Genomic DNA, 109,523 nt, shown 5'->3' with positions numbered 1-109,523 from the left:
TCTTCCTCCGCTACACGGACCGGAAGCCGGCGTTCAACACCATTCGCCGCGCCAGCCGCCCCGGTCGCCGCGTCTACGTCAGCCATGACGAGATCGCGCACGTCAAGGACGGCCTCGGTGTCGCCATTCTTTCCACGTCGAGCGGTCTCATGACCGACCGCGACGCGCGCAGCCAGAAAATCGGCGGCGAGCTGCTCTGTGAGGTCTGGTGATGACTGCCCCCGCGAAAACCGAAATCACGAAGCAGTCGCGTAACGGGAAGCTTCCCGTCACGCTGCTCTCCGGTGTCACCGTCGAGATCAACGGCCAGACCGTGACCGTCAAGGGCAAGCGCGGCTCGCTCACGCGTACGTTCCGCCCCGAGGTGGTCGTCTCGCAAGAGGCCGGCGCCGTCCACGTCCGCCCCGCGCCCAGCCAGGGCCAGGTCGGTCTCCAGTACCAGGGTCTCTCGCGCGCACTCCTCGCCAACATGGTCGAGGGCGTCACGAACGGCTACACCCGCTCGCTCGACTTCCGCGGCGTCGGCTACCGTGCCGAGTTCGGCAACGGCGAGCTCAAGATGACGGTCGGTCTCTCGCACCAGCCCATCATCAAGATCCCCGCCGAGGTGACGGTCAAGATCGAGCAGCGCGACGAGGCCGGCGTCAAGTACCCCCGCGTGCACATCGAGGCCTCGAGCAAGGAGCTCGTGGGTCAGATCGCGGCACACATCCGCAGCAAGCGCCCCGCAGAGCCGTACAACGGCAAGGGTGTTCGCTACGTGGGTGAGCAGATTCGTCAGAAGGCCGGCAAGTCCGGTAAGAAGTGAGGAGCATCCCATGCTGAAGTCCGCCACGGGGCGCGCCAAGCGCAAGCTCCGCATCCGCAAGAAGATCTCCGGCACGCCCGAGCGTCCGCGCCTCAGCGTGTTCCGCAGCGGCAGCCACATCTACGCGCAGGTCATCGACGACGTCGCCGGGACCACCCTGGCTTCCGCCAGCGACCTGCAGAAGACCGTGGCCGCCGATGGCACCAAGACCGACCGCGCCAAGTCCGTTGGCAAGGCCGTCGCGGACGCCTGCAAGGCCAAGGGCATCGAGAAGGTCGTCTTCGACCGCAACGGTTTCATCTACCACGGTCGGGTCAAGGCCCTTGCCGAAGCGGCTCGCGAGGCCGGCCTGAACTTCTGAGGATCGCCATGAGCCAAAACGAAATCATCGACCCCAAGGATCTCGAGAACGAGATCGAAGAGCGGGTCATCCACATCAACCGTGTGGCCAAGGTCGTCAAGGGCGGTCGTCGCTTCAGCTTCAGCGCGCTGGTGGTGGTCGGTGACCATCATGGTTGCGTCGGCGTGGGGCTCGGCAAGGCGAACGAAGTGCCCGAGGCGATCCGCAAGGGCACCGAGCGCGCGCGCAAGTCCATGTTCCGCGTTCCGCTCGTCAACGGCACCATCCCGCACCGGGCCAACGGCCATGACGGCGCGGGCAAGGTGATGCTCCGCCCGGCCTCGGCTGGTACCGGTGTCATCGCGGGTGGCGCCATGCGTCCCGTGCTCGAGGTGGCCGGCGTCAAGGACGTCCTCGCCAAGATCCTCGGCACGGCCAATCAGCACAATGTCGTTCATGCGACCCTCGCGGCGCTCCGTGATCTCGAGTCCGCCGACATGGTCGCCGCGCGTCGTGGAAAGACGCTGGAGCAGGTGGTGACCCCATGACCCTCAAGCTGACACTCGTTCGCAGCGCCATCGGGCGCCCCGAGAAGCATCGCCGAGTCCTCAAGGGCCTCGGGCTGCGCGGCCTGAACTCGCAGGCTACGGTGGCGAACACGCCGGCGTTCCGCGGCATGATCAAGAAGGTACTTCACCTCGTGACGGTGGAGGAGAGCAATGGCTGACGAACAGAACCAGTCCGAGAAAGACATCCCCATCCTTTCGCGTCTGCGCGCGCCCATCGGGGCCGTGCGCAACAAGAAGCGCAAGGGTCGCGGTATCGGCAAGCTCGGTAAGACCGCCGGTAAGGGCATGAAGGGCCAGAAGGCCCGCTCGCCCGGTAACTTCCAGAAGCTGGGGTTCGAGGGCGGTCAGATGCCGTTGTATCGCCGCCTCCCGAAGCGCGGCTTCCACAACATCTTCGCCAAGGACTTCGCGGAAGTGAACGTCCGTGACCTGGCTCGCTTCGATGCGGGCACCGTGGTGGACGAGGCAGCGCTTCGCGAGAAGCGTCTTGTCAGCGGTAAGTTCGACGGCATCAAGCTGCTCGGAAATGGCGAGCTCGATCGCAAGCTGACCCTCAAGGTCCATGCGGTGAGCGAGGGCGCCAAGGCCAAGGTCGAAGCGGCCGGTGGCTCGGTCGAGATTCTAGGCGGCTGAGACGACCTCTAGGTCGATGGTAGGTTGATGAACGTCATCGCGAACATCTTCAAGATTCCTGAGCTACGTCGCCGCATCCTCTTCACTCTGGGGATGCTGGCGGTGTATCGCGTTGGAATTTTCGTGACCACTCCCGGGGTCAACCGGAACGCGATGCGGGAGTACGTCAACAGCTCCAGCAACGGCTTCCTGGGGATGTTCAACCTGTTCTCGGGCGGCGCGCTCGAGCAGATGTCCATCTTCGCGTTGAACATCATGCCCTACGTGTCGGCGAGCATCATCATCTCGCTGCTCGCGGTCGTGGTGAAGCCCCTCGAGGAGCTCCGCAAGGAGGGCGAGGCTGGCCAGCGCAAGCTCAACCAGTACACGCGCTACGGCACCATCGCCCTGAGCCTCGCGCAGGGCATCGGCATCGCGCTGTTCCTCGAGTCGCTCAACCAAGCGGGCACGCAGGCCGGTGACATCGTCAACGAGCCAGGCTGGGCGTTCCGCGCCATGACCGTGCTCTCGCTCACCACGGGCACCGCCTTCCTGATGTGGCTGGGTGAGCAAATCACCGAGCGCGGCATCGGCAACGGCATCTCGCTCATCATCTTCGCGGGCATCGTGGCCAACCTCCCGGATGCCATCGCGCTCACCGCTCAGCAGGTCCAGATCGGGCAAATCAAGCCCATCGACCTGCTCCTCATCCTGTGCATCGCGCTCGGGGTGACGGCCATCATCGTCTTCTTCGAGCGTGCCCAGCGCCAGGTGCCCATCACCTACGCGAAGCGCATGGTTGGGCAGAAGATGTTCGGCGGCGCCGAGAGCCACCTCCCGCTGCGTGTGAACATGGCCGGCGTCATCCCGCCCATCTTCACCTCGTCGCTCCTCATGATCCCCATGACGCTCGCGCAGAGCGGCGTGCCCGGGATGCAGTGGCTGAACGACAAGCTCAACCCGCAGGGCCCCAACATGTGGATCTACATGGTGGTGTTCGCGGCGATGACCATCTTCTTCACGTTCTTCTACACGGCCATCACGGTGCAGCCGGTGGACATGGCGGAGAACCTGCGCAAGCAGAACGCGTTCATCCCCGGTGTGCGGCCCGGCAAGGCCACCGCCGAGTACATCGACTACGTGCTCTCCCGCATCACCGTGGGTGGCGCCATCTACATCACGGCCGTCTGCACCGTCCCCACGCTGCTCCAGGCCAAGTGGCAGGTGCCGTTCTATCTCGGCGGCACGTCACTGATGATCGTCGTCGGCGTCGCGCTCGACTTCGCCATGCAGGTCGACAGCCACCTGATCACGCGCCACTACGAGGGTCTTGCGTCCGGCACCAGCGGGCGGCTCACGGGGCGGAAGGGCTGATCCATGGACTTGCTGCTCTTCGGACCGCCCGGCGCTGGAAAGGGCACGCAAGCCAAGTTCCTGATGAAGGAGCTCGGTATTCCGCAGCTCTCCACAGGGGACATGATGCGTGCCGAGCGTGCGTCGGGGTCCGAGCTGGGCAAGAAGTTCGACGAGTTCATGAGCCAGGGGTTGTTGGTTCCCGACTCCTTGGTGCTCGACCTGATCGAAAAGGTGCTCTCGAGCGAGACGGCTGCCAAGGGCGCCATCTTCGACGGTTTCCCGCGGACGGCACCCCAGGCGGAGGCGCTCGACGCCATCCTGGCGAAGCTGGGGCGTCGGATCGACCGGGTCGTAGCCATCGACGTGGGCCTCGATATCATCATTGATCGCGTTACTGGGCGCCGCGTATGCAAGTCGTGTGGACAGACCTACCACTTGCGCTATGATCCGCCCCCCTCGGACGGTGCCTGCACCGCGTGCGGAGGGGAAATCTACCAGCGCTCCGACGACACCGAAGAAAAGGTGCGGACGCGGGACAGCGAATATCAGGCCAAGACCGCAGCGGTCCTGGCGCATTACGACGCCAAGGGTGTCGTGGCACGCGTGAACGGGGTGGGTGAGCTCGAGGAGATTACCCAGCGCATTCGCGAAGCCCTCCGGTCCTAGACCGGCCAGACGAGAAGAGCGAAGAAATCACTCGAAACACCAAGTGAGCAACGGCCCGCAGCTAGAGGGGGTCATCCTGGCCACCCTGCCAAAAGCCCTCTTTCGAGTCCAGATGGACTCCGGGGAGCGCATCACGGCCTCCCTCAGCAGCCAAGCCAAGCGCGTCACCATCAAGTTACTCCCAGGGGACCGTGTCTCCGTCGAGACCAGTCCCTTTGACCCCACACGGGGCCGCATCACCGGTCGGCTCTGATCACCTAGCCCCCTAAGCAATGACCCCGGTCATCTCGATTCCCGAGAGGCCACTGAAGGACCACCATGAAGGTTCGCCCCAGCGTCAAGAAGATTTGTGACAAGTGCAAGGTAGTACGCCGCAAGGGTGTCGTACGCGTGCTTTGCGAGAACCCCCGCCACAAGCAGCGTCAGGGCTGAACAGAGGTATACCATGGCACGTATCGCTGGCGTTGACCTTCCGGGTCGTAAGCACACAGTCATTGCTCTCCAATACATCTTTGGAGTGGGCATCCACCGCGCGCAGGAGATCTGCCGCATCACGGGCATCCCGATCGACAAGCGGGCGGACGACCTCGACGAGAACGATGTCCGCGCCATCCGCGAGTGCATCGATCAGAACTTCAAGGTGGAGGGTGACCTTCGCCGCGAGATCACGATGCACATCAAGCGTCTGATGGATCTCGGCTGCTACCGTGGCCTCCGCCACCGCCGCGGGCTCCCCGTCCGTGGCCAGCGCACGCACACCAATGCCCGCACACGCAAGGGCCCGCGCCGTGGTCCCATGACCCGGAAGCGCTGATAGGAAGACACGATGGCCAAGCCCAAGCAGACCAAAGTCAAGAAGAAGGCGAAGAAGACCGTTACCCGCGGCATCGCCCACATTCAGAGCACGTTCAACAACACCATCGTCACCATCACGGATGTCGAGGGGAACGTCGTGTCCTGGTGCACCTCCGGTGCCCGCGGCTTCAAGGGCTCGCGCAAGAGCACGCCGTTCGCGGCGCAGCTGGCCGCCGAGCAGGCCGCCCGCAAGGCCCAGGAAGTGGGCATGCAGCAGGTCGCCATCTTCGTGAAGGGGCCCGGCGCCGGTCGCGAGTCCGCCCTGCGTGCGTTCCAGCACGTGGGTATGCGCGTCACGCTCATCCGCGACGTCACGCCCATCCCGCACAACGGATGCCGGCCGCCCAAGCGCCGCCGCGTCTGAATTGTTGAAGGGCCGGGCGAGCGACGATACGCTCCCGGGCCCCGCTCGCTGGGGGCAGCACGCGCCCCACCGGGGAGCCGAGCCCCCACGCACTTTGCAGTAGATGATCATCTGTCGGATCGGAGAACCCTGAATGTCCACGCCTACCCTGACCGCACGAAACTGGCGCGAGCTGATTCGCCCGCGTTCGGTGCCCGTTGAGCACAACCACGCCTCGGCCACCTACGCCAAGTTCACGTGTGAGCCGCTCGAGCGCGGCTTCGGCATCACGCTGGGCAACAGCCTGCGTCGCGTGCTGCTCTCCTCGCTTCAGGGCGCGGCCATCACGTCCGTGAAGATCGACGGCGCGCTCCACGAGTTCACCTCGGTGCCGGACGTCGTCGAAGACGTCACCGACATCGTGCTGAACCTCAAGGAGGTCGTGGTCAAGGCCCACAGCGCCAAGACCCAGCTCGTCCGCATCGACAAGGAGGGGCCGTGTGAGGTCCGCGCGGGGGACATCCAGGTCAACGACCAGATCGAGATCCTGAACCCCGATCACGTCATCTGCACGGTGGCCAAGGGTGGCCGCTTCTCGGCCGAGCTCGCCATCAACGTGGGCCGTGGCTACGTGTCGGCGGACCGCAACAAGACGCCTGGGATGCCCATCGGCACCATCGCGATCGACTCCATCTTCTCGCCCATCCGCAAGGTGAACTACACGGTCACCAACGCGCGCGTCGGGCAGATGACCGACTACGACAAGCTCACCCTCGAGGTCTGGACGAACGCGGCGGTCTCGCCCGTGGACGCCGTCGCGCTGGCCGCGAAGATCCTCAAGGACCAGCTCACCATCTTCATCAACTTCGAGGAAGAGGAAGAGCCGAGCATCCACGAGTCGAGCGAAGAGCCGCTCAACGACAACCTCTTCCGCTCCGTGGAAGAGCTCGAGCTCTCGGTGCGCTCCGCGAACTGCCTCCAGAACGCCAACATCCACCTGATCGGTGAGCTGGTGCAGAAGACGGAGGCCGAGATGCTGAAGACCAAGAACTTCGGCCGCAAGTCGCTCAAGGAGATCAAGGAGATCCTGACCGACATGGGTCTCTCCCTGGGCATGAAGATCGACAACTGGCCGACGATGCTGAGCCGCTGGAACGGGCAGCAGGTCATCCCGTGAGCGGTCGCGCGGGCGCCTGAGCGCACGCGGGAACCTCTCTCCCTTTCAAGATTTTACCCCGCAACGGGGCACGGATAAGACGATGCGACATCAGAAGGCGGGCCGTAAGTTCGGCCGTAACACCAGCCACCGTAGGGCCATGTTCCGCAACCTCGCGGGTAACCTCGTGCTTCACGAGCGGATCGTCACGACCGACGAGAAGGCCAAGGAGCTCCGCCGCGTGGTGGAGCGCCTGCTCTCGAAGGCCGTGCGTCTCGGGGACGACCTGACGGTCGACCTCGGCAAGATCACGGACGAGACCGAGCGCGGTCGCATCCTGTCGGCGCGCACCCACGCTCAGCGTGAGGTGGCCAAGTTCCTCCCGCTGCGTGGCGCGAAGACCACCGCCGAGGGCGAGGTCGATGAGACCACCAACCTCGTGTGGAAGCTGTTCCACGAGCTCGGGCCCCGCTTCGTCGAGCGCAACAAGGCGAACGACAACAAGGGCGGCGGGTACACGCGCATCATCAAGATCGGCCGCCGCAAGGGCGACAACGCCTCCATGAGCTACATCGAGTTCGTGGGCAGCGAGCACGTGGGTGCGCCGGTCGCCGTCGAAGACGAGGCCGAGGCGGCCAGCGCCTGACGCCTGCGCCGGACTGCGGTCTAGCGCGAAAGCATGGCCACCGGTACCACGGTGGTGAAGACGCCCGGCGAGAGCTGGGCGTTCTTGCGTCTGGTCTTCGTGCGCCGCTGCAGCCCAAAGCCCACGGACGCGTGCGAGGTCAGCCCGGGAGCGTGTCCGGTGCCTCGAGCAACCCTGGGCTCGTGTCGTGGGACAGCTGCGCGAGCGCCACAAAGAGGTCGTGCGCGGCAAGCGGGCTCATGGGCTGCGCGAGCTGCTCATCCGCTGTGTCGAGGCCCGGCTCCGAGTCGCCGAAGAGCAGCTCGTCCAGCTCCGCGTCATGGCTGGATGCCAGGCGATCCACGTCGAGGGCGTGTTCCAGCATGAGCGTGGCGACGGTTGCAGGCGCAGGAACGACCTCTGGCTCCATGAGCGCACGCTGACGCTGCGGCTCGGCGGACGGGGACAGCTGTGGCGGCTCGGAGCTGGCCAGCATGGCCAACGTGCTGCGCAGTTCGACGAGGCTGGGCAGCTTGCGACGTACCTTGCGGCTGGCCGCTTCGAGGCGCGGGCGGCGCACCCGGGCGGCTACTTGGCCGAAGGCAGGGACCCTGGCGGAGGCGCTAGCGAAGAGCCTCTCCGCGTGCTGACGTGCCCGACTCGGGTGAGCTGGCGTGGCGGCGCTGCCGGCCCGCTTGGGCAGGAGCGCGCGAGCGAGCGAGCGGAGGAAGAACCCCACACGGCGCGCCGCCCGGTGCAGCGGCTGGAGGCGCTGACTCGTGGAGGTGAGCCAGTCGCGTGGCGACGGACGCACGGAGGCGGGGCCGGAGACCGAGACCGAGTCGGAGACCGAGGCCGAGTCGGAGACCGAGTCGGAGACCGAGACCGAGTCGGAGTCCGAGGCCGAGGCGGAGACCGAGTCGGAGACCGAGACCGAGTCGGAGTCCGAGGCCGAGTCGGACGGAGACCGAGACGGAGTCGGAGTCCGAGGCCGAGGCGGAGACCGAGACGGAGTCGGAGACCGAGACGGAGACCGAGGCGGTGACCGAGACCGAGACGGAGTCCGAGACCGAGGACGGGAGCGAGTCTGCGTCCGAGACCGTGGACGCTCTCACCGGCGCGCGTTGCTGCGCCAGGCCCCAGGCGCGTGCGGCGGCGGTGGCCGCGGTGCTGCGAGCGCGTTGGGCGAGCGGCTGAAGGCGCCCGTAGGGCAGCAGTAGCAGGATGCCGAGCAGGGTCAGGAGCTGCGCGGCGAGTAGGCTTCCGCTGGGCTCGACCTCCCCGACGCCGCCGTCCTCGATGTCGGCAAGCACAGCGGCTGCCCCCGCGTGGTCAGGGCGGGCCACCAGGACGGCTTCGTACGCGCCTTCGTCGAGGACCCCGAGCTGACGCATGCGCTCGGCTTCGTGGAACGCCACCGTGGCCCGCCAGGTGCTCACCTCGGGGTGCTCCGGTGCAAGCCGAACGGCCCGGCGCAGCAGTGTGAGCGCAGCGTCCACCGCCGGCGCATCGTCCGTGCCCGTGAGCGCTTCCAGGCGCTGGGTGGCCTCGGCCACGTACCCCGCCGCCATCTCCGACCGGCGTGGCAGCAGCGGCTCACGGCGCAGCGCGCGGTCGTAGCGTTCGCGCATGGTCTCCCAGTCGCCGCGCCGCGCCGCCTCGAGCCCCTCCGCGAGCAGCTCGTTGGCGGGACCCAGGCGCCTCGCGTCCAGACCGTCGAACAGTCGCTGCATGGTGGTCTGCCAGCTCCACGCGAGGTCCGCGTTCTCCCCGAGCTTGTTGCGGTACGCGAGCCGCAACTGCCAGATGGCGTTGCGCTCGTAGCTGGCGGTGGCCTCGCGTGAGGCGTCGCGCACGGCGGCGTCCGGGTGGTCCACGAATGTGATCACGGCCGGCATCGCGTTCAGGTCGCTCAGGCTAGCGTAGGCCCGCAGCACGTCGGGAAGTTGCGCCGGGGGGGCCATCTGAACAGCAGCCCCCACCGAGTCCACGCCCAACCGCCGGATGCTGCCGACCGCCCAGCGGCGCACCTCGGGATTGCCCGCGCTGCGCCCCTCGATGAGCGCCGGCAGCATGCGCAGCCCGCGGCGACCCACCACGTGGCGCGCCTCCCACTGCCAGACACTCCAACCGCGCTGGAAGAAGCCAATCATCACTCGGTCGGCAGCGAGCGAGTCCATGAACTCGAGCCCGCGAAGCAGGGCCAGGCGCTCTGCGACCTGCAGCATGGTCGCGCCAGGCGTGCGCTGCGCGCCCAGCAGCTGGCGAACTCCCAGAGCCAAGTCGACGGGGTTGTCGGCCCCCTCGAAGCCCATGTGGTGGCGCACCTCCACGAGCGCGTTGAACGCCGCCGCCGAGGGGGGATCGCTCGTCAGCCGCAGGTCCCGGAGTCGTGCTTCCACGTCGGCTACACGGCTCGCGGACAGGGTGCGCAGCGTGTCGAAAGCCCGCACACGGACGGCCCGGTCCGGAGACGCCAGGTCCGTCCCCAGCTCCGCGAGCGGACGCGTGCGCTCACGCACGAGCTCGGGCGAGTTGGCGACAGGGGCCGCCGCAACCGGTGCCACGCCCACGGCATCCGCTGGGGCAGCCTGGGGCTCATGGGGCTGCGGGGGCTCCTGGGCCACGACCCGCGCCGTCAGGCCGAGCACCACCCACAGGAGGAGGGCAGCCCCCAGCGCGCGGAGCGTGGAGCGTGGAGCCTTCGTGGGGGGGTGGGCTAGTTGCCCGCGATCCGAAAGCCCGAGAACTCTCCGGTATAGCTGCGCCATTTGGTCTCGACCTTGTCGACACGCGCAGTGGAAGGTCCCGTCTGAGCCCACTGGAGGAAGTCCTTCACGGCATCCTCCTCGCCTTCGACGATCAATTCCACCGAGCCGTCGCTGCGGTTCTTGACCCACCCGCTGAGCCCGTTCTGACGAGCTTCGCGACGCGCAGAGGCACGAAAATACACGCCTTGAACGCGTCCACGGCAGATGAGCTGAATCCGCTTCTGTCCCATAGTTACCTCCTGGTATCCGGGTAGGGGCGATGACGCAAAAAAGTGGCTGACATGCCGGCGGCTTCTTAAGTAGCCAGCTGCTCTTCGCAGGGCAAGCCGCTTGTGACGCTGCGGCTCCTCATGCGACAACGGGCGCAGCCAACCCGAAGCCGAGGAGACCCCGTCATGAGCAAGATCCCCGAGTCCCACGTCGACCTGCTGGACAAGCCCGCGTTCGCCCACGTTGCCACCCTCATGAAGGACGGCTCCCCCCAGGTGACCCCCGTGTGGGTCGACCGCGAGGGCGACAAGGTCGTCATCAACAGCGCCGCCGGCCGCGTGAAAGACAAGAACCTCAAGCGCGACAAGCGCGTGGCGCTCAGCATCGTGGACCCGGCCAACCCGTACCGCATGCTCAGCATCCGCGGTGAAGTGGTGGAGATCACCACCGAGGGCGCCGAGGAGCACATCGACGCGCTGGCCAAGAAGTACATGGGCGTGGACAAGTACCCCTACCGCACCCCCACCGAGGTGCGCGTGCGCTACATCATCCAGCCCATCAGCGTGAACGTCTGGGGATAGTCTTCCCCGCCGTCCGCGTGGCACCATGCGGATATGCGTCGCATCCCCCCCAAGCGCCACGTCCTGGCGGTCCTCGCCCTCTCGGCCTCCCTGTTCCCCGGCTGCTCGTGCAGTGACGACGGAACGGGGGGCGGTGGGCTCCCGGCCCCTAGTGAGGCGCGCGAGCTCACGGAGCGCACCGTCGCCGAGCTGGTGACGCCATTCGACGTGTCGCGCCAAGACCTGGTGGGACCGGACGACCACAACGCCATGTACGGGCACCGCCCCAAGATCGTGGCGCGGCCCGACGGTGCGAGCGTGGACGTGTTGGTGCAGGACGAGGGCGTGGACACCGCGCTGGGCGAGCGTCCGCGTGCCGTGCTGCTGCGCCTCGCGCCGAGCGGTGAGGGTTACGCCGTGGAACGCGCGCTCGAGGTCCCGCTGCTCGACCGCATCATAGGGCTCGCGCGGGCAGACGACGGCGACTACTTCGTGGCCAGCGCCGTGGACGAGGCCGCGCACCGCGAGCTGTCGCGCGGCTACCCGGGCGCCAACCAGTACCGCGCCAACGTGGTGCACGTGGTGCGCGTCTCGCCCACGGGTGAGGTGCGCTTCTCGGTGGACCTCGACCTGGCTCGTGAGGCCACTGGCGAAGAGCCCGAGAAGCTCATCAACCCCATGGTGGCGTCGACCGCGCGCCTGGCCTTCGGGGGCGGCGAGCTGGCCCTGGTGCACGGCATCAACACCGACCCGGACAGCGGCGGCACGCGGCACCAGAAGGCCATCACCACCGTGCTGAGCGCCACCGACGGCGCCATTCGCCGTACGTCGTCCATGTGGGTGAGCCACTCGTTCGACGTGCGCCTGCTGCACCACGGGGGCGGGTTCATCGAGCTGCACCTGGGCGACGCCTACCCACGCCAGCTGGTGTTCGACCGCGTGTCGGGTAGCGCGCGCAGCGACGCCTACACGGCCTACTTCATCAAGGGCGCCACGGGGAACAACAACACCTACACGCGCCTCGGCGACATCGCCCCCATCACGGAGGACGCGAGCTTCGGCTACCTGGTGCTGTTCGCCACCGAGCGAGTCACCAGCGAGCCCAGTGACGGGCGCATCGGCGGCGCGCGCGACCTGGTCATCACCCGCATCCGCAGCAACTTCGCGGAGCTCGACTCGGAGAGCACCAGCCACCTGGACGAGGGCCTGCCGCACACGCAGGACGTCACCAGCGGCGGCACGGCGCTGCAGAACCGCGTGCGCTTCTTGACGGACCACGCGGGCGAGGGCGACGTGCACGCCGAGCGGCCCAAGCTGCTGCCCATCGGGGGCGACCAGTTCATCGTGCTCTACGAGCGCTGGGAGGGCGACGATCCGGCGCTTACGCGTTCGTGGGGACCCATGCGCTGCTCATCGACGCGGCGGGCGAGGTCATCGTGGGCGACACGGAGCTCGGCGACATCCACCTGCCGCGCGGCGACGACGCCTTCGTGCTGGGCACCGGGGCAGCGTGGGTGACGGGTGACCAGGAGCAGCGCTCGCTCACCGTGCACCACGTGACCCGTCAGGCCGACGCGCTGGTGCTGGACTCGAACCTGGTGCCCTGACCACGCCTCGCGGCCCGAGGCCGCGTGTCTTGCGATCTCGGGCGCAGGCTGCTACCTACGCCTGCCGCTCTAATCTTCGGAGCGTACGAGGACCACCATGAAGCCCGACATCCACCCCAAGTATCAGCCCGTCACCATCAGCTGCGCGTGCGGCGCGACTCACGAGATTCGCTCCACGCAGTCCACGTTCCAGATCGACATCTGCGCGGACTGTCACCCCTTCTTCACCGGTAAGGAGAAGGTCATGGACGCCGCAGGCCGTATCGACCGCTTCAACAAGAAGTACGGCAAGAAGACCGCCTGAGCGGTGGAACGCGGGCGCCTCGGCATCCCCGAGGCGGCTCTGCTGCTTCCCTCATGAAGACGCCCGACGGCCCCCGCCGCCGGGCGTTTCTCGTTCCCGGTCGCCCGGTCGCCCGACGGCCTGCGCCGCCGGGATGGCCTCAAGCGCCAGCAGGCGGGGTGTAGCGCAGCACCGGCGTGCGAGCCGCGCGCGTCTCGTCCAGGCGGCGCAAGCGCGTGAGGTGCGGCGCGCCGGTGACCGTCTCGGGCTCGCGGTGGGCCTCTTCGCTGATGGCCTGCATGGCCGCCACGAAGGCGTCGAGCTCCTGCTTGGTCTCGGTCTCGGTGGGCTCGATCAGCATGGCGCCCTTGACCACCAGCGGGAAGTACACCGTGGGGGGATGGTAGCCGTAGTCCATGAGCCGCTTGGCCACGTCCATGGTGGTGACGTGCGTGTCCTTGAGGTGCTTGTCGCTGATGACCACCTCGTGCATGCAGGTGCGGTCGAACGCCACCTTCCACGTCTCACCCAGGCACACGCGCAGGTAGTTGGCGTTGAGCACCGCGAGATCCGTGGCCATGCGCAGGCCCTCGGGCCCCATCTCGCGCATGTACGCGTACGCGCGCACGGCCATGCCGAAGTTGGTGTGGAACGAGCGCACGCGACCGATGCTCTTCGGGCGGCTGCCGTAGTCCAGGCGGTAGGTGCCGTCCTCGTTGCGCTCCGACACGGGGACGGGCGCATACGGGTCCAGGATCTTCTTGTAGCCCACCGGGCCGCAACCGGGGCCGCCACCGCCGTGCGGCGTGGTGAAGGTCTTGTGCAGGTTGAACTGCATGACGTCGATGCCGAAGTCACCGGGGCGACCGCGCCCCATGATGGCGTTCAGGTTGGCGCCGTCGCCGTACACCAGGCCGCCCTTCGCGTGCACCATCTCGGACATGGCCGCCATGTGCGTCTCGAACAGGCCCACCGTGTTGGGGTTGGTGACCATGATGGCCGCCACGTCGTCGTCCACGAACGGGGCCAGTTGTTCCGGCAGCACGATGCCGTGCTCGTCCACGGGGAAGGGCACGGCGGTGAAGCCGTTGAGCGCGCAGCTGGCCGGGTTGGTGCCGTGCGCCGTCTCGGGGATGAGCACCTTCTTGGGGCTGCGACCCTGCGCCGTGTGGTAGGCGCGGATCATCTGCAGGCCCACGTACTCGCCCTGCGCGCCGGCGGCCGGCTGCAGCGACACGCGGTCCATGCCGCACACCTGCGCGAGGCCCTGCTCGAGGCGGTACATCAGCTCGAGGGCGCCCTGCGCCATGCTGTCCGGCGTGAGCGGGTGCAGCGTGGCGAAGCCCGGCAGGCGCGCGGCCCACTCGTTGACCTTCGGGTTGTACTTCATGGTGCACGACCCGAGCGGGTACATGCCCGTGTCGATGGCGAAGTTCTGCTGGCTGAGCTGCACGTAGTGGCGCACGGCCTCGGGCTCCGAGACCTCGGCCAAGCCGGGCTGCTGCTTGCGGAACAGGTCGCCGTAGAGCGCGGCCGGGTCCACCTGCGGGACCTCGGGCGCGGGCAGCGAAGCACCGGTGCGATCCTTGGCGCCACGCTCGAAAATGAGGGGGGGAGTGAACGTCAACCCAGCGGCGGCAGAACCTGGCATGTAGAGACCTCCGAAGGCGCGGACCCTAGCAGTTGAGTCGCCACCGCGCGACCGCGAATGCACGGTGGGCTGGCCGGGGTGGGCAGGGTCCGGTTCGTGGGCCCACAGCCGCAGCGGACGTTACTCGTTCGAAACACGACGTGTCATGGAGGCACGCGAGACGTAGGGGAAGGTGTGCGCGTCATTCTCGGAATCGCCTCTGATTGTAACGACTTTCGGGCGTCAGCCCGTGCGCGATTACGCAGCGCGTCATTGTTACTGACAGGAAATCGGCGCGAAACGTTGGCCGTGGAAGATAGTCGTGATGAAAGCCCGGACGCTCCCCCTCGTCTTCGCGCTCCTCGTCCACGCCGCCCCGCTCTCGGTCGGTGCCCAGTCGGATGACACCAGCGCCACGCAGCCCCCCGCTCCGAGTGACGCGGTCGCGCAGCAGCCGGAGTTCAGCCAAGACCCGCTGAACGCTGGCGGCGGCGGGCTCCCCGTGAACTTCCTGTGGATCATCGTGGCATCCATCCTGGTGTTCTGGATGCAGGCTGGCTTCGCGTTCGTGGAAGCCGGCTTCACGCGCGCCAAGAACGCCGTGAACATCCTGATGAAGAACCTGATGGACTTCTGCTTCGGGTCCCTCGTGTTCTGGGCCGTGGGCTTCGGGCTCATGTTCGGGACCACCAACGGGCTCTTCGGCACCGACGGCTTCTTCCTCATGGGCTATGACGAGGTGCCCTGGAACTACGCGTTCCTCTTGTTCCAGACGGTGTTCGCGGCAACGGCGGCCACCATCGTGTCGGGCGCCATGGCGGAGCGCACCAAGTTCCAGGCCTACCTGGTGTACACGGTGTTCATCACGCTCATCATCTATCCCATCTTCGGGAGCTGGGTGTGGGGTGGCCTGTTCGCGGGCGGGGGCTGGCTCGAGGCCCCCGAGGGTGGGCTGCTGGACTCCCTCGGGCTGCCGGCCTTCACGGACTTCGCCGGCTCGACGGTGGTCCACAGCGTGGGCGGTTGGGCCTCGCTCGCCGGCGCGATCGTCATCGGACCGCGCCTCGGCAAGTACAGCAAGGACGGGACGCCCCGCCCCATCCCGGGCCACAACGTGGCCTACACGATCTTGGGTGTATTCATCCTGTGGATGGGCTGGTTCGGCTTCAACGCGGGCAGCACCACGGGCGTGACGGGCGGCGAGGGTGCGCTCTACGGTGGCGTGGGCAAGTCGCTGGCGCTCATCGCGTTGAACACCAACCTGGGCGGCGCGGCCGGGGCTACGTCCGCCATGTTCGTGTCGTGGCGCCTGGTGGGCAAGCCGGACGTGGGCATCACCGCCAACGGCGCGCTCGCGGGCCTCGTGGGCATCACGGCGGGCTGTGCCTACGTGCCGCCATGGGCCGCGGTGGTGATCGGTGCAGTGGCTGGCGCTCTGGTCATCGCCGCCGTGTTCTTCTTCGAGCGGCGCGGCATCGACGACCCTGTCGGCGCGGTGAGCGTGCATGGTGTCTGCGGCTTGTGGGGCACCCTGGCGGTAGCCCTCTTCCACCACGAGGGCTTCTCGGTGATGCGCCTCGCCAGCCAGACCCTCGGCGCGCTGGCCTGCTTCATCTGGGCCTTCGGGATGTCCCTCTTGCTCTTCAAGCTGATCGACCGGGTCGTTGGCCTGCGTGCGACCCCCGATGAAGAGCGCGCCGGCCTCGACCTGGTGTCGCACGGCGCCGAGGCCTACCCCGCCGAGATTTGAACGTGATGTCGAGCGTGAGTGAATAGGAGCAGCAACATGACCACCCCTACCCACCCCGGATTCCGAGCCTCTCTCAGCGGCGCATCGCTGTTCGACCTGGTGCAGCTGGAGTGCACGCGCGCCACCCACGGCTGCATGCAGGTGACGTCCGACGGGCGCATGGGCTACCTCTACTTCGACGCAGGCCAGATCGTGCACGCGCGCTACGGCGGCGCCATCGGCGAGCGCGCGGTCTTCGAGATGCTGCGCTGGCGCGGCGGTGAGGTGACCCCGGTGGACCGCCCGTGGCCCTCCCGCGCCACCATCCAGCAGAGCTGGCAGAACCTGCTGCTGCGCGCGGCGCAAGAGCAGGACGAGAGCGACGTCATCCCCGGGCCCGAGCAGACCGTCACTGGCATCCCTGTGGCCCACGTGGCCGAGGTGCTGCCCTTTGCGCCGCTCGGCAGCGCCCGCCACGGCGACGGGGACTCGGGGCTGCATCGGAGCGCGACGTTGACCAAGGAGAGCGCAGCGATGAGCGACGACGTGGAGCAGCTGATGAGCCTCGCGGGAGTGACCGACCTCGCCGAGATCGACGTGGAGGGCGACGTGCTGCGGGAGAAGGGCAACTCGGAGCTGCTGGCCCAGACGGGTGCCTACGTGGCGCGGCTGGCGACGCTCATCGCCGACAGCCTCGGGCTCGAGCCCTTCGAGCAGCTGCACGCGAAGACCGCGCAGGTGCAGTGCGCGGTGCGGGTGGAGCGTCAGACCATCGTGGCGCTGCGTGCGGATCGTCGCGCGGACCTCACGCGCTTCTTGCGAACGGCCAGTCCATGAGCGTGGCCCCGCTGCTGAGCACGCTGCGCGATGTGGAGGGCGTGATGGGCAGCTTCGTGGTGGACCTGCTCGGGCAGGTGCGCGCCCGAGACATGCCCGCCATGTTCGACGATCACGCGCTCGAAGAGGCCGCGCCACGCATCGCGCGGCTCAAGGACGCGCTCGAGACGCAGGGCGAGCAGATCGACTCCGTCACGCTCTCGCACGGGCCGCACCTGCTCTTCCTGCGCACCGCAGGCGAGATCATCCTGTGCGTGCTGGTGCGGCAGGACGTGAGCGCTCCGTCGCTGCGCATGGGCACGAGCCTGGTGTTGAAGCGCCTGCCCGATGTGCTCGCGGCCGCGGCACAGGCGGCCTCCAAGGCGTCTACGCTGCCGCCCACACTCCGGCCCGCCCCGCCGGCCTCGCCTTCGCAGGCGGCCTTCTCCCCCGTGCTGCCGCCTCCCGCGCCGGTGCCCGTCATCGCGCCACCGCCGCCACCACCGCCGCGTGTGTCAGGGCCTCCGCCCGTGCCGGCTCCCCTGCCGCTGGCCGCGCCAGTCGTCGTACAGGAGGCGCCGCACCACAAGATCCAGCGCTTCTTCCGCGGCCGGTTGATTGAGGACGACTGACGAGAGCCCTCGTCTCAGATGGCGGCCACGTACACGGAGCCGTCCGCGCGTGTGGAGAGCGCGTACGGGGCTCCGTGGTCCGGAACGTAGCCGTCCACCAGTGAGCCGCGATCGAAGATGCGGACATCTCCCGCGATGCGGTCCGCCACCCAGCTGCGGCCGCTTCCATCGAACGCGAGCGCCACGGCTGCGAAGTCGCCGTACGTGCCCGTGGCCAGACCGTCGGCCGTGAACACCTGGACGCGGCGGTTGCCCGCCTCGGCCACATGGACGTCGCCGTCGGGCGCGATGGCGATTGCGCGCGGGTAGTTCAGCTGACCGAGGTCGCTGCCGAGCTCACCCCAGCTGCCGAGCTCGGTGCCACGCCAGTCATAGCGGCGCACCACGTGGGCTGCGCCATCGGCGACCAGGAGGGTGCCGTCTTGCGCGAACGCGACGCCCGTGGGGGTGCGCAGGGTCTCGGTGCGCAGCACGAAGAGGGGATCGAGCGCGGCATCGAAGACGGTGACGCTGTGCTGTGCGACGTCCACGAGCGCGATGCGCCCCTGTTCGTCCACGGCCAGCGCGCGCGGGAAGGCGAAGCGCTCCATGCCGATGACGCGGGAGGCCTCGGCCGAGGCCACGCGGACGATGCCCGCGGTGCGGTCGAGCTCGAACGTGCGTCCCAGGCTGTCGAACACCAAGTGGAGCGACCCGGCTTCCGCCGACGCGGTGCCGCCCGACGTGCCCAGGTGGGACTCGGCGCAGCCGCCCAGGCTCACGCCCGACATGGCGGACACCCCGGTGGCGGCCACCAACTGCATGAACGAGCGGCGCTTCATCATAGCTCCCATCAGTTTCGCGAGGGGAAGACGCCCTCGACGGCGATGATGTAGTTCAACGCCAGGTAGGGCTGCATGTTGGGGTGCGGCTGGGACCCGCCCGCGTTCCCGATGGACGTGGGGTTGAGGGTCTGCGAGGCCCCGCCGGCGGCGTAGATGCGGCTGCTGCCCGTGGGGAGCGACGCATTCGCGGGGGTGGGCGTGCTCGGGGCCGCCGTGGACGCCTGGAGCGCGTGGTTGTGCGCGGGGATCTGCGTGGAGAGCAGCGTCACCGTCTCGGTGCCGCTCATCTGGCCCAGCGAGTAGTTGCTCAAGCCGGGACCCTGCTGGGTGCCGAGGGGCACTCGACCGCGCAGGTCGGGCAGCGCGAAGGTGGTCTGGCCGTTCCCGCCGTAGGTGGTGCCGATCAACGCGAAGAGCGCTGTGTACTGCTGGATGGGGAGGGTCTGCCCGTTGCAGAACATCCAGCCGCGAGGGGCGAAGGTGCCAGCGAACAAGCTGATTTGCGCGATGAAGGGCGTTGCCATGCCGCCATGCTAAACCATCTGGTCCGGGAATAAAATGGTGGTCAGACACAATTCGTGGGTGCTCCGAGACCGGGCGGACGGGGATGAGCCGTTCCTGGCTCGATGCTTCGACAACGCGCGCGGGGCGGCTTTCGCCGGGCTGCCCGAGCCGCTGCGGGGCGACATCCTGGTGCAGCAGCGCCGCGCGTTCGAACACTCGGTGACGGGGACCCCAGGAATGCTCGACCGGGTCGTGGTCCAGGCGGGCGCGCCCGTGGGGCGCGTGATCGAGTCGCGGGTGGGGGGCGACTGGTGGCTGGTCGACATCGCCCTCGTGGACGAGGCTCGTGGGCATGGCGTGGGGAGCGCCGTGCTCGAGGACATCCTCGCCGAAGCGCGCGAGGCGGGTGCGTCGGTTCGCCTTCACGTGGGCCTGGGGGAGCGGGCCGTGGCTTGGTACGTCCGTCACGGCTTCGTCGAAGTGGGGTGCGATGAACTGCACGTCGAGTTGCGCGCGGTCTAGGCACGCAGCGGGAAAAGTGTAAGCTCAACGGATGTCTCTCACGCCACGTCGTCGCGGGTCTCTGCTCGTTGGTTTCTCGGTTCTGGTCGCTCTGCTCGGCTGGTATGCGCGGCCGGCGGCGACTCCCGAAGGGGAGCGTGCGACCCCCAACAGCGCGCCCGACCGCGATGGCTCGACCGCGGGCACCCCACCGGCCTCGGCTCGGCTGCGCACACCGCCGCCGGTCGAGCCCCATGGGAGCGTGGTCTTCGCGGGCGAAGGCGCCGATGTGGGCGTGACCCCCGAGCCCGACGCGTCGCGCGTGCAGCTGGGCCTCACGCGCGTGGGCCGGGGCGGCTCGCAGCAGACGCTCGAGCGGGGCACGCGTGAGCTCACGGACGATGGCGCTCGCTATGAGCACGCCGAGCTCTCCGAGTGGTTTCGCGAGACGCCTGCGGGCCTCGAGCACGGCATGACGCTCGTGGAGCCGCTGCCCGGCGAGGGCGCACTCGAGCTGGTGGTCTCTTTCGATGGGCTCGACCCGGTGCTCATGGGCACGGACGTGGTGCTGCACGACGCCGACGGGGCGGCCAAGCTGGTGTATCGCGACCTGGTGGTGACCGACGCGAGCGGCAAGCGCCTGCCGGCCGCCATGGCCGTCGTGACGGGCGACGTGGTGCTGCGCGTGGACGACTCGGCGGCGACCTACCCCGTGACGGTGGACCCGATCCTCACGACGCAGACCGCCATCTTGACGGCGGCCGATGGCGCCGCGAACGACGAGCTCGGCGGGACGCCCTTCGAGTCCAGCGGCGGTCCCGCAGTGGCCATCGACGGGACGCTGGCGGTCATCGCGGCGAGCTACGACGACGACCCCGCGGGGGCGGTCTACGTGTTTCAGTTGACGACGGGGACCTGGAGCCAGGTGCAGAAGCTGACGGCGCCGATGGTCGTGGGCAGCACCGCGCGCTTCGGGTACTCCGTGGCGTTGGCCGGCACCACCTTGGTGGTGGGCGCGCCCCTCGGAACCGGCCAAGCGGTCGTGTACACCTGGAACGGGTCGGCGTTCGCCGAGCAGGCCGTGCTGAGCGACACGGCCGGCGAGCAGTTCGGTTGCGCCGTCGCGGTGGCGGGCAACCTCGCCGCCGTGGGCGCGCGCTACGACGACCGCGGTACGGCAGGCGGCGCGGTCAGCGTGTTTCGCCGTGCGGGCACAGTGTGGACCCTCGATGAGCGCCTGAAGTCGCCCGACGGCGCGCTGGGTGACGACTTCGGCACCCAGGTGGCCATCGACGAGGCCACGGAGACGCTGGCGGTCGGAGCCATCTTCCATCCCGTGGCGACGCCCACCGGGGCGGTCTACGTGTTCACCGAGCCGGCGGCGACGTGGACCCTCCAGCAGAAGTTGGTGGCGGCCGACGCTGCCGCGCTCGACCAGTTCTCCCGCTCCCTATCGCTGCGGGGCAACCGGTTGGCGGTGGGCGCTCCCCAGAACCAGGTGACCGAGTTCAACCAGGGCGCGGCGTACGTGTTCGACCGTGCAGGCTCCACCTGGACGCAGACCGTGCGCCTCTTGGCGAGCGACGCCGCCGCGGACGACCAGTTCGGCTATGGCGTGGCGCTCGCGCCCAGCTTCGCGCTGATCGGCGCGCGCTTCGACGACGTCGGAGCCAACGTGGACGCGGGCTCGACCTACTCGTACCGCAACGTCGGAGCGACGTGGGTCGACGAGCTGCGCACCAGCGCCACCATCCCCGGCGCCGGCGACCGCTACGGTGACAGCGTGGCCGTGTCGGGCACCACGGCGCTGGTGGGCGCTCCCTACCGCGACTCGAGCGGCGCCAACAGCGGCGCGGCCTACATCGTGGGTGTGGTGCTCGAGAAGGCGAACGGAGAGGCGTGCAGCGGCGCAGCCGAGTGCGACTCGGGCAGCTGCGTGGACGGTGTGTGCTGCGCCACCGCGTGCGCAGGCGGGGCGAGCGACTGTCAGGCGTGCAGCGTGGCGTTCGGCGGAACGGCCAATGGCACGTGCACCGCGCTGACGGCGGTGTTCGCCCCGACGGTCACCTGCCGCACGGCGCTCGGCGGCGAGTGCGATGCCACCGAGGTGTGCGTGGGGGGCCAGACTGCGTGCCCTGCCGACGTCGACCGCGCGAACGGCACGCCCTGCACCAACGATGGCCTCACCTGCACGGGCGCCGAGACGTGTCAGGCGGGAACGTGCACGAGCGCCGGGCTCTCGTGCACCGACACCAGTGCGTGCACGACCGACAGCTGCGGCGAGCCTGGCGGCTGCGCCAACACGCCCATCAGCTGCGACGACGGGAACGCGTGCACGGCAGACTCGTGCGACCCGATGACGGGCTGCTCGAACACCCTGATCACCTGCAACGACGGGAACGCGTGCAACGGCGCGGAGACCTGCGACATGGCGACCGGCTGCGTGGCTGGCACCCCGCTCGTGTGCGACGACAGCGACGCGTGCAACGGCGCAGAGACGTGTAGCCCGGCGACGGGTTGCGTGGCTGGGACGGCGCCCACCTGCAGCGACGGGGACGCGTGCAACGGGGCAGAGACGTGCAATCCGGCGACCGGCTGCGTGGCCGGGACGGCGCCCACATGTGACGACAGCGACGCGTGCAACGGCGCGGAGACCTGCGCGGCGGCGACGGGCTGCGTGGCTGGCACCCCGCTCTCGTGTGATGACAGCAACGCGTGCAACGGCGCGGAGACGTGCGCGCCGGCGACGGGCTGCGTGTCGGGGACGGCGCTCTCGTGCAACGACGCCGACGTGTGCAACGGGACCGAGACGTGCGACGCGGCGACGGGCTGTGTGCCCGGGATGACCCTGGCGTGCGACGACAGCGACGCGTGCACCGCAGACTCCTGCGATGCGCTGACGGGTTGCGCGAACACCACGGTGAGCTGCAACGACAACAACGTCTGCACGGCGGACTCGTGTGATGTGCTCACGGGCTGTGCGAACGACGCGATCATGGGCTGCTGTGCTGCCGACGGCGAGTGCAACGACAACGACAGCTGCACCGACGACAGCTGCGGCGGCTCGAACACGTGCGTGTTCGTGAGCAATGGCTCGTGCGTCACTGACGCGGGCGTGCCGGACGGCGGCACGGTGACCGACGGCGGTACGATCACGGACGGCGGCACGCTGACCGACGGTGGCACGGTGACCGACGGTGGCACGGTGACCGACGGTGGCACGGTGACCGACGGCGGCACGGTGACCGACGGCGGCACGGTGACCGACGGCGGCGCGGTGACCGACGGTGGCACGGTGACCGACGGTGGAGCGCTCCCGGACGCGGACGTCCTGGACGGCGCGGTGGGCGATGCGGCCACGGACGCGGGCGACGACGCCGCCACGGACGGTGGGCAGGATGCGGCCAACGGCGACGCTGCGGTCGGCGACGCGGGCACCAACCCGGACATGGGTGGTGGCCTGACCGGCGGCGGCGGCTGTGGCTGCACCGTCACCGACGGCGAAACGAGTGAGCCGCTCGCGTGGCTCGGGTCGGTCCTAGTCGTTGGCCTCGTGATCCGTCGGCGCCGTGCACGTCACCCACGCTGACCATGATGCGGCGCTAGCGTTCCTGAAGCACCCGGGCGTCATCCCCGCTCGGGTGCCCATGGGCCGCGACGAGCCGACCGTGATGCTCGTCGACGTCGGGAGCGAGCCCCTGCAGGGCGCGTTCCTCGACGAGTGCGTGGCGCGGAACCTCGCCGCGAGCGGTGGGTTCGCACGCCGAGTGCGCGCGCCGCTGTCCATCCTCGAAGCGGCGCCCGCCTTCGACAACCCGGTCCCTCTCGCGGGCATCCTCTTCCACGTGTCGCGCTGTGGATCGTCGATTCCCGTGCGGATCTGCCAGGCCGACCCCACCACCACCGTCATCCCCGAGGCCGAGCCGCTGGACGTGGTGGTGACGCGCATGCCGCTCTCCCACGAGGCTCGCGTCAGGGCGCTGCGCGCCGTGGTGGCGATGTACGCGCGCGATCGAACGGGCTCGACCGAGCGCCTGGTGCTGAAGCTGGATGCCTGGCACCTGGCCAGCCACGCGCTGTTCCGTGAGGCGTTCCCGCACGTCCCCTTCGCGGTGGTGGTGCGTGACCCGCTCGATGTAGCCGTGTCCCACGCGGTCAACCGCGGCAGTCACATGGTGCCCGGTCTGCTCCCGCGCGCGGTGCTCGGTATCGACGCGAGCGAGTTCCAGCCGCACGAGCTGGACCGCTACGGCTGCCTGGTGCTCCGCGAGCTCTACACCCACGCGGCCCTTGCCGTGCGAGAAGGCGCGCTGCTGGTGCGCTACGAGGAGCTGCCCGGGGCGGCGTTCGAGCGCGTCCTGCCGTCGTTCGGCGTGACGTTGGACGACGTCGGACGAGCGTCCGTCGCGTGGCTCACTTCGCAGCACGCCAAGCGGGTGGAACAGCCCTTCAGCCCCGACACCGAGGCGAAGCGCGGCGCAGCGAGCGATGCGCTCCGCAACCTGGTGGACGCCATCGCGCGGCCGGCCTACGAGGCGCTCGCCGGGACCTGAATGCGCTCGGTGGCCGCGTCGAAGCGCTCGAGCAGCCAGTCGTTCACGACGCAGTCCAGCAGCAAGTGCACGCGTGGCTCGGGGCCGGGGTTGTGCACGTGGTGCACGCGATCGAAGTCCGCGTAACACACCTCGCCCGGGGACATGGGGAGCGGCACACCTGCCACCACGAACGCCACCTCGGGGGAGGTGATGACCGGGACGTGGAGGCGTACCTCGCCCGTCCGGAACCCGAGGTCGTAGTCGCGATGCGGCAGGATGCGCGCGCCGGGGCCCAGCCGCAGGAAGCGCACCGCCAAGAGCGGGCAGGCGAAGCTGTGCATCAGCGCGTCGACGCCGGGGCAGGCCGCGCGCAGGGGCGTGTCCTCGAAGGGCAGCTTGCCCGTCAGGTCCGGGTAGAGCCGCGACGCGTCGCCGCCCGGAGCGCGGAACGCGGCGCCGCTCCACTCGCCCTGGTAGACGCGTGTGTTGAAGTGGCCCACCCACGCTTCGGGCGGGAGCGCGCCCACATCGCGCTCGAGCGCGGCGAGGTCCACCGGCATGGGCAGGCGGCAGGCGAGGTCATGGCGTTCCGTGTGGTCCAAGAGCCGCGACTCTAGCACCGGCCCGAGGGCAAAACCGCTGCGAGTGGCACGCGGACACCGTACTCTCCAGGCGATGTCCACCCCGTTCGCGCTACTCCGGAGCCACGTGCTGGACCGCCCCGAGCTGCTCGCCACGTTGCTCTCGGCCGAGACCATGGATGACTTCGAGGCCGCGCTGCGTGCGCTGCGGCTGGGCCCCGAGCTCGACGTCTCACGGGAAGCGCTCGAGCAGGCCGTGCGCGACGCGCGCCGGGAGCACCTGGAGCGGTGGCTGCGATGAGCGGTGTCCCCTTCGTGCCGGTGCACGTGCGCGCGTGGGATGGTGAGTGTTGGCCGGTCGAGTCCATCCCGGTGTGGGGCGCGGGCCCCGTCGAGCCCTTCTTCCAAGGCACGGTCGAGCGCTGGCTCACGCGCCCCGCGTCGCTGCTGTTCCGCACGATCACATCGCATCGCGACCTCGCGACCGTGCTCGCCGACGCGCCTCCCATCCGCGTGGCGGGGCTGGTCATGCACATCTCCCGCTGCGGCTCCACGCTGGTGGCGCAGGCGCTGGCCGAGCGCCCTCGCACGGTGGTCCTGAGTGAGCCCGCAACGCTGGACATCGCGCTCACCGGCCACGCGCTGGGCGCCACGCTCGAGGAGCGCGCCCGCCTCGTGCGTGCGCTGGCGCTGGCGCAAGCCGCGCCCTTTCTGCCCAACGGTGGCGACGTGGTGATCAAGCCCGAGGCCACGCACATCGCGCACCTGCCTCTGCTGCGAGCGGCCTTCCCGGAGGCCCGTTGGGTGTTCCTGCACCGCCGTCTCGAGGACGTGTTCGCGGCGAACGTGCGGGTGGCCGGCGGCAAGGTCCTGCCGGGCCAGCTGGACGTGACGCCTTTCGGGATGCGACCGCAGGAGCCGTGGGAGGTGCCCTTCGAGCGCTACGTGGCGCGGCTCGTTGCCGGCATCGGGCGGCTGGCGCTGGCTCAGGATGCGCTCTCCCCCGGGCTCTTCATGGACTACGAGCGCCTGACCACCGGCGGGGTCGAGCAGATCGCCGACTACTTCCAGTTGCCCTTGGATGAAGCGATGCGGGCTCGCGTGAGCGAGCGCTTGGGGCGCGACGCAAAGGACCCCTCGCGGCCTTTCTCGCAGCGCGCGGCCGAGCCCGAAGAGCCGCACGAAGACGACGCGCGGGTGTTCGCCGAAGTGCGGGCCGCGCTCGTGCGGCGGACGCAGCATCCACCCCAAATGGGCTAGCGCTTCGGGCGCTTCCTGAGCAACGCCTTCACCGGCACGTCGGGCTTGTTCGAGTTCTTCTTGGACTTCCGGCGCGACGCGAAGGCGAAGCGGTTGACCAAGAACGCCACGGCGCCCGCGACGATCAGCCAGGTGACGCCGTCCTGCCAGGTCACGTGAGCCCCCAGCCCAAGGCCGAGCCCAGCTGATAGACCGCCAGCGATACCACGTAGGCGAGCGCCGTCATGTAGCTGAACATCAGCAGGGGCCACTTCCAGGAGCCGGACTCGCGGCGCACCACGGCGATGGTGCTCATGCATTGGCAGGCGAAGACGAAGAAGAGCATGAGCGAGAGCCCCGCCAGCGGCGTCATGAGCTTGCGGCCGTCCGTGTGGGTGGCGCTGGCCAGCGCCTCACTGACCGGCACGGGGTCGTCCTCGCCCGAGCTGATGCCGAACACGGTGGCGAGCGTGGCCACGAACACCTCGCGCGCGGCGAACGCGCCGATGATGCCCACGCCGATGCGCCAGTCGAAGCCCAGCGGCTCGAGCGCCGGCTCGATGGCGAGGCCCACGCGCCCGGCGATGCTCTCGCGGATCTGCTCGCCCTTCTCGGAGTCGTCGATGGCGGCGAGCCTGGCGTCGCGCTCGGCTTCGACAGCGATGCTGGCTGCGGCAGTGCGCTCGGCCTCGTGGCGCGCGTGGATCTCGTCGCTCTTCGGGTACGTGAGCAGCGCCCAGAGCACGATGGTGAGGGCCAGGATGATGGTGCCGGCGTCTACCAGGAAGCCGCGTACGCGCTCCCACGTGTTGCGCAGCAGCGTGCGCCACTCGGGCAGGCGATAGGGCGGCAGCTCCAACACCAGCGCCGGACGCGGGCCCTTGAGCACCGTGCGGCGCAGCACCGCCGCCGCGCCCAGGGTGGCCAGCACGGACACCGCGTACATGGTGAACAGCACCAGCGCGCCCTGGCTGAAGACGCCGGCCACGCGCTCCTCACTGGCGAAGACGGTGCCGATCACCAGCACGTAGACCGGCAGGCGCGCGCTGCACGACATGAGCGGCAGGGCCAGCATGGTGGCGATGCGGTCGCGGCGCGTCTCGATGGTGCGTGTGGCCATCACGGCCGGGACGGCGCAGGCGCAGCCGCTCAACAGCGGCACGAAGGCCTTCCCGTGCAGGCCCACGCGCGCCATCACGCGGTCGATCAAGAACGCCACGCGCGCGAGATAGCCGCTGTCCTCGAGGAAGCCCAGCATGAGGAACAGCATCGCGATCTGCGGGACGAAGACGATGACGTTGCCGACCCCGGCGATGATGCCGTCCTTCAGCAGGTCGCGCAGCGAGCCGGGCCCGAGCTGCAGCTGGACCAGCTCCTGAGCCGCCCCGACCCCGGCCTCGATCAGCTCGGTCATGGGCGCGGACCACGAGAAGAGCGTCTCGAAGACCACGTACATCACACCCACGAACACGGCGAAGCCCGAGATGCGATGCAGTAGCACCGCGTCCAGCTTGTCCGTGAAGGTGCGTTTGTCGTCTGCCGGGCGCGTCACGCTGCCGGCCACCACGCCCTCGAGCCATGTGTAGCGCGCGGCGATGATGGCCTGGTCGAGGTCCGTGGCGCGCTCGAGGGCGGTGGCGCGCGTGTCCGCGGCCGCTTGGCGAAGCGCACCCGGCACGCCCACCAGCTCGTCGTCGCCGAGCGAGAGCAGCGCCCACAGCGCGAGCGCCCGCTGGGCGGTGGGGCTGGCGTCCGCGTGGTGATCGGACACTGCCGGCATCAGCGCCGCGACGGACTCCTCGACCAGGCGGGGGTAGGGCACGCGGGGCACTCCACGCGGCCCGTCTGCTGCGGCATCGCGCAGGGTGCGCGTGACCTCGGCGCGCAGGACGTCCAGGCCTTCGCCGCGTGCCGCGCTGATCGGCACCACCGGGGCACCCAGGGCCTTCGCCAGCGCGGCGTGGTCGATCACCAGCCCCGCCTGACGCGCGGCGTCCATCATGTTCAGCGCGATCACGACGGGCACGCCGGTCTCGAGGATCTGCAGCGCGAGGTACAGGTTTCGCGTGAGCGCGGTGGCGTCCACCACCACCACGACCGCCGCCGGGCGGCCCTCACCCCGCGCGAAGATGGCGTCCACCGCCACGCGCTCCTCCGGCGAGCGCGCGCTCAGGCTGTAGGTGCCGGGCAGGTCCATCAGCTCGACGCTCAGCGTGTCGTCGCAGCGCAGCGTTCCGGCCGAGCACTCCACGGTGACGCCCGGGTAGTTGCCCACGCGCGCCGTGCTGCCCGTGAGGCGATTGAACAGGGTGGTCTTGCCGGCGTTGGGGTTGCCGGCCAGCAGCACACGCGGGCGCGTCATGAGGGCGCCTGCTCGGGCGCGCCCGTTGCCGCCCCGCTGGGCAGCAACTGCACGCTCACACGCGCGGCCTCGGCACGCCGAATGGAGAGCGACGAGTCCCGCACGCGCAGCTCCATGGGGCAGCCCATGGGGGCGATGCGGATCACGTCCACGCGAGTTCCAGGCAGCAGCCCCAGCTCCATCAGGCGGCGCGCCGTGGGCCGCTCACAGGCCACGGAGATCACGGTGGCCGAGCGGCCTACGGGGACCGCGTCGAGGTGCTCGGCCGGAAGAGTGGGGGGCATCTCCTCTGCTGATAATGAAAATCATTTGCGAACGCAAGCCGCCGGGGGCAGAGCGCATCCGCGCCAGAGCTATGCGGCTGCGGCCTGTGCCCAGCGCGCGAGCAGCTCACGGTCGTCACGCGACCACGGATGGAAGTCCGGGCGGAAGTAGTCTCGCCAGCCCGGCGCGACCTTGGGCAGGACCCCTGGCGAAACGAACAGGAAGTGCAGCAGGCCGAGATGCGCGCGCAAGTCGAGGAGCGTCCCGTCGTGCCGCATGAGGTGCAGCGTGTGCAGCAGCGTGAACGACGGGAACATCACCGACACCACCAGATACGACCGCAGGCGCGTCACGTAGCTGCCCGACACCTCGTCGAGGACATCGAACGCCACGGCCTTGTGCTCGGCCTCCTCGGCCGCGTGCCAGCGCCACAGCTCGGCGTGCGCGCGGTCCACGCCATCCAGGAAGTGCTCGTCGCCCAGCAGCACCTCGGCCAGCAGCGCCGTGAAGTGCTCGAGCGCCGCGGTGGTGGCCAGCCGCGCCGCGGGGGGCAGGCGCTTCTTCAACAGCGTGTTGCGCTCCTTCACGGACGCGCTGATCGGGTCCACGTCGAAGCCCCGTGCCTTGGCGTACGCGTTGTAGGCCTCGTGCAGGCGCCCGTGCTGCGCCTCCTGGCCTGCGAAGGCCCGCACGTCCTGCCGCAGCGCGTCGTCGGTGATGCGGTCGCGGTAGTGCTGCACGGAGTCGATGAACATGCGCTCGCCCTCCGGGAACACCGCCGAGAGCGCATAGAGCAGCGCGGTGACGCCCTTCTCGCCGCGATAGAAGTACTTGGGGGCATCATCGGCCACATCGAACGTGGGCCGGCGGATGCGGATGGGCGGGCGCTCGCTCGGGGCGACGGTGGTCCGTGGGGTGCGCCGCGCGGGCAAGAGCGCGGACGCGGCTTCGTGGATTCGAGTCAGCATCGTAGGGTGGCCTTCGACGCCAAGCGTACCCGACTTCCGGTTGACGGCACGAGGTGCCGAACGTTAGACCACCGCCCATGATCCTCGACCCAGAATTCCATGCGCGCTATGGCCCGACGGCGGTCGTCGCGGGCGCCACCGAGGGCATCGGGCGGGCGTTCGCCCACCAGCTCGCCGAGAAGGGGCTCGACCTCGTGCTGCTGGCGCGGCGAACCGAGCTGCTGGAGGCGGAGGCGCACCTGCTGCGGCGTCGACATGGCGTGCGCGTGGACGCCATCTCGCTGGACCTCGGCGCCGCCGATCTCGAGCAGCGCTTCTCTGCCATCCTCGAGGGCCGCGACGTGGGGCTGCTGGTCTACAACGCGTGCTACTCCAAGATCGGTCCGTTCCTCGAGACCGACCTGGCCAGCAAGCAGGCCACGCTGGACGTGAACTGCCGCGGGCCGCTGGTGCTCACGTCGCTGCTCGCGCCGCGGCTGGTGGCGCGTGGGCGCGGCGGTCTGCTGCTGATGTCCAGCATGTCGGGCCTGCAGGGCACGGCGTTGGTGGGCACCTACGCAGCCAGCAAGGCGTTCGACAACGTCTTCGGAGAGGGCCTCTGGGCAGAGCTCCGGCCCCTCGGCGTGGATGTGTTGGTGTGCGTGGCCGGCGCCACGAGCACGCCCAACTTCGAGGCGCAGACGCCCGAAGCCAAGCGCAAGCAGGTGTTCCCCATGTCGCCCGAGGCGGTGGCCACCGGCGCGCTCCGTAAGCTGGGAGACGGGCCCATCTACTACGCGGGGCCTCTCAACCTCGCGCTCGCCACCGCCATGCGCATGCTCTCGCGCCGCGGTGCCGTGGACTTCATCAGCAAGAGCACGCGCAAGGTGTATGGCTGACGTCGATACCATCGGTCCACGCTGCCTCGTGACGGGTGGCTGCGGCTACCTCGGGCGCGCGCTCGTCCAGCGGCTGCTGTCCCTCGGATGCGAGGTGCACACGCTCGACCTCGCCGAGGCCGCGCCCGACCCGCGCGCGCGCCACTTCCAGGGCGACCTGCGCGACTTCGCCAGCATCGCACCCGCCTTCGAGGGGGTGCACACGGTGTTCCACTCGGCTGCGCTGATCGCCACCGTGGAAGAGCGCTTTGCCCAGCCTGCGCTGCGCCGCATGGCCTATGCCGTGAACGTGGTGGGCACCGAGAACGTGCTGCGCGCGGCGCGCGCGGCCGGTGTGAAGGCGCTGGTGCACGTGAGCTCGATCAACGTGGTCATGGATCACGCCATCGACGGCGGCGACGAGACGCTGCCGCATGCCACGCAGGCGCCGGACCTCTACTCGCGCACCAAGATCGCGGCGGAGCGTGTGGCGCTCGCGGCGGACCAGCCGGGCGGCCTGCGCGTGTGCGCCATTCGCCCCGGTGGCATCTGGGGGCCGGGGCGCGGCGGCATGATGCTGGACGCCATGGTGGCGGAGCTGGCCAAGGGCTCGTTCAAAGCCACCATCGGCGACGGCAAGACGCCCCTCGACAACACGCACGTGGACAACGTGGTGGACGCGGCGCTGCTGGCGGCCCGTGCGCTGCGCACCGGCCGGGCGACGTGGGAGGTCGCGCCTACTTCATCACCGACGGGGAGCGCTTCGACGCCATGGAGTGGTTCCGCCCGCTGGTGGAGGGTCTGGGCCACCCGTTCCCGAAGGTGCGCGTGCCGGGCGCGCTCATGCTGCGCGTGGCCACCGGCCTCGAAGTGGCGCATCGCCTCGGGGCCCCCGTGCCCACCATCACGCGCCGCTCCATCCGCAACCTCACCGAGGGCGCGCACTTCTCCATCGAGCGGGCGCGCCGCGAGCTGGGCTACGTGCCGCGCCTGCGCCGCGAGGACCTGAGCGACCTGCTGCCCGAGCTGCAGCGCTACCACGACAGCCTGCAGAAGAGCGCACGAGCCCAATGAAGAAGCTGGTCTACATCCTCTGGGCGAAGCGTGACGTGTCCCCCGAGCGCGTGCGCACCCTCTTGCTGGACGAGTGCGCGCCGGCGCTGCTCGCGCGCGGGGCGCGCTACCTGCAGTGCAACATCGCCGACGAGCGGGTGGGCGTGAAGTCGCCCGCGCCCGAGACCCCGCTCTCGGACGAGCCCTTCGTGGCGCAGGTGAACCTGTGGCTCGACGACGGCGCCGCGCGCGAGCCGTTCGAGGACGTGCTGCGCGGCGCCGGCTTCGACCTCGCGGGCTATCGCGTGCGTGAGTCGCTCTACACCGAGTACGGCGACAACCCGCACGGCCAGCCGCGGAGCTGGCCCGACGGCGAGCGCTCGCCCTACATCGTGGCCGTCACCCTGCTGGAGCGCCCCGCGCACCTCGCGAAGGAGGAGTGGCAGCGCCGCTGGTTCGGGCGGCAGTCGCCCATGAGCGAGGCCATGCAACCGCGCGCCCGCTACGTGCGGAACGTGGTGGAAGAAGCCCTCACCCCCGGCGCGTTCCCCTACGAGGGCATCGTCGAGGAGTCCTGGCCATCCGCCGAGCACGTGCAGAACCCGTTTCTCTTCTACGGGGCGAAAAATCCGGTCCAGCTGCTGCGAAACATCGCTACCATGCTGTCGAGCGTGACCGACTTCCTCCCCATCACGCGCATCCCCAACGTCATGACCAGCGAGTACTTCGTGCGCTCGCCCTTCGCGAGTGAGGGCATCTCGAGCCCCGCCGACCGACGGGGGTCCTCCCCTGCAGGAGACGATGTCGTTCGCTGAGCTGCTCTGCGGCGTGGCGACGCCCGTGGGCATCGTCGAGCCGCAGGCGGGGCGCATGCTCATCCGTGCGGCCAGCTCGGAGTTCCGCTGTCTCACCGGTACGGCGGGAGTGGCCGAGCCCGACCTGCTGCACTGCACGCTGCGCTTCGAGCCGGACACGCTGCAGCGCGCCATGGACGCCGCGCTCGGCACGCTGCCTCCGGACGCGCCCTCCTATGCTGTCCCGCAGGGTGACTTCGTGGCTTGGAGCGCAGGCGGGGTGCCCCATCGCGTGACGGTGCGGCGCGCGGCGGCGAGCGGGTCCGAGGGGCCGAGCTTCTGCCTCACGGCCGAGCGCTATGGCATCGCAGCCAGCGGTGGGCCCCGCGACCAGTACTTCTTCGGGCAGATGGTGGAGAGCTCGCCCGACATCATCGCCGTCATCGACCGGCAGTACCGGCACGTGTACGTGAACCAGGCCATCACCGAGGCGTCGGGCTCGCCGCCCGAGGCCTTCGTGGGCCGCGACCACTACGAGCTGGGCATGCCCCCCGAGATGGCGGCGTACTTCCAGTCGGTCTACCGCGAGGTGTTCGAGACGGGGCGAGCGGGCAGCAAGGAGTTCGTCTTCCCCGCCCCCGATGGCACGCTGCGCAGCTATAACTCGAGGGTGGTGCCGCTGCCCGACGAGAGCGGCGAGACGCGCGTGCTGCTGAGCTACGCGCGCGACATCACCGAGCGTCGCGCCGCCGAGGCCACCCGGTTCGAGCTGGAGCGCAAGCTGCAAGAGACCCAGCGCCTCGAGAGCCTCGGCCTGTTGGCGGGCGGCATTGCGCACGACTTCAACAACATCCTGACCAGCATCCTGGGCATGGCGTCGCTCGCGCGGCAGAAGGCCACCGACGCCACCAGCGCGAGCGCCCTCCACCAGATCGAACGCGCCAGCCTGAAGGCGGCCGAGCTGTGCAACCAGATGCTGGCGTATGCGGGGCGCGGCCAGACCCTCAAGGTGCAGCTGGATCTCGCGGGGCTGCTCCACGAGACGCGCGAGCTGCTCCACGGCAGCGTCCCGAAGCAGGTGGAGCTGCGCGTGAGCACCAAGGACGCGCCGCTCATGGCATACGTGGACCGGCCGCAGCTGCAGCAAGTGCTCATGAACTTGGTGCTCAACGCCGTGGAGTCCTATGGCGATGCGCCCGGCGACGTGCACGTGGCCGTGACGCGTGCGCCCTATGTGGCCGCGGAGTGGGCTGCCGCGGTGGTCGCTCCCGACACCACCGAGGGGGCATCGCTGGTGTGCGTGGAGGTCCGCGACCACGGCCCCGGCATGGACAGCGAGACGCTTGCCCGCATCTTCGAGCCGTTCTTCACCACCAAGTTCGCGGGGCGAGGCCTGGGGCTGGCGGCGACCCTCGGCATCGTGCGCGGGCACGGCGGCGGCCTGTCCGTGACATCGGCCCCTGGCGCAGGGACTACATTCCGCTTGGCGCTCTGCGAGAGCACCGTTCGCCACGACGTGGGCGTCTCCGCGACAGCCGCGGCGCAAGCCACCGCTGCCGGGCACGTGCTCATCGTGGACGACGAGCCGGCGGTGCGGGACGCGACGCAGCTCATGGTGGAGGCGCTCGGCTATCGGGTCACGTCGGCGCCCGACGGGGAGACGGCGCTCGGCCATCTGAGCGCGCCCAACGCGGGCTATGACCTCGCGTTGCTGGACTTGACCATGCCGCGCATGGACGGCTTCGAGCTCCTGCGGCGCATCCGTCTGCAGCAGCCCGCGTTGCCCGTGGTGCTCATGAGCGGCTACGTGGAGAGCGACATCCGCGAGCGGGCCGAGGCGGGGGCCGATGTCGTCTCGGTCGACTTCCTGCAGAAGCCGTTCGTGCTCGAGGGGCTGCGCAGCGCGCTCGCCAAGGCAATCGACGCGTCCAGTCAGTAGTGTATGCTGCCGCCACCATGGCCCAGAAACACCGCACTTCGTCTCCCGTTCTCTCGATCTCGCTGCTCGTTGGCCTCGCCACCGCGTCCGTCGGCTGCGGCTCCGGGCTGAACGTCAACCTCGTGGACGGGACCCACGCCCAGCCCAGCAACGTGGCGATGTTCTTCACGGTCGACGACGCCGAGGGTGAGCCCGTGGGCGGCTTGGCGGCCGAGAGCTTCGTCATCTACGAGGACGACCAGCGCGTCTCGCCCAGCGAGAGCCAGCAGACCATCATCAACCAAGAGGTCGCCGCCGAGCACTTCACGCTCCTGCTGGTGGACATGAGCGGCAGCGTCACCGAGAGCGACTGGGTGCCGGCCATCACCGCCGCGGCCACCGAGTTCACGGCGGCTGTCGAGGCCCAGCAGCAGGTGGGCGTCTACGCCTTCGATGGCTCGGAGGAGATCTTCGAGATGCAGCCCTTCCGCCGCAACCGCGACACCCCGGCGCAGGGCGTGGCTCGTCTCGGCAGCTTCCAGACGCGTGACCCGTCCACGAACCTGAACGGCGCGCTCGTGCAGGCCGCCGCCACCCTGACCGCCGCCATGGCCACCAGCGAGGCGCCGCTGCGCTTCGGCACCATCGTGGTCTTCACCGACGGCACCGACCGCGCGGCGCGCGTGTCGCAGGACGACGCCGTGGACGCCCTCGAGGACGGCGACTTCGACGTCTTCGCCATCGGCGTGGGCAGCGAGATCGCCCCCGAGGTGCTGGGAGACATCGGCATCTCCGGCTACGTGCTCATCGAAGACACCGCCTCGCTGACGCAGGCCTTCACCACCATCGGTGAGCGCATCGTCGGCCAGACGCGTCGCTTCTACCTGCTGAGCTACTGCAGCCCGGCGCGCGCCGGCACCCACGAGGTGCGCGTCGAGGCCAACCAGGGCGAGCTGAGCGGCGACGCCACCTACAGCTTCGACGCTACGGGCTTCGGCCCGGACTGCGATCCGAATCGCCCGCCGGCGTTCGAGGCGGCTTCGGATCAGCCGCGCCCCCGCACGGCCCGGCGCGGCGGCGCCATCCGCCTCGAGGTGCGCGCCGAGTGAGCGGCCGTGGCGCCGGCGGTTAGACCTATGGCGTCATCGGTCACTGTGTTCGAGCGATAGGAGTGGTGGTGTATGCCCACGTGCCGAGGCGGCGCGGGAAGGCAACATCACCATGGCTCCGAAGCAATCCTCTCTCATTCTCCCCTTCGCGGCACTCCTGGCGCTGCTGGCGCTCTCCGCCTGTGACGGCTTCGGCGAATGCACCGTCCAGGCGGACCCCGACTGGACCGGTGGCGCTGACAGCGGCGTTCCCGCCGTGCCCGGGCCCCCGCATCCCATCGTGCTGGCCCACGGGATGTTCGGCACCGAGCGCTACGCGGACGTGGTGGACTACTGGTTCGAGATCCCCGCGGCGCTCGCGGCCGCCGGGCACACGCAGGTGTTCGTGACCAGCGTGGACCCGCTCAACAACTCCACTGTGCGTGGCGCGCAGCTGGCGGAGCAGATCGAGGAGATCCTGGCGGCCACCGGTCACGAGCAGGTGGTGATCGTGGGTCACTCGCAGGGCGGTCTCGACGCGCGGGTCGTGGCGCACGACCACCCGGAGCTCGTGGCGGCGGTGTTCACCTTGGGCACGCCACACGGCGGCAGCCCGCTCGGGCAGATCTTCGTGGACCTGCTGGAGAACCCGGTGGGCCAGCCGTTCGTGGACGTGCTCGAGGCCCTGCTGGGGCCCGTGCTGTTCGACGAGTACACGGACGAGACCGACTTCTTCGAGGCGCTCCACATGTTCACGCCCGAGGGCGTGGCCTCCTTCGAGGCGGCCTATCCCGATGCGCCGGGCGTCGACTACTTCTCCATCGCGGGGCGGTCATCCGGGGCTGGCGCCGGCGTGTCCGTCTGCCAGGTGCCCGGCGGCGCGCCGGAGTTCATCTCGCGCTGGGACGGTGAACGTGACCCGCTGGTGGAGCTCGCCATCGCCGAGCCGCTGGTCTCGCCCTTCGGCGTGATGGTTCACGATGGCGTGGTGCCGACCCACGCACAGAAGCACGGCGCGTTCCTGGGCTGCATCCCGGCCGACCACCTGGACGAAGTGGGCCAGCTCTTCGGCGATGGCCCCGGCACGCACGTGATCTGGGGCAAGAACGACTTCGACTATCAGGAGTTCTTCGTGGGCCTGGCCGACCACATCCGCGCCGAGGGCTACTGAGCGTCAGCTCCCGTCAGCGCCGCCGCCAGGGTGGCAGGGACGAGCACGGGGAAGTCGAGCAGCTGCTGGGCGTGCGCCTTGCCTTGCGAGTCCATGCGCAGGCTGGCCACGCCGCCCCCGCCGAGCGCGTGCTTCAACAGGAAGTTCAGCGCGTGGAAGCCCGGCAGCTCCCAGCGCGTGACGCTGCCCCGCTCGGGGTGGAGCACGTGGCGGAAGTGCTGGGCCACGGCGGCCTCGCTGAGGGCAGCGCGCAGGAACGGCAGGTACTCGGGCGCGCGCGCCATGACTCCGATGTTCGAGTGATCACCCTTGTCGCCGCTGCGGGCGACCGCCAGCTTCACGAGCGGCACGGGCACGCTCCCGGAGAGCGACTCCTGCTCGCGCTCCGTGGGCAGGGCGCGCACCGTCCCCGCGCTGGAGGGCAGGTCACACACGCTCACCACGCCGTCGAGGTCCACGCTCACGGGCACGAGCGACTTCCGCACCAAGCACGACGCGAGGCGGATGCGCGGGGTCGCCTTCGGTCTGCCCCCCGCGAAGCCGAAGATGCCCGGCACGTTGCTGGTCGCCGCCTGAGCGATCTCCTTCCCGAAGAGGCGGAGCGCGCGCGGGTCGTCGTGCACGCACGCGATGCGCACCAGCACCTCGCGCGTGGCGAGGGCCTGCGCGTTCGCGCCATAGGTGGCCTCGGTGCCCAGCAGCTCCACGCGCGCCTCGCGAAGGTCGGCGAGCCCCTGCTCCGTCAGCAGGCGTCGCACGCGAGCCAGGATGGACTCCGCCAGGTGCGCGCCCTTCGCGCGCGCGTCGAGGCCGCCCACCATGAGCGTGGCCGTGGTGCGCTGGCCGTCCACGAAGGTGGCCGACACCTTGTAGTGCTCACTCGGAGCGTGCCCGCGCGCGCCGCTCACCCGCACGCGGTCGCCGCCGAGGTCCTCGAGCACCACCCCGGTCAGGTCGCAGGTCACATCCGGCAGCAGGTAGGCGCGTGGGTCGCCAATCTCGTACAGCACCTGCTCGCCCACCGTGAAGCGCGTGACGAGTCCGCCGGTGCCAGGTGGCTTCTCCACCACGAAGCTTCCGTCCGCCGCGCACGCCACGATGGGGTAGCCGATGTCGTCGGCCCGCGGGACCGTGTGCCAGTCGGTGAAGTTGCCGCCGGTGCACTGGGGGCCGCACTCGATGATGTGCCCCGCGAGGGAGCCTTGCGCGAGCTGGTCGTAGTCGGTCAGCGTCCAGCCGAACTCGTGCAGCAACGGTCCCAGCACCATGGCGGAGTCCACTACGCGCCCAGTGATCACTACGTCGGCGCCACGCGCGAGGGCGTCGGCGATGGGCTTCGCGCCCAGGTAGGCGTTCATGCTCACCGTCTCGAGCGGGAGCGCCGGTTCGTCGTCGAAGCCGAGCACGTGTGGCCGCAGCTCGGGGGCGCGCGGCTGGAGATCGTCGCCCAGCACCACCGCGATCTTGCGCGTGACACCCACCGCCGAGAGCGCCGCTTGCAGCGCTGTGCGACACGCCTCGGGGTTCACGCCGCCCGCGTTGGCGATCACCTTCACGTCGCGCTCCACCAGCGCGTGCGCCAGCGGTGCCATCACCTCGCTCACGAAGTCGGTGGCGTAGCCCGCCGTGGGGTCCTTGCGTCGCGCCGCCGCGAGCAGCGACATGGTGACCTCGGCCAGGTAGTCCAACACCAGGTAGTCGAGCTTGCCGGAGCGCACGAGCTGCCCCGCGGCAGCGTTGCTATCACCCCAGAAGCCGGCGGCGCAGCCGATGCGGACGGAGGCCTTCTCATGTGTCGCCATGGGCTGTGAGTAGAGCACTTCCCGGCACCCCACAGGGTGCGAAGTGGTAGCGTGGCGCGCGTGCGGGTCTCGATCACGATCATCCGGGCGGTGCTGAGCCGCGCCGGCCGCTACGATCTCGACCGCGAGGCGCTGCTGCTCGCTTCAGGGCTCAGCCCGGCTGCGCTCGAGGACCCGACGGGGCGGGTGCCCTTCGAAGCGGCGGCGCGCATGATCGAGCTGGCCATCGAGCGCGTGGACACGCCCAGCCTCGGGCTCCAAGCGGGCGCCAACCTGTCGGCGCACGCCATGCACGTGGTGGGCGCGCTGCTGCAAGCCTCAGGCACCCTGCGTGAGGCCCACACGCTGATCGAGCGCTTCGAACGGCTGGTCTACGACGGCGCGAACCACAGCCTGGCGGTCATCGATGGGGGGGCGCACTACCGCTACATCCACGCGGCCGACACCCTCGCCGAGCGCTTCGTGGTGGACCTGGCGCTGGCCTTCACGCTGCGCACGGTGCAGCACCTGCTGCTGCGCAGCGACCTCGAGCCCAGCGTGGCGCGGCTGACCTACGCGCGCCCGGACGACGCGGCCGAGTACGAGCAGGTCTTCGGCTGCCCGGTCGAGTTCGGGGCCGAGTTCAACGAGTTCGTCATCCCGGCCGAGCTGCTGGAGTTCCCGCTCATGCACTCCGACGCGCGCCTGGCCGAGCTGCTGGAGCGCCGCGCCACCGAGCTGCTGGCGGCCATCGACGGCGAAGCAGACCTCACGCTCAGCGTGCGCGAGGCGCTCGAGACCACGGCCGACCTGCGCGAGGTGGACATGGACAGCGTGGCGGCGCGGCTCGGCACCAGCCGCCGGACGCTGCAGCGGCGGCTGGGCGACGCGGGCACCTCGTGGAAGCGGCTCTTCGAGGAAGAGCAGAAGCGACGGGCGTGCGCGGCGCTGCTCAGCGGGACGCACGCCATCAAGGAGCTTGCGGACGAGCTGGGCTTCACCGAGACCAGCGCGTTTCACCGCGCGTTCCGCCGCTGGACGGGGCACACGCCTGCGGACTACCGGCGCACGCGGCGGCCGTCCGAGCTGCCGCCGAAGTAGCTCCGCTCAGCGTGCGCGCACGGGGCTCGGCAGGAACAGCGCGGCCAGGCCCATCAGCGCGTCGATGCGCTGCTGCAGCTCCGCATCGCTCGTGCTCTCGGCCAGCGCCACGGCGGCCTCGGTCAGCGCTCCGATGGCCATGCGGCGCACCAGCTCCGCGCGGACGGGGTCGTCTCCGAGCGGCAGCGTGGCCAGCACCTCGCTCGCGGCGCGCGCCACCGGCGACTCGGCCCAGCGGCTCTTGCCCAGCACGGCGGGAGCGTCCAGGAGCACTACCCGCTGGAAGTCACGCTGCGCCAGGAGCCCGAGGCACGCGCGAAAGCGGTCCAGCAAGCCCGCGCGCCCGCTCGCGAACGCCGGGTCCACCAGCACCGCGAGCAGCTGCGCCTCGAGCGTGTCGGCCACCGCCTCGAACAGCGCCTGCTTGTTGCCGAAGTAATGATAGACGGGCCGGATGGTGGTGCCCGCGTCCGCCGCGATCTGCTCGAGGCTGGTGGCGGCGTAGCCGTGCGCGCCGAACAGCCGCGTGGCGCTGCGCAGCACCGCGGCCTGCGTCTGGGCGCGCCTCTCGGCCTGGGTCTTGCGGGCGGTCGACATGGTGTTGACATATGTAACCTGGTTACATATCTTTGTCACCTCATGAATGCCGCCTACGACAAGTGTTTCCAAGAGACCACCGTGCGCGGTCTCACGCTGCGCAACCGCTTCGTGAAGGCCGCCACCTTCGAGGGCATGACGCCGCACGGCATCCCGGGGGAGTCCCTCACGCGGCTGCATCGGCGCATGGGCGAGGGCGGCGTCGCGCTCACCAACATCGGCTACTGCGCGGCGGAGTCGGACGGGCGCATCGACGACAACATGATGTACATGCACGAGGGCGTGCGTGCGCCGCTCGAGCGCTTGATCCGCGAGGTGAAGGCCACGGGCGCCGCGGTCATGGGCCAGCTCGGCCACGCCGGCACGTTCACCAAGAATCCGCTGTTCGCGGGGCAGCGCCCGCTCGGCCCCTCGCGCTCGTTCAGCCCCATTGGCCTCACGGTCAACCGCGCGGTGTCCACGGCCATGAGCACCACGCAGATCCGCGAGCGCGTGCAGGTGTTCGCGGAGGCCGCGCGCTTCATGAAGTCGGTGGGCTTCGACGCCATCGAGATCCACTTCGGTCACGGCTACGGCATCAGCCAGTTCATCAGCCCGAAGACCAACAAGCGCACGGACAGCTACGGCGGCTCGCTCGAGAACCGCATGCGCTTCCCGCTCGAGGTGCTGGCGGCGGTGCGTGCGGCCGTGGGCGAGGACCTCCCGCTGTTCGGCAAGATCAGCATGACCGACGGCGTGCCCGGCGGCGTGACCTACGAGGACTCGCTCACCATCGCGACCCTGCTCGAGCGCGGTGGCATCGACGTCATCATCTGCAGCGGGGGCACCAGCAGCTTCAACCCCATGCTGCTCTTCCGCGGCAAGAACATCCGCGACGGCATCATGCGGCAGCAGAAGAGCCCGTTCATGAAGCTGGGGGTCAAGCTGGCCGGCAGCATGCTCTTCAAGGACTACCCGTACGAGGAGCTGTTCTTCCTCGAGCACTCGCGGCGCATCCGCGAGCGGGTGAGCTGCGGCGTCTGCTACGTGGGCGGCGCGGCCACGGGCGAGAGCTTCGAGACGCTCATGCGCGAGGGCTTCGACTTCATCCAGCTGGGGCGCGCGCTGCTGTACGACCCGGACCTTCCGAAGAACGCGGCGGGCAACGTGGGGTACGTGAACGGGTGTAGCCACTGCAACGAGTGCGCGGTCTTGATCGAAGACCCGAACGGCATCCGCTGCGTGGAGAGGCCGGACAACTTTGCGTAGGCGCGGTGCATCGCGGGTCCTGGCGGTCACGCTCGGGCTCGCGCTCATGGCGTGCGACAAGTTGGGCGTCCACGACCTGGGCAGGCTCAACGACACGCTGAGCACCTGCGGTACGGCGACCAGCACCTGGGTGCGATCCGTCGAGGGGGCCACGGAGATCTTCGTCCTGGGCACTCGCCGGGCGGGCGAGGGGGCCTCGGGCGGCTGCTTCGTGCGGTCGTTGGTGAGCGAGGACAGCACCATCGAGATGCAGACCGGGACGTACGAGGTGGATGCGCTGGGCGCCGGCGCCGCGAGCCTCAGCGCCTCCTATGACTTTCCCTTTCAGCCCGAGCTGAGCCCGCTGCAGCGTCGTGGCGTGCGGCGCGAGGACCATGAGCCGCCCATCGAGCACGCCCTCGCGTTCGCGCTGGACGGCGAGCAGCTGCTCCTAGCGCTGGACGGGGAGGAGCGGCGCCTCACCCCGCTGCCCGAGGTCATCCGGCGGCTCGAGACCACCACGCAGGCAGGCGCCGAGGACATCTTCCGGCTGGTGAACATCCAGTTCTACATGACGCAGGTGCGCGTGGAGGGCTTCGGCGCCACGGGCATGACGCGCTACACGGCGCCCACCACCTTCGTGGGCATCTCCTCGGGTACCTACCGCGTGGCGATCACGCCACAGCGCCTGCGCATCCTGGTGGACCTCACGTACACGGCCCTGCGCGACATGAGCGACATCCAGATGGACGGGAACCAGCACACCAACGTGGCGCTCAGCGGGTCGGGCACCACCAGCGAGATGCTGATCTACACGCTGGACCACCCCGACCGCAGCGAGCCCATCGAGGTCATCGTGCACTACGAGGAGGCCACCATCGTCAACGGCATGGCGGCGTCGGGCTACTACCCCACCGACGTGGACGGCCAGCGCTTCGACATCGACTACCCGCTGCAGAACGACGTGCACCTGCGGAACCTGCTGCCCATCGGCGAGTGAGGCTTCTCGCTGCGCGCTCGCGGTGTTACCAAGGCGCGTGCCACAGCCACTCCCCCCCGCGCCCGACAAGGCCTACGACCCCGACTCCTACCGCGGCCGCGTGGGCGCCTACGCCGGGCAGATCCACGAGGTGCGCTGGGGCTACTACAAGGGCTGGCCACACGGGCAGGTGCGCCGCGCCATCGTGCGCAAGCGCTGGTTCCAGGTGGTGCTGCACGCGGGCGCCGAGACGCTGCTGGTGCGCATCCAGGACAACGGCACGCTGGGCACCGGCCGCGCGCTGCTGCTGAACCGTGAGACGGGCGCGGTGCTGGCGCTCTCCCAGCAGGCGGCCCCGCTGCGCAAGCTGGTGGTGGGTCCCGACGCGGGCGAAGGCACCAAGGCGTTCCTGCGCGCGGGTGAAGCGGACGTGCACCTCACGCGCGAGAAGGGCGCGAGCGCATGGACCCTGGGGCTGCGCTGGGGTGACTTCCAAGGGGAGCTGACGCTCGACAGCGCAGGGGCGCCCACGCCGTCCATCGTCATCGGGGCGGCGCGGCCACCGCTCGCTCATCGGCCCGCGCTCACGCAGCGGGCGCCGTTCCTGAAGGTGGCGGGGAGTGTGTCCATCGCGGGGCGTGCCCTCCCGCTGGGCGACACGTTTGCCGAGGTCACCTACTACAACGCGTTCTTGCCCAAGCTCACGCGTGGGCGGGTGCTGAGCGCCCAGGGCCTGGTGGGCGGGCGACCGGCCGCGCTCGCGTGCACGCGCGGTGAGCTCCATGGCGAACAGCAAGAGGCCACGCTCTTCGTGGACGGCCAGCCACATGGGCTCGGGAGCCTCCAGCTGCTGGACGACGGGCGCGTGCTGGGCGATGGCCTCGCGCTCTCGTTCACAGCGCGTGCGGTGCACAGCGCGGACGAGCGCCGCATGGGCGGGCGCATCCACCACCAGAGCACGTGGACCGCAGGCCAGCTCGAAGGCGCGCTGACGCTGCCGAGCGGTGAGCGCGCGGACATCCGCTGGCCCGCGCTGCTGGAGGACCACCGCCTGCTGCGCTGAGAGGCGCCCCATCGCCGCTCGGGAGGCGCGCCGGCGGATGCGCGGCTCAGCGACTCGAGGCGGCGGCCGCCTCCAGCACGCGCGGCAGCAGTGAAGCCAGCTCGTCGATGGACGCGGCCTGCACGTTGAGCGCGGGCATGAAGCGCAGCAGGTTCGGGCGCGGCGCGTTCAGCAGGAGCCCGTCCGCCATCGCCAGCCGCACCACCTCGCTCGCGGTCGGTCCCGGCAGCTCGGCGGCCACCAAGAGGCCCTGGCCGCGCACCGTGGACACGAGCCCGCGTGGGATCAGCGCTTCGAGCACAGAGCGCAGCTTGGCGGACATGGCGTTCACGTGCGGGAGAAACCCCGGCGCCATCACGGCGTCCATCACCGCCTGGCCCACTGCGGCGGTGAGCGCGTTGCCGGAGTAGGTGCCCCCCTGGTCGCCGGGCTGGAAGCACGCATACCGCGCGTCGCACAGCATGGCGGCGAGCGGCACGCCGGCGCCCAGGCCCTTCCCCAGCGTGAGCACGTCGGGGCGCGCGTCTTCGTGTTGGAACGCGAAGAGCTTGCCGGTGCGACCGATGCCCGTCTGCACCTCGTCGAACATCAGCAGCACGCCGCGCGCCGCGGTGAGCTCGCGCAGGCGCCGGAGGTAGCCCGGAGGCGGCATCACCACGCCGGCCTCGCCCTGGATGGGCTCCACCAGCACGGCGGCCACGTGGTCGTCCAGCACCGCCTCGATGGCGTCCGCGTCGCCGAAGGGCACCTTGCGGAAGCCCTGCACCTTGGGCTCGAAGAGCGGCGCGAAGGTGGCCTTGCCGCTGGCGCTCATGGTGGCCAGCGTGCGCCCGTGGAACGCGTCGGTGGTGGTCACGATCTCCCAGGCGCCGCCGCGCGTGAGCTGCCCCCACTTGCGCGCCAGCTTGATGGCGCTCTCGTTGGCCTCGGCGCCGGTGCTGCACAAGAACACGCGCCCGAGCCCGCTCTCGTGCGCGAGCGTGCTGCAGAGCCGCACCTGCGGGGTGTTGAAGAAGCCCGCGCTCCCATGCACCAGCTGGCCGGCCTGCTCCGTGAGCGCGCGTGCCACCTCGGGGGCGCGTGGCCCAGCGAGTTGACCGCCCAGCCCTGCACGAAGTCGAGGTAGCGCTTGCCGTCTTCATCGAACAGCAAGTCCCCCGCGCCCCGCGTCATCACGCACGGGGGGCGCAGGGTGGTCTCGAGCACGTGCACGGGGTCGGGCTTCGGCGTGGCGACGGGGTCCATAGGCGCCCGATCTACCGGACGCGCAGGGTCCCGGCCAGCACCGTGCCTCAGAACGTGTGCGTGACGCTCAGCTCGTGCCAGATGGCCGTCACCTCGGTGCCGCGCGCCGGCTCGTCCTCGAAGCAGAACACGCCGAGCTCCGTGGGGATGTCGCTGGTCTCACCATCCACCTGGAAAGCAGGCTCGATGCCGAGGATGGGCAGCCCCGCGTCGGTCCGGCCCGACACCGCCACGCACGTGCCTCGGTTCTCCTCCGCCACGTTGATCCGCAGCTCGCTCACGTCGGCGGGGAGCACCGCGGTCACGTCCACCTCGAAGTTTGGCCCGCTGTCCGACTCGAGGGTGAGCGTGTGCGTGCCGTCGGCCGCGGCGCGGAAGATGTAGGTGTCGCTCCAGCCGATGATCAGCTCGAAGCCCGGGTGCTCCACGATGGAACGCGTCGCGAAGTCGTCGAAGGTCCGACCGAGCGCGTCACGAGCCACGAAGCGCAGCAGTGTGTCTTGGCCCACGAGCAAGCCGTATTCTCCCGCGAACTCTTCCCCATAGCGGTCGTCGTTCGCCTCCACGTCGATGCGATGAACGGTGCCGGCCTCGACGGTGATGGTGTCGAGCACCCTGTCGTCGTCGAGCAACTCGAGCGTCGCTTCGCCCTGCGCCATGGCGTGGACCCGCACGACCTGCCGCTCGCCGAACAGAAAGCCCGGCACCGTCATGACCGAGAAGCCGATGTTGTCGTTCGACCCGCGCACGTGCAGCAGGCTCAGATCCACCACGTCGCTGAGCACCACATCGTGAGTCCTGCCCACCTCCACCAGCGCCGTTTCGACGGAGAAGTGAGCGTTCGAGTTATCGAGCCCGCAGCCCGTCAGTGCGGCCGTGAGGCAGAGGAAGGAGGAGAGCCAGAGAGAAGGTCGGTGTTGGTTAGTCATGCCCTCGCCTAGAGCACCGAGCGTGCCAAACCGGATTTGCGTGTAATTTCGGCTATGCGGCCGGTAACTGAGTTTGAACCGTGAATTTGAGGCACATGGTGTGCCACGGGGTGACGCCGAGCGTGAACGAATCAGAGGCTTTCGAGCCACTGGCTCGCGGCGCGCCGCGACTCGAGGCGAATGAAGCGCAGGTGAGCGTTGGCCGGGTCGTGCATCGCGGCTGCGTAGCGCTCCTGGTAGACGCCGTAGTGAGTCCAGGCCCAGGCGATCACCGATGCCTCGGGATCATCGAGGCGCCACAAGTTGCTGAGCGGCTCGCGGTTGCCGTTCCAGAGCACCTCGCGCGTGAGAGCGCGGCGGAGGGTGCGCCCGAGAATGGCGCGCATGTTCTCGGCGCGGCTCGGCGACAACCAGATCACGGTGTCCGCGGCGGCCCACACATCGGGCAGCACCGCGGGGTAGTTGCCGTCCACGATGAAGCGCGGCTGGGTGCTCATGAACTCACCCACGCGAACCTGGAAGTCGACCGTGAGCAGTGGCGTCCACTCCGCCTGGTGAAACACCGAGTCGAGCTCCAGCACGGGAACGCCGAGGCGTGCACCGAGCGCACGGGCCATCGTGGACTTGCCGCTACCGCTGTTGCCGACGATGGAGATGCGGTTCACTGATCGTACGCGTCGCCGTGTGACATGGTCGGATCGTGGCCATCGGTGGAACGCCGGACGTGAGTCTAGCGTCGCACGCTGCGTTGTGGGTACCCTCGCCGCCCATGCGCTGGTCCTCGCCCTGGCTCGTCTCCTTCGCCTCGCGCGTGCTCGCCGCCTTGGCGCCGATCGCAGCCGCGCTGAGCATGCCGGGCTGCGTGGTGGAAGGCCCGCCGTTCACGCGCTGCTCGGGCGGTGAAGAGTGTGCGCCGCCTTCGGACGGTTGCTATGCGCTGCGCTTCACGCGCTCCGACGGCAGCGAGGGCGAAGGCCGCCAGTGCACGCTGCGCTGCGGCGGTGACGTCACGTGCCCCGGCGACAGCGTGTGCCTGGTCCTCGAAGGAGACGCGAGCGAGACGCCGCTGTGCTTCGCGACGTGCGCCGTGGCCGAGGACTGCTTCGTGGGCCTGCGCTGCACCGAGGTAGACGGCGAAGAAGAGGTGATGTCCGTATGTCTCCCGTGAGCTATCCCCCCGCGCCGTGGTTCACCCACGGTCACGCCTTCGTGGCGCCCTACGTGGTGCGCGTGGCCGACCTGCAGCTGCCCGAGGGCCTCGAGGTGGTGCATCGTGGGCCGTACACACTGGGGCTGCTCAGCTATGTGGTGTACGAGGCGCCTTCGCCGCTGCGGTACGACGAGCTGATCTGGATGCCCGCGTTCGTGCGCGACCGCCGCTGCGGGCCGAAGGCGAAGGGCTGGTACGTGTCGGTCATGTACGTGAACGAGGAGACCACGCTGCACGCCGGGCGCGAGATCTGGAAGCTCCCGAAGACACTCGCCCGCTTCGAGCGCCGCGGCGACGAGGTGACCGTGGACGGCGAAGACGGCACGTCGCTCGCGCTGCGCATGAAGGCGTTCGGGCCCACGCACACGCTGCGCAGCAGCACCGCCACGCTGCAGGCTCACGACGGCGCGACGCGCTGTCGCTTCCGCGCGTCCTTCAAAGCCAGTGTGTCCCCGGCCAGCGTCTCGCTCTCACGCTTCGAGTCGAGTCACCCGCCGTTCATGGGGCTCGCCGGCGCACGGCGCACACCGGGGCCGGCGGTGGCCCAGCGGCACTTCGAGAGCACCATGGAGGCGCCCGTCTTCTTGCCGCGCACGTAGCGGCCCGACGCGGCTACTGCCAGCCGTTGGGCACACAGTGTCGTGTGCCGCTCCCGAAGGGCTCGCACGAGAGCATGCTGGTCTCACAGCTGTTTGGGACATCGACACAGGTCGCCAAACAGACGTGCATCGGGTTCCCGGCGGCGACGTTGTCCGGGAGCTCTTCGCACGACGCACCCGGCGGGCATGGGCCCCCCGGCGAGCACGGCCACACACACACACCCAGGGTGTCGAGCGCCGGCGCGCGCAAGCACAGCGCCCCAGCGGGGCAATTCCCGGGGACGGTGCAAGGTGTGCGCCCCGTGAATTCCGTCGACACGAACTCCACGCAGACGTGGCGGCCCGCCGTCATGGGGGCCACCACGCAGCTCTGGGCCTCGGGGTCGAAGCAGTCGTCCCGCGTGGTGCAGGCGGCGAGGCAACCTACGTCCCGGGCGCACACGCCACTCACGTCGCCTTCCGGGATCGTCACGGTGGGGCAATCGGTGTCGACGACGCAGGACTCCGAGCACTGCCCGAGGGGGGCCTCCTCATCGTATGCGCGCACGCACGAGCCGCTCAGGCAGTCCTCGTCCACGTCGCACAGTCCATAGACCGGGAGCCCCGTGACGCTCGGCGAGTAGCAGCGACTGTTGGAGAAGCAGCGCCAGCCGACGGGGCAGCCGTCGTCGTTCGTGCACTGGAACACCCCGTCGGGGAGGTCGGCGCTGCAGCTGGAGAGCAGCGTGAACGTGGCGAGCAGCCCAAGGGCCGCCGCGGGAACGAGCGGCTGACGACAACGAACGGAGAGCCTCACCACACCACCTCCAGCTGGGCACCCCGTGGGGCGACTCGCGCGTGCACGCTCGGTCGACCCGCGGCCGCTCGCTCGTTCGGGTCGTCGCTGTCCAGATCCGCCCCGCCGCCGCGCGCGCGCAGCATCAGCCCGAGGCCCGCGATGGCCGCAGCCCCACCCAGCCCGATCAAGGCGCTGCCGCCGCGGACGAAGCGCGGTGAGCGCTGGTGGAGGTGCTCCACCTCGTCCCACACGGTGCCGGGGTCGGCGCCCTCGAGGTACGCCTTGTCCGTGCGACCAGCCGTCGTCAGGCCTGTCCCCACGGCCAGCAGCGCCACGCCGCTGCTGATGCTCACCCAGCCCGCGAGGCGGAGTGGCCGCGTGTCACGCGCCGGCTCCTGCACCACCGGTGACGCCGGGACGTGGAGCTCCGTCGCGGCCTCGGCCACGGCCTCGGGTGCGAGGTCCGCCGAGGGCAGCTCGATGGGCAGCGGACCGACCTCGCCGCCGCGCACGATCCAGCTCCCCGTGACGCGTCGCCCGTCTGCCAGCGTCACCGCCACCCGGTGCTCGCCGCTGGTCATCAGCACGTAGCCCTCGGCTTGGATCTCCTGACGCACGGCGTCCACCGTCACCACTGGCGCGTCGCCCAAGTGAGCCACCGTGTAGCGCCCGATGAGCTCTCTCACGCGACCGAGCAGCGCCTCCACCTGCGCGCGCTGCTCGAAGTCGAGCGAGCGGCGAGTCTCGGCCAACGCCGCCGTGAGGGCCAGATAGGCCCCCGTGTAGTCGCTCAGCTCGAACGACGTCATGCCGATGCCGCGCAGCGCGCGTGCGTTCGGGTACACGCGCTGAGCCTCGCGAAACAGGCTGCGGGCTTCGAGCCAGCGCTCTGCGGCGGACGCGGTCACGGCCTCCTGGATGAGCGCCATGTACTCCGCCGGGGGTGGCTCCTCGACTGGCTCCTGGGCCTGCACCCGGTGCGTGCGGCTCCCGATGAGCAGGCCGGTGACGAGCAGGAGCGTGGGCAGTGCACGGGGCATCAGAAGTCCTCCACCGAGAAGGCGCCCGAGCGGCCCATGGCGCTCATGGAGGGGCTCGTGGCGGTGTCCATGGTGGCGCTGCCTTCCACCAGGCGCCGGCGGCCGCGTCCCGGCGCCGTGTCGGCCGGAGCGGGGGCTGCGCCCTCTGGGCTTGGCGCCTCTGCGGGGACGCTTTCGGCACGACTCGCGGCGCCGGGTGCTGTGGGCGTGGGGTCCGCCGGTGCGCCACCAGCAGGGCTGTCGGCGTTGCGGACGCCTGCCGTGCGCGCCTCATCGACCGCTGCCTCTTCCGTCGCCGGAGGGTTCACCGTGGTGCCCTGCGCGGCAGCAGCGCTCGCCGGCGCCGAGCTGGGCTCGGTGACGGACGTGGGCGCCGCTGCGGGGGGAGCCTCTGGCGTCGGCCCGTTGCGCAGGGACCACGCGCCACCCAGCAGCCCTGCGGCGAGCAGCAAGAACACCAACACCCATGGCCGTCGCGAAGCCTTGGCCACCGAAGCCGGCGCCGCAGCATCAGTGAGGGACGCGCGCGTTCGCTCTCCCGACTTCTCCAGGACGGCCTGGCGTGCCCGCAGCCCGGCCTGCCGTGTGGCCTGCTCGCGCTCGGAGTCGGGCGCGTCCAGTGTGGTGGCCGAGGCCCGCACGGCGGCCGCCCGCGCGCGCCCCGCGGCGCTGGTGGGGGTGTGCTCCGCCGCCGCACCGAAGCGCCTGGTCGGAGGCCCCAGATCCACCTGCGCCGCAGGCCCCGGGTGACTCGGCGTGAGCCCCGCGCTCGCTATCGCCAGCTCCATGAGGTCCTCGCCGAGCATCGAGCGCCGTGCGTGCGCCTGGCGCGGCGGCGAGAACACCACCCCATCGCCAAACGGCTCGAGCGCCACCGCCAGCGCGCCGATGTCCGGGAAGCGGTCGTCGGGCGACTTGGCCAGCGCCTTCAGCACCACCTCCGGTAGCCCCTCGGGCAGGTCTGGCACGAAGACGCGCGGCGACAGCGGGGGCACCGTGGCGATCTCCACCACCAGCGCCTCGTACACGGCCGCGTCATAGGGCAGCCGGCCGGTCAGCATCTCGTAGAGGATCAGGCCCATGGCGAACTGGTCCGTGCGCGCGTCCACCTTGTGGCCGCGGATCTGCTCGGGCGCCATGTAGCGGGGCGTGCCCACCACGGCGCCGCTCTGCGTGAGCCCCATCGTCCCGTCCGACTGCCGCAGCGAGAGCGCCACCCCGAAGTCCAACACCTTGGTGCCGTAGGCGGTGCCGTCGCGGTCCAGGCACACGAACAGGTTCGCGGGCTTGAGGTCGCGGTGCACGATGCCCGCTTGGTGCGCCGCGGCGATGCCCTCGAGCGCCGGCATCAAGAGCCGCACCGCGCGCATGGGCGACACGGGTCGGCGGTCGAGGTGCTCGCGCAGGCTTTCGCCCTCCACGTACTCCATCACCAGGTACACGGCGCCGTCTTCCTCGCCGATGTCGAGGATGCCCACCACGTTCGGGTGCTCGAGCGCCCCCATGGCGCGGGCCTCGCGCACGAACCGCATGCGCATGGCGGCGTCGTCGGCCAGCAGCCACTTGAGCGCCACGCGCCGGTGCGTGAGGGTGTGCTGCGCGCGGTACACGGCGCCCATGCCGCCCTGTCCGATCAGCGCCTCGATCTCGTACTTGCCCGCCACGACGGTCCCCACGGGCGGAGGCCCGGCAGCGCCCGGTCGCCAGGGGGTCTTCGGCTTCGGCGGTGTGACGCTACTCACGCAGCCCGATCTTTACCACGACCCCGGTCGCCGGACCGCATGTCTGACGCCTTTCTAGGCCCGCTGGAGGTAGCCCGGGCTCAGCCGCCGCGCTGCGCGCCCTCCTCGAGCAGCCCCTTGCCGGGCACGTAGTTCACCTCGAGGCGAATGCCGTCGGGGTCTTCGAACAGCACCGAGTAGTAGCCGGGAGCCCAGGGCTCGTCGCGCGGGGCGTGCACGATGCTGGCGCCGATCGCCACCAGCACGTCGTGGACTCCGTCCACGTCTTCGCGCGAGCGCGCGCGCAGGCAAGCGTGGTGCAGGCCCACACGGCCCTGGTCGAAGCGCGCGCCGGCCGACCCCGCCGGCAGCGCGGCCACCTCGGGGGATGCGGGGCGCAGGCCCACCGCCGTGCGGCCGCCCACGTAGTAGAGGTACTCGGGGGAGTCGACCACGCGCCGGAGCCCGAGCTGATCCAGCAGCGCCACGTAGAAGGGCCGCGACCGCGCGATGCTGTGCACCGTGAGCATGAGGTGGGCGACGCCGTTGATCTCCATGGCCTGCTTCCCTTCGCTACGTGAGGATGTCCGGACAGACGTAGGTGGGCACGATGCCCGTGGACTGGATGAGCATCTCCGCCTGGTGGCGCATGGTGTTGCCGCTCAGCACCAGCACGGTGTCGAGCCCCGCCATGCGGGCGCCCAGGATGTCGGTCTGCAGCGTGTCGCCCACCATGAGCACCTTGTGGTTCTTGGTGCCGGGCCGCGCGCTGCGCATGGCCTGCAGCGCATAGACGAACATCATCGCGTCGGGCTTGCCGAAGCGATAGAAGCTCTTCTGCGCGATGGGCTGGAGCATGTTGGCGAGGCTCCCCACCGCGAGCGCCACACCGCCGTCCTTCACGGGATACAGCAGGTCCGCGTTGCCGATGACCACCGGCGCCAGGCTGCGGCGGATCAGGTTGAGCGCGTGATTGATGTCGCGGAACCAGTCGAAGCCCTCGTCGTCCAGCAGCACGATGGCGTCCGGATCGTGGGCGTCGTCCCACTCCGACAGCGGCACGGCCTCGAGCCCCGCGCTCTCGATGTAGTAGGCCGAGCCGGGCTTGCCCAGGTAGGCGGCGCGCCCGTTCGGTTTCTTCGAGGCCACCTGCGCGGCCAGGAAGTCCGTGGCCAAGAGGCCCGAGCTGATGATCTGGCTCGCCGGAATGAGCTCGCCCTCGATGGCGTGCGAGAACGACTGCGCCATGCGCTCGGGCGACTTCGAGGCGTCGTTGGTGATGACGTAGAGGTCCTTCTTCTGGCGCACCAGCTTCAAGAGCAGATCGGGCACGCCCTTGAGCACGCCCCCCGAGTTCTTCAGCACCCCATAGGAGTCGAAGAAGATCACGTCATAGCCTGCGGTCACCTCGCTGAACGAGCGGAGCTCCATCGTCACGCGCTTCCTTCCAAGTACAAGAGCGTCATGCGCTCGAGGGCATCCGTGAACGCTGCATCCGCCAGGCGTCCGGGTTGGTCGCGCGCCGCGCTGCGCAGCGCACCCGCCACCGAGCGCGCCACGATGAACGCCGCCATGTCGAGGTCGGCCACCACCAGCTTGCTGCGGTGCACTTCGAGCTGGTCGCGCAGCCAGCGCTCGGCCTGCTCGAGGAACGTGCGGTCGAAGCGCTCACTGTGGCGCTCCCCCAGGTCCAGCTCGCGCTGATAGGCGCGGTAGAACGTCTCGTCGATGCGCAGCAGGCGCTGGTGCATGGCGGCGTTCCCGGCGATGTGTGCGCGCACCGCGTCCCGCAGCGTTCGCGGGCCGGGGCCATCCTGCGCGGCCTCCCACGCGTCTTCGTATTGCGCCGCGAGGTCCTGCAGCTGCAGCTCGTACACCTCGGCGATGATGGCTTCCTTGTTGGGGAAGTAGCGGTACAGCGAGCCGATGTTCACCCCGGCCACCTCGGCGATGCGGTTGGTGTTCAGCGCCGCCGCGCCCTCCTCGGCGAGGATGCGCTCGCACGCGATGGCGATGGCGCGCACCAGCTCACGGGAGCGCGCCTGCTGTGGCCTGCGCCGCGGCGACAGCGGTTCTCGACTGGCCATCACGCGCCGCCGTGCCCGAGTGCGTCGATCACCTTCTCGAAGCGCACGGCGTCCAGCGTGGGCAGGTAGACCTCCACGGCCTCGCGCTGCAGGCGCTGGCAGATGGGCCCCTGAAAGAAGTGCTCTCCCTCGCGGATGACGTAGTTCAGGATGAAGAAGCGGTAGACCTCTTTCAGGAAGAGGATCTCTTCATCGGCGAGCGGGTTGATGGCGTCGTACGCCCGCATGAAGCGAATGAAGCGCGGCTCCAGCAGCGGGTCCACCAGGTAGCTGAAGATGGTCTGGTCGCCCTCGGAGCGCACCACCCGGCTCGCGAAGTAGAAGTCGAGCGTGCGCGGCTCGATGCGGAACCAGTCGTAGTCCCAGCGCGTGAAGAGCTTGAAGCCGTCTCCGTCGAGCCCCACGCTGAAGTTGCCCGTGTTCCAGTCCACCAGCACCGGCAGCTTCTCGAAGCCGTGGTAGCCGAGGTCCTCGGCGTTGTGCAGGAAGCGGTCGCAGTGCGCCTTCAACATGCTGGCGTCTTCGCTGCGCAGGTGGCGCTCGGCGCAGTAGCGAGGGTCGCTCAGGCTGTCGAAGAGCTGCGCGATGTCCGAGCCCATGCTCTTCCACGTGGGTGGCAGGCGGTGGCAGATCTTCTGGCACTGCAGGTGGAAGCTGGCGAGCTCGGCGCCGAAGGAGTCGATCTGTCCCTCGGTCAGCACCTTGGGCAGGAAGTCGTAGAACTCGGTCTTGCCGTAGAACGCCACCCAGCCGGTCTCGTCGCGGAAGGTGAAGGCCTTGCCGTCCAGCGTGAGCACCGGGGCCAGGAAGTTGCCGAAGCGCGAGCCCGACAGCAGCCGCGTCCAGTCGTGGATGCGGTCGTGGTCCTGGCGGAAGTGCACGTAGGAGCCGTAGCTCGAGGTCTTGGCGATGATCTGCTTCTTGTCCGATAGCGTGACCCTGTAGACCGTGTTGGTGGACACGGTGGCGCTGATGTTCTCGGCGCGCACGATGGGACGCTCGTCGCCATACGCGTGCCAGGCGGCCGCGAGCAGGGGGGGGATCGGCTCGGTCGACGTGGGGGTGTCGGTCACCCGTGAACCATACACCAGCCCAACCCCGATTGGAGGGACGCGACGGCTCACGCGTTGGTCGGGATGACGACCTTCTCGTAGTAGCGCTCGAGCCCCTCGATCTTCTTGCCGAGGTCGCCGCCCGCCATCGGCACGCCATAGAACAGCCAGGGCACGCCGATGATGTCCGTCACGCCGGCGTCCTCGAGACGCTTGTACGCGTCGGGCGTGAAGGCATCCGTGACCACGGCCTGAATCTCGAACGGCTTCTGGTCCGTGCCGTACTCCTTGCGCAGCTCGTTCAGCTTGGCGACGGTCTCGAGGATCTTCTTGCTGGGCAGCATGGCCGACGACCAGCCGTCCCCGTACTTCGCAGCGCGGCGCAGCCCCGGCAGGGTGTGACCGCCCAGGTAGAGGGGCACCGGCTTCGTGGGCGCGGGGCTCATCTGGATCTTGCCGAAGTCGTAGTGCTCGCCGTGAAACTCCACCATGCCGCCGCCGAGGAGCCGCTGCAGGATCTGGATGTCCTCGTCCATGCGCGGGCCGCGCGTCTCGAAGTTCTCGCCGCACCACTTGAACTCCTCGGGCAGCCAGCCGAGGCCCGCGCCGAAGCCGAAGCGGTTGTTGCTGATGGCTGCCAGCGAGCCCACCTGCTTGGCCACCAGCACGGGGTTGCGCACCGCCAGCTTCACCACGCTCGTGTAGAAGAAGATGCTCTCGGTGGCGCCGGCCATGGCCGCGGTCCCCACGAAGGGGTCGATCCACGGGGTCTCGGCCCCCCACATGCGCTTGCCGTCCGTGGTGTAGGGGTAGGGCGCCGACACCTCCTCCGAGAAGAAGATGGAGTCCGGCAGCACGATGGCGTGGTAGCCGATGCGCTCGGCGGCCTGCGCGAGGGGGACGTAGTGGTTGGCCTCGCTCATGGCGATGGAGATGCTGAACTTCATGGCGGCGGACTCCTGGGACGGGGGAAGCAGACCAAAGCGTGCCCGCTCGGCAGGGTCCCGACTACTCGCGTTCCGGCATGGCCTAACCCCCGGTGGCCCACGGCCTACTTGCGTTTGCCGCCCGACGACGGTCCACCTCGAGAGTTGGCTCCCGACCCGGCTAGCCCCATGCGCTCAGCGCACAGCCACGCCCGAGACCTGCCAGCGACCACGTCAATTGACATGGGTGAGCAATGAGCCTACATTCCGCGACCCGAAGTGCGAGGAATTCCGCAATCTTGAGAGGTTCGTAGGTAGATGGCCACCAAAAAAGCGTCCAGCAAGAAGAAGCCCGCCGTCGCGCCTGCTCCGAAGCCCCGTCCTGCCAAGGCCGCCGCGGCCAGTAAGACCAAGCCTGCGAAGGGGAAGAGCGCGGCTCCGGCGAAGGCCGCTGCGGCCAAGAAGGCCCCCAAGGCGAGCCCCAAGGCTGCTGCCAAGCCGGCCAAGAAGTCGCCCACCAAGCCCTCTCCCGTGAAGGCACCGGCCAAGACCAAGGCGGTGGAGGCCAAGCCCAGCAAGGCGCCCGCCAAGAAGCCGCTCACCAAGCCCGCGGCCAAGCCCGAGGCCCAGAAGGCCGAGACCAAGGCCGAGGCCAAGCGCGCTGCACAGCGGGCCTCCGAGGCCCCGCCGCCCGTCGAGGTGGAGAGCACCGGCAAGGCCGGCAAGGGCAAGCCCGCCGCCAAGAACGCCCCGCGCGGCAACGCCACGCTGCCGCAGCGTGACCCCAGCAAGCCTGCGGTCGAAGAGCTCTACTTCCGCAGCGACAGCGCCTACCTGTGCGTCATCCTGAACCGCCGCACGCGCTTCATCCGTGTGGTGGACTTCCGCGCGGGCGCGCTCCCTGCCAAGCGCCTCTACATCCAGTCGGTGGCCAAGCAGGAGGGCATCCAGAAGGTCATCACGCTCGTGGAGAAGGACGAAGTGTCCAGCTGGACGCGCGTCGGCTTCGTGCGCGAGGGCACCATCCCGGGCTTCTACAAGCGCAGCGACGGTCACCTCTGCGGCTGCGTCATCGGTGAGCGTGTGGCCTCGGTCGAGGTCAGCGAGCGCGACATGCGTGTGGCGGATCGCACCATCGCGTCGGCCAAGAAGATGCTGGACACGCTGGACCCCAAGCCCAAGAGCGCCATGGTGCAAGAGGTCGAGGAAGAGGAGGCCCTCAAGGAGCGCGACAAGCTGTGGAAGGTCTCCACGGGCTTCGGTGCCTTCGACGCCTTCGGCCGCGACGCCGCCCGCATGTACTACTCGTGCAGCTACAAGAAGGCGCCCGTGAACTACATCTCGGCCGAGTACGAAGACTGCTTCGGTCACTCGCTGGTGGAGGTCCTGCGCCGCCCCGACGACCACGACGGCCTGCTGGCCGTGTCCTGGGCGCTCATGGAGATGTGCGAGGTCTTGAAGGACCGCGGCATCGTGGCGGGCTTCGCCTTCACCCCCAGCGAAGACGTCGAGATGGCGTCGGTCTACCTGGCGTGCGGCTTCCGCAAGACGGGCCTGCTGGCGCAGGGCGTGCTGGTGGGCGACACGCGCCAGGACGCCATCCTGTGGACGCGCAAGCTCGCCAACCCGGGCGACGACGACGCAGCCACCGAATAGTCGGCGCGTGAAGCTGACTCAGCCGCGACTGGTCGCCGCGTTCTTCCTGCTCGCGGTGTTGGGCGGGTGGACGCCGCTCGTGCTGTTGGTGGCGAACGGCCTGACGGAGCACCGTGGCTTCTCCGCGAGCGCCTACTACTGGCACATGTTCCCGCCGCTCCTGGCCGCGCTCTTGCTCACGGGGCCCGTGCTGAAGGTGCCCGTGCGCGAGGCCCTGGGCATCACCTTTGGGTTCAACCGCTTCTGGGGTTTGGCGTGGCTCACTCCGGCGCTGCTCTTGCTGGTGGGGCTCGGGTTCTGCTGGCTGCTGAGCGGGGTCGAGCCCATCCACACCGTCGAGCAGTACATCGCGTTCAAGCGGGCCGGGGTGCCTCCCGATCAGCTCGAGCTCTTCGAGACCAACCTGCGCGAGCATCCGCCGGGGCACCCGCTCTGGCTCATCGTCCGTGGTCTGCCCGCGTCGGTCACCATCAACCTGCTGCCCGCGCTGGCGCTCGAGGCGGGCTTTCGGGGCTTCCTGTTCCGCGAGATGCCCGGCGGCTTCTGGGCGCGCTCGCTGCGCATCGGTGCGCTGTCGGGGCTCTACATGGCGCCAGCGGCCATCTTCCACTTCGCCGATACACCGGTGCTGGGCGCCGCCGTGCTGTTCGCGTTCTGCGTGGTGCTCTCCCCCTCGCTCGTCTACCTGCGCGTGCGCGCCGGCTCGGTCATGGCGGTGGCGCTGTTCTGGTCGATGCTGATCACGCTCACCCGCACCGCGCTCGACCTCGCGGGCGGCGCGCCTTCGCTCTACCGGCCCTTCTTCGGGCTGGGTGGCATCCTGGCCGTGCTGCTGCTGCTGGCCGCGCTCTCCGCCCACGACCGCTACGTGGCACCGCAGCGGTTGATGACGGAGCGCGCGCGGCCCGCACGCTAGTCTCAGACCGGGAGGAGGACGGGGCCTTCCTCGCAGAGCACGGGAGCGCTGCATCGGTCGTTGATGCAGTAGCCGCTCTCGCACTGGGAGTCGCTCTCACACGAGATGCCGTTGGCGAAGGGCGTCTTGCAGGTAGGCACCTCGGCGTCGAGGTCGCAGAACAGGCCGTCATCGCACATGAAGACGGACAGGAATTCATTCCCGTTGGCGCTGCAGGGCGAGCCCTCGCTGCCGTCGCCGACTAGCACGCAGCGGTCCGTGTCTTCGTCGCAAGCGAGGCCCAGCGAAGGGTCGCACACGATGAACGACTCTTCGTCGCAGGCGTCACCCACCGTGCCCACGAATGTGGCCGTGCGACAGTTGCCCGCGTTGCAGAAGTACCCGCGCTCGCAGACCTCGTCGTCCGAGCAGGGCTGGCCCGCCGGGATGGGCAGCGCACAAGACCCTGCGTCGGCCACGTAGCGGCAGTACAGCCCCGTTCCGCACAAGGCCACGGTGCGCGCCGAGCCCTCGTTGTCGATCGGCCCGCAGGTTTCGCCGACCTCGGCGTCCGTGGTGATGGTGTACTCCACGCAGACGTTGCTCCCGTCCACGTCTTCGCAGCCCGCGACGGTGCCTTCCGCCCCGCGGCAGCCTTCGTCACTGTCGCAGGGTTGACCCACCGTCGCCCGCGCCACGCACGTCCCCTCACAGTCGTCGGTGAGGTCGCAGTAGGCCGAGGGCTCGCACTCGCTGGTGGCCACGCACGGGTCGCCCACGTCCACCTGGCCCGTGAACACGCCTTGGCACTCGGGAACGGCGCCGCTCAGCTGGAAGGGGACGCAGCTCTGGGCCAGGGCGCGCACACAGCGACGCGCCTGCGCGCCGTCGTAGTCGATGGTCCCGCCCTCCACACCTTCACTCTCGCTCGGCGCACGGGACACGTCGGGAAAGTCGGACAGCACGTCCTCGCACGAGATGTCGCTGCCCTGGAGTTCGAACACGTTGATGATGGCGAACTCGTCGCGCCACTGATCCGGACAGCGCCGGATCTGCTCGCAGACCGACTGCACGAACTCGTCTCCCACCGTATCGAGGGGCACGGTGCTCGTGCCGCAGCCCGCTCCGACGATCCCGATGCCAACCAAGCTGACCCACCCAAGTTGTATACGCATATGATGTCCTCTGGAAGTTCCGAGGATAGCACTGCCCATGGGCAAGGACCTCAGCGCTCGAGGAAGATCGGGTTCGTGACGGCGAACGCCTCGCGCGAGGGGTGCACAGGCGCCAGCGTGGTGGTGGTGTTGCTGTAGACCGCAAAGACCACCCAGCTGCCCGCGGCGGCCACCGGCACGCTCACGGAATCGTTGTAGCGCACCACGCTGAAGTTCATGTCGTCGGCCGGGAGGTCGTCGAGGTCGATGGTGTTCACCACCGTCCCGTCGACGACCACGTCCATCACGAAGTCGCCCTGGATCCAGTCCACGATCTGAACGCGCACGTCCGCGCTCGCGGTTGCTCCAACACCGGTGGCGGTGTCGCCGTGGCTGGCGCTGCCGATGCGCGCGTCCAGGTAGACGCCGCCCGAGATGAAGCTGTGGCCGTCGTTGGACGCATCACGGATCATGTCGTCGTCGAGCATGCGTGGGTCGTCCGTGCCCAGCGTGAGGCAGGTGCGCGGGTAGCCCACGGGCGAGCCCGCGATGCCGTGGGAGTCGCTGCTGCCCACGGCGAACATGGGGCGGCCCGTGTTGAGCAGCGCGAACCAGTCGCGCACGGTGCCGTTGCGGTCGGCCTTCCAGCTGCTGGCGTTGAACACCTCGATCATGCGGAACTCCGTGTCCCATGCGGCCAGGTCCTCCACCTGCCCCGTCACGTTGTCGAGCCCCACGTAGTCGAAGTAGTTGGTGCCGCCGCGCGGGTGGTTGATGATCACGGCTGGCGCCTCGGGGCGCGCGCGCGCGTTGTCGAACAGCTCGGGCGGCGTCAGGAACTCGATGGGCGCGGTGGGGTTGGTGGCGGAGGGATAAGTCTGCCACTGCTCCGTGCCCCCGTTCACGCCGGCGCTCGGGGTGAGCGGGATGACGCCGAAGTGCCCGTAGAGCTCGAAGCTGGTGAGCTCCAACGAGCTGAGGCCGTAGCCCCACGCGCCGAGCCCCATCTCCACGATCAGCGGGTCGGTCAGCACGGCGTACTCGTGCTCCGAGCGGGCGGGGATCTCGAGGCCATCCGACAGCGCCGAGCGCAGCTTCACATAGGCGTCGTCGTCCGCGTCGTTGCTGCGGTTCGTGTGCACGTGGTAGTCGGCGCACATCACGCCAGTGGTGTCGATCACCCGCGAGATGGCTGCGGTGACGTCGTTGGTCGCGCCCGCTACCACGGTCACGGTCTGGCGGAAGAGCTCGTACTCGGTGCCGCGCGAGACGACGACCTCCCAGTCGCCGGGGGGCGCGCGGAACGTGACCTCGCCGAGCGCGTTGCTCGCGCCATGGCCGGTGGCGTACTCCACGTGCAGACGCCCGCTCACGATGGACGGCTCACCGAAGCTGCTGGGCACGCTGGGCACGCTGCTGGCCCCGGCGGGGAGCACCTGGACGCGCACCGGGATGCGGTCGTTCGGCGCCATGAGCGTGGGGTCGGTGGCCACCACGTGGATGCTGCCCGTGGCGGCCAGCGTGAAGTCCTGCGCGGTGGCAGGGGCGTTCACCGTCACGGGGCCCACCACCACGTTGCCGCGGCGGAAGGTGCGCAGGCGCACGTTGGCGTCGGTCGGGACGTGCACGCTGTAGGTGCCATCGGCCGCGCTCAGGGCCCGGGTCAGGAACACGGGGGCACCCGTGGCGGGGACCTGCTCCACGTGCACCCGCACGCCCGCTGCGGGGGTCGTCCCGTCGGCCTCGTAGACGGTGCCCGTGATGGCTCGCTGGCTCACCCCTTCGGTCCGCGCGGCCGCGGCGAGCACACCGTCGATGCCGCGGCCACCGATGTAGATGCGCGTGTAGTGGCGGCGCGTCTCGGTTCCCGCGGCGATGGAGTAGCCCGCCGCCGACATGCCCGTGAAGCCCGACGGCGCGATCAGGAAGCGCATGTTCTGGTCGGGGATGCGATAGGCCCAGCTCGTGGCGATGTCGTCGTCGAAGGCCAGCATGGAGGTGGCCTCCTCGGCGTTGAAGCCGTGGCCCACCGTGAACACCGGCATGCGCGGCCCGTACATGAAGCCGTGCAGCGTGCCGCCGCTCGAGTCGTAGTCGTTGTAGTTGGTGTGCGTCAGGTACACGTCCACGTGCTCCGCGCCGGGCGCCAGCTCGTAGTCGATGGCCGTCGGGATGCGGCTGAAGTCGCGGCTCAAGGCCTGCCCGAGCAGGTTCTCGAGGAACGGCGTGCCGGCCGGGCGGCCCTGGGCTCGGATCACGGCGGGCTCACCGTCCGTTCCGTCGTTGACCACCCCGACGAACTGCGTGACCACGCTCATGCGGCCCATGAAGATGAAGAACTCGCCGAAGTTGCCGGGCTCGTGCAGCGCGCCGTTCTCCACCCGCGCGATGCCGACTGGGCGGCCACCCCAGGGGTCGTAGTTGTCGGAGGGGCCCACGTCTTCGATCACGATGGCCACCTTGTCGTTGGCCAGGATGAAGTCACCCGTCTCCCACGCCTGCAGCCCCGAGTGGAACGGCGGCAGCATTCCGGCCGCGGCCCGTCCGGCGAGCGCTTGGGTGGCCGTGGCGCCGAGCGGGTCGGCTACGCCATCGTCCCCCTCGTCGAACCAGGGGCCTGCGGGCACCTCCACGGGGCCGCCCATGTCTTCCGTGACCCCTTCATCGAGCGGGCCGGCGTCGGTGTTGTTCCCGTCGCTGCCGCAGCCCGAAGCCAGCAGCGCGACGAAGAGAGACCAAGCGGCCCAACCGAGGGGCCGGGCGGAGGAGGAGCGGGGCGAAAACATCGCGCGAGTGTAACGCGGAATTCACAAACTCGCCCGATTGTGTCATCGGCCGCTCAGCCGTGACGGGGAGCGCTGCGTCCGGGCGCGCGCAGCTTCTCGTCGAACAGCGCGAGCACGCGGTGCAGTGCGCGCTGGGTGGGGTGCCCAGCCTTGTCCACCAGCGCCTCGGTCAGCACGCTGTGGGCGAACGGCGAGATGCCGTACGGGTTGCCCAGGCTCGAGTCGATCTCGATGCCCTCGAAGCCCGCGCCCAGCTCGTCGCGCAGGCGGTCGAAGCGCGCCTTCGGGCAGAGCGGGTCGCCCGTGAAGCGCAGGCCCAGCACCCTCACGTTGTCTTCGCGCGTGCGGCGACGGATGACGCGCAGGTCGTCGTCGCTCACGTGCAGGCTGCGGCGAGCGGCGGCATCCGTGGGGAAGGGCAACGAGGGCTGCGAGAGGACGGGCGCCATCAGCCACGGGTCCACCATGAGCGCGAGCGCGAAGTTGCCAGTGATGCACATGCCCACGGCGCCCACCCCGGGGCCACCGGCTTCTTCGTGGAGGCGCAGGCAGAGCGCGCGCAGCATGCGGGTCACCTGGCTGCTGCCACGGCTGGCCAGCACCGCGAACTCGCTGCGGATGCACGCGCGCGCCATCTGCCCCATCACGTAGCCGGGCGCGAGCGGCTTGCCGACTTCCCCGAACAAGTCGGGCATGAACACCGTGTAGCCTTCGTCGGCCACCCGCCGCGCGAACGCCTCGACGCGCGGGGTGATGCCCGGGATCTCGTGCATGACCAGCACGCCCGGACCCGTGCCGCGGCGGTAGACGTCCCGCGTGAGGCCGTCGTGAGTGAAGGAGAAGGTGGTCCAGCCCGGCAGCGTCATGGCCTCCGGTTGTACCAGAAGGCGGAAACGAATTCCGTGATCGAAGCGGTGCCGGCCGTCACCACCCAGGCCAACCCCAACGCGGTGACGTGATGACGAAAAGCAGACTCGGTGTCCTCCTCCTCTTGTGCGGCGCGCTGGCGTCCCCCGGCTGTGGAGGCGACGGGGCGACCCAGCCCGACAACGGCATGAGCGATCCGGACGCTGGGACCGTGGACGTGGGCGGACCGACCAGGGCGGGCCGGCCCCGACGCGGGGGGCCTAGCGAACGGAGCCGGGATGCGCGAGCGCCGAGGAGTGCGAGAGCGGGGCGTGCGTGGGACGGCGTGTGCTGCGATACGGCCTGCGCAGGAAGTATGCGTGTCGTGCACCGCGGCGCTCACGGGCGTGACGAACGGGTGTGCGCGCCCAGCATGGGCAACACCGATCCGGACGCCGAGTGCGCTGAGACCCCCTGTCTGGTGGGCCTGTGCGACGGCGCTGGGGCGTGCGCGGCGATCCCCGACGGCACCACCTGCCGCGCGAGCGCGGGTGACTGTGACATCGTGGAGACGTGCGCCGCTGGCGCTTGCCCAGCAGACGCGGTGGAGAGTGAGGGTGTGGTCTGCAGGGGCGCGGCGGGTGTGTGCGACATCATCGAGGCGTGCGACGGATCCTCCAGCACGTGTCCCGACGACGGGGTGGCGACCTCCACGGCGAGCGTGCCGGCGTGCGAGCCCTACGTGTGCCCGGGCATGGGTACGGTGTGCGGCACCACGTGCGTCACCGACGCCGACTGCTCCTTCGGGAACTTCTGCGTCGCAGGCGCCCCCAACACGTGCGTACCGGGCGCCTCATCTTCGTGACCAGCACGGTCCACACCGGGAACCTCGGTGGCCTCACCGGGGCGGACGCGATCTGTCAGGCGCGCGCCACAGAGGCTGGCCTGAGCGGGACCTTCCGCGCCTGGCTCAGCAGCGGCCACCTCGGCCGCCGACCGCATCCAGCACTTCAGCGGGCCGTACTATCGCTTCGCGCTGCCAGGGACGCTGCGGGTGGCCGGCAACTGGGCCGACCTCGCGAACGGCCTCGACACCGCGGCCATCGCCACCGACGAGAACGGTGCATCCGCGGGAAGTGGCACCTACGCGTGGACGGGGACGTTCGTCACGGGCAACACCGACAACAGCACCACGCGCTGTCTCGACTGGACCAGCGCGGATGGCGCGCAGACGGGCACCCGCGGTTGGACCTCGGCTGGGAGCTCGGACTGGACCAGCAACGGCACGGCAGCGTGCACGGCCGCGCTGCGACTCTACTGCGTGGAGACCACGCCTCCGGGCTGACCGGGGAGCTGCGAGCGGGCCCGTGTGGTAGGGTGCTTGGCTCCACGCCCTCGCACGCCCGGAGCCACCATGAAGAAGCGCGAGAAGCTGGCGATCATGCGTCAGCAGTATCCAAACGCCCTCACCACCGTCGACGCCGTCAACCGCTTCATCGACTACGTCGAAGCGACGCTGGACCTCGAGCCCTCGCAGGTGATGCTGGCCGACAGCATCTGCAGCGACGACGTCAACAGCATCCAGTACCCCGCCCGCACGGCCGAGTTCCTGGGGCCCTTCAAAATGGGGGGCCTCGATGGCTTTCCCTTCACGGGCCTCACGGGCATGGGCGCGTTCGCGAGCCACGTGCCGGACGACGGCGCGGTGGCCATCTACTACGGGCCGCATATCGGCATCACGAAGGACGGAGCCGTCGGGGAGATTCAACGTCACGGCCAGCAGCGCACCACCGGCTGCTGCGGTGCGGCCAAGGGCGCGCTGAACAAGCTCACGCGCGATCAGATCGTGGAGGGGCGCGTCAGCGAGCTGGACCACCAGATGAACACCCTCGAGCAGATCGTGTACGCCCAGCGCGACCGTATCCTGGGCGCCGAGCTGCCGCTCAAGGAGGCCACCGAGGTCATCTACGAGGCCATCGACCAGCGCATCGAAGAGCTGGTCGCGCTCACCAAGTACGCCTGCAAGTACGTCATCCTGTTCGGCGCCATCCACATCAACAGCGACACGGACATGGGTTCGTACACCTCGCCCAAGCGCTTCACGGTGCTCGACCTGGCGACGGGCCAGCGGGAGGAGCGTGTGGACATCATGCACGCGCTGTGCGGGCTGTGAGCGTGGCTCCGTCAAAACGAATGCCGATGGCGTGCGGTCACACGCCATCGGCACGGTAAAACCCCGGGGGCCGAGCTCTCGGTGGACTGTGCAGCGGTCCTCTGCACAGCGAGAGCTCAGCCCGCCGCGGACTACTCGGATGCAGGGGTGGTGATCTCGGTGCGCTCGACGCGCTCCGTGGTCTGCTCGCCGTCCGACTCCGTCTCCGTCGTCTCGCGGGTGCTGTGACGCACTTCGCCGCCTTCGCTGTCTTGCTCGTGCATGCTGGTGGTGGTGGTCTCGGTCTCTGCGGGGCCACAGGCCACGAGGCCGAGGGCGGAGAGGGCGATCAGGGAAAGCTTGAGAGTGTTCATGAGGGGGCTCGTGTGTTTCTTAAGGTTGGGGAAGAGGGGCAGAGAAAGCCGGCTCACTTGACGGCGTTCTTGATCTTGTTCTTGGCGCTCTTCGCCGCGTCACCCACGTTGTGGGCTGCGTGCTTCGCGGCATCACCCACGTTGTGGGCGGCGTGCTTCGCGGCATCACCCGTGTCGTGGGCGGCGTGCTTCGCAGCGTCTACGGCGCTGGTGGTGGCGCTCTTCACCTTGTCGGCCGCGTCGCCAGCGGCGTCTTTGGCGTTGTCGAAACCCTTATTCACTTGCTTCTTGAGGTCGGTCATGGGGAGCTGCCGGTGCATCGAGCATGCCAAGCCCCCACAAGGTCGTTTCGCGCTTGCACGAGGGCGTCTGTGCAGCCTCTGCCGCCCCGACTCCGTCATTGCGATGGCATGAATGCGCCGAAATGATGGGGATCGACGGTGCGCTGCGGGGGCTCTGGTACGCTCCTCGGTGACCATGCACTACGCCATTCGCATCGAGCAGCCCGGCGGACCGGACGTGCTGCGCAGCCACCCCGTCACGCTCGCGCCACCGGGGCCGCTCGAGCTGCAGCTCACGCAGCGCGCGGTGGGGCTCGACTTCATCGACGTGTACCATCGCAGCGGGCTCTACCCACTGCCCAGCATGCCGCACGGCATCGGGCTCGAGGCGGCCGGCGTGGTCACCGCCGTGGGCAGCGAGGTCGACCCGCAGCAGTTCTCGGTGGGCGAGCGCGTGGTCTATCTCTCGCGCCCGCCGGGGGCCTACGCCAGCGCGCGCAACGTCCCGGCGGAGCACTGCGTGACACTGCCCAGCACCATCAGCGACGAAGTGGCGGCGGCGTCGTTGCTGAAGGGCCTCACGGCCGAGTACCTGGTGCATCGTGTGCGGCCGCTCGACGCAGGCTCGCGTGCGCTGGTGCACGCGGCGGCGGGCGGTACGGGATCTCTGCTGTGCCAGTGGCTGGCGTGGCACGGCGTGGAGGTCATCGGAACGGTGGGCTCCGAGGCCAAGGTGGACGTGGCGCTCGCGCACGGCTGCACGAAGGTGTTGGTGGACGCTGACGACGATGCGGCTGGCCTTGCCGCTGCCGTGCGGGCCGCCGGGAGCGGTGGCGGGGTGCAGGTGGTCTACGACTCCATCGGCCGGCGCACGTTCTCGGCCTCGCTAGCGTGCCTCGAGCGCCGCGGGCTGCTGGTGTCCTTCGGCAACGCGTCGGGGCCGCCTCCCCCTCTGGACGTGCTCTCGCTCTCCACCCAGGGCTCGCTCTTCGTCACGCGGCCCACCCTGTTCGACTACGTGGCCACGCGCGCCGAGCTGCTGGCGGCCACCACGCGCCTGTTCGCCGCCATCCGTGACGGCATTTTGCGCGTGCCCGTGCACCAGCGCTGGCCCCTGCGCGACGCGGCCGAGGCCCACCGCGCCCTCGAGGCGCGCGAGACCACTGGCGCTTCCGTTCTCATCCCGTAGCGTTCGGCTCTGTCCGCCGACAACGTGCGCTCGTGATTCCCCACCCCCCACCACCCACCCCGCCGCAGAAGAGCTGGCGCCAGCGCTTCGCCGCGCTGCGCAACGTGCCCCCGTTTCTGCGCTTGGTGTGGGGCATCAACCGGCAGCTCACGTTCGCGAGCGTGGCGCTGCGCATGCTCCGCGCGCTCCTGCCGGTGGTCACGCTCTACGTGGGCAAGCTGATCATCGACGAGGTCATCGCGCTCGCGTCCGCAGGTGGACTGCCCACGGAGCTCGGCGCCGCGCTCGGAAGCGAGGTGCTGCGGCCGGTGTGGATGCTGCTGGCGTTGGAGCTCGGCCTCGCGGTGCTGGCCGACGTGCTGGGGCGCGTGGTCTCCTTGGTGGATGGTCTGCTGTCGGAGCAGTACAGCAACGCCATGGGCGCGCGCGTCATGGAGCACGCCGCCACGCTCGACCTCGAAGACTTCGAGGACAGCGAGCTGCAGGACCAGCTCGACCGCGCGCGGCGCCAGACCATCGGCCGCACGCCGCTGCTGGGGCAGCTCTTCGGACAGGCGCAGGACGTGGTCACCGTGCTCTCGTTCGCGGTGGGCATGATGGTCTACGCGCCCTGGCTCATGGGGCTCTTGCTGCTGGCGCTGCTGCCCGCGTTCCTGGGGGAGGCGCACTTCAACGCCGAGAGCTACACGCTGGACTTCCGGCGCACCCCCGAGCGCCGCGAGCTCGACTACGTGCGGCAGACGGGCGCCAGCGTGGAGACGGCCAAGGAGGTGAAGATCCTGGGCCTGCACGGCTTCCTGGTGGGCCGCTTCCGCGCGCTGGCCGCGCGCCTCTACCAGCAGAACCGCGCCCTGGCGCTGCGTCGCGCCGGCTGGGGCAGCCTGCTCACCGGCGTGGGGACGCTGGGCTACTACGCGGCCTACGGCATCATCACGTGGCGCACACTGCGCGGCGACTTCAGCATCGGGGACCTCACGTTCTTGGCGGCCTCGTTCCGGCGCCTGCGCACGTTGCTCGAGGGGCTGCTGAGCGGCTTCTCCGCGCTGGCCGGCCAGGCGCTCTACCTGAACGACCTCTTTGCGTTCTTCGAGGTGCGCCCCGAGATCGTGTCGCCCGCTCACCCGCGCCCCTTCCCGCATCCCATCCGCGAGGGCTTCCGCTTCGAGCAGGTGGGCTTTCGCTACGACGGCGCCGAGCGCTGGGCGGTGCGCGGCCTCGACTTCACGCTGCCTGCCGGGCAGGTGCTGGCGCTGGTGGGCGAGAACGGCGCGGGCAAGACCACTGTGGTGAAGCTGCTGGCGCGCCTCTACGAGCCCGACGAGGGGCGCATCCTGCTGGATGGGCACGACCTGCGCGAGTACGACCTCGACGAGCTGCGCGCGCACATCGGCGTCATCTTCCAGGACTTCGTGCGTTATCACCTGAGCGCCGGCGAGAACATCGCCGTGGGGCGCATCGACGCCGCGGGCGACCAGGCGCGCATCGAGCGAGCGGCCGAGCAGAGCCTGGCCGACGAGGTCATCCACAAGCTGCCGCGCGGCTACGAACAGGTCATCGGCAAGCGCTTCCGCACGGGCGTGGAGCTTTCCGGCGGTGAGTGGCAGAAGGTCGCCATCGCACGCGCCTACATGCGCGACGCCGACGTGCTGATCCTGGACGAGCCCACGGCCGCTCTCGACGCGCGCTCCGAGTTCGAGGTGTTCCAGCGCTTCAAGCAGCTGAGCCACGACAAGACGGCGGTCATCATCTCGCACCGCTTCTCCACCGTGCGCATGGCGGACCGCATCCTGGTGCTGGAGCACGGCGCCGTGTCCGAGGAGGGCAGCCACGAGGAGCTGCTGGCCGCGCGTGGGAAGTACGCCGAGCTCTTCGAGCTGCAGGCCGCGGGCTACCGCTGAGGTCGCTGAGCCCAGTCCAGCGTCAGCGCGAAGGCGCCGCTGGTGATGCCCCAGTACTCCTCGCGCGGGCCACCCGGGTTCACCTTCACGATGGTCAGCCCACTGTCCGCCAGCAGGCGTGCCCACTCGAGCGCGGCGACGCCCGTCTCGTAGGTGCCCAGCGTGGGCCACTTGGCGGCCACCCTGTCCGCCGCTTCGCGGTCCGTGAAGAGCCAGGCCTCGCCCGCCGGCAGCTGCTGCTCTTGGCTGAACATCACCGCGCCCTTGCCCACGCGCGGCTGCGGGGCCCGCGCCATGAGCGCCACGGGCACCAGCCAGTCGTTGAAGCTCATGAGCGCCTGCATCACGCCGTCCACGCTCACGTGGCCGCGCGCATGCTGCGTGAGGACTCCACGCGCAAAGGGCAGCGGTGCAGTGACGGGAGCGCCCGCAGCGGGGGTGCCCACCACGGGGGCGGCGCCCAAGATGAGCGAGCACATGGCCGTGGGGAACGCGATGGGCCCGGCAGGGCCGCCCACGTTGAACACCCACCAGGGCAGCCCGCTCTTGGCCAGCGACGTGAACAGCGCCTGGCCGCTCATGATGCGCACGTCGCTGCCGCTCGGCCGCGGGAACGCAGCGGCCGCCTCGGGCGACGTGAACACCATGGCGTGTGCCACGCCCGCGTCGTTGCGCAGCACCGCGTGTCCGTGCGCCTCGGTGCTCGTGAACACGTGGTACTCCGCGAAGTCCAGCAGCGCGCGGTGAAAGCGGCTGCGCTCTTCGGGCTGGTTGAAGAGGAGGTGCTCGAGGTCGCTGCTGGCGCTCATGAGCGCGATGTTACTAGGAGGGGCGCGCCGCGTCGTCCTCGAAGAGCTTCTCCAGCTCCTCGGCGGTGCGCTTGGCGGTCTCGATGAGCATGGCCTCGTCGCCGCGGTGGTGGAACGCGTCGCGCACGGCGGCCTCGTCGTGGTCGCGGAAGCGCTCCACGGCCTCGCGCGCCTGCACTGCCGGAAGCCCCACGGCTTCGAGCGTGAGCGCGGCGGCCTCGAGGCTCGAGTGGAACGTCTCGCGGATGACGTCCTTGATGCCCAGGCCCATCAGCGCATAGGCGTGCGCGCGGTTGCGCGCGCGGGCCACGATGCGCAGGTCCGGGTAGGCGTGCCGCACGGCCTCCGCCACGCGCACGGACTCTTCCGGGTCGTCCACCGCCAGCACGAACACCTCGGCCTGCTCGATGCCCGCGGTGCGCAGCAGGTCCATGCGCGCGGCGTCCCCGTAGTAGATGCGGTTGCCGAAGCGGCGCACGAAATCCACCTGCGTGGGGCTCTTCTCGAGCGCCGTGAAGCGGATGCGGCGCGCGCGCAGCGTGCGGCTCACGATCTGACCAAAGCGCCCGAAGCCCGCGATGATCACGCGTGGGTTCTCGCCCTCGATGGTGTCGAAGGGGCGCGCGGTGCCGGCCTTCTCGAGGCGCCGGATGGCCACGTCACGCAGCAGCACCAGCACCGGGGTGATGGCCATGGAGAGCGTCACCGACACGATCAACAGGTCCACCAGCGGCTGCTCCAGCAGGCCGGACGTGGCCCCCGCGCCGAACAGCACGAACGCGAACTCACCTCCCTGCGACAGCAACACCGCCAGGCTCCACGCGGCGGCGCCCTCGAGCTTGGCCTGCCGCGCCACCAGCAAGAGGATGAGCCCCTTGCCCAGCACCAGCGCGCTCACCACGCCCAGCACGGCCAGCGGCCGCGTCAGCAGCACGCCCATGTCCGCGGACATGCCCACGGCCATGAAGAAGAGCCCCATCAGCAGGCCCTTGAACGGGTCGATGTTGGCCTCGAGCTCGTGGCGGTACTCGGAGTCGGCCAGCAGCACGCCGGACAGGAAGGCGCCGAGCGCCATGCTCAGCCCCGCTGCTTCCATGGCGAGCGCCGTGCCCACCACCACCAGCAGCGTGAGCGCGGTGCTCAGCTCGTGGCTGTGCGTGGACGCCACGATGCGGAACAGTGGCCGCAGCACCAGGCGGCTCATGACCACCAGGCCCACCAGCGCGCCCACCGCGAGGCCCAGCTGAACGAGCGCACCGCTGCTGTCGGCGCCGGCCTGCGCCGACAGCAGCGGGATGGCCGCCAGCGTGGGGATGGCCGCCAGGTCTTGAAAGAGCAGCACGCCGAACGCGGTCTGACCGTGCTTGGTGGTCAGCTCGCGCTTCTCTGCCAGCAGCTGCATCACGAACGCGGTGGACGACAGCGCGAGCCCGATGCCCACGATCACGGCCGGCGCCATGCTCAGCCCGCACGCCATGGCGATGCCCGCGCCCACCAGCGCGGTGAGCAGCACCTGCAGCGTGCCCAGCCCGAACACGCGTCCGCGCATGGCCCACAAGCGCGCGGGCGCCAGCTCGAGGCCAATCAGGAACAACAGCATCACCACGCCGAACTCGGCGAAGTGCAGCGTCTCGTGCACGTCGTGCACCAGGCCCAGCAGCGAGGGCCCAATCAGCACGCCGGCCAGCACGTAGCCCGGCACGGTGCCGAGCCCGAGGCGCTTCGTCAGAGGGACACACAGGACGGCGGCGGCCAGCAGGATGGCGGTCTGCAACAGCATGGGGGCCGCCACGCTAGCACAGCTCCCGCGGCGCCCCCTGGCTCTAGGACGCCCGCTCGGCGTGAGGTACCGTTCCGCCCATGCATCTGCGGCGGCTCTCCCTGGTGTTGCTCCTGGTGGGCTGCGGTGGCGCGCCGAGCGGCGCTGCCGAGGTCGACTCCGAAGGCACTGGCGGCCAGAGCGCCGTGGGCTCGGGAATCACGCCCGCCCCCGCCGGTGACGAGCTGCTGGCGGCGCTGATCGAGTCGGAGGTGCTCGCGCTGCGCGGCGACAACGGCCCCGCCATGGAGGCCGCGTTTCAGCGCGCGGTGGCCGCGGCGGCCGCGCTCGGCATGGAGGACGCCGAGTACGCCGTGGTGCACGCGCTCGAGGACGCCGGAGAGTTGCTGCCCATGAAGCTGGGGTTGCCCTACACCATCGCGGGCCAAGACCCAGCGTCGCGCTGTGCGCAGGCGCGCCTGATCGCGTGGGAGCACTGGCGTGGCGACAGCCTGGCGGACCTCACTCCGGCGCAGCGCCAGTCGCTCGGCGAGATCCGCGCGCGCCTCGAGCGGGAGCCCGTGTCCCTGGCCCGCGACTCCGAGGCCGACCGTGCCCTGATCGCCGCCGGGCGCGATGGTCTGCTGGACGACCTGCGCCGAGAGTGCCGCAGCTTCCCGCGCCAATGGGACCTCGGCCTCGCGCCCGCCGACCTGCTGCGGGTGGCAGCGCTGGTGCGCGGGGACCTACGCGCGACCGGCGACCTCGCGGGGCCGTTCCGCTTGATCCACGGCATCCGCGAGCACACCGAGAGGGTGGCCGACGCAGCCGACTGGGAGCGCGTCCTCGCGCACCATCGCAGCGAGACCGACGTGGGGATGGGCTTCACCATCCAGGTGCCCGAGCGCGAGCTGGACGATGCCGCTTACGAAGCGCTGAGCGAAGAGGAGGTCGAAGCCCTCGGCCAGCTGCGCGAGGGTGACATCCTGTGCGAAGACCGCTGCTGCGCCATTCGCGGGGACATCGCGCTCCAGCACGGCGGCGGGCTGTACCTTGCGGGCGCCTGCTGGGTGCCCACACCCGCAGGGAAGCGCCTGTCGCGCATCCTGTTCCTCGACGGGATGTGAGCCGCCCAGCCGGGTCGGCGCTCAGGCCACCGTGCCGAAGACCATGTCCGGCAGCGGCGTGATGGACGCGTAGTTGCCGCTCAGCATGCTGTGGTGGTGGCGGTCGTGCTTCACGGCCAGCTCACCCAGCGTCTTGAAGGGGAAGCGCGGGAAATTCACGCCCGCGTGGTTCAGGATGTTGAACACCGCGTACGTCGCGAAGATGACCGCGAACGTGTAGAGGTGGATGCCGCCCACCGCCGCGATGGAGCCGAACAGCAGGCTCAGGCCGCCCACGGTCTCGATGGGGTGCAGCAGCAGGCTGTCGATGGTGCGTGGGTTGCGGGCCGCGTGATGCACCGCGTGCACCCAGCGCAGCAGCTTCCACTCGTGCAGCGGGTAGCGGTGGAAGAAGTAGTAGGCGAAGTCGTAGATGAACACGACCGCCAGCGCCTCCACCACCATGACCCACAGGGGCGTGGGCGCGCTGTAGAACAGGTAGTCGCCGAGGCCATAGGTCACGCTGAAGATGAGCGCCACCGACACGCCGGTGTTCAGCGCGGCGTCACGGTACAGGCGCTTGTCGTCCACGCTGCGGTGCGGGTCGTCGCTGATCATGTGGCGGCGCCCCACCTCCGAGCGGTAGGTGAAGTGCAGCACGCCGAGGGCGATGCCGGCGCACACGTAGCTGAACATCAAGATGGCGAACATGGTCATGGGGGAATGTCTCCAGTCTAGATCATGGCGTGTAGCCAGCGCACCAACAGCGCTGCGCCCACGCACAAGCTGACGACGAGCGCAGCACGAGAAGCGGACAGCGGGGGGGTCATGGCGTCGCCGTCGCCGCCCGCGCGGAACGACACGGCGTCGAAGTCCACGTGCAGGAACTTGGCGCTGGTGGGGCGCGCTTGGCAGGCCAGCACGCGCCCGCGGGCCACGTCGCTGTCGGTGAGCGCCAGCGGGTTCAGCATGGCCACGTCGCCCTCCACCAGCTGGCACATGCAGCTGCCGCAGAAGCCGTCTTCGCACGAGGAAGGCGCCTTGACGCCCGCGGCCTTGCACGCGCCCAGCAGCGTGAGCGAGCGGCTGTAGGGCACGCGCCGAATGGACGAGCCGAGCGTCACCAAGAAGTCTTCGGGCACCTCGCCGGTGCCGGAGGTGGGCGTCTGGGCTGGCTCCGTGTCACGGCGGTCCGGGTCTGCAGGCGATACGAAGCGCTCCACGCGCACGCGCCCGTCATCCACCGAGACCGACTGCAGCGCGGCCTCCACGGCGTCCATGAACGGCGTGGGCCCACACACGTAGTGGTCGCTTCCTCGGCCGCTCTCGGGCGCTCCGCGCAGCCAGTCGGCGAGCGTCTCGGCGGTCAGGAACCCGCCCGCGTCATCGTGGTGGTGCCGCAGGCTGAAGCGCCCCGCGTGCTCCTGGGCCAGCGCGTCCAGCTGCGCCGCGAAGATGGTGGAGGCCGCGTCGCGGTTGGCATACAGCATGCGCACTGGGCGCCGCGTCTCGCGCAGGGCCGCCTTCAGCAGCGAAAAGATGGGCGTGACCCCGCTGCCGCCCGCAAACAGCGAGAGCGGCCGCATGCCGGCGTCGCGGTCCAGCGTGAAGCGCCCCGCGGGCGGGTGCAGCGTGAGCGTGTCGCCGGCCGCCACGCGGTCGATCAGGGCATTGGACATGCGCCCCTCGGCCACGCGCTTCACCGTGAACTGCGGCTGCGCGTCCACGCCCGGCGCGCTGCTGAACGAGTAGCAGCGGTGGATGTGGAAGCTCTCCCAGGGGATCTCCACGGTCACGTACTGCCCCGCTCGGTACGTCAGCTCGCTGCGCAGCGTGTCGTCGCTCACGTCCAGCACGAAGGAGCGCGCGTCGGCGGTCTCTTCCACCACGCGGGCCACCTTCACCCTCAGCGGGGCGCGGCCGGCTTGCTCAGCGCTCTTGGTCTCGGTCGCCATCGGCTGTGTCACCTCGGCAGGCTCACGCGCTCTTGCGCGCAGGCGCCTTCTCTTCGGCCGGCCACGTGGCGATGGTGCGGGTGATGCCCTCGCGCACGCTCACCTTGGGCTCGTAGCCCAGCACGCGGCGCGCCTTCTCGATGGAGAAGTAGTGGTGCGTGCACATGTACTTCACGGCGAAGCGGCTGAGCCCGTTGGCGGTCCCCAGCTTCCCTCCGCGCAGCGCGTCGATGCCCTCGGCCACGGCGGCCGCGGCATAGGCGATGTGATAGGGCATGGCCGCGCGGATGGGCGGCAGCTTCATCTCGGCCAGTACGTCGCCCACGAAGTCCCAGAAGCCCATGGGCTCGCCGTTGGTGATGAAGAAGGCCTCGCCGTTCACTTCGTCGGGCTTCTTGGCCAGCGCCTCATCGGCGAGCAAGAGCGCGTCGATCAGGTTGTCGATGTACGTGAAGTCCGAGAGCTTGGGCGTGCGCCCCACGCTGAAGATGAGCCGGCCCTGGCGCGCCCGCAGCACGATGTTGGGCATCAGCCGCTGGTCCTCGGGCCCGAAGATCACGTGCGGGCGCAGCGAGCACGCGCGGATCTCGCCGCGCTTGGCGGCCTCGAGCGTGGCCTTCTCCGCCGCGATCTTGCTGTCCGCGTAGCTGGCCTGCGAGATGCTGGAGTACGGCATGCTCTCGTCGCCGTTCTCCACGTCCTTGCCTTCGTACACGGCGCTGGCCGAGCTCACGTACACGATGCGTGGGCCGCCCTCGCGCGTGCAGGCCTTGTTGATGTTCATGGCGCCGCCGTAGTTGATGTCCCACACCAGCGACTCCATGGTGGCGTTGGTGTGCACCACCGAAGCGCAGTGGAACACCACGTCCACGTCGGCGCACAGCTTCTTCATGGCCTCGGCGTCGCGCAGGTCGGCCTTCACGAAGGTGATGCGCGTGGCCACGCTGGAGAGCGCGTCGGGCGAGCCGATGTCCGTGGCGATGACGGTGTCACCGCGCTCCACGAGGCGTCGGGTGAGGTGGCGGCCGACGAAGCCGCAGGCGCCGGTGACGAGAGAGCGTGTGGTCATGAGGAGTCTCCGAAAGTCTTGGATGCGGTTGCGCTTGGTCAGCGCGGTTTCTTGATGAGGTCGCGCAGCGCCTTGGCTCGCTCGCCCAGCGACGCGCCGTAGAGCAGGCGCACGGCGTTGCGCGTGGTGTCGTAGTCGGCCTCGGTGGCTGGGAAGATCTTGGCCGGGAAGCCGAAGGAGAAGCGATCCACCAGCACGCCCTTGCTGGTGCAGAAGGCGCGCAGGCCCTCGGCGCCGTTCATGCGGCCGAAGCCCGAGTCCTTCACGCCACCAAAGGGCAGCTCTTGCGCCATGTAGGTCATGCCGCCGAAGTCGTTGATGGCGGCCATGCCCGCGTGCACGCGGTCGGCGATGCGCTTGGCCCGCGCGCCGTCGCGCGAGAACACCGAAGACGACAGCCCGAAGGCCGTGTTGTTCGCGATCTCGATGGCCTCTTCGTCGCTGTTGAAGGCGCACAGCAGCATCACCGGGCCGAACATCTCCTCGCGCATGATCTCCATGTCGGGGCGCAGGTCGGACAGCACCGTGGGCTCGTAGTACCAGCCGTGGGTGCCGGGCTGCCGCTTGCCGCCCGTGACGATGCGCGCGCCCTCGGCCACCGCGCGCGCCACCAGGCCCTCCACGTGCGCGAGCTGGAGCGGCGTGATCATGGCCCCCACGTCCACCAGGCCGTTCTCGGACGCGCCCTGCCGCATGGCGTTCACGTGGCTGGCGATGCGCCCCTCGAACCACGCCATCTTCGACGCGTGCACCAGGATGCGCTCCGAGGCCACGCAGTTCTGGCCGCAGTTGATGAAGGTGCCACCCAGCGCCGCGTGCACCGCGCGCTCCATGTCGGCGTCGTCGCACACGATGAGCGGGTCCTTGCCGCCCAGCTCCAGCACCACCGGCGTGAGCGTCTCGGCCGCCGCGCGCAGCACGCGCCGCCCGTTGGGCACGCTGCCGATGAAGAGCAGCACGTCCACGCCGCCCGCGATGAGCGCCTGCGCGGTCTCGGCATAGCCGTGCACCACCTGCACCAGCTCGGGCGACTGCCCGGCCTTCTCGATGGCTTCGCGCACCAGCGTGTGGAAGCGCGCGCTGCTCCAGCTCACCCACTCGCTGGGCTTGATGACGATGGCGTCGCCCGCCATGAGCGCGGTGATGATGGGGTTGAGCAGGTTCTGGAAGGGGTAGTTCCAGGGCAGGATGGCGCCCGCCACGCCGGCGGGCAGGTACTCGATCTGGGCGCGCTTGTGCACCAGCATGCCGCTCGACACGCGCTGAGGGCGCAGCACCGCTTCGCCGCGCTTGATGGTCCAGCGCAGCTTCTCGCAGATGGGCATGACCTCGCCCAGCATCGCGTTCTCACGCGTCTTGCCCGAGTCGCGCACCACCGCGTCGCAGATGGCGTCCGCGTTGCTGACCACGGCGTCCAAGATGGCGCGCAGCACCTTGCGGCGGTCCGCGAACGACGACTGCCCGTAGGCCTCCTGCGCCACACGCGCCCGGGCGATGGCGGCCTGCACCGCGCGCGCGTCGTCCACCGGCAGCTCGGCGAAGCGCTCACCCGTGATGGGGCTCTTGCACTCGATCACCGTGGGGCTCACGTCGTTGGCAGGGGTGGGATGTGGGCTGGTGCTGGGCTGCATGGTGGGCATCTTCGCGGTACTCTATCAGCTGGTAGACGCAGCCTAACGTGTGTTAGGTTGGACCGCAAGCCCCACGATACAGCCCGTGTGCTTCTTGTGCCGAGCGCCCTGATGCAGACCACCAAAGAACGAATCCTGAGCGCCGCGGCCCGGCAATTTGCCCTCTACGGCTACGAAGGCGCCCCCCTGCGCGCCATCGCCGACGAGGCGGGCATCCGCGCCGCGTCCATCTTCCATCATTTCCCCGGCGGCAAGCAGGAGCTCTACGACACCATCACGGCCGAGCTCATGGAGCTGGCGCAGTCGCGCCTGCTGTCGGTCGCGGGGCTGGGCCTCGGGCCCGCGCAGACGCTCACGGTGTTCGCCGCCGTCTTCTGGGATGCCCTCGCCGAGAAGCCGGACCTCGCGTCGCTGCTGCTGCGCGAGGCGTTCGAGACCGTGAGCGACCGCAACGCCGTGAAGCGCGACCTGGCGCGCGCCTTCGTGCAGCAGATGATCAGCGTGCTGCGCGCGTCGCGCGATGCGGGGGCGCTGCCGGACATCGAGCCCGAGGCGCTGGTGATGGCGATCGCCGCGTACGGCGTGGTGGCGCATGGCGCGCCGGTGATCCGCCAGATGCTGTACGGCGAGGTCGCAACCAGTGCCGCGATGCGCGAGGACTTCTTGACGGTGGTGCGGCGGTTGGTGGGCGCACCAGCGGTCTAATCAACCAGTGAACATCCTCCTGTTACTGGTAAATCGATATGCGTACTGCTAAACCAGTACGCGTGGCAGCCTCGAGTTCCATCTCTGACCGTGATTGGGATGCCCTCCGCACGGAGATTGGCTCGAAGGTGCGTGCGCTCCGCACCCAGCGACTGTGGACCCAGGCGGAGCTCGCCAAGCGCTTGGGCCTGTCGCAGGCGCGGCTCAGCGAGATCGAGCGCGGGCTCGGCTCTTTCTCGGCAGAGCACCTGCTCGAGCTACTTCGGCTCTTCAATGTGGATGTGTCGCACTTCGAGTCGTCGCCACCCGATCCGACTTCCCAGCTCCAGAACGCGCTCGCTCGTTTGGGTGCACGCCACCTTGTCGAGAGCGAGAACGTACTCCCGAGCAGCCGCATCGCCCACGTGAACGAGGTGGTGCTGGAGGTGCTTGCTGACGCGAGGAATCCCCGCCTCGTCACGGCGCTCGCGCCGGTGCTGGTCGCGCGCATCGACGAGGTTCAGCTCGACCTCCTAGCGTCACGTCTTGAGTTGCTCGGGCTCGCCCATCGTCTTGGCTGGCTGGTGGACAACACAGTGGCGGCGCTCGAGGAACTCGAAGCAGGCCAGCCGACCCCGCGCGCAACGCTCATGCAAGTGCGCCGTGCAAGCCTCGTGCTGGGGACGTGGCTTGCGAGAACAAAGACGGCGAAGCCCAGCGCCGCGCGAGACGACATCCTCGACTCCTCGATTCGAACCAAAACTACGTCATTCGCGGTGTTTACCGCTCGCTCGAGTATCTCGCAGCGCTGGGGGATCATCAGCTCGCTCGCGGTGGATGACTTCCTCAAAGCGCTCCGAGAAGCCGCGTGAAGCAGCTCCGCTACTTCCTTCAACAGTTGGATGACGCTTGGAAGCCACTGGGCACATCGCGGCAGGAGTTGCCCCTCATCGGTTCTGGTGCGCTGATGCTGCTGACGGACTACGAGCGCGGAACGAAGGACGGAGACGTCTTCCAGACGTCGGACATCACGGACTCTGTGAAGTCTCAGCTCCTCGCGCTCGGTGGCAAGGGCTCCTCACTGCACACACGGCATCGGCTCTACATCGACGTCGTCAGCAATGGTCTGCCGTTTCTCCCTCACGCTCCAGTCTGGCATGCACTGTCGGAGCTGAACGCTACTTTGGAGCACTTCGACATCTTGGTGCTCGACGTAGTGGACGTCGTGGTGAGCAAGCTGAAGCGTTTTCACGCGAACGACCGAGCCGACATCAGCGCGATGATCGAACGCGGACTGGTCGAGCATGCCCGACTGGTCCAGCGCTTCGAGGCGGCCGTCGACATCTGGAAAGACGGGGCGGGTGCCGATGACCTGCCCCGCTACGTCGCAAACCTGCACACACTCGAGCGAGATGAATTCTTCGTGCCGGAGTCCGACATCGACTTGCCTTCGTGGATCTAGCGAGTGGCCCTCACGGTGCCTCGCCCGCACTGCCTGGCGAGGATACCGCCCCCACCCGCAGCGCCACCGTCCGCGGCCAGTCACTCTGCGGCAGTCGCGCCGTCACCAGCACCTGGCTCACGCACCGTTCGCTCGCGGCATCCGCCAGCGCGGCGTGCGCGCCCACGCGCCCCTCGGGCAACACAAGCATCTCCACCAGCGTCTCCTGCTGCACGCAGTCGCGCAGCGCGTTGGCCAGCGGCTCGAGCGACGGCTCCACCGGGAACTGCAGGCGGTTCACGAGGTCCTCGAACTCGTCGTGGTGCGCACCGAACGCGGCCGCGTGGTTGGCGTAGCCCAGCACCATGAGCACCGGGAAGAACGCGGCGGTGGAGCTGCCGCGGGTGCGGCTGTACTGCTGGTCGCTGAAGGTCAGGTCGGGCCGCACCAGCACCACGTGGCCGCGGCTCCACACGGTGGCGTCCGTCACGCGCCCCTCCGGCACGTCTGCGATCTCGAAGAGGATCTCGTGCGCGGGCCGGCCAGCCACCTCGCGTGCACGTGAGCCCAGCACGCGCGACGCCATGGGCTGCGCGCTGCGCGGGACGGTGCGCGGGAAGCCATACGCGACCTGCCCCGCGCGCGCCGCCGTGGCCACGTAGGCCGTGAGGATCTGACTCAGGTCGCCCGCTGCGGCCTCGCGCGAGGTGGGGAACGTGCTCACGAACACCGACCCGCCAGCAGCCCCGCGTGTGTACAGCAGGTCGAACACCGGGACCTCGAGGGACGCGTCGAGCACCCCGTCGCCGTCCTGGTCGGCGGGCACCTCACGCGCCTCGCCTGCGCGCACGTGAGGCTGCCACTCGGGCGCGAGCACCCCCGCCCCGTCGGCGCGGCGCGCGAGCACATAGCCGTACGTGGGGTGCTGGTAGCCCGCGGCTTGCTCCTGCAGCGTGGGGAAAGGCGCGCCGCACGCGCCGAGGGTCAACAGCAGGCACAGCCCAGGGACGCGGGCCGAAGAGGCAGTCATGCCGGCGACGCTAGTGCACGCCCCTCGGGGGAGCAACCGTGCCCTCTCGTGTCAGCGCCCCGGCCGCGGCGGGTCTCGCCAGCCTTCACTCCCGTGGCCCAGCACGCCGAGCGAATGCACGGTGCCGCCACCCAACACGAAGCGCGCGATGCTCTCCACCTCGCCGCCGCGCAGCGGGAGCGTGGCCAGCTCCTCGAGCGTCACGAAGCGCGCCTCCTCCGTGTGCTCGTCGGGCACGCTCTTGGGTGGCGTGTCGTCGCTGGGCCGCGCCGTGAAGATGGCGCGCACGCGCACACCGCGACCAACCGGCGCGTACTCCACGCGCACCACGCCCTCGAGCGTGATGGGCACGCCCGCTTCTTCCAGGGTCTCGCGCACCGCGGCGTCCATGAGGCTCTCGCCGGGCTCCACGCGCCCCGCCGGCAGGTACCAGCCACCGCCGTGCCTGGTCTCGCGCACCACGAGAACGCGCTGGTCCCGCCGCACCAGGACGAGCGCAAAGGCGTGGAGTTCGAGCGGGTCACGGGCCATGGCCAAGAGTCTACGACCAACTCGACACCCCAGGACCCGTCACGTCGACTGAACGCGCGCGAACGAAACCCGTGATATGCGGTCTGGTGACCTCTACCCCGCCCCCAGCTCCTCCTCCGGAAGACCCGATGCATGCCCTCGCGCGGGTGCGCGTGGTGCTGCTGCGGCCCGAGCATCCCGGGAACATCGGCTCCGTGGCGCGCGCCATGGCGAACATGGGGCTGTCGGACCTCTGCCTCGTGGCGCCGCGCGAGTTTCCGAGCGCCATGGCCACGGCGATGGCCGCGGGTGCGGACCACGTCCTCGGGCGAGCCGAGGTGGTGGCCAGCCTCGACGAGGCCTTGGCGCCGTGCTCGTGGGTGGTGGGCGCCACGGCGCGCGCGCGTGTGCACCAAGTGGAGCAGCGCGCTCCCGAGGAAGCGATGGCGGAGCTGCTTCACCCGCGGCATGCGCGAGTGGCCGTGCTGTTCGGCCCCGAAGGCAGCGGGCTCGACAACGAAGCCCTCGAGCGCTGTCAGCGCGTGACGCGCATCCCGGTGGATCCCGCCTTCTCGTCGCTCAACCTCGCCGCAGCGGTGACGGTGCTCTGCTACGAGCTGCGGCGACAGGCCGTGGCGCTGAGTGAAGCTCCGCGCGAGCTGCCGGTGTCCCCCGCACAGCGCCCCGCCACGGCGGATGAGATGCGTCACCTCATCGAGCATGTGCGTGAGGCGGTGGACCGCACGAGTGAGGACCCCGAGCGCGCCGCGGCGGTGATGAAGAAGCTCACCCGCCTGCTGAACCGCGCGGCCCCCGAGCATGGTGAAGTGCAGCTCATGCGCGGGCTCCTGAGCGCGACGCTGGGCAGGCCTTCTCGCGCCTAGAAGCTCACCATGCCCTGAAAGCCGTAGAGCGAGCGCTCAGGGTGGATGACGGGCGCAAATCCGTATCGGACGCGCTGCTCCATCCGCCTCCCGAAGACCGCCCCAGCGACAGCGAGGTGAAGGAGGGCCGTTGCCCCGAGCGAGACGCCGAGGCCAATCTGGAAGCCGCCGCTGTCGGAATCGAGGTCGAGGGCGGCGACATACACGGCCCCGAACAGCAGCAGGCCGCCGATGGACATCGCCACGATCGGCCCACCCAGGCGGGGCGCGCGGCGCTTCGGCAGCTCGAGCTGATGCGGCTGCTCGCTGGGCTGATCGGCCCGCTCAGTGGGCTGACCGTGCCGAGGGGGCTGCTGCGCAGACCGATAGGTCCGCTGCTGCGCATCCGCCGCAGAGGGAATGAGCAGGAGCACGAGCGCGAGCGGGCACAGAGCCGAGAACGAGTGCAGCCTCGCCATGTGACCGCTCCTCGGGGTTCTAGAAACTCACCGTGCCTGCCAAGCCGTAGAGCTGGCGCTCCGGCGCAATGATCGGCGCAAACCCATACTGTGGCTGGACCGGCGCCGCCTGTTCCCGCGTCCAGCGCCGGCGCTGGCCCAGACGAATGATCAAGAACACGACGCCCAGCGTGAAGAACACACCGCCCGTCGCGGCGAGCGCGACGCCCGGGTAGAAGAGGCTCTCGTCCGTGCCGTAGTCGCCGTAATAGTCGTAGGTGTCGAAGGAGAGCGAGATGAGCGCGCCCCCCGTGATGGCCATCACGGCGCCGACGGACAGGAACACGATCGGCAGGCCCAGGCCCGGCTTGCGGCGCGCGGGCGCGGAGTAGGGCTGCTGCAGCTGGTACGGCTGATAGGGCTGCTGCACGGGCTGGTACGCCTGCTGCTGCTGCGGGGGCTGGTAGGGCTGCGTGGGCTGGGGCGCAAAGGGCTGCGGCGGAGCAGCGGTCTGTCCCATCTCCACGCGCGCGATGTTCGCCTGCGGGATGACGATGGGCGGGGTGGCCCCAATTTGCAGAGTGATGTGGTCACCGGGCACGAACTCGATGACCTGCCCCGTGAGCACGCTCCCGTCGTTGAGGTACACCGTGCCCTGCTGCTGCGCCTCCGCAGCAGCAGGAATGAGCAGCGCCAGTGCGAGGGCGCACAGGGCCGAGAATGAGTGCAGTCGCTTCATGTGTCCTCGCCTCAATCCGTTTTTTCAGCGGAGCGAGCCCGTATGCACTCCCCGGCCCTGCGGTTCCTTCCGCCGAGCCTGTGCTGCTCGCACCCCGAATGTCGTACGCACGAGTCTGCCCATGGTCTTTCCCCGCGTCTAGCGATTCCTCCGCGTATACCGGGTGTATACGGAAGCGGTGCTCGCCCGGCTGTGGGGTCCCTCCCCATCGGCTACCTTGAGGGGGTGAGCGACCAACCCCCCGAGGTCTTCCGCTATCTCGACTACCGCGCGTACCTGCGCGACTTCTACGAGCACAAGAAGGCCGGGCCGCGCTCGTTCTCGTACCGCGCCTTCTCGCGGCGCGCGGGGCTGAAGTCGCCCAACTACTTGAAGCTGGTGATGGACGGGGACCGCAACCTGACGGCGCCCATGGCAGGCAACTTCGCCGACGGCTGCGGGCTCACGGGCGAAGCCAAGGCCTATTTCGTGGACCTGGTGGCGTTCAACCAGGCGACCACCGGGCCCGAGCGCAACGCCGCGTACGACCGCCTCAAGAGCCACCGCCGCTACCGCACGGTGCAGCGCCTGGAGCTGGCGCACGCTGCCTACCACGCGAGCTGGTACGTGCCGGCCATCCGCGAGCTGGCCTGCCGCGCCGACTTCAAGGGCGAGGCCGCGTGGGTGGCCCCTCGGCTGCGGCCGCGCATCACCCTGTCGCAGGCGGAGCGCGGACTGCGTATACTGCGCGAGCTGTCCATGCTGATACAGAACGACGACGGGCGCTGGGTGCAGACCGAGGCGCTGGTGTCCACCGGGCCCGAGACCCTGGGCGTTCACATCGGCAATTACCACCGCACCATGATGAGGCAGGCGGCCGAGGCCATCGACGAGTTCCCTCCGGCGCAGCGCGACATCAGCTCGCTCACGCTGTGCTTGGGTGAGGACAAGCTGGCCGAAGTGAAGGCGCGCATCGTGCGCTTCCGCCGTGAGCTGCTGGAGCTCAGCGTGGAAGACCCCGCGCCGCGGCAGGTGGTGCAGATCAACTTCCAGCTCTTCCCGCTGAGCGACGCCTCTGCCCTCTTCGCCGACGACACGGAGGGGCATTGATGCGCTCGCTCCTTCAGCTCCTGCGCGGTGTGTGCAGGAGCCCGCTGGTCGCGGCCGCGTGGCTACTGCTGCTCACCGCGTGCGCAGGCACCGAGACGGGTAACCCGCCCGCCGCCACCGACATCGACGTGCTCCCAGCCGAGATGTGGCAGGGACCGCCCCTCTTCGACAGCGAGGCGCTCGCCGGCGCCCCGCGGCTCGGGAGCGCCACCATGACCTTCGCGCGCGTGGAGGCGCTGCCCGAGGGCACGTGCGCAGCGCTGGCCAGCAACCCCGGCGCGCCCGTCCCAGGGGCCATCGTGCTCGAGATGGACACGGAGCTGGGCTTCGATCTGCCGGCCGGGCGCTACTGCGGGGTGCGCCTGTTCCCGCAGCTGGCCTCGGCGGAGGACGCCTCGGTGCCGCCGCTCTTGGTGGGCCACAGCCTGGTCTTCGAGCTGCGCAACCTCCAGGGCGCGTCCTACGTGCGCGTCCGCAGCCAGCGCGTCGCCCCCTTCGTGTTGCTGGTGGGCGGCACCGACGCGAGCGCGGTCTTCGAGGTGCCTGCCGAGGGGCTGCACGTGCGGCTCGCGGTGGACGCGGCGAGCGCGCTGATCGCCCTCGAGTTCTGGGAGACCATGCCTCAGGCCGACGGCAGCTTCCTCTTCGACGAGGCCAACGCGGCCGCGTTCTTGCGGGCCTTCGAGGCCTATCCCGGTCTCCTGCGCGTCTACTCCACGGGCCCGCGCTCCGCGGTGGGCGATGCCGGCACCTCCACCGAGGGCTACACGCCCGAAGACGAGCTGGTGCGAACGCCGTGATGCACGGTGCGACAGCTTGCCACATGGCTCGAGAGACGCCCCGCGGCTAGGCTGTGCCCATGCTGAGTGTGTCGCGACCCCCCTCGAGCGCTCTGGCTGGCTTGCTGGTGGTGGCCGCCATGGGCCTGGGCGGGTGCTCCGAACCGGCGGGCCAGGAGGACGACGCCGGCCGTCAGCGCGACGTGCTGCGCCCGCCCGTGGAGTGCGACGCCACGGCACCCACCAGCTGCCCGGACACCATGCCCCGCTGGGCCGACGTGCAGCCCATCTTCGCCGTGCGCTGCGCCGTCTGTCACGGCGAGGTGCTGGGCCTCTGGCCGCTCGACGAGTACTCGCACGTGGTGGACTGGAACGTGGAGATCCGCGGGATGGTGCTGGACTGCACCATGCCGCCCGTGGACTCCGACGTGACGATGACCCTGGAGGAGCGCCAGCTGATCCTCGAGTGGCTGCGCTGCGGCTTCCCCCGCTAGGCCCGCGTGCTCGTCGAGTGCGACAACATGCCACGGTGTCAGCGGCCCGCTACGCTTCTAGAATCGTTCCCGCAGCGCTGGGAGACGGCGCGGAAGGATGAATTGAAATGAAGAAGACGGGATTGTTGGTCATCGCGCTCGGACTCGCCGGCGCGTTCGTGGGCGCCGCCCAGGCACACATCGGAGTGGAAGGTCGCCTCACGGCGGACTCCTCCACCATCGTGACGTTCGGCGTGAGTCACGGCTGTGAGGGGCTCGACACCGTGCGCGTGCGCATCGAGATGCCCGAGACGGTCACCAGCGTGCGCGGCTTGACCAGCGCGTGGGGTGAAGGCACCGCCGAGACCGATGGGACGGGCCGCATCGTGGCGTTCATCTTCGAGAAGGAGACCGCCCGCGCCGTGGACGACCAGTACTACCAGTTCTCTCTGCGGGTGCGCGCGCCGGCCGCGCCCTTCACCACGCTGTACTTCCCCGTCACGCAGACGTGCCGCAACGCCGAGGGCGTCGAGACCGTGGTGGAGTGGGACGACGTGGGCGCGCACGACGACCCGGCCGTGGTGAGCCCGGCCGCGTCCGCCGTCATCTTCCCCGTGCGGACGATGGGCTGGAACCGCTACGTGGCCCCCGACCACGTCCATGACCTGAGCGTGTTCGACGACGCCCGCATCGTGTGGGTGGGCACCGCCGCGTACAGCGCCAATGTCGAGACCACCGCGCTCATCGAGAGCGACCCGGACGTGGAACTGCTGACCGAGATCCACACCGACGACGAGATCTGGGTGCTCTACTGATGAGCTACGCCATGCGGAACACCACCTCACGTCTCGTGCTCGTGCTCGGCCTGCTCAGCGTCCTCGCCAGCGGCTGCGGCGGTTCGAACGCCGACAACAACGGCCAGTGTGCCGACCTGCCGCGTCCCGGCGACCCCATCGCCAGCCCGGACGAGCCTGGCCGCGTGCCCTGCGCGTTGCGGCCGCCGCACCTGCGCTGAGCTGCAGGTTCGCACCAAGCAAGAAGCCCACCCTCGGCACGCCGGGAGTGGGCTTCTCTTCGTTTCTTCTCTCATGGGCTGGGCCAGCGCCCGCCGCTTGACCTCAGAAGGTGCGCACCTCGCCGTAGTAGCCGCTGTACCACTGGGGCTCGGGCAGGTTCACCGTGGCTAGCGTGCTCGTCAGGTCCGTGAGCGCGTGCACGGTCACGCCGCCCAGGCTGATGGTGTAGACGAAGTCCTCGATGAAGAGGCCGCGCCGCACGGTGGGGCTGTAGCTGCAGTAGTAGTCGCCCACGCCGTCCACGCACCCGCTGTAGAAGCTGCTGTGCGAGATGGAGCCGGCCGGCGCGATGCCGCCCGCGACCGACACGCTGAAGAGCGCGAGCGTGGAGTCGAAGGTGGTGTCGTAGGTGTCCACCGGGATGGCCAAGAGCCCCAGGCGCGCGTCGAAGTTGAACGCGAGGTGGTCGTACTGCGCCTGGCTGTAGGCGCCCGGCACCGTGTACACGTGCGTGCGCACCGGGGCATCGGGGTTGCTCACGTCGAAGATCTGGAGCGCCATGCCGTTGTCCTGCTGCGTCACCGGGTCGATGTCGCGGCCGATGGTCAGCAGGTGGCCAGCGTCCAGCGGGTGCATGTAGGTGCTGAAGCCGGGGATCTCGACCTCGCCCTGCACCACGATGTCTGCCGGGTCGCTCAGGTCCACGACGAAGAGCGGGTCGATCTGCCGGAAGGTCACCACGTACGCCGTGTCGCCCACGTAGCGCGTGGAGAAGATGCGTTCGCCCGGCGCGAGGTCGTGGCTGCGGCCCAGCTCGCTCAGCTTGCCCGCGGCGTCGCCCAGCGTGAGCACGCGGCTCACGGGCGATGCGCTCACCAGGGTGCCGTCACCCCAGGGCTGGTCCTCGTTCGGCTCGATGACGTTGCCCTGGGCATCCAGCCAGCGGTCCTCGGTCACGGCCACGCGCACCACGCCGTCGCTCTCGTCGAGCGAGAACTGGTTGAGCAGCTGCCCGGTCACGCGCCCGGAGGCGGCGTAGCTCGTGGACGCGCCGCTCAGGTCGAAGCGGTGCAGGCGCGTGGACACCGCGCCACCCCAGGGGACCAGCCGTTCCACTGCCAGTCGGCCTGCGCGATGATCAGCGCCTCGTGGTTGGCGGACACGATGGACGCGTCGCCCAGCACGAACGCGCTGCGTGAGACGCCCGTGTCGCTCGCGTCGAGCGTGAGCCCCAACACCTGGGTCATGCCGTAGTCGGTCTGGCCCGGCGCAGCGGCGTAGAAGTCGGTGCAGCGTGGCGCGACCGCCACGAGCTCGCTGCCCTCGCGCACCCACTCCTCGGGAAGCCAGCCGTCGAGGTCCTGCGTGGCGATCTCGGCCAGGCGCTCGCGGCGCCAGGCGGCCACGCGGCGCGCGAAGGTCTGCTCGCTCACCAGCTCGCCGCCGTCGTTCCAGTAGTAGGGGCGCTCGCCGCTCCACTGCGGCTGCCACGTGTCGGAGCGCATCACCAAGCGCACCACGGCGTCGTGGCGGCGCGCCGCGCGATAGCTGCCCTCCACGTAGCGCTCGCCGCTGAGCACGGGCACATCGCCGCTCACGTCGAACAGGCTCACCTTGGTGAACTCGCGGTAGAACATGGGGTAGTACGGGCCCCAGCTGTCGGCCGGGAAGGGCAGCGTGGCGATGGGCCCCTGACCGCCGTCTGGGTCGGCGAACTGCACGCTCGAGAACACCACCAGCGTGTCGTCACGCAAGAACATCGACAGCGGCGAGCCCTCCACGCTGGCGGTGCCGGTCTCCACGGTGTCGGCCGCGGGCCACGAGCGCAGCGCGTGCACGGACTGCCCATGGATCAGGAAGATGCGTCCGCCGTCGGTCTTCACGAAGTCGGGCTCGTCCACGCCGGCCACCTGCGTGTTGGTCTCGGTGAAGTGTTCGGGGCCCGACTCGGGCGGCGCGTCGGCGCGCGGCGTGGGGGAGCCGCCATCCGCGAAGTCGAAGGCGGGCTGTGGCCAGCCTCCATAGTTGCCGTCGCGGTACATGTCGTAGTCCGCCAGCATGCGGTCGGCCTCGGCGTGAACCTTGGCCTCCGCGTCGGCGCGCAGCTGCACCAGCAGGTCATCACAGCTCTCGACCCGGTGCAGCCCCGCTTCGGCCGGAGCCACCGGCGGTGCCGTGGTGCCCGAGGCACACGCCCCGAGGCCCAGCGCAAAGAGCAAAGAGAGTGCCCCGGCGCGAGTGGTTCTTGGGCGCGCGCCGAGCCGACTGGAGTAAGCGAGGTGTTCCATGTTCACAGCATCACCCTCACCGCGTCGCCAAGCCTGGGAATGGCGCTCGGGTACCCTGCAAAGCGTATTCCTCTCGTATACGCCGGACCGGGCCCGGGATGGACGGCTCACTGAATCTAGTTCAGCGAAATGAGCAGAACAGGCCGGAATTCCCGGGGCTTGTACCCGTTGACTTTTTCGGCGACCGGCCGAATACCAAGCGGTCGAAAGAAGTTGGCACCATCATGCAGCACCGTCACTCCCTCCTCCCGCTCCTCCTCCTGGCCACCGCGCTCGCGCTCCCCGCGTGTCGCAGCGAAGCCCCCGAGGAAGAAGAAGAGACCTCCGGCTCCGAGGACACCGGCTCCCGCGACGCGAGCCGTGACGTCACCCTGACCCCCGAGAACACAGACCCGACCGCCGAGGCTTGCAGCCTCAGCCGGGTCTACTTCGGCTTCGACGCCGACGAGCTGGACAGCGCCTCGCGCGCGGCCATCCAGCAGGCCGTGGACTGCTACCGCACCCGCGGCGTGCCGGCCCGCCTGCACCTCACGGGCGCCACCGACCCGCGCGGCACCGAGGAGTACAACATCGCCCTCGGCGACCGTCGCGCCCAGGCCGTCCGCGCGTACCTCGTGTCGCTCGGCATCGAGCAGGCCCGCATCGCGGTCACCTCGGTGGGCGAAGAGATGGCCCAGGGCTCCGACGAGTCGGGCTGGGCGCAGGACCGCAGCGTCAGCGCCAGCGAGTGATGCCCTCCGTCCTCCTGCAAGCCACAGCACGCCCGGCGCTCGACCCCTGGCAGCTGGTGCTCGACGCCACGCCGGTGGTCAAGCTGGTGATCTTGGTGCTCATCCTCATGGCGGTGGCCTGCTGGTACGTCATCGGCGCCAAGCTGGTGCGGCTCCACAAGCTGGACGACCAGAGCCGCCGCTTCCTGCAGGTGTTCTGGAAGGACGAGCACACGCGCCAGTGGGACATGGACGTCATGGGCTCGCTCAACGGGCAGCTCTCGCGCTTCGCCAGCTCCCCCATCGCCACCGTGTTCGGCGCGGGCTATGCCGAGCTCGGCCGCATCGCGCGCACGGGCACACCGGACCTGGCCGACGTGGACAACCTGGAGCGGGCCCTCAAGCGGGCGCAGAACGCCGAGCTCACGCGCCTCGAGAACCAGATCCCCTGGCTCGCCAGCACGGGCTCCACGGCGCCCTTCATCGGCCTGTTCGGCACGGTGTGGGGCATCATGAACGCGTTCATCCAGCTGCACGGCCAGCAGAGCGCCACGCTCGACGCCGTGGCGCCGGGCATCGCGGAGGCCTTGATCGCCACGGCCATCGGGTTGGTGGCCGCCATCCCGGCGGTGCTCGCCTACAACTACTTCGTGCGCCGCCTGCGCGTGGTGGAGAGCGAGGTCGAGGCGTTCGCCAGCGACTACCTCAACATCATCCGGCGCCACCTGCTGGTGGACTGACATGGGGTTCTCGAGCGGATCGGGGCGCGGGGGCCCGCTCAGCGAGATCAACGTCACGCCGCTCGTGGACGTCATGCTGGTGCTGCTCATCATCTTCATGGTGGCGGCGCCCATGATGACCACGGGCGTGTCGGTGGACCTGCCCAACGCCGACGCGCCGCGCATGGAGATCGACGAGGAGCAGCCCGTCATCTCGGTGGAGGCCGGCGGGCGCCTGTTCCTGCGCGAAGAAGAGCTCACGCTTTCGGAGCTCGAGACGCGCCTCATGACCGACGAAGACCTGCGCGCGCGCGACGAGGTCTACATCCAGGCCGACGAGACGGTGCCCTACGGCGACGTGGTGCGTGTGCTGGCGCTGGTGCGCCGCGCGGGCATCGGAAAGATGGGCTTGGTCACGGACCCGCTCGACCGGGAGCGAGCGGCGGAATGACGCCCGGCTTCGAGACGCGCAGGTCACTCGCGCTCGATGAAGTCGCGGGTGGGGTGCTGGCGGTGCTCATCGCGCTCGGGGCGTTCCCGCTCACGGTGGTCATCATCTCGGCTGCCGTCTCGGACATCTACGGCGCGCTGGTGGAGGACACCGTCGAGCTGCCCGAGGAGGCCGAGGTCCCGCCTGTTCCGGTGGTGGAAGCTCGCTTCGTGCGCTTCGGGGCGCCGCCGGACCCGCGTCGCATGCCCGACCGCTACGTGCCCTCGGCGGCCACGGCGCCACCGCCTTCGGCTACGGATGTGCTTGGGGAAGCGCCTGCCGATGCCCTGCCGGGCGCCGAGCCGCCGCTGGCCGACGGCACAGGGCTCCGGCCCACCACCGACGCCAACCCCGCGCTCACGGCGGAGCAGCGCGCGGCCGAGGCCCGTGAAGACCTGCTCACGCGCCTGGGCGACAGCGCGGCGGCCACGGCGGAGTTCGCCGAGCCGCGGGTGCGCGAGGGCGACGCCGAGGGCATCACCGAGGGCACGGCCGAGCGCGGCGAGGCGGACATCTATCCGGGGCGTCTGTACACGTACTTCCGGCGCGGCTGGCAGGCACCGTCCAGCATCCCCGAGGAAGAGCTCAGCACGCTGCGCTGCCGGGTGCGCGTGGAGATCACCGCCGACGCGCGCGTCGGGGACTTCAGTATCTCGGGGCCCAGCGGCAATGACGCGTTCGACGCCTCCGTGCGGCAGCGCATGGCACAGGCTGCGGGCGCTTCGCTGCCCCCGCCTCCGCCCGACGAAGCCGAGCGCTACCTGGGCGGCGCCATCACCGTGACGTTCATCGGGCCGCGCAGGAATTAGGAACCACCCATGTCATCGCCCACCCATCGCTCGACGCACCCTTGGCTCACCCTGGTCGGGCTCGCGCTCGTGCTGGGCATCGCCGCCACCCCGTTCGAGTCGCGCTCGCAGACCGCGGGGGATGGGAGCCCGCTGCCCGAGTCGCTCGTCGAGATCGTGGTGGACTCCCCCGAGAGCCAGATGTACCGCATCGGCATCCCGGACGTCTTCGGCAGCTCCTCCGACGTGGCCGACGTGCTGCGCAACGACTTCCGGCTGATGCCCGGCTACACCGTCATCGACACGCGCTCCATCCGGCACGACCTGGTGGCCGAGGGGCTCGACATCCGCGCGGGTGCGTGGGCCACGCTGGACGCCAACGGCGTCATCAAGGGCGAGCTGCGCCAGGGCGCGGACGGCGTGGAGCTCACGCTGCGCTTCTTCCGCGTCTCGGCGCCGGGCACGCCCGCGTTCGAGCACACCTATCGCGGCCCGCTCACGCACACCCGCCGCTGGGCCCACGAGTTCGCCAACGAGGTGCTGCGCGTGCTCACCGGGACGCCGGGCGTGTTCGGCACCGAGATCGCCTACGCGCGGCGCGCCGGCCCGGGCGCCAAGGACGTGTTCAAGTCCTTCATGGACGGCTTCGGTGAGCGGCGCGTGTCCACCGGCACCGGCATCTCGCTCCTGCCTTCCTTCGGGCACAACCGCATCTGGTTCACGCGTATGACCGAGCGCGGCATGTACATCACCAACGGGCGCGCGCGCGACGCACGCATCGTGCAGGGCGACGGCATCAACATGGCGCCGGCCGTGTGCGACGGGCGCATCTACTTCACGTCTTCGCGTGACGGCAACTCCGAGATCTACAGCACCGCGCTCGACGGCAGCGACGTGCGCCGCCTGACCGACCACCCGGCCATGGACCTGAGCCCCGCGTGCGGTCCCAACAACCAGCTGGCGTTCGTGTCGAGCCGCCACCGTACGCCGCAGATCTTCACCATGAATCGCGACGGCAGCAACGTGCAGCGCGTCACGTTCCGCGGCACACACAACCAGACGCCCACGTGGTGCATGGACCCGGAGCGGCCGTGGATCGCGTTCACCGGTCGCGATGGCGCTTACGACATCTTCATGGTGAACACGCGGACCCAGGAGTACGTGCGGCTCACGCAGGGGCAGGGCGACAACAAGGACCCAGCGTTCTCCCCGGATTGCCGCCTGGTGGCGTTCGTGTCCGACCGGCGCGACGCCGCGGGCGTCTACGTGGCCAGCCCGCAGGGCTACAACCAGACACGGGTGGTCACGGGCAACGCCGAGACGGTGCGCTGGTCGCAGTGGGAGACGTATCCCGCCACCACGCCGGTGCCGGCCGAAGCGCCCGCGCCAGCAGCGTCCACGCCCGCCGCTGCAACGCCTGCACGCTAGACCGGAGGCCTCACTCCGCGCAGGCGCGCGCTGGCAGCCGGCTGATCTCCCGCAGGCGGTTGCGCGCCCGCGTGATCAGGGAGGACTCCGGATACGCCGCGATCAGCGCTTCGAGCGACTGCCGTGCGTCGGCGCACGCGCGCACCAACACGAACGCCTCGGCCATGTCCGCCAGCGTCTTGTCCATCACGTCGCCGGTCCGGTACGTGGTGAGGATGCGGCGGAACTCACCCAGCGCTGCGGCCGGCTGGTTCTGCTGCAGGTAGCTCGAGCCGATGCCGTACTGCGCGTCGTCGGCCCGCTCGTCGGTGGGGTAGCGGATGACGTACTCGCGGAAGAGCGCGCGCGCGTACGAGTGCGAGCCCACGCGCAAGGCCTGGCTGCCCGCCTGGAAGTGCGCGGCGCGATCCCGCGGGACCTCGCTCGGCTGTAGCGTCACGTCCATGCCTGCCGCGCGCGCGATCTGGTCCACGCGGCGCTCGATCTCCTGGCGCTGCGCGTCCAGCTGCTGGCGCTGTTCCGTCATCTCGCGGCGCTGCTCGGCGGACTGCCGCTCGGCCATCTCGGCCAGGTGACGCGTCTCGGCGATCTGCCCCTCCAGCTGGCCCAGCTGGTCGCGCAGCTGCTGGAGCGCCAACCCCTGGTCTGCGCTGTTGCGCAGCAGCACCACGTTGGCCGTCTCCAAGAGCCGCGCCAGCTCTGCGGCCTGGGCTTCCACGCGCTGCTCCAGCGTGGCCATGCGCTCGGTCATCGCCGCGAGGTCCGCTTGCACGGCCCGGCCATCGGCCCGCGACATGCAGCCGCTGGCCAGGAGCGCGGGAGAGAGCACCACGAAGAGCCACGCGGCGCTCGCGGTGAGCGCCCCTCGCACGGCCCGGGAGGATTGAGTCTTGAGTACCGCCACGGCCCCATCCTGAATCCGGAAGGCCGGCGGCGCCAGCGACAGCGCCCGGCGGCTACTCGGCGACGGTGACCTGCAGGCGATAATTGAAGAGTGTGTTCAGCTCGGTGGTGGTCAGGCGCAGGTAGTAGTCGCCCGCCGGCAGGTTGGTGGCGAAGGGCGCGCCTGCGGCGATGGCCGGGCACGTGCCGCCTGCGCCGCCCAGGCTGCCGGTGCCGAGGGTCTGCACACCGCTGTCGTCCAGCAGCTCGAGCTGCAGCTCTGGCGCGTCTGCCGCACACACCGCGCCGTTGCGGTCGAGGACGGTGGCCGAGAGGTCGCCGCCGGCCGGCACCTCGACGAGGAACATGTCGAGGTCGCACAGGTCCACCACGGTGGCGCGCACCTCGAACGAGCCCGCGCCCACCTGCGTCACGTTGGAGGACGTGAAGTCGTCGTTGGGCTCCACCTCCTGCGCGCCCGTGGCCAGGATGCGGCGGCAGTCCGACCCGCACGTGGGGTCGTCGACGTCGTCGCAGCCCTCACTGTGCTCGACCGTGCCGTTGCCACACTCGGGGCGCCAGACCTCCACCGAGAACACGCCGCCGCCGGCGGTGCGCGCGTCGATGCCCACGTAGAACGTGCCCGTGCGGTCGGCCACGAAGCTCAGGTGCTCGTCGCGGTTCTCCACGCACGCGTCGATGGCGTCACCGCGTTGGCAGGCGCGGTCGTCGCAGGTGTTGTCCAGGATGTAGATGGCGGGATTGACGCCCAGGCCGCTGCTGTTGCGCACGTGGAAGTGCCACTTCTCGCCGGCCTGCATCTCGACGCCGAAGAAGCCGTCGTTGCCCGGGATGGGTTGCCCCGTGCAGCCAGCGAGCGCGGTGTCGAGGTCGTCCTCCATGCTGGTGGTGTCCACCATGTAGGTCATGTTCCCAGCCACCATGGGTGCGCCCGCGCCGCAGGCTTCCCGCAGCGCGAGGCCACCATGGTTCAGGTACAGGTCCTGGTCGAACAGGTCGCACGCCCCCAGCGTGGCGAGCGGCAGCAAGAGGACGAGGTGCACCGGGAGGTGCGCGGAGCGAGCGCGTAGAGAAAGCATCAGTGGGTGTAGGGGTTGCTCTCGATGGTGGTCGGGGCGGGGGTCATGACGGCGGCGGGCGCATCCGTGCCCTCCATGCCGGTGGCGCGCTCACGGCGCGGGCGCGTCGAGCCCGAGCGCGATGGGTCTTGCTCGGTGGCCTCCGGTGCGGGGGCCGGCTCGGGCGCAGCGGCCTCGGCCGCGGCAGGCACGGCAGCAGGCGCAGGTGTGGGAGCCTCGGCCACCGCAGGGGCGAGGGCGGCAGGCGCCGGGGACGGCTCGGCGGGCGTTGGTGGCACGCTGGGAGCGGCGACCGAAGCGGGCGGCTCCACCACGAGCGGCTGGTTCATGCGCCAAGCCAGCAGGCCCCCCACGGCGATCAGCGCGCCCAACAGCAAGCTGATCAGGGCCACCTTCCAGGCCTGCGGGGATGCGGGGGCGCGTGCGCTAGCGGGGGCGCTGGGGCGGCTGCTCACGGGCTTCGGCGAAGCCACGGTCTCCCGGTCGGGCGCGCTGGCGAGCGCGATGGTCTGCGACGTGGGGTCCACGCGCGCCTCCCCGCTGCGCGCCGTCTCGAACCACTGGTCCGACGTGGCGTTGGAGTCGCGCACGCCCGAGCGCAACGCCTGCATCTCGGGCGCGGAGCCCAGGCGCGGGATGCTGTACAGGTCGCCCAGCGTCATGTTCGTGACGGGCAGCTTCTCGATGGCGCTGACGTGCGCGCGCACCGACGCCTGCCGCGCGTCGAGGTCGGCCGAGAAGATCTCGCGGATGGCGTCGCTCACCTCGTGCGCCCCCACCAGCATGTTCGAGCGGGCGGCGGCCTCGGTCAGCGCGTCGATGAACTCGCGGCCCGTCTGGTAGCGCTTGGTCACGTCGCGCTCGAGGGCGCGCATGCACACCCGCTCGAGCGCCAGCGGCACCTCGGGGCACACCATGGACGGCGGCTGGATGGGCCGCTGCAGCACGGCCAAGAGGATGCTCATGGTGCCCGCGTCGGACTCGAACAGCAGCTGCCCGGTGAGCGTCTCCCACAGCACGATGCCCAGCGCGAACAGGTCCGCGCGCGCGTCCAGCTCGCGGCACTCGGCCTGCTCGGGCGCCATGTAACAGGGCTTGCCCTTGATGGTGCCGGGGCGCGAGGCCGTGATGCGCTCGGCCGCACGGGCTACGCCGAAGTCCGTGATGCGACCCGAGCCGTCGCGCCCCACCAGGATGTTCTGCGGCGACACGTCGCGGTGCACGATCTGCAGCGGGCGGCCGTCGTCGTCGGTCAGGCGGTGCGCGGCATCGAGGCCCGTGGAGGCGTCGATCAGGATGCGCACACCCAGCTTCATGCGCTCCACGTGCGAGCGCGAGCGGTCGAGCACGTCGTCCATGGAGAACCCATCGACGTAGTCCATGACCATGTAGTAGCCGAGCTCCGACTGCTTCACGTCCAGGATGCCCACCGCGTTCGGGTGGTGCAGACGCGCCGCGAGGCGCGCTTCGTCCAACAGCATGGAGACGAAGTGCGTCTCCTCCGCCAGGTGCCGGTGCAGCAGCTTGAGCGCCACCATGCGCTGGAAGCCGCCCGCGCGCGCGAGCCGCGCCAGGTAGACGGTGCCCATGCCGCCGCTCGCGATCTCCGCGACGATCTCGTACTGGTCCAGCATCCGCCGGGCGTTGAGTGCTGTGATCTCGGGCTGTGCCATCAGAAGGCTCCTCTCACCGTGAGCCCACCGCCGTCGGGAGAGGCCCACACGCTGGCTCGGGCGCGTGCCTCGTCATCGTCATCGCTGCCACCGAAGTCGGTGAGCACGCCCAGCACCACGGTGCTGACGGCCAGCGCTCCCGAGACACCCACCAAGATGAAGGTCCGGCGGCGCAGGTCTTGGCCGTCCAGGTAGCCCTCACGGGTGGGGTTGTCTTCGTAGGCGCGGTTGGCCGCGAAGGTGTCCGCCACGGACCAGGCCGTGACACCCGCCGCTACGGCGGTGAGCGCGGCGCTGGTGTAGAACATCGCGGGACCGAGGCCATCGCTCTCGCTCTCACCGGCAGCGGGCTGCGGCAGGGGTTGCGTCTCGGGTTCGTACACCGGCTCGGGGTCTGGCGTGGGCTCGGGCTCGGGCTGCGTGACCGGGGCCGCGGGCGCCTGGAACGCGAGCGTCAGCGTCCCGCCGGCGGTGGCGTCCACCTGCTGCGGCGCCGCGCTGCCCGTGGTGTAGCGGGCCACCACCGTGTGAGCGCCCGGCCGCACGAAGAAGCGCCATGAGCGGCTCTCGTGCGTGGACTCCACGGCGCCATCCACCAGCACCACGCACGGCTCGCCGCACGCGATGTCCAGCTGCGTGAGCTGCGGCTGCACCTCGTCCAGGACCTCTTGAGCGAGATCACGCGTGGACCGGTCCGCGGGGTACGTGGTGATCGCCTGCAGCGAGAGCGTGGCGGCGCGCGCGTTGTCTCCCGCCAGGCGCCGGTTTCGGATGGCGCTGCGCAGGGCGGCGGGGCTCGGGGCGGCATCGAACGCCAGCTCGAAGAGGCGCGCGGCCTCGGCGTGGTTGCCCGCCAGCTGAGCGCGCTGGCCCGCTTCGTAGGCCTGCGCGGCGGCGGCCACGTCATGCTGCGCGGGCTGCGCGACAGCACACAGAGGGAAGGCGAGCGCCGTGACCACGGACAGCTTCAGAAAGACTCGTACGACAGGACTACGCATGAACCGTGACACTCCGCGCCAGGTAAGCGCACATCATGCGCCAGCAGCGCAATATTTGCCACAGTGTGGATATGTGCCCCCATTCGTGGAGGGGTTGGCTGGCCGCGCGGCGAACAGATAGGCTCGCTTCTTCGTGTAGGAGGCTCGTCATGAAGACGCTGAACGACACCGTGCGCGCGAATCGCCTCGACGTCTTTCGACACACGCTGCGCAGCATCGCGTTGGCTTCCGCGGCTGCCTCGGGCCTGGGCGTGGCGGGATGGAGTGGGTGTGCAGCGACCAGCAGCCAATCCGGGAACCAGCGAGAAAGGGCGATGTCGGTCAACTGTGGAGCGATCGAGCTGACCGGCTTGCCTCTGCCACCGGGGGTTCAGGGTCTGGTCGCGTACGCATGGGGCCCGAGCGGCAGTTTTCCGGCCTACTTCGCCGGAGAATTCTGCATCGAGGGCGGGCACCCGGATTGCGGTGTGGGTGACGCAGGTTTCGATCGAGACGAGGGGTTCTCGGTCTTTGTCCGCCGCGCTGGCATCATCGAGCGAGTCTCGTTCGCCGACGTGGTCACTCTCCCTGTCACCAGCCCGGCGCAAGCGACGCTCCTCGCGCTCACGGTCGACTACCACATCAACTGTGCGGGTGATCCGAAGGTGGGCGTCAGCCCCAATGGCGTGAGGCACGTGGCTGGTGGTTTCGAAGTCCTTGGTACCCGCTGGGCCGGCTGCCTCGACCTCCTCCGAGGGACGGTTTTCGTGAGTGAGGCTGGTGAGGTCCGGATCCTCGAGGAGCACCTCGTCGAGGAATACGCCTGCCCAGTCAGCGGGCGCATGACCCAGGGGACGGCTGTTCCTGCGCGCCCTGCGGGGGGCAACGACGTCGGCCGGTACTTCGTGCAGGTGGCCGGCCTCGAAGCCGCTGCCGTGGATGCGTTCGAGCGCATGGCCGCGGAGCTGCAGGTGCTGGGGGCCCCCGTGGAGCTGGTGCAGTGGGCACGCGCGAGCGCGGAGGATGAGCGGCGGCACACGCGGGACATGGGCGCGCTGGCCGAGCGGTTCGCGGTGAAGCCTGCCGTCCACGAGGCGCAGCAGTTCGCGCTGCGCGGCCTGTTCGAGGTGGCGCTCGAGAACGCGGTCGAGGGCTGCGTGCGCGAGACCTACGGTGCTGTGGTGGGGCACCATCAGGCGCGGCACGCGCAAGACCCTGTCGTGCGCGCGGGGATGGCGCGGGTGGCCGAGGACGAGACGCGGCACGCGGCACTGTCGTGGGCGGTGGCGGAGTGGTCGCTGCCGCAGCTCACGGACGCGCAGCGCGACGTGATTCGCGGGGCGCAGCGTGCGGCCATCAGCGCGCTGACGCGCTCGGTGAGCATCCCCGAGGCCCACGTGCTCTTGCGCGACGCGGGTCTGCCAGCGCCCGGCGCGGCGCTCGCGATGTTGCAGGCGCTCGGCGAGCAGGTCTGGGCATAGTCTCGAAAATATATCGGTTGACATATTCCAAGGACGCGTCATTCTGGGCCCATGTCCAAAGGCGACGCGACGCGTGAGCGCATGGTGGAGTCGGCCACGCGCCTCTTCATGGCGCAGGGCTATGCGGCCACCGGGCTCAAGCAGATCATCGAGGAGGGCGAGGCCCCGCGCGGGTCGCTGTACTTCCACTTCCCCGGCGGCAAGGAAGAGCTCGCCGTGGCCGTGGTGGAGCGCCACGCCGAGCACTTCACCGCGCAGCTCACGGCCGCGCTGCACGACTCGAAGGACGTGGTGGCTGCGGCCCGCCGGATGATCGCGGCGCTGGCGCAACTGGTGGAGGGCGGCGTCGGGGCCGGCTGTCCCGTGGGTGCTGTGGCCTTCGAGATGGCCGAGCGCTCGGACGCGCTGCGGCAGGCCACGCAAGCCGCGTTCAGCACTTGGACGGGGCTCCTCGCGGCCGCGCTCGTAGACGCTGGCGCCAGCAAGAAGGACGCGCAGCGCCGGGCTCGAGTGCTGCTGTGCGCCATCGAGGGCGCGCTGGTGCTCAGCCGCTCGGCCGGGGACGCCGGCCCGCTGCGCGACGTGAGCAGCATGGTGGCGGCGCTCCTCAGCGCCTGAGCCTTTCACGATCACGCCGCACGCAGGACCGTGCGGTCGAAGACATGGGACAAAAATATGACGAACGACAGACATATTAAAACGGCGGTGGTGACTGGCGCGGCGGGCTTCATCGGGCGCTACTTGCTGGTGGAGCTCACTCGAGAGGGCACCCACGTGTGCGCGCTGGTGCGCAACCCCGTGGCTCGCTTGCCCGAGCTGCGCGCCTGGGTGGACGCCCATGGGGGCAATGGGTCCCGGCTCGCCGCTGCCGACTTCGACCTCGAGGCGGCGGACCTGGGGCTCACGCCCGATGGCGAGGCATGGCTGGATCGCGCCGACGCCGTCTTTCACTTGGCGGCGCGCTTCGAGTTCGGGCTGAGCGCGGAGGCTGCCCGCGTGGCCAACGTGGACGCCAGCCTGCGCCTGGTGGAGCGCGTGGCTCGCTCTCCACGCCTCGAGCGCCTGGTGTACCTGAGCGGCTACCGCACCGAAGGCGGGCCGGCGCGCGCCCTCGACGTGGACGACCCCGCCGCGCTGCGCCGCTTCTACCGTGACCATGGCGCCTACGAGGCGTCCAAGATGGAGGCGCACCAGCGCGTGGCCCGGCGCGCCGAGGAGCTGGGGGTGCCGCTCACGCGCGTGAGCCCGGCGGTGGTCATCGGGCACGGCGAGACGGGCGAGACCACGCAGTTCATCGGCCTGGTGGAGACCCTGCGCCTCCTGCACGCGCGTCGCTTGCCCGCCCTCCCGGGAGACGCCAGCACGTGGCTGCCGCTGGTCACCGTGGACTTGGTGGCGGCCATCTTGGCCCGTGTGCCCGCCGACCCGCGCTCGCTCGGCGAGCACCTGGTGGTCTTCGACGAGCGCTCGCCCGCGCTGCCCGACCTGGTGAAGCGGGCTGCCGCGCACATGGGTGTGCCCGCGCCGCGTCTCCGCCTGCCCGTGTGGTTGGTGCGTGCACTACCGACGGCGCTCTCGGGCGTGGACCGCGAGGGCCTCTCGTTCATCAGCAGCGATCGCTATGACGCGGCGCCCATGCATGCCTTCATGGAGCGCACGCGGCTCGCCCCGCCCGACATCGAGGTGGCGCTCACGCGCTGGGTGGACTTCTTGGTGGCCCACGCGTTCGGGGTCCCGGCGAGCGTCAGGTAGTCCGCGCGGCCCTGAGCAGGTCCGCGAACGCGTCCCGCATCCCGTCCACCAGCAGGTGCAGGCCGCCCACGTGCTCCCAGTCGGCGTTGAAGCCCCAGTGCAGCTGCCCGGCGTAGCTGAAGAGGGCGATGCCCAGCGCCTGCTGCGCGAACAGCGGCACCAGGCCGTAGATCTCGAGCAACGGCGCACCGAACAGCGGCACCGGTACAGGGGGGCCCGGCACGTTGGTCACGATGGTGTTGAACGAGCGCAGCTTCCCGGCCAGTACGAACGCGCTCGAGACGGCGCCGAGGCCCAGCGCGTCGTCGAGGTCCTCCAGCAGCTGGATGCCCCGCACCGCGTTCGACTCGGTCTTGAAGAAGCGCGTCTCGTCGCAGACGCACGCGTAGGCCTCGAGCGGGTCGCACACCGCGATGGGGAGCGTCGCGATCAACGTGGCCACCTGATTGCCACGCGCGCTCCCGGAGTCCGTCCCGCGCACGCTCGCCGGCACCAGCGCGCGGAAGCCGGCGTAGTCCTCGGGCCGCTCGCCCAGCTCACGAAAGAACCGCCCCAGCCCCAGCGCCACCGTGGTGAGCACCACGTCGTTGAGCTTGCCTCCGAGGCGCTCCTTCACCTCCTTCAGCTCTTCGAGGTCCATGCGCAGCGTGTCGAAGCGGCGGTGCGGGCCCACCTGGTGCGGGTTGAGCGACGTGACCGGCCCCGGCGCGACGACCTTCTTCAGGGTCTCGATGAGCCCACCGAGCGGCGAGCGCTGCGCCGCGCCTTCTCCCGCCCCGCGCAGCCGCAGAACCGTGAGGCGTACGCGGTCCAGGCTGGTCATGCGGCGAGCGAGCGAGCTGCGCAGCAGGGACGCGTCACTCGGCATGGGGCGCGGCGTGCGTGGCCTCTCGGGGCGCGCGTGGGTGCCCACCATGGACTTCAGGATCGACACCGCCCCCATCCCGTCGGTGAGGCAGTGGTGGACTTTGCAGATCATGGCGAAGCGGTCGCCCTCGAGCCCCTCCACCACCCAGAACTCCCACAGGGGCCGGCTCCGGTCGAGGTTCTGCGAGAAGATGCGGCCGGCCAGGCGCTTCAGCTGACGTTCGTCTCCGGGCTGCGGCAGCGCCGCGTGGCGAACGTGGTACTCGAGGGAGAAGTGCGGGTCGTCCACCCAGACGTGCTCACCCACCACAGGCAGCCGGTGGAGACGCTGCGTGAAGCGTGGCTCCGAGTGCAGGGCGCCGGCGATGAAGGCCAGGATCGCGTCGAAGTCCACGCCTCCGCTCGCGGTGCGGAGCGGCTTCGCGTCCAGGACCAGCACGGCGCCCACGTGCATGGGACAGCTCTCGCTCTCGGTGGCGAGGAAGGCTTGGTCCAGCGTGGACAGGCGCTCGAAGAAGGGCTGGTCGTTGGGCATGCCCCCGAAGGGCAAGCAATGCGTGGGCCACCGAGAACGCTCGTCCTCGCACACGATTCGAGAGGGTCGCGCGATGCCTGGGCGCAGGGCTTGCGCGCCGCTGCGGGGGATGGCGCGCCCTCGGGCTGCTCGGTCACTACGTCGTCACTTGACGGGCACGGTCCATCAATCGTATATCGTCGAATAACGATATGTCTCGCCGTCCTGCCACCCGTGCCCCTGCCGAAGCCTGCTGCCCCCCTGCGGCTCCCGCGTCGCCCCTCCCGGCGAGCGAGGCCGAGCAGAACACCGAGCTGGCGCGGCTCGCCAAAGCCCTGGGGCACCCCGCGCGGGTCAGCATCCTGCGCACGCTGCTGAAGCGCGACACGTGCGTGGCGGGCGAGATCGGCGAGGGCCTGCCCCTGGCCCAGTCCACCGTCTCGCAGCACCTGAAGCAGCTGAAGGAAGCGGGGCTCATTCGCGGCCAGGTCGCGGGGCCGCGCGTTTGCTACTGCGTGGAGCCCGCTGCCGTGCTGCTGCTGAAGGCGCTCATCACCGCGCTGTGAGCGCACCCTGAAAGTCACCATGGGCCTCTTCGAACGCTATCTCTCGCTCTGGGTCTCGCTCGCCATCGCGGCCGGCGTGGGCCTCGGGCTCTTGGTCCCGGAGCTCTTCCAGGCGGTGGCCGCCCTCGAGTGGGCGCGCGTCAACCTGGTGGTGGCCGTGCTCATCTGGCTCATGGTCTACCCCATGATGCTGAAGGTGGACCCGGGCTGCCTGCGCGACGTGGGCCGGCGCCCCGCGGGCTTGGCGCTCACCCTCGTCATCAACTGGCTCATCAAGCCGTTCACCATGGCCGCGCTCGGCGTGCTGTTCTTCGAGCACGTGTTCGCGGACCTGGTGCCCATGGAGGACGCGCAGCAGTACATCGCCGGCATGATCCTGCTGGGCGTGGCGCCCTGCACCGCCATGGTGTTCGTGTGGAGCAACCTGACCCGCGGCGACGCCAACTACACGCTGGTGCAGGTGTCGGTGAACGACCTGATCATGGTGGTGGCCTTCGCGCCCATCGCGGGCCTCCTGCTGGGCGTCACCAGCGTGGCGGTGCCGTGGGAGACGCTGATCGCGTCGGTGGTCATCTTCGTGGTCATTCCGCTCGCGGCGGGCATCCTCACGCAGAGGCGCTTGGCCGGCCGGGGAGGCGTGGCCGCCGTGGACGCGCTCGCCAGCAAGCTCAAGCCCACCTCCATGCTGGGCCTGCTGCTCACGGTGGTGCTGCTCTTCGGCTTTCAGGCGGAGACGATCGTGGCCCAGCCCGAGCGCGTGGCGCTCATCGCGGTGCCGCTGGTCATCCAGAGCTACGGCATCTTCGCGCTGGGCTACCTTGGCGCGCGCCTGCTGCGCTTGCCCTTCAACGTGGCCGCACCTGCCGCCATGATCGGCACCAGCAACTTCTTCGAGCTGGCCGTGGCCGTGGCCATCAGCCTGTTCGGGCTGGACTCGGGCGCCGCGCTCGCCACGGTGGTGGGCGTGCTCATCGAGGTGCCCGTGATGCTCACGCTGGTGGCCTTCGCCAACCGCACGCAGGGCTGGTTCCCGAGCGCGCCCCCGCTGCCACGCCGGCTTCCGTTCACTGAGGTGCCCCACATGCCCGGTCTCCGTTTCGACAGCGTGCTCTTCCTCTGCGTGGCCAACTCGGCGCGCTCCCAGATGGCCGAGGGTCTTGCCCGCGCGGTCTTCGGTGATGCGGTGCGCGTCCAGTCGGCCGGCTCGCAGCCTTCGCGCGTGAACCCGCTGGCCGTCACGGCGCTCGCCGAGCTGGGCCTCGACATCGGCGGCCAGCAGTCAAAGTCGGTGGACGACATCGACCCGAGCCGCGTGGACCTGGTGATCACGCTGTGCGCCGAGGAGGTCTGCCCCGTGTTCCTCACGCGCGCACCGCGCCTGCACTGGCCGCTGCAGGACCCCGCGCACAAGCACGAGGTGCTCGCCGACGACCAACGCCTCCAGCACTTCCGCGACACGCGCGACCAGCTACGCGCGCGCCTTGCCGTGCTGGCCGCGCTGCGGGACGTGCCCGAGGGACCCACGCCTCGAGAGTTCCATGCCAGCGTGCGGGTGCCGGACCTCGCGGCCGCGGCGCGCTTCTACACGTGGCTGCTGGGCGTGTCCCCCAAGGAGTGGACGCACCGCTACGTGACCTTCGTGAGCGAGGCGCTGCGCACCAACTTCGTGCTGCTGGTGAGCGACGGGAAGGAGCTGCACCACGACACGCTCTACCACCTGGGCGTGGACGTGGGCACGCGCGCGGCCGTCATTGCGGCGCAGCACCGCGCGGTGGCCGCGGGCATCCCCATCGAGAAGCCGGCGCGCACCACCTGGCGCGGCACGCCGCTGCACGAGCTGTGGCTCACCGATCCGGGCGGCAACTTGGTGGAGATCTACGCGCGCCTCACGCCCGAGGAGCTGGCCGAGATGCCCGCCGACAAAGAGCCGTGGACGTTGGTGAGCGGGGAGGCCGCATGAGCGTTCACTACGGCAGCCCGCCGCCGCTCGGGCGTCCCACCTTCCCCGAGCTCACCCCGAGCACGCACCCGCCGCGCATCCTCATGCTGTACGGGTCGCTGCGCGATCGCTCCTACAGCCGCCTGCTCACCGAGGAGGCCGGGCGCATCCTGACCGACCTCGGCTGCGAGGTGCGCATCTACGACCCGCGCGACCTGCCGGTGAAGGGACCGGGGCTGGACGAGCACCCGGAGGTGGTGCGCCTGCGCGAGCTGTCGCAGTGGTCCGAGGGACAGGTGTGGTGCTCGCCCGAGATGCACGGCGCCATCACGGGTGTGTTCAAGAACCAGATCGACTGGATCCCGCTGGCCATCGGCGCGGTGCGTCCCACACAGGGCCGCACGCTCGCGGTCATGCAGGTGTCCGGTGGGTCGCAGTCGTTCAACGCCGTGAACACGCTGCGGCTGTTGGGGCGCTGGATGCGCATGCTCACGATTCCCAACCAGTCGTCGGTGGCCAAGGCCTACGAGGAGTTCCACGAAGACGGCCGCATGAAGGACTCCGCCTACCGCGACCGCGTGGTGGACGTCATGGAGGAGCTCTACAAGTTCACGCTGCTCACGCGCGACCTGCGCGACTTCCTGGTGGACCGCTACAGCGAGCGCCGCGAGGCCGAGGCCAAGGCCGCGCTCGACCCCAGCAACCCCAAGCACCGGCTGGCAGGCGAGGGTCTCTAGCCGCACGGCGCGCCCTACGAGAGCTGCGCTCGCGCCTCGGGCCCGCGGTCCACGGACACGTCCACCACGTGTCCGCGCGCATCCGCGAAGGCGGTGACGATGGCCGGCACGAGCCCGTGGCGGGTGAGATCGCGGCGCAGCGAGCCGGCCGAGTGGTGAGCCACCGTGCGGCTGACCGCGTCCACGTCGTGACCCGCGAAGAGACCCAAGCGCCCTACGTGACCACTCATCAGGCGGGCCGACGACTCGTCCCGGAGCGCGTGCTGCAGCAGCCGACAGCCCGCATGAGCCAGCACGAACAGGTGCGAGATGCCGTGCTCGCGCGCGGCCCACACGATGTCGGCGGTCACGCTCGCGCTCGGCAGCGTGGCGGCGCCCTGCAGCACCAGGAGCTCACCGGGCTCGGTCCCCAAGAGCTGCTCGGGGACGTGGGGCAGATCGGCGCAGCACCACACCAGCCCCCAGGGCGATCCACCGCTCCACGCGGGCCGGTCCACTCCGGGCAACGCGAGGCTGCGCGGCACGAGCCGAGTCGGAGAGTGCAGATCGCGAGGCGCAGCCATCGCCACGCCGTGCATCAAGCTTCGTGCCAGTGGCGCGCTCGGAAACCCCGAAATTTTCGCAGGCCCCACGACGTGCGATTGGGTCGTATTGACCCGCCGAGTCGTTTTGACTCTTCGTAGCGGTGACCGCGCTCCAGCCTTCCCAACCCCCCTGGCCTGCGCTATCCCCCTCTCATGATCGAGATCGAGTTCCTCGGCGCGGCGCAGGGCGTCACGGGTTCCATGCACCTCGTGCGCACCGTCCAGGGGAACGTGCTGCTGGACTGCGGCCTCTTCCAGGGCAGACGCAAGGAGTCGGTGGAGCGCAACAGCCACTTACGGGTGGACCCGGACGAAGTGAACGTGGCGGTGCTCTCGCACGCCCACATCGACCACTCGGGCGCGCTGCCCGTGCTCTACAAGCTGGGCTACCGCGGCGCCATCTACACCACCGAGGCCACGCGCGACCTGTGCGAAGCCATGCTGGCCGACGCGGCGGCCATCCAGATGCACGACGCCGAGTGGATCAACGCCAAGGTGGCGCGCGGCGTGACCAACATGGACCCGGTGGAGGCCCTCTACGACCAGAGCCACGTGGACGGCGTGATGGCGCAGATGGTGGGCATTCCCTACCACCAGAAGCAGCAGCTCTTGCCCGGCATCACCGTCACCTTCTACGACGCAGGCCACGTGCTGGGCAGCGCGCTGGTGGTGCTGGACATCGACGACGAGGGCGACATGAAGCGTGTCCTCTTCTCGGGGGACCTGGGCCGGCACGCCATGCCCATCCTGCGCGACCCGGAGCACCCGCACGGGGCGCACGTCCTGATCCTGGAGGGCACCTACGGCGACCGCCTGCACCCGCCGCGTGCCCAGATGGAAGACGACCTCGCGGAGATCGCGGCCGGCGCTTGGGCGCGCGGGGGCAAGGTGGTGATCCCGTCGTTCGCGCTCGAGCGCGCGCAGGAGATCCTGTACACGCTGCGGCGGCTGCACGACGCGGGACGCTTGCCGGACATGCCGGTGTACCTCGACTCCCCGCTGGCGCTGAAGGTCACCGACGTGTTCCGCGAGCACGTGGGCATCTACGACCAAGAGACGCGCGACATGCTGGCCAACCACCAGTCGCCCTTCAACTTCCCCGGCCTGCGCTACGTGGAGTCCGTGCGCGAGTCCATGGAGATCGACAAGAAGCCGGGCCCCTGCATCATCATCGCGGCCAGCGGCATGTGCGAGTTCGGGCGCGTGGTGCATCACCTCAAGGCCATCGTGGAAGACCACGACAGCGAGGTGGTCATCGTGGGCTTCATGGCGCAGCACACGCTGGGCCGGCGGCTGGTGGAGCGGCGCCCCAAGGTGCGCATCCACGGCGTGGAGTGGACGCGCTCTTGCCGCGTGACCGTGCTGGAGGGCTTCAGCGCGCACGCCGACCAGCAAGATCTATTGAACTTCGCGGAGGAGACGCGGCAGCGCGGCCCGCTGCGCCACGTGGTGCTGGTGCACGGGGAGGAGCCTCAGCTGCGGGCGCTCGAGCAGCAGCTCACCGAGCGGCACTTCCCGAGCGTGAGCGTGCCGGCCGAGGGCGACGTCCTCACGTTCTGACCTCCTGCTAGCGGACCACCTCCGGCGCCGGCGGCGGTGGCGGCAGGGTGGGCACGCTGGTGAACAGCACGCGCAGCGTCAGCTCGCTCGATAGCTCCACCCGCTGGTGACGCATGAGGGTGGCCGAGCGCACCACCTCGTCGTCCACCTGCACGCCGTTGGTGGAGCCCAGGTCGAAGATGCGCAGCGCCCCGCGCTCGAGGATGAGCAGCGCGTGCACGCGCGACACCTGGGTGTCGAGGGGCTGGTTCCCGAGGTCCCAGCAGCGGTCGTAGCGCCCCAGCAGCACGCCGCTCTCGAGCTGCTCGCGGGTGAGCACCAGGGTGCCCAGCACGCGCGCGTGGGAGGTGAGGTGGAAAGCACAGGCCCCCTCGGCGCGCGCCGCGTCGAGGTCCACGGAGATGTGGCTCTGCGCAAAGGGAGCCGAGGGAATGATGGAGCCCAGCTCCACGCGCCGCAGGCCTGCCAGCTCACTCACGCGGCTGCACGACTCCGACCTGGACGCGAGCGTGGGGCGCGCCGGCTCTGGCAGGGGCAGGTCCCAACGCTCGGGCTTCCGCGGCTGCTCGCGCTCACACACCGTCAGTAGCTCGGGCACGGGCAGCGCCTCCGGCAGCTCTTGCTTTGGATCCTCCGGAACGAACAGCAGCGTGAGCCCGCCCATGAGCGCCGCAAAGGGACCCACCGCGTCGAGCGCGCGCACGCTGTGGTCGCGGCCCAGCACGATGCCGTGCGGTGACTCGAGGTCCATGACGTTGAGCACCAGCTGGCCGTCCATGCGCCGCGCCCGCAGCAGCGCCTGCCGCAGCGAAAACGCGTGATGCTCCTCGGCCACCCTGAGGTCCACGCAGTGGTGGCGACCCACGATGGCGTGCGCCCCCGCGACGGCCGGCACGAAGCCGAGCGGCAGCCCACCCGTGCCGGTGTGGAACACCCAGTAGCCCGTGTGCAGCTGGGCCGCCTGCTTGCGCAGCTCCAGCACCTTCACACGCGCCCTCCGATAGAGCGTCATGGCCTCGAGCACGGACTGGTCGAGCGACCCGAGCGGCGCCACCATCGTCGCCAGATCCCGTTCGTCTTCCCGCGTGCCCATCCTTCCAGTCTGCAAGTCCGTAGCGTGCACGGCAATGGCCTCGCGCTCTCGGCTTGCACCGAGGCGCACGCACGCTGCACCCTGCCCGCCCATGGACGCGAAGGCGCAGCTCTTTCTGGTGATCTCGGTCAGCGCCATCATGCTCACCATGGGGCTCGGGCTCACCACGGGTGACTTCCGGCGCATCGCCGCGCAGCCACGCGCCGTGGTGGTGGGGCTGGTGGGGCAGCTCGTGGGCCTGCCGGCCATGGGCTTCCTGTGGGCCTGGGCGTTCGGGCTCAGCACGCCGCTGGCGCTCGGGCTGGTGCTCATCTCGGCGGTCCCCGGCGGGGCGCACAGCAACCTCTACTCCAGCTTCGCCAAGGCCGACATCGCGCTGTCGGTCACGCTCACCGCCCTGAGCGGCGTCATCACCATCGTCACCATCCCGCTGGTGCTCAGCCTGGCCATCGCCGTCTTCGCCGTTCCGGGCGAGGTCCCGCCCATGCCCATTGGCGCCACCATGCTGCAGATCTTCTTCGTGATGGGCCTGCCCGTCGCGCTGGGCATGCTGCTGCGCGCCCGCAGCGAGCGCTGGGCCAAGCGCCTCGAGGGACCCGTGAAGGGCGCGGCGGCGCTCCTGCTGGTGCTCATCATCGTCGGCTCGCTGCGCGGCAACGGCGACAAGCTCGCGGCGGCGGCGCTGTCCTCGGGGGCGGCGGTCGTGGCGCTCAACGTGTCGGGCATGCTGCTCGGCTGGGGGCTCGCGCGGCTGGCAGGGCTCCCCCTCCCGCAGCAGCTCACCATCACGCTCGAGGTGGGCATCCAGAACGCCACGCTGGCCTTCGCACTCGGGCTCGCGCTGCTGCGCGGTGACCTGTCGCTGCTGCCGCCGGTGTTCCTCTACTCGCTGCTGGTGTACTTCACGGGCGCCGTGGTGGTGGTCATCGGCCGCCGCGCGCACGCGCGCACGCTGGCCGCGGCGACTCACGCTGCCCCTGCGGAGGCGGCCACGTGACCTCCCGCGAGCGCGGGGTGGCGCTCGGCCAGTGGGTCGCGCTCGGCTCGCTGGTGGGCCTGCTCGCGGGTGTGGCGTCCGCGCTGTTCCTGTGGCTGCTGGAGCTCGCCACCGACTTCCGCACGGGTGACGAGCGCATCGTGTACCTGCTGCCCGTCGCGGGCCTGCTGATTGGCTTCGTCTACGAGCGCTACGGGCAGCCCATCAAGGCCGGCAGCAACCTGGTCATCGACACCATCCACGACCAAGGCCCCGAGATCCCGCTGCGCATGACGCCCATGGTGCTCATCGGCACCGTGCTCACGCACCTCTTCGGCGGCAGCGCGGGGCGCGAGGGCACCGCCGTGCAGATGGGCGCGAGTCTGGCGGACTGGGTGTCGCACCGCCTGCGCGTGAGCCCCGCCATGCGGCAACAGCTGCTGGCGGCCGGCGTGGCGGGCGGCTTCGGCTCGGTGTTCGGGACGCCCATTGCCGGGGCCGTGTTCGGGCTCGAGTTCATCGTGCTCGGGCGCATCCGCTACGACGCGCTGGTGCCGGCGCTGGTGGCGTCGCTGGTGGGCGACCTGACCACGCGCGCCTGCGGCATCGGGCACACGGCGTATCCGGTGGTGGCGCACCTCTCGCTCACGCCGCTCTTGGTGGCCAAGTGGCTGGTGTTCGCGTTGGCCGTGGCGGCCACCACGGCGGGGTTCATCGAGCTCACGCACTTCCTCAAGAAGCGGGGCGAGCAGCACGTGAAGCCGCTCGCGGCCCGCATGTTCCTGGGCGGCGTGGTGGTGGTGCTGCTGTGGAAGCTGGTGGGCACCAGCGACTACTTGGGCCTGGGTGTGCCCACCATCGTGCGTGCGTTCGAGGACCCGAGCCTGCCGGTCTACGTGTTCGCGCTGAAGCTGCTGTTCACGGCCGTGACGCTGGGCGCAGGCTTCCTGGGCGGGGAGGTCACGCCGCTGTTCTTCGTGGGCGCGGCGCTCGGTAGCGTGCTGGCGCGGCTGCTGGGCATCCCCATCGAGCTGGGTGCGGGTGTGGGCCTGGCGGCGGTCTTTGCGGCGGCCTCCAACACGCCGCTGGCGCTCTCCATCATGGCGGTGGAGCTGCTGGGCGCGGCGGTGCTGCCGCACGTGGTGATCGTGTGCGTGGTGGCCTACGTGTTGACGGGGCACCGCAGCATCTATCC

General features: G+C 69.9%; 115 protein-coding genes and 1 pseudogene (2 of these 116 only partly in view). 68 read left to right on the top strand and 48 right to left on the bottom strand.

Features of this window, described 5'->3' with window-relative positions; genetic code table 11:
• The 14 genes from rpsH to rplQ all read left to right on the top strand — a co-directional run.
• A protein-coding gene (rpsH, locus tag IPI43_07115) for a 30S ribosomal protein S8 (protein MBK7773896.1) crosses the window boundary here: on the top strand, positions 1–212 show its 3' portion. Its footprint begins 178 nt before the window's first position; 212 of the gene's 390 nt are visible here — the last part of the coding sequence; the start codon falls outside the window, past its left edge; it ends in the stop codon at positions 210–212.
• A complete protein-coding gene (rplF, locus tag IPI43_07110) occupies positions 212–808 on the top strand; it encodes a 50S ribosomal protein L6 (GenBank protein ID MBK7773895.1) in 597 nt (198 codons plus the stop codon). Before rpsH ends, rplF begins: the two co-directional genes overlap by 1 nt.
• 10 nt (positions 809–818) lie before the next feature.
• Positions 819–1,169, top strand: a complete 351-nt coding sequence (rplR, locus tag IPI43_07105; protein MBK7773894.1) for a 50S ribosomal protein L18 — start codon at positions 819–821, stop codon at positions 1,167–1,169.
• A gap of 8 nt (positions 1,170–1,177) precedes the next feature.
• Positions 1,178–1,696 (top strand): 30S ribosomal protein S5, encoded by a 519-nt coding sequence (gene rpsE / locus IPI43_07100; GenBank protein ID MBK7773893.1) that lies wholly within the window; start codon positions 1,178–1,180, stop codon positions 1,694–1,696.
• Positions 1,693–1,875, top strand: coding sequence for a 50S ribosomal protein L30 (rpmD, locus tag IPI43_07095; protein MBK7773892.1), 183 nt, complete (start codon positions 1,693–1,695; stop codon positions 1,873–1,875). Before rpsE ends, rpmD begins: the two co-directional genes overlap by 4 nt.
• On the top strand, positions 1,868–2,350 hold the full coding sequence (gene rplO / locus IPI43_07090) for a 50S ribosomal protein L15 (GenBank protein MBK7773891.1): 483 nt from the start codon (positions 1,868–1,870) through the stop codon (positions 2,348–2,350). Before rpmD ends, rplO begins: the two co-directional genes overlap by 8 nt.
• A 27-nt stretch (positions 2,351–2,377) precedes the next feature.
• On the top strand, positions 2,378–3,703 hold the full coding sequence (gene secY / locus IPI43_07085) for a preprotein translocase subunit SecY (GenBank protein ID MBK7773890.1): 1,326 nt from the start codon (positions 2,378–2,380) through the stop codon (positions 3,701–3,703).
• A gap of 3 nt (positions 3,704–3,706) precedes the next feature.
• Positions 3,707–4,351, top strand: coding sequence for an adenylate kinase (locus IPI43_07080; GenBank protein MBK7773889.1), 645 nt, complete (start codon positions 3,707–3,709; stop codon positions 4,349–4,351).
• A gap of 43 nt (positions 4,352–4,394) precedes the next feature.
• Positions 4,395–4,604: a translation initiation factor IF-1 gene (infA, locus tag IPI43_07075; GenBank protein ID MBK7773888.1), complete on the top strand. Its 210-nt coding sequence runs from the start codon at positions 4,395–4,397 to the stop codon at positions 4,602–4,604.
• Positions 4,605–4,669: 65 nt separating this feature from the next.
• On the top strand, positions 4,670–4,783 hold the full coding sequence (gene rpmJ / locus IPI43_07070) for a 50S ribosomal protein L36 (GenBank protein MBK7773887.1): 114 nt from the start codon (positions 4,670–4,672) through the stop codon (positions 4,781–4,783).
• Positions 4,784–4,796: 13 nt separating this feature from the next.
• Positions 4,797–5,165, top strand: a complete 369-nt coding sequence (gene rpsM, locus IPI43_07065; GenBank protein MBK7773886.1) for a 30S ribosomal protein S13 — start codon at positions 4,797–4,799, stop codon at positions 5,163–5,165.
• A gap of 12 nt (positions 5,166–5,177) precedes the next feature.
• Positions 5,178–5,570: a 30S ribosomal protein S11 gene (gene rpsK, locus IPI43_07060; protein ID MBK7773885.1), complete on the top strand. Its 393-nt coding sequence runs from the start codon at positions 5,178–5,180 to the stop codon at positions 5,568–5,570.
• 133 nt (positions 5,571–5,703) lie between these two features.
• Complete coding sequence (locus tag IPI43_07055) at positions 5,704–6,726, top strand: DNA-directed RNA polymerase subunit alpha (GenBank protein ID MBK7773884.1); 1,023 nt, start codon at positions 5,704–5,706, stop codon at positions 6,724–6,726.
• 82 nt (positions 6,727–6,808) lie between these two features.
• Positions 6,809–7,351 carry a 50S ribosomal protein L17 gene (gene rplQ, locus IPI43_07050; GenBank protein ID MBK7773883.1) on the top strand — a complete coding sequence of 181 codons (543 nt, stop codon included), beginning with the start codon at positions 6,809–6,811 and terminating at the stop codon, positions 7,349–7,351.
• 139 nt (positions 7,352–7,490) lie between these two features.
• On the opposite strand, the gene IPI43_07045 is transcribed toward rplQ, so the two are convergent.
• From IPI43_07045 to IPI43_07035, 3 genes are all read right to left on the bottom strand, one after another.
• Entirely contained in the window at positions 7,491–7,910 is a 420-nt protein-coding gene (locus tag IPI43_07045) for a hypothetical protein (protein ID MBK7773882.1), read from the bottom strand.
• Between the two features lie 43 nt (positions 7,911–7,953).
• On the bottom strand, positions 7,954–9,897 hold the full coding sequence (locus tag IPI43_07040; GenBank protein MBK7773881.1) for a hypothetical protein: 1,944 nt from the start codon (positions 9,895–9,897) through the stop codon (positions 7,954–7,956).
• A 152-nt stretch (positions 9,898–10,049) separates the two neighbouring features.
• On the bottom strand, positions 10,050–10,331 hold the full coding sequence (locus tag IPI43_07035) for an acylphosphatase (protein MBK7773880.1): 282 nt from the start codon (positions 10,329–10,331) through the stop codon (positions 10,050–10,052).
• A gap of 165 nt (positions 10,332–10,496) precedes the next feature.
• Here IPI43_07035 and IPI43_07030 point away from each other — a divergent pair, with 165 nt between their 5' ends.
• From IPI43_07030 to rpmE, 3 genes are all read left to right on the top strand, one after another.
• Positions 10,497–10,892: a PPOX class F420-dependent oxidoreductase gene (locus IPI43_07030; GenBank protein MBK7773879.1), complete on the top strand. Its 396-nt coding sequence runs from the start codon at positions 10,497–10,499 to the stop codon at positions 10,890–10,892.
• Positions 10,893–10,925: 33 nt separating this feature from the next.
• Complete coding sequence (locus tag IPI43_07025; protein MBK7773878.1) at positions 10,926–12,389, top strand: hypothetical protein; 1,464 nt, start codon at positions 10,926–10,928, stop codon at positions 12,387–12,389.
• Positions 12,390–12,575: 186 nt separating this feature from the next.
• A complete protein-coding gene (gene rpmE / locus IPI43_07020; GenBank protein ID MBK7773877.1) occupies positions 12,576–12,782 on the top strand; it encodes a 50S ribosomal protein L31 in 207 nt (68 codons plus the stop codon).
• Positions 12,783–12,921: 139 nt separating this feature from the next.
• Here the strand turns inward: rpmE and gcvPB are convergent, their stop codons facing one another.
• Positions 12,922–14,412: an aminomethyl-transferring glycine dehydrogenase subunit GcvPB gene (gene gcvPB / locus IPI43_07015; protein MBK7773876.1), complete on the bottom strand. Its 1,491-nt coding sequence runs from the start codon at positions 14,410–14,412 to the stop codon at positions 12,922–12,924.
• A 304-nt stretch (positions 14,413–14,716) separates the two neighbouring features.
• On the opposite strand from gcvPB, the gene IPI43_07010 reads away from it, so the two are divergent.
• From IPI43_07010 to IPI43_07000, 3 genes are read left to right on the top strand one after another with little or no spacing between them, the layout of a single operon-like run.
• Positions 14,717–16,141, top strand: a complete 1,425-nt coding sequence (locus tag IPI43_07010; GenBank protein ID MBK7773875.1) for an ammonium transporter — start codon at positions 14,717–14,719, stop codon at positions 16,139–16,141.
• 36 nt (positions 16,142–16,177) lie between these two features.
• A complete protein-coding gene (locus IPI43_07005) occupies positions 16,178–16,957 on the top strand; it encodes a DUF4388 domain-containing protein (GenBank protein ID MBK7773874.1) in 780 nt (259 codons plus the stop codon).
• The gene (locus IPI43_07000) at positions 16,954–17,568 is read left to right on the top strand and encodes a hypothetical protein (protein ID MBK7773873.1); all 615 of its coding nucleotides are present in this window, start codon (positions 16,954–16,956) and stop codon (positions 17,566–17,568) included. Before IPI43_07005 ends, IPI43_07000 begins: the two co-directional genes overlap by 4 nt.
• Positions 17,569–17,582: 14 nt before the next feature.
• Here the strand turns inward: IPI43_07000 and IPI43_06995 are convergent, their stop codons facing one another.
• Both IPI43_06995 and IPI43_06990 read right to left on the bottom strand, forming a co-directional pair.
• Positions 17,583–18,389, bottom strand: a complete 807-nt coding sequence (locus IPI43_06995; GenBank protein ID MBK7773872.1) for an NHL repeat-containing protein — start codon at positions 18,387–18,389, stop codon at positions 17,583–17,585.
• An 11-nt stretch (positions 18,390–18,400) separates the two neighbouring features.
• The gene (locus IPI43_06990) at positions 18,401–18,916 is read right to left on the bottom strand and encodes a phage tail protein (protein MBK7773871.1); all 516 of its coding nucleotides are present in this window, start codon (positions 18,914–18,916) and stop codon (positions 18,401–18,403) included.
• 58 nt (positions 18,917–18,974) lie between these two features.
• Between IPI43_06990 and IPI43_06985 the strand changes: the two genes are divergently transcribed.
• From IPI43_06985 to IPI43_06975, 3 genes are read left to right on the top strand one after another with little or no spacing between them, the layout of a single operon-like run.
• The gene (locus IPI43_06985; protein MBK7773870.1) at positions 18,975–19,418 is read left to right on the top strand and encodes a GNAT family N-acetyltransferase; all 444 of its coding nucleotides are present in this window, start codon (positions 18,975–18,977) and stop codon (positions 19,416–19,418) included.
• 31 nt (positions 19,419–19,449) lie between these two features.
• Complete coding sequence (locus IPI43_06980) at positions 19,450–22,986, top strand: hypothetical protein (protein ID MBK7773869.1); 3,537 nt, start codon at positions 19,450–19,452, stop codon at positions 22,984–22,986.
• Positions 22,967–23,950 carry a hypothetical protein gene (locus IPI43_06975; GenBank protein ID MBK7773868.1) on the top strand — a complete coding sequence of 328 codons (984 nt, stop codon included), beginning with the start codon at positions 22,967–22,969 and terminating at the stop codon, positions 23,948–23,950. The genes IPI43_06980 and IPI43_06975 overlap by 20 nt, the downstream gene beginning before the upstream one ends.
• Here the strand turns inward: IPI43_06975 and IPI43_06970 are convergent.
• A complete protein-coding gene (locus tag IPI43_06970; protein MBK7773867.1) occupies positions 23,926–24,492 on the bottom strand; it encodes an aspartyl/asparaginyl beta-hydroxylase domain-containing protein in 567 nt (188 codons plus the stop codon). The two genes, IPI43_06975 and IPI43_06970, sit on opposite strands and share 25 nt — an antisense overlap.
• Before the next feature lie 115 nt (positions 24,493–24,607).
• Between IPI43_06970 and IPI43_06965 the strand changes: the two genes are divergently transcribed.
• A complete protein-coding gene (locus IPI43_06965; protein ID MBK7773866.1) occupies positions 24,608–24,814 on the top strand; it encodes a hypothetical protein in 207 nt (68 codons plus the stop codon).
• Positions 24,811–25,773: a hypothetical protein gene (locus IPI43_06960; GenBank protein ID MBK7773865.1), complete on the top strand. Its 963-nt coding sequence runs from the start codon at positions 24,811–24,813 to the stop codon at positions 25,771–25,773. Before IPI43_06965 ends, IPI43_06960 begins: the two co-directional genes overlap by 4 nt.
• Here the strand turns inward: IPI43_06960 and IPI43_06955 are convergent.
• The 4 genes from IPI43_06955 to IPI43_06940 form a co-directional block, all read right to left on the bottom strand.
• Positions 25,770–25,928, bottom strand: coding sequence for a hypothetical protein (locus tag IPI43_06955; GenBank protein ID MBK7773864.1), 159 nt, complete (start codon positions 25,926–25,928; stop codon positions 25,770–25,772). The two genes, IPI43_06960 and IPI43_06955, sit on opposite strands and share 4 nt — an antisense overlap.
• The gene (gene feoB, locus IPI43_06950; GenBank protein ID MBK7773863.1) at positions 25,925–28,114 is read right to left on the bottom strand and encodes a ferrous iron transport protein B; all 2,190 of its coding nucleotides are present in this window, start codon (positions 28,112–28,114) and stop codon (positions 25,925–25,927) included. Before feoB ends, IPI43_06955 begins: the two co-directional genes overlap by 4 nt.
• A complete protein-coding gene (locus tag IPI43_06945; protein ID MBK7773862.1) occupies positions 28,111–28,398 on the bottom strand; it encodes a ferrous iron transport protein A in 288 nt (95 codons plus the stop codon). The genes feoB and IPI43_06945 overlap by 4 nt, the downstream gene beginning before the upstream one ends.
• A gap of 69 nt (positions 28,399–28,467) precedes the next feature.
• Entirely contained in the window at positions 28,468–29,346 is an 879-nt protein-coding gene (locus tag IPI43_06940) for a metal-dependent hydrolase (GenBank protein MBK7773861.1), read from the bottom strand.
• A 77-nt stretch (positions 29,347–29,423) separates the two neighbouring features.
• On the opposite strand from IPI43_06940, the gene IPI43_06935 reads away from it, so the two are divergent.
• The 6 genes from IPI43_06935 to IPI43_06910 all read left to right on the top strand — a co-directional run bounded on the left by IPI43_06935 (position 29,424) and on the right by IPI43_06910 (position 36,227).
• On the top strand, positions 29,424–30,224 hold the full coding sequence (locus IPI43_06935) for an SDR family NAD(P)-dependent oxidoreductase (protein MBK7773860.1): 801 nt from the start codon (positions 29,424–29,426) through the stop codon (positions 30,222–30,224).
• Positions 30,217–31,212 carry an NAD-dependent epimerase/dehydratase family protein gene (locus IPI43_06930; GenBank protein MBK7773859.1) on the top strand — a complete coding sequence of 332 codons (996 nt, stop codon included), beginning with the start codon at positions 30,217–30,219 and terminating at the stop codon, positions 31,210–31,212. The genes IPI43_06935 and IPI43_06930 overlap by 8 nt, the downstream gene beginning before the upstream one ends.
• Positions 31,213–31,273: 61 nt before the next feature.
• A complete protein-coding gene (locus IPI43_06925) occupies positions 31,274–32,071 on the top strand; it encodes a hypothetical protein (protein MBK7773858.1) in 798 nt (265 codons plus the stop codon).
• Positions 32,058–33,989, top strand: a complete 1,932-nt coding sequence (locus IPI43_06920; GenBank protein MBK7773857.1) for a response regulator — start codon at positions 32,058–32,060, stop codon at positions 33,987–33,989. The genes IPI43_06925 and IPI43_06920 overlap by 14 nt, the downstream gene beginning before the upstream one ends.
• Before the next feature lie 17 nt (positions 33,990–34,006).
• A complete protein-coding gene (locus IPI43_06915; GenBank protein ID MBK7773856.1) occupies positions 34,007–35,077 on the top strand; it encodes a VWA domain-containing protein in 1,071 nt (356 codons plus the stop codon).
• A gap of 112 nt (positions 35,078–35,189) precedes the next feature.
• Entirely contained in the window at positions 35,190–36,227 is a 1,038-nt protein-coding gene (locus IPI43_06910; protein MBK7773855.1) for an alpha/beta fold hydrolase, read from the top strand.
• Here the strand turns inward: IPI43_06910 and IPI43_06905 are convergent.
• Positions 36,221–38,029: a DUF1446 domain-containing protein gene (locus tag IPI43_06905; GenBank protein MBK7773854.1), complete on the bottom strand. Its 1,809-nt coding sequence runs from the start codon at positions 38,027–38,029 to the stop codon at positions 36,221–36,223. The two genes, IPI43_06910 and IPI43_06905, sit on opposite strands and share 7 nt — an antisense overlap.
• 60 nt (positions 38,030–38,089) lie before the next feature.
• Here IPI43_06905 and IPI43_06900 point away from each other — a divergent pair, with 60 nt between their 5' ends.
• A complete protein-coding gene (locus tag IPI43_06900) occupies positions 38,090–39,109 on the top strand; it encodes an AraC family transcriptional regulator (protein ID MBK7773853.1) in 1,020 nt (339 codons plus the stop codon).
• A gap of 6 nt (positions 39,110–39,115) precedes the next feature.
• Here IPI43_06900 and IPI43_06895 read toward each other — a convergent pair whose 3' ends face one another.
• Positions 39,116–39,706, bottom strand: a complete 591-nt coding sequence (locus IPI43_06895) for a TetR/AcrR family transcriptional regulator (GenBank protein ID MBK7773852.1) — start codon at positions 39,704–39,706, stop codon at positions 39,116–39,118.
• A gap of 42 nt (positions 39,707–39,748) precedes the next feature.
• Here IPI43_06895 and IPI43_06890 point away from each other — a divergent pair, with 42 nt between their 5' ends.
• Genes IPI43_06890 through IPI43_06880 form a run of 3 tightly spaced genes read left to right on the top strand, consistent with a single transcriptional unit; the run spans position 39,749 to position 42,975 of the window.
• On the top strand, positions 39,749–40,954 hold the full coding sequence (locus IPI43_06890) for an NADH:flavin oxidoreductase (protein ID MBK7773851.1): 1,206 nt from the start codon (positions 39,749–39,751) through the stop codon (positions 40,952–40,954).
• 46 nt (positions 40,955–41,000) lie between these two features.
• Positions 41,001–41,933 (top strand): hypothetical protein, encoded by a 933-nt coding sequence (locus IPI43_06885; GenBank protein ID MBK7773850.1) that lies wholly within the window; start codon positions 41,001–41,003, stop codon positions 41,931–41,933.
• 37 nt (positions 41,934–41,970) lie between these two features.
• On the top strand, positions 41,971–42,975 hold the full coding sequence (locus IPI43_06880; GenBank protein MBK7773849.1) for a DUF2804 family protein: 1,005 nt from the start codon (positions 41,971–41,973) through the stop codon (positions 42,973–42,975).
• A gap of 46 nt (positions 42,976–43,021) precedes the next feature.
• On the opposite strand, the pseudogene IPI43_06875 reads toward IPI43_06880, so the two are convergent.
• The 3 genes and pseudogenes from IPI43_06875 to IPI43_06865 form a co-directional block, all read right to left on the bottom strand.
• Positions 43,022–44,220, bottom strand: a pseudogene (locus IPI43_06875) (aminotransferase class III-fold pyridoxal phosphate-dependent enzyme).
• Positions 44,221–44,267: 47 nt separating this feature from the next.
• Positions 44,268–45,149 (bottom strand): hypothetical protein, encoded by an 882-nt coding sequence (locus IPI43_06870; GenBank protein MBK7773848.1) that lies wholly within the window; start codon positions 45,147–45,149, stop codon positions 44,268–44,270.
• A 131-nt stretch (positions 45,150–45,280) separates the two neighbouring features.
• Positions 45,281–45,799, bottom strand: a complete 519-nt coding sequence (locus IPI43_06865; GenBank protein ID MBK7773847.1) for an adenylate kinase — start codon at positions 45,797–45,799, stop codon at positions 45,281–45,283.
• A gap of 119 nt (positions 45,800–45,918) precedes the next feature.
• On the opposite strand from IPI43_06865, the gene IPI43_06860 reads away from it, so the two are divergent.
• Both IPI43_06860 and IPI43_06855 read left to right on the top strand, forming a co-directional pair.
• A complete protein-coding gene (locus IPI43_06860; GenBank protein ID MBK7773846.1) occupies positions 45,919–46,317 on the top strand; it encodes a hypothetical protein in 399 nt (132 codons plus the stop codon).
• On the top strand, positions 46,305–46,958 hold the full coding sequence (locus IPI43_06855; GenBank protein ID MBK7773845.1) for an acetoacetate decarboxylase family protein: 654 nt from the start codon (positions 46,305–46,307) through the stop codon (positions 46,956–46,958). Before IPI43_06860 ends, IPI43_06855 begins: the two co-directional genes overlap by 13 nt.
• A 13-nt stretch (positions 46,959–46,971) precedes the next feature.
• Here the strand turns inward: IPI43_06855 and IPI43_06850 are convergent, their stop codons facing one another.
• The 8 genes from IPI43_06850 to IPI43_06815 all read right to left on the bottom strand — a co-directional run bounded on the left by IPI43_06850 (position 46,972) and on the right by IPI43_06815 (position 54,583).
• Complete coding sequence (locus IPI43_06850; protein MBK7773844.1) at positions 46,972–47,754, bottom strand: hypothetical protein; 783 nt, start codon at positions 47,752–47,754, stop codon at positions 46,972–46,974.
• Complete coding sequence (locus tag IPI43_06845; GenBank protein ID MBK7773843.1) at positions 47,751–48,776, bottom strand: hypothetical protein; 1,026 nt, start codon at positions 48,774–48,776, stop codon at positions 47,751–47,753. Before IPI43_06845 ends, IPI43_06850 begins: the two co-directional genes overlap by 4 nt.
• Positions 48,776–50,452 carry a serine/threonine protein kinase gene (locus IPI43_06840; GenBank protein MBK7773842.1) on the bottom strand — a complete coding sequence of 559 codons (1,677 nt, stop codon included), beginning with the start codon at positions 50,450–50,452 and terminating at the stop codon, positions 48,776–48,778. The genes IPI43_06845 and IPI43_06840 overlap by 1 nt, the downstream gene beginning before the upstream one ends.
• A 146-nt stretch (positions 50,453–50,598) precedes the next feature.
• A complete protein-coding gene (locus tag IPI43_06835; protein MBK7773841.1) occupies positions 50,599–51,054 on the bottom strand; it encodes a VOC family protein in 456 nt (151 codons plus the stop codon).
• 16 nt (positions 51,055–51,070) lie between these two features.
• Positions 51,071–51,934, bottom strand: coding sequence for an HAD-IIA family hydrolase (locus IPI43_06830; protein MBK7773840.1), 864 nt, complete (start codon positions 51,932–51,934; stop codon positions 51,071–51,073).
• Complete coding sequence (locus IPI43_06825; protein ID MBK7773839.1) at positions 51,931–52,584, bottom strand: TetR/AcrR family transcriptional regulator; 654 nt, start codon at positions 52,582–52,584, stop codon at positions 51,931–51,933. Before IPI43_06825 ends, IPI43_06830 begins: the two co-directional genes overlap by 4 nt.
• A complete protein-coding gene (locus IPI43_06820) occupies positions 52,584–53,657 on the bottom strand; it encodes a hypothetical protein (protein ID MBK7773838.1) in 1,074 nt (357 codons plus the stop codon). Before IPI43_06820 ends, IPI43_06825 begins: the two co-directional genes overlap by 1 nt.
• Positions 53,658–53,704: 47 nt before the next feature.
• On the bottom strand, positions 53,705–54,583 hold the full coding sequence (locus tag IPI43_06815; protein ID MBK7773837.1) for a TIGR03619 family F420-dependent LLM class oxidoreductase: 879 nt from the start codon (positions 54,581–54,583) through the stop codon (positions 53,705–53,707).
• Between the two features lie 297 nt (positions 54,584–54,880).
• Here IPI43_06815 and IPI43_06810 point away from each other — a divergent pair, with 297 nt between their 5' ends.
• Both IPI43_06810 and IPI43_06805 read left to right on the top strand, forming a co-directional pair.
• The gene (locus IPI43_06810) at positions 54,881–56,218 is read left to right on the top strand and encodes a hypothetical protein (protein MBK7773836.1); all 1,338 of its coding nucleotides are present in this window, start codon (positions 54,881–54,883) and stop codon (positions 56,216–56,218) included.
• Positions 56,219–56,225: 7 nt separating this feature from the next.
• On the top strand, positions 56,226–57,134 hold the full coding sequence (locus tag IPI43_06805) for a hypothetical protein (protein MBK7773835.1): 909 nt from the start codon (positions 56,226–56,228) through the stop codon (positions 57,132–57,134).
• Positions 57,135–57,136: 2 nt separating this feature from the next.
• On the opposite strand, the gene IPI43_06800 is transcribed toward IPI43_06805, so the two are convergent.
• The 3 genes from IPI43_06800 to IPI43_06790 all read right to left on the bottom strand — a co-directional run bounded on the left by IPI43_06800 (position 57,137) and on the right by IPI43_06790 (position 61,919).
• On the bottom strand, positions 57,137–58,216 hold the full coding sequence (locus tag IPI43_06800; GenBank protein ID MBK7773834.1) for a hypothetical protein: 1,080 nt from the start codon (positions 58,214–58,216) through the stop codon (positions 57,137–57,139).
• Between the two features lie 122 nt (positions 58,217–58,338).
• On the bottom strand, positions 58,339–61,053 hold the full coding sequence (locus tag IPI43_06795) for a CehA/McbA family metallohydrolase (protein ID MBK7773833.1): 2,715 nt from the start codon (positions 61,051–61,053) through the stop codon (positions 58,339–58,341).
• Positions 61,054–61,106: 53 nt separating this feature from the next.
• Complete coding sequence (locus IPI43_06790) at positions 61,107–61,919, bottom strand: dienelactone hydrolase family protein (GenBank protein ID MBK7773832.1); 813 nt, start codon at positions 61,917–61,919, stop codon at positions 61,107–61,109.
• Positions 61,920–62,284: 365 nt separating this feature from the next.
• Between IPI43_06790 and IPI43_06785 the strand changes: the two genes are divergently transcribed.
• From IPI43_06785 to IPI43_06775, 3 genes are all read left to right on the top strand, one after another.
• A complete protein-coding gene (locus IPI43_06785; GenBank protein ID MBK7773831.1) occupies positions 62,285–62,764 on the top strand; it encodes a hypothetical protein in 480 nt (159 codons plus the stop codon).
• Between the two features lie 189 nt (positions 62,765–62,953).
• Positions 62,954–63,244 carry a hypothetical protein gene (locus tag IPI43_06780; protein ID MBK7773830.1) on the top strand — a complete coding sequence of 97 codons (291 nt, stop codon included), beginning with the start codon at positions 62,954–62,956 and terminating at the stop codon, positions 63,242–63,244.
• A 69-nt stretch (positions 63,245–63,313) separates the two neighbouring features.
• Positions 63,314–64,072 (top strand): hypothetical protein, encoded by a 759-nt coding sequence (locus IPI43_06775; protein MBK7773829.1) that lies wholly within the window; start codon positions 63,314–63,316, stop codon positions 64,070–64,072.
• Between the two features lie 131 nt (positions 64,073–64,203).
• Here the strand turns inward: IPI43_06775 and IPI43_06770 are convergent, their stop codons facing one another.
• Together IPI43_06770 and IPI43_06765 are read right to left on the bottom strand one after the other, a co-directional pair.
• Positions 64,204–64,425, bottom strand: a complete 222-nt coding sequence (locus IPI43_06770) for a hypothetical protein (protein MBK7773828.1) — start codon at positions 64,423–64,425, stop codon at positions 64,204–64,206.
• Positions 64,426–64,478: 53 nt separating this feature from the next.
• Positions 64,479–64,727, bottom strand: coding sequence for a hypothetical protein (locus IPI43_06765; GenBank protein MBK7773827.1), 249 nt, complete (start codon positions 64,725–64,727; stop codon positions 64,479–64,481).
• Positions 64,728–64,902: 175 nt separating this feature from the next.
• Here IPI43_06765 and IPI43_06760 point away from each other — a divergent pair, with 175 nt between their 5' ends.
• Together IPI43_06760 and IPI43_06755 are read left to right on the top strand one after the other, a co-directional pair.
• Positions 64,903–65,895, top strand: a complete 993-nt coding sequence (locus IPI43_06760) for a quinone oxidoreductase (GenBank protein MBK7773826.1) — start codon at positions 64,903–64,905, stop codon at positions 65,893–65,895.
• Positions 65,896–65,990: 95 nt separating this feature from the next.
• Positions 65,991–67,793, top strand: coding sequence for an ABC transporter ATP-binding protein (locus IPI43_06755; protein ID MBK7773825.1), 1,803 nt, complete (start codon positions 65,991–65,993; stop codon positions 67,791–67,793).
• Here IPI43_06755 and IPI43_06750 read toward each other — a convergent pair.
• Complete coding sequence (locus IPI43_06750; protein MBK7773824.1) at positions 67,784–68,602, bottom strand: hypothetical protein; 819 nt, start codon at positions 68,600–68,602, stop codon at positions 67,784–67,786. The two genes, IPI43_06755 and IPI43_06750, sit on opposite strands and share 10 nt — an antisense overlap.
• 13 nt (positions 68,603–68,615) lie before the next feature.
• Positions 68,616–70,382, bottom strand: coding sequence for a cation:proton antiporter (locus IPI43_06745; protein ID MBK7773823.1), 1,767 nt, complete (start codon positions 70,380–70,382; stop codon positions 68,616–68,618).
• 80 nt (positions 70,383–70,462) lie between these two features.
• Here IPI43_06745 and IPI43_06740 point away from each other — a divergent pair, with 80 nt between their 5' ends.
• Positions 70,463–71,488: a hypothetical protein gene (locus tag IPI43_06740; GenBank protein ID MBK7773822.1), complete on the top strand. Its 1,026-nt coding sequence runs from the start codon at positions 70,463–70,465 to the stop codon at positions 71,486–71,488.
• Positions 71,489–71,509: 21 nt separating this feature from the next.
• On the opposite strand, the gene IPI43_06735 is transcribed toward IPI43_06740, so the two are convergent.
• Genes IPI43_06735 through IPI43_06720 form a run of 4 tightly spaced genes read right to left on the bottom strand, consistent with a single transcriptional unit; the run spans position 71,510 to position 76,131 of the window.
• Positions 71,510–72,184 carry a sterol desaturase family protein gene (locus IPI43_06735; GenBank protein ID MBK7773821.1) on the bottom strand — a complete coding sequence of 225 codons (675 nt, stop codon included), beginning with the start codon at positions 72,182–72,184 and terminating at the stop codon, positions 71,510–71,512.
• 17 nt (positions 72,185–72,201) lie between these two features.
• Positions 72,202–73,434 (bottom strand): ferredoxin--NADP reductase, encoded by a 1,233-nt coding sequence (locus tag IPI43_06730; protein ID MBK7773820.1) that lies wholly within the window; start codon positions 73,432–73,434, stop codon positions 72,202–72,204.
• 10 nt (positions 73,435–73,444) lie between these two features.
• The gene (locus tag IPI43_06725) at positions 73,445–74,491 is read right to left on the bottom strand and encodes an SDR family NAD(P)-dependent oxidoreductase (protein MBK7773819.1); all 1,047 of its coding nucleotides are present in this window, start codon (positions 74,489–74,491) and stop codon (positions 73,445–73,447) included.
• A gap of 38 nt (positions 74,492–74,529) precedes the next feature.
• Positions 74,530–76,131, bottom strand: a complete 1,602-nt coding sequence (locus IPI43_06720) for an aldehyde dehydrogenase family protein (protein MBK7773818.1) — start codon at positions 76,129–76,131, stop codon at positions 74,530–74,532.
• Between the two features lie 102 nt (positions 76,132–76,233).
• Here IPI43_06720 and IPI43_06715 point away from each other — a divergent pair, with 102 nt between their 5' ends.
• The 3 genes from IPI43_06715 (at position 76,234) to IPI43_06705 (ending at position 78,268) form a co-directional block, all read left to right on the top strand.
• The gene (locus tag IPI43_06715; protein ID MBK7773817.1) at positions 76,234–76,827 is read left to right on the top strand and encodes a TetR/AcrR family transcriptional regulator; all 594 of its coding nucleotides are present in this window, start codon (positions 76,234–76,236) and stop codon (positions 76,825–76,827) included.
• Positions 76,828–76,955: 128 nt separating this feature from the next.
• Positions 76,956–77,678, top strand: a complete 723-nt coding sequence (locus tag IPI43_06710) for a helix-turn-helix transcriptional regulator (GenBank protein ID MBK7773816.1) — start codon at positions 76,956–76,958, stop codon at positions 77,676–77,678.
• Entirely contained in the window at positions 77,675–78,268 is a 594-nt protein-coding gene (locus IPI43_06705) for a hypothetical protein (protein ID MBK7773815.1), read from the top strand. Before IPI43_06710 ends, IPI43_06705 begins: the two co-directional genes overlap by 4 nt.
• 10 nt (positions 78,269–78,278) lie before the next feature.
• Here IPI43_06705 and IPI43_06700 read toward each other — a convergent pair whose 3' ends face one another.
• Positions 78,279–79,277, bottom strand: coding sequence for a hypothetical protein (locus tag IPI43_06700; protein ID MBK7773814.1), 999 nt, complete (start codon positions 79,275–79,277; stop codon positions 78,279–78,281).
• Positions 79,278–79,328: 51 nt separating this feature from the next.
• Complete coding sequence (locus IPI43_06695) at positions 79,329–79,808, bottom strand: NUDIX hydrolase (protein ID MBK7773813.1); 480 nt, start codon at positions 79,806–79,808, stop codon at positions 79,329–79,331.
• A 128-nt stretch (positions 79,809–79,936) separates the two neighbouring features.
• Between IPI43_06695 and IPI43_06690 the strand changes: the two genes are divergently transcribed.
• Positions 79,937–80,671 carry an RNA methyltransferase gene (locus IPI43_06690; protein ID MBK7773812.1) on the top strand — a complete coding sequence of 245 codons (735 nt, stop codon included), beginning with the start codon at positions 79,937–79,939 and terminating at the stop codon, positions 80,669–80,671.
• Here IPI43_06690 and IPI43_06685 read toward each other — a convergent pair.
• Together IPI43_06685 and IPI43_06680 are read right to left on the bottom strand one after the other, a co-directional pair.
• Positions 80,668–81,129: a hypothetical protein gene (locus IPI43_06685; GenBank protein MBK7773811.1), complete on the bottom strand. Its 462-nt coding sequence runs from the start codon at positions 81,127–81,129 to the stop codon at positions 80,668–80,670. The genes IPI43_06690 and IPI43_06685 overlap by 4 nt on opposite strands.
• 19 nt (positions 81,130–81,148) lie before the next feature.
• Positions 81,149–81,847, bottom strand: a complete 699-nt coding sequence (locus IPI43_06680; GenBank protein ID MBK7773810.1) for a hypothetical protein — start codon at positions 81,845–81,847, stop codon at positions 81,149–81,151.
• Positions 81,848–82,072: 225 nt separating this feature from the next.
• Between IPI43_06680 and IPI43_06675 the strand changes: the two genes are divergently transcribed.
• The 5 genes from IPI43_06675 to IPI43_06655 all read left to right on the top strand — a co-directional run bounded on the left by IPI43_06675 (position 82,073) and on the right by IPI43_06655 (position 85,203).
• Entirely contained in the window at positions 82,073–82,936 is an 864-nt protein-coding gene (locus tag IPI43_06675; GenBank protein ID MBK7773809.1) for a TIGR02147 family protein, read from the top strand.
• Positions 82,936–83,736, top strand: a complete 801-nt coding sequence (locus tag IPI43_06670; protein ID MBK7773808.1) for a hypothetical protein — start codon at positions 82,936–82,938, stop codon at positions 83,734–83,736. The genes IPI43_06675 and IPI43_06670 overlap by 1 nt, the downstream gene beginning before the upstream one ends.
• Positions 83,737–83,795: 59 nt before the next feature.
• The gene (locus IPI43_06665; protein MBK7773807.1) at positions 83,796–84,209 is read left to right on the top strand and encodes a hypothetical protein; all 414 of its coding nucleotides are present in this window, start codon (positions 83,796–83,798) and stop codon (positions 84,207–84,209) included.
• A gap of 107 nt (positions 84,210–84,316) precedes the next feature.
• Positions 84,317–85,003: a DUF1775 domain-containing protein gene (locus IPI43_06660; protein ID MBK7773806.1), complete on the top strand. Its 687-nt coding sequence runs from the start codon at positions 84,317–84,319 to the stop codon at positions 85,001–85,003.
• Positions 85,003–85,203 carry a hypothetical protein gene (locus IPI43_06655; protein MBK7773805.1) on the top strand — a complete coding sequence of 67 codons (201 nt, stop codon included), beginning with the start codon at positions 85,003–85,005 and terminating at the stop codon, positions 85,201–85,203. Before IPI43_06660 ends, IPI43_06655 begins: the two co-directional genes overlap by 1 nt.
• Before the next feature lie 103 nt (positions 85,204–85,306).
• On the opposite strand, the gene IPI43_06650 is transcribed toward IPI43_06655, so the two are convergent.
• Both IPI43_06650 and IPI43_06645 read right to left on the bottom strand, forming a co-directional pair.
• Positions 85,307–86,290 carry a beta-propeller domain-containing protein gene (locus IPI43_06650; GenBank protein ID MBK7773804.1) on the bottom strand — a complete coding sequence of 328 codons (984 nt, stop codon included), beginning with the start codon at positions 86,288–86,290 and terminating at the stop codon, positions 85,307–85,309.
• Positions 86,260–87,492 carry a beta-propeller domain-containing protein gene (locus IPI43_06645; GenBank protein MBK7773803.1) on the bottom strand — a complete coding sequence of 411 codons (1,233 nt, stop codon included), beginning with the start codon at positions 87,490–87,492 and terminating at the stop codon, positions 86,260–86,262. The genes IPI43_06650 and IPI43_06645 overlap by 31 nt, the downstream gene beginning before the upstream one ends.
• 224 nt (positions 87,493–87,716) lie before the next feature.
• On the opposite strand from IPI43_06645, the gene IPI43_06640 reads away from it, so the two are divergent.
• Genes IPI43_06640 through IPI43_06620 form a run of 5 tightly spaced genes read left to right on the top strand, consistent with a single transcriptional unit; the run spans position 87,717 to position 91,627 of the window.
• Complete coding sequence (locus IPI43_06640; protein MBK7773802.1) at positions 87,717–88,223, top strand: OmpA family protein; 507 nt, start codon at positions 87,717–87,719, stop codon at positions 88,221–88,223.
• Complete coding sequence (locus IPI43_06635; protein MBK7773801.1) at positions 88,223–88,942, top strand: MotA/TolQ/ExbB proton channel family protein; 720 nt, start codon at positions 88,223–88,225, stop codon at positions 88,940–88,942. The genes IPI43_06640 and IPI43_06635 overlap by 1 nt, the downstream gene beginning before the upstream one ends.
• 1 nt (position 88,943) lies before the next feature.
• A complete protein-coding gene (locus tag IPI43_06630; protein ID MBK7773800.1) occupies positions 88,944–89,372 on the top strand; it encodes a biopolymer transporter ExbD in 429 nt (142 codons plus the stop codon).
• On the top strand, positions 89,369–90,220 hold the full coding sequence (locus IPI43_06625; protein ID MBK7773799.1) for a TonB C-terminal domain-containing protein: 852 nt from the start codon (positions 89,369–89,371) through the stop codon (positions 90,218–90,220). The genes IPI43_06630 and IPI43_06625 overlap by 4 nt, the downstream gene beginning before the upstream one ends.
• 9 nt (positions 90,221–90,229) lie before the next feature.
• Positions 90,230–91,627 (top strand): PD40 domain-containing protein, encoded by a 1,398-nt coding sequence (locus IPI43_06620; GenBank protein ID MBK7773798.1) that lies wholly within the window; start codon positions 90,230–90,232, stop codon positions 91,625–91,627.
• A 10-nt stretch (positions 91,628–91,637) separates the two neighbouring features.
• On the opposite strand, the gene bamD is transcribed toward IPI43_06620, so the two are convergent.
• Genes bamD through IPI43_06600 form a run of 4 tightly spaced genes read right to left on the bottom strand, consistent with a single transcriptional unit; the run spans position 91,638 to position 96,280 of the window.
• Positions 91,638–92,531: an outer membrane protein assembly factor BamD gene (gene bamD, locus IPI43_06615; GenBank protein MBK7773797.1), complete on the bottom strand. Its 894-nt coding sequence runs from the start codon at positions 92,529–92,531 to the stop codon at positions 91,638–91,640.
• Between the two features lie 52 nt (positions 92,532–92,583).
• Positions 92,584–93,609: a hypothetical protein gene (locus IPI43_06610; GenBank protein ID MBK7773796.1), complete on the bottom strand. Its 1,026-nt coding sequence runs from the start codon at positions 93,607–93,609 to the stop codon at positions 92,584–92,586.
• Entirely contained in the window at positions 93,609–95,282 is a 1,674-nt protein-coding gene (locus IPI43_06605) for a serine/threonine protein kinase (GenBank protein MBK7773795.1), read from the bottom strand. Before IPI43_06605 ends, IPI43_06610 begins: the two co-directional genes overlap by 1 nt.
• Positions 95,282–96,280 (bottom strand): hypothetical protein, encoded by a 999-nt coding sequence (locus tag IPI43_06600; protein MBK7773794.1) that lies wholly within the window; start codon positions 96,278–96,280, stop codon positions 95,282–95,284. The genes IPI43_06605 and IPI43_06600 overlap by 1 nt, the downstream gene beginning before the upstream one ends.
• 149 nt (positions 96,281–96,429) lie before the next feature.
• Here IPI43_06600 and IPI43_06595 point away from each other — a divergent pair, with 149 nt between their 5' ends.
• From IPI43_06595 to IPI43_06585, 3 genes are read left to right on the top strand one after another with little or no spacing between them, the layout of a single operon-like run.
• Complete coding sequence (locus tag IPI43_06595) at positions 96,430–97,740, top strand: ferritin-like domain-containing protein (protein ID MBK7773793.1); 1,311 nt, start codon at positions 96,430–96,432, stop codon at positions 97,738–97,740.
• 51 nt (positions 97,741–97,791) lie between these two features.
• Complete coding sequence (locus IPI43_06590; GenBank protein MBK7773792.1) at positions 97,792–98,358, top strand: TetR/AcrR family transcriptional regulator; 567 nt, start codon at positions 97,792–97,794, stop codon at positions 98,356–98,358.
• A gap of 57 nt (positions 98,359–98,415) precedes the next feature.
• Positions 98,416–99,492, top strand: coding sequence for an SDR family oxidoreductase (locus IPI43_06585; protein MBK7773791.1), 1,077 nt, complete (start codon positions 98,416–98,418; stop codon positions 99,490–99,492).
• On the opposite strand, the gene IPI43_06580 is transcribed toward IPI43_06585, so the two are convergent.
• Positions 99,485–100,894: a wax ester/triacylglycerol synthase family O-acyltransferase gene (locus IPI43_06580; GenBank protein MBK7773790.1), complete on the bottom strand. Its 1,410-nt coding sequence runs from the start codon at positions 100,892–100,894 to the stop codon at positions 99,485–99,487. The two genes, IPI43_06585 and IPI43_06580, sit on opposite strands and share 8 nt — an antisense overlap.
• 191 nt (positions 100,895–101,085) lie before the next feature.
• Here IPI43_06580 and IPI43_06575 point away from each other — a divergent pair, with 191 nt between their 5' ends.
• Genes IPI43_06575 through arsH form a run of 3 tightly spaced genes read left to right on the top strand, consistent with a single transcriptional unit; the run spans position 101,086 to position 104,115 of the window.
• A complete protein-coding gene (locus IPI43_06575) occupies positions 101,086–101,439 on the top strand; it encodes a winged helix-turn-helix transcriptional regulator (protein MBK7773789.1) in 354 nt (117 codons plus the stop codon).
• A 19-nt stretch (positions 101,440–101,458) separates the two neighbouring features.
• Positions 101,459–103,399: an ACR3 family arsenite efflux transporter gene (gene arsB / locus IPI43_06570; GenBank protein MBK7773788.1), complete on the top strand. Its 1,941-nt coding sequence runs from the start codon at positions 101,459–101,461 to the stop codon at positions 103,397–103,399.
• Positions 103,396–104,115 (top strand): arsenical resistance protein ArsH, encoded by a 720-nt coding sequence (arsH, locus tag IPI43_06565; protein MBK7773787.1) that lies wholly within the window; start codon positions 103,396–103,398, stop codon positions 104,113–104,115. Before arsB ends, arsH begins: the two co-directional genes overlap by 4 nt.
• Before the next feature lie 14 nt (positions 104,116–104,129).
• On the opposite strand, the gene IPI43_06560 is transcribed toward arsH, so the two are convergent.
• Positions 104,130–104,639 (bottom strand): hypothetical protein, encoded by a 510-nt coding sequence (locus tag IPI43_06560; protein MBK7773786.1) that lies wholly within the window; start codon positions 104,637–104,639, stop codon positions 104,130–104,132.
• Positions 104,640–104,852: 213 nt separating this feature from the next.
• Here IPI43_06560 and IPI43_06555 point away from each other — a divergent pair, with 213 nt between their 5' ends.
• Positions 104,853–106,259, top strand: coding sequence for an MBL fold metallo-hydrolase (locus tag IPI43_06555; GenBank protein ID MBK7773785.1), 1,407 nt, complete (start codon positions 104,853–104,855; stop codon positions 106,257–106,259).
• A gap of 7 nt (positions 106,260–106,266) precedes the next feature.
• On the opposite strand, the gene IPI43_06550 is transcribed toward IPI43_06555, so the two are convergent.
• Positions 106,267–107,352, bottom strand: a complete 1,086-nt coding sequence (locus IPI43_06550; GenBank protein ID MBK7773784.1) for an FHA domain-containing protein — start codon at positions 107,350–107,352, stop codon at positions 106,267–106,269.
• A 91-nt stretch (positions 107,353–107,443) separates the two neighbouring features.
• Here IPI43_06550 and IPI43_06545 point away from each other — a divergent pair, with 91 nt between their 5' ends.
• Both IPI43_06545 and IPI43_06540 read left to right on the top strand, forming a co-directional pair.
• On the top strand, positions 107,444–108,349 hold the full coding sequence (locus IPI43_06545; protein MBK7773783.1) for a bile acid:sodium symporter family protein: 906 nt from the start codon (positions 107,444–107,446) through the stop codon (positions 108,347–108,349).
• Positions 108,346–109,523 carry the 5' portion of a chloride channel protein gene (locus tag IPI43_06540; protein ID MBK7773782.1) on the top strand. It continues 112 nt past the right edge of the window, so 1,178 of the gene's 1,290 nt are visible here — the first part of the coding sequence; it begins with the start codon at positions 108,346–108,348; its stop codon lies off the right edge, out of view. The genes IPI43_06545 and IPI43_06540 overlap by 4 nt, the downstream gene beginning before the upstream one ends.

The sequence above is a fragment of the Sandaracinaceae bacterium genome (assembly GCA_016706685.1).
Classification (GTDB): domain Bacteria; phylum Myxococcota_A; class Polyangia; order Polyangiales; family Houyiibacteriaceae; genus JADJJE01.
The sequence above is the reverse complement of the archived record's forward strand: the minus strand, read 5'-3'. Positions and strand labels throughout refer to the sequence as shown.

Bases quoted from the DNA above. Each gene is read 5' to 3' on its own strand.
- rplF (MBK7773895.1), top strand. From the start codon at position 212: ATGACTGCCCCCGCGAAAACCGAAATCACGAAGCAGTCGCGTAACGGG.
- rplR (MBK7773894.1), top strand. From the start codon at position 819: ATGCTGAAGTCCGCCACGGGGCGCGCCAAGCGCAAGCTCCGCATCCGC.
- rpsE (MBK7773893.1), top strand. From the start codon at position 1,178: ATGAGCCAAAACGAAATCATCGACCCCAAGGATCTCGAGAACGAGATC.
- rpmD (MBK7773892.1), top strand. From the start codon at position 1,693: ATGACCCTCAAGCTGACACTCGTTCGCAGCGCCATCGGGCGCCCCGAG.
- rplO (MBK7773891.1), top strand. From the start codon at position 1,868: ATGGCTGACGAACAGAACCAGTCCGAGAAAGACATCCCCATCCTTTCG.
- secY (MBK7773890.1), top strand. From the start codon at position 2,378: ATGAACGTCATCGCGAACATCTTCAAGATTCCTGAGCTACGTCGCCGC.
- IPI43_07080 (MBK7773889.1), top strand. From the start codon at position 3,707: ATGGACTTGCTGCTCTTCGGACCGCCCGGCGCTGGAAAGGGCACGCAA.
- rpmJ (MBK7773887.1), top strand. From the start codon at position 4,670: ATGAAGGTTCGCCCCAGCGTCAAGAAGATTTGTGACAAGTGCAAGGTA.
- rpsM (MBK7773886.1), top strand. From the start codon at position 4,797: ATGGCACGTATCGCTGGCGTTGACCTTCCGGGTCGTAAGCACACAGTC.
- rpsK (MBK7773885.1), top strand. From the start codon at position 5,178: ATGGCCAAGCCCAAGCAGACCAAAGTCAAGAAGAAGGCGAAGAAGACC.
- IPI43_07055 (MBK7773884.1), top strand. From the start codon at position 5,704: ATGTCCACGCCTACCCTGACCGCACGAAACTGGCGCGAGCTGATTCGC.
- rplQ (MBK7773883.1), top strand. From the start codon at position 6,809: ATGCGACATCAGAAGGCGGGCCGTAAGTTCGGCCGTAACACCAGCCAC.
- IPI43_07035 (MBK7773880.1), bottom strand. From the start codon at position 10,331: ATGGGACAGAAGCGGATTCAGCTCATCTGCCGTGGACGCGTTCAAGGC.
- IPI43_07030 (MBK7773879.1), top strand. From the start codon at position 10,497: ATGAGCAAGATCCCCGAGTCCCACGTCGACCTGCTGGACAAGCCCGCG.
- IPI43_07025 (MBK7773878.1), top strand. From the start codon at position 10,926: ATGCGTCGCATCCCCCCCAAGCGCCACGTCCTGGCGGTCCTCGCCCTC.
- rpmE (MBK7773877.1), top strand. From the start codon at position 12,576: ATGAAGCCCGACATCCACCCCAAGTATCAGCCCGTCACCATCAGCTGC.
- gcvPB (MBK7773876.1), bottom strand. From the start codon at position 14,412: ATGCCAGGTTCTGCCGCCGCTGGGTTGACGTTCACTCCCCCCCTCATT.
- IPI43_07010 (MBK7773875.1), top strand. From the start codon at position 14,717: ATGAAAGCCCGGACGCTCCCCCTCGTCTTCGCGCTCCTCGTCCACGCC.
- IPI43_07005 (MBK7773874.1), top strand. From the start codon at position 16,178: ATGACCACCCCTACCCACCCCGGATTCCGAGCCTCTCTCAGCGGCGCA.
- IPI43_07000 (MBK7773873.1), top strand. From the start codon at position 16,954: ATGAGCGTGGCCCCGCTGCTGAGCACGCTGCGCGATGTGGAGGGCGTG.
- IPI43_06995 (MBK7773872.1), bottom strand. From the start codon at position 18,389: ATGAAGCGCCGCTCGTTCATGCAGTTGGTGGCCGCCACCGGGGTGTCC.
- IPI43_06990 (MBK7773871.1), bottom strand. From the start codon at position 18,916: ATGGCAACGCCCTTCATCGCGCAAATCAGCTTGTTCGCTGGCACCTTC.
- IPI43_06980 (MBK7773869.1), top strand. From the start codon at position 19,450: ATGTCTCTCACGCCACGTCGTCGCGGGTCTCTGCTCGTTGGTTTCTCG.
- IPI43_06970 (MBK7773867.1), bottom strand. From the start codon at position 24,492: ATGCCGGTGGACCTCGCCGCGCTCGAGCGCGATGTGGGCGCGCTCCCG.
- IPI43_06965 (MBK7773866.1), top strand. From the start codon at position 24,608: ATGTCCACCCCGTTCGCGCTACTCCGGAGCCACGTGCTGGACCGCCCC.
- IPI43_06960 (MBK7773865.1), top strand. From the start codon at position 24,811: ATGAGCGGTGTCCCCTTCGTGCCGGTGCACGTGCGCGCGTGGGATGGT.
- feoB (MBK7773863.1), bottom strand. From the start codon at position 28,114: ATGACGCGCCCGCGTGTGCTGCTGGCCGGCAACCCCAACGCCGGCAAG.
- IPI43_06945 (MBK7773862.1), bottom strand. From the start codon at position 28,398: ATGCCCCCCACTCTTCCGGCCGAGCACCTCGACGCGGTCCCCGTAGGC.
- IPI43_06940 (MBK7773861.1), bottom strand. From the start codon at position 29,346: ATGCTGACTCGAATCCACGAAGCCGCGTCCGCGCTCTTGCCCGCGCGG.
- IPI43_06935 (MBK7773860.1), top strand. From the start codon at position 29,424: ATGATCCTCGACCCAGAATTCCATGCGCGCTATGGCCCGACGGCGGTC.
- IPI43_06930 (MBK7773859.1), top strand. From the start codon at position 30,217: ATGGCTGACGTCGATACCATCGGTCCACGCTGCCTCGTGACGGGTGGC.
- IPI43_06925 (MBK7773858.1), top strand. From the start codon at position 31,274: ATGAAGAAGCTGGTCTACATCCTCTGGGCGAAGCGTGACGTGTCCCCC.
- IPI43_06920 (MBK7773857.1), top strand. From the start codon at position 32,058: ATGTCGTTCGCTGAGCTGCTCTGCGGCGTGGCGACGCCCGTGGGCATC.
- IPI43_06915 (MBK7773856.1), top strand. From the start codon at position 34,007: ATGGCCCAGAAACACCGCACTTCGTCTCCCGTTCTCTCGATCTCGCTG.
- IPI43_06910 (MBK7773855.1), top strand. From the start codon at position 35,190: ATGGCTCCGAAGCAATCCTCTCTCATTCTCCCCTTCGCGGCACTCCTG.
- IPI43_06905 (MBK7773854.1), bottom strand. From the start codon at position 38,029: ATGGCGACACATGAGAAGGCCTCCGTCCGCATCGGCTGCGCCGCCGGC.
- IPI43_06895 (MBK7773852.1), bottom strand. From the start codon at position 39,706: ATGTCGACCGCCCGCAAGACCCAGGCCGAGAGGCGCGCCCAGACGCAG.
- IPI43_06890 (MBK7773851.1), top strand. From the start codon at position 39,749: ATGAATGCCGCCTACGACAAGTGTTTCCAAGAGACCACCGTGCGCGGT.
- IPI43_06885 (MBK7773850.1), top strand. From the start codon at position 41,001: ATGGCGTGCGACAAGTTGGGCGTCCACGACCTGGGCAGGCTCAACGAC.
- IPI43_06870 (MBK7773848.1), bottom strand. From the start codon at position 45,149: ATGACTAACCAACACCGACCTTCTCTCTGGCTCTCCTCCTTCCTCTGC.
- IPI43_06860 (MBK7773846.1), top strand. From the start codon at position 45,919: ATGCGCTGGTCCTCGCCCTGGCTCGTCTCCTTCGCCTCGCGCGTGCTC.
- IPI43_06855 (MBK7773845.1), top strand. From the start codon at position 46,305: ATGTCTCCCGTGAGCTATCCCCCCGCGCCGTGGTTCACCCACGGTCAC.
- IPI43_06845 (MBK7773843.1), bottom strand. From the start codon at position 48,776: ATGCCCCGTGCACTGCCCACGCTCCTGCTCGTCACCGGCCTGCTCATC.
- IPI43_06835 (MBK7773841.1), bottom strand. From the start codon at position 51,054: ATGGAGATCAACGGCGTCGCCCACCTCATGCTCACGGTGCACAGCATC.
- IPI43_06825 (MBK7773839.1), bottom strand. From the start codon at position 52,584: ATGGCCAGTCGAGAACCGCTGTCGCCGCGGCGCAGGCCACAGCAGGCG.
- IPI43_06815 (MBK7773837.1), bottom strand. From the start codon at position 54,583: ATGAAGTTCAGCATCTCCATCGCCATGAGCGAGGCCAACCACTACGTC.
- IPI43_06810 (MBK7773836.1), top strand. From the start codon at position 54,881: ATGGCCACCAAAAAAGCGTCCAGCAAGAAGAAGCCCGCCGTCGCGCCT.
- IPI43_06795 (MBK7773833.1), bottom strand. From the start codon at position 61,053: ATGTTTTCGCCCCGCTCCTCCTCCGCCCGGCCCCTCGGTTGGGCCGCT.
- IPI43_06790 (MBK7773832.1), bottom strand. From the start codon at position 61,919: ATGACGCTGCCGGGCTGGACCACCTTCTCCTTCACTCACGACGGCCTC.
- IPI43_06775 (MBK7773829.1), top strand. From the start codon at position 63,314: ATGAAGAAGCGCGAGAAGCTGGCGATCATGCGTCAGCAGTATCCAAAC.
- IPI43_06770 (MBK7773828.1), bottom strand. From the start codon at position 64,425: ATGAACACTCTCAAGCTTTCCCTGATCGCCCTCTCCGCCCTCGGCCTC.
- IPI43_06765 (MBK7773827.1), bottom strand. From the start codon at position 64,727: ATGACCGACCTCAAGAAGCAAGTGAATAAGGGTTTCGACAACGCCAAA.
- IPI43_06760 (MBK7773826.1), top strand. From the start codon at position 64,903: ATGCACTACGCCATTCGCATCGAGCAGCCCGGCGGACCGGACGTGCTG.
- IPI43_06750 (MBK7773824.1), bottom strand. From the start codon at position 68,602: ATGAGCGCCAGCAGCGACCTCGAGCACCTCCTCTTCAACCAGCCCGAA.
- IPI43_06745 (MBK7773823.1), bottom strand. From the start codon at position 70,382: ATGCTGTTGCAGACCGCCATCCTGCTGGCCGCCGCCGTCCTGTGTGTC.
- IPI43_06740 (MBK7773822.1), top strand. From the start codon at position 70,463: ATGCATCTGCGGCGGCTCTCCCTGGTGTTGCTCCTGGTGGGCTGCGGT.
- IPI43_06735 (MBK7773821.1), bottom strand. From the start codon at position 72,184: ATGACCATGTTCGCCATCTTGATGTTCAGCTACGTGTGCGCCGGCATC.
- IPI43_06725 (MBK7773819.1), bottom strand. From the start codon at position 74,491: ATGACCACACGCTCTCTCGTCACCGGCGCCTGCGGCTTCGTCGGCCGC.
- IPI43_06720 (MBK7773818.1), bottom strand. From the start codon at position 76,131: ATGCCCACCATGCAGCCCAGCACCAGCCCACATCCCACCCCTGCCAAC.
- IPI43_06715 (MBK7773817.1), top strand. From the start codon at position 76,234: ATGCAGACCACCAAAGAACGAATCCTGAGCGCCGCGGCCCGGCAATTT.
- IPI43_06700 (MBK7773814.1), bottom strand. From the start codon at position 79,277: ATGACTGCCTCTTCGGCCCGCGTCCCTGGGCTGTGCCTGCTGTTGACC.
- IPI43_06695 (MBK7773813.1), bottom strand. From the start codon at position 79,808: ATGGCCCGTGACCCGCTCGAACTCCACGCCTTTGCGCTCGTCCTGGTG.
- IPI43_06690 (MBK7773812.1), top strand. From the start codon at position 79,937: ATGCATGCCCTCGCGCGGGTGCGCGTGGTGCTGCTGCGGCCCGAGCAT.
- IPI43_06685 (MBK7773811.1), bottom strand. From the start codon at position 81,129: ATGGCGAGGCTGCACTCGTTCTCGGCTCTGTGCCCGCTCGCGCTCGTG.
- IPI43_06680 (MBK7773810.1), bottom strand. From the start codon at position 81,847: ATGAAGCGACTGCACTCATTCTCGGCCCTGTGCGCCCTCGCACTGGCG.
- IPI43_06670 (MBK7773808.1), top strand. From the start codon at position 82,936: ATGCGCTCGCTCCTTCAGCTCCTGCGCGGTGTGTGCAGGAGCCCGCTG.
- IPI43_06665 (MBK7773807.1), top strand. From the start codon at position 83,796: ATGCTGAGTGTGTCGCGACCCCCCTCGAGCGCTCTGGCTGGCTTGCTG.
- IPI43_06660 (MBK7773806.1), top strand. From the start codon at position 84,317: ATGAAGAAGACGGGATTGTTGGTCATCGCGCTCGGACTCGCCGGCGCG.
- IPI43_06655 (MBK7773805.1), top strand. From the start codon at position 85,003: ATGAGCTACGCCATGCGGAACACCACCTCACGTCTCGTGCTCGTGCTC.
- IPI43_06645 (MBK7773803.1), bottom strand. From the start codon at position 87,492: ATGGAACACCTCGCTTACTCCAGTCGGCTCGGCGCGCGCCCAAGAACC.
- IPI43_06640 (MBK7773802.1), top strand. From the start codon at position 87,717: ATGCAGCACCGTCACTCCCTCCTCCCGCTCCTCCTCCTGGCCACCGCG.
- IPI43_06635 (MBK7773801.1), top strand. From the start codon at position 88,223: ATGCCCTCCGTCCTCCTGCAAGCCACAGCACGCCCGGCGCTCGACCCC.
- IPI43_06630 (MBK7773800.1), top strand. From the start codon at position 88,944: ATGGGGTTCTCGAGCGGATCGGGGCGCGGGGGCCCGCTCAGCGAGATC.
- IPI43_06625 (MBK7773799.1), top strand. From the start codon at position 89,369: ATGACGCCCGGCTTCGAGACGCGCAGGTCACTCGCGCTCGATGAAGTC.
- IPI43_06620 (MBK7773798.1), top strand. From the start codon at position 90,230: ATGTCATCGCCCACCCATCGCTCGACGCACCCTTGGCTCACCCTGGTC.
- IPI43_06610 (MBK7773796.1), bottom strand. From the start codon at position 93,609: ATGCTTTCTCTACGCGCTCGCTCCGCGCACCTCCCGGTGCACCTCGTC.
- IPI43_06605 (MBK7773795.1), bottom strand. From the start codon at position 95,282: ATGGCACAGCCCGAGATCACAGCACTCAACGCCCGGCGGATGCTGGAC.
- IPI43_06600 (MBK7773794.1), bottom strand. From the start codon at position 96,280: ATGCGTAGTCCTGTCGTACGAGTCTTTCTGAAGCTGTCCGTGGTCACG.
- IPI43_06595 (MBK7773793.1), top strand. From the start codon at position 96,430: ATGAAGACGCTGAACGACACCGTGCGCGCGAATCGCCTCGACGTCTTT.
- IPI43_06590 (MBK7773792.1), top strand. From the start codon at position 97,792: ATGTCCAAAGGCGACGCGACGCGTGAGCGCATGGTGGAGTCGGCCACG.
- IPI43_06585 (MBK7773791.1), top strand. From the start codon at position 98,416: ATGACGAACGACAGACATATTAAAACGGCGGTGGTGACTGGCGCGGCG.
- IPI43_06580 (MBK7773790.1), bottom strand. From the start codon at position 100,894: ATGCCCAACGACCAGCCCTTCTTCGAGCGCCTGTCCACGCTGGACCAA.
- IPI43_06575 (MBK7773789.1), top strand. From the start codon at position 101,086: ATGTCTCGCCGTCCTGCCACCCGTGCCCCTGCCGAAGCCTGCTGCCCC.
- arsB (MBK7773788.1), top strand. From the start codon at position 101,459: ATGGGCCTCTTCGAACGCTATCTCTCGCTCTGGGTCTCGCTCGCCATC.
- arsH (MBK7773787.1), top strand. From the start codon at position 103,396: ATGAGCGTTCACTACGGCAGCCCGCCGCCGCTCGGGCGTCCCACCTTC.
- IPI43_06555 (MBK7773785.1), top strand. From the start codon at position 104,853: ATGATCGAGATCGAGTTCCTCGGCGCGGCGCAGGGCGTCACGGGTTCC.
- IPI43_06550 (MBK7773784.1), bottom strand. From the start codon at position 107,352: ATGGGCACGCGGGAAGACGAACGGGATCTGGCGACGATGGTGGCGCCG.
- IPI43_06545 (MBK7773783.1), top strand. From the start codon at position 107,444: ATGGACGCGAAGGCGCAGCTCTTTCTGGTGATCTCGGTCAGCGCCATC.